Consider the following 113,251-nt stretch of genomic DNA (forward strand, 5'->3'; position numbering starts at 1 on the left):
GGGGCTGGACTATCTGCCGGGCTCCATCAACTTTGACCCGGCAGTGGACGTGGTGGACGATGACTTTGCCTCGCGCCTGGTGTGGTTCGACACCCTGGTCAGCAATGTGGATCGCACGGCGCGCAACACCAATATGCTGATGTACCAGAAGCAGCCCTGGCTGATCGATCATGGCGCGAGTCTGACGTTTCACCATGCCTGGAACGGAACGGTTGCCGATCCGGCCAAGCCTTTTGCGCCCAGTGCCGAGCATGTGCTGCTGCCACAGGCCAGCCAGCTGGCGCAGCTGGATGCGCAACTGGCCGCCAAGCTTGGACCCGAAGTGCTCAAGAGCATCGTGGACGAGGTTCCCGACTGCTTTCTGGAGCAGGCCGCTGCCGACAAAGAGGGCGAAGTGCTCAGGAATGTGCAGGCCCATCGCGCGGCCTATGTGAATTATTTCGTGGCCCGGCTTGCCGAGCGTGGCCGCTGGCTGCAAGGAGTGATCGATGCACGCGCATGAGGTCTACGACTACGCCATCGTGCGGGTAGTGCCGCGCGTGGAACGTGAGGAATTTGTGAATGCAGGCGTGATCCTCTCCTGCCAGCGCACCGGCCATCTGCAGGCCGCCGTGGCCCTTGACGAAAAGCGTCTGCTGGCGCTGGACCCGAATGTGGACCTTGAGGCCGTGCACCGTCACTTGGGCTCCATCGTGGCCATCTGTGAAGGCAGGGTCGATGGGGGGCCGATTGCGCGGCTGCCCATGCGCGCGCGCTACCACTGGCTCACGGCCAAGCGCAGCAGCATCATCCAGACCTCGCCCTCGCATATGGGCATGTGCACCCATCCCGGCGAGGCGCTGGCCAGAATCCTGCAGCGCGTGGTGCTGCCGATCCCAACCGAGATTTAAGACATGACAGCACGTTGCATCATGGTGCTGGGTACCAGCAGTGGCGCGGGAAAAAGCTGGGTGGCCACGGCACTGTGTGCCTACTACCGCAGCCAGGGCCTGAAGGTTGCGCCGTTCAAGGCGCAGAACATGAGCAACAACGCGCGCGTTGTGGCCACGCCCGAGGGCCGTTGGGGCGAGATCGGCACGGCTCAGTATCTGCAGGCGCTGGCCGGGGGGGCCGTGCCCGATGTACGCATGAATCCGCTGCTGCTCAAGCCCGAGGCGGACACGCGCAGCCAGGTGGTGCTGTTCGGACAGGTCAATGACGAGCTGAGCGCCATGCCCTGGAGGGGGCGAAGCCTCAAGGTCTGGCCGCAGATCGCGCAGGCGCTGGACGAGCTGTGTGCCGAAAACGATGTGGTGGTGATCGAAGGCGCAGGCTCGCCGGCCGAAATCAATCTGCATGCCAGCGATGTGGTCAATATGCGTGTGGCCAAGCATTGCAACGCACATTGCCTGCTGGTCTCGGACATAGACCGCGGCGGTGCCTTTGCCCATCTCTACGGCACCTGGGCACTGCTGCCTGAGGATGAGCAAAAGCTCATCAAGGGCTTTGTGCTCAACAAGTTCCGTGGCGATGCCGCACTGCTGGCACCGGCGCCCCAGATGCTGGAAGAGAAGACGGGGGTACCCACGGTGGCCTGCATTCCCATGCAGTTCCAGCACGGTCTGCCCGAAGAGGATGGCGTGTTCGATGATCGCGGCAGCACGGGAGCCGGGCGGGCCGTTCACACCACGATTGCCATCATCGCCTATCCGCGCATCAGCAATCTCGATGAATTTCAGCCCCTGCTGCAAGTGCCGGGCGTGCGCGTGGTCTGGGCTCGCTCTCCCGCGCAACTCGCCGAGGCGGACTGGGTCATTCTGCCGGGCAGCAAAGCCACGGCTGCCGACCTGGCCTGGATGCGTACGCAAGGGCTGGATGCAGCCGTCGTCGCTCATGCCGAACTCGGCAAGCGCGTGCTGGGCATTTGCGGCGGTCTGCAGATGCTGGGTGAGGCGCTGATCGATCTGCATGGCGTGGACGGCAATGCCGCAGGCCTGGGTCTGCTGCCGCTGGCGACATTGTTTGCGCAGGACAAGACCGTGCAGCCAACGACCCTGCAACTGCCTGATCTGCAAGCCCCATGGAATGCCCTGAGCGGCGTGACAGTACGTGGCTACGAGATCCACCATGGCCAGACTCAGCTTCGTGCCGACATGCAGATGGCCAGCGTGCGACCGGCTCAGGAACTATTGCCCGGCATGCTATGGCAGGGTGGCAACAGCGCTGTCATCGGTACCTATCTGCACGGCCTGTTTGAAAACGCCGAGGTAATTCATGCGCTGTTCGGCCACGATGCACCCAGCCTGGAGCAGGTGTTTGCGCGGCTGGCGCAGGGCGTGGGGCAATGGTTTGAGCCGGGCGCGCTCTGAGCTTCGGCCTGGTTTGTAGGACTGATCCGGCGGGCTCATAGCCGCTGAACCGATAAGTCTCGCCTGAGAGTGCGTGCAAGCTGACCGGGCTATTCACTTTTTGGAATGGAGTTGCGTATGGCTTTTTTCAAGGTTCAGACTCTTCAACTAGCTTTGGGTGCAGCGGTTTTGTCACTGGCAGGCATGGCCAGCGCACAGGTGGATGCAGCCAAGCCGGCGGCTGAGGCAGCTGCGATGGATGCGGCCAAGCCTGCGATGAAAAAGCACCACCACCGCCATCATCACAAGGGCCAGCGTCCCATGCGCGAGAGCAATTCGTCTTCTCGCGAGGCGATGGCTGCCAATGCCGAAGCCAAGAAGGGCAAGCTCGACGACGGCCAGGGCATGAGCCAGTACGAGCGCAATGCCTATGCCCGCTGCGGCGTGTTCAAGACCGAAATCGACAAGCAGGCCTGTATGGCGCGTGTCAAGGACGGCGCTGTCAGCGGCTCGGTCAAGGATGGCGGCATCCTGCGCGAAATCACGGTTGAGGAAGTCATTCGCTGATGCTTTTGCAGCGTCTTCAGCCAAGGCCCTTCGGGGCCTTTTTTCATGCTGCGCCTGAGCAATCGACGAACTTGGTGTTCCGGTGCCGATGAAAGCGCGATACTTGCAGGATCCCAAAAACGTGCCTTCCGTATCCCGGTGGTGGATGGCACTCAGGCCTGATGCACCGGGAATGAATGCACGCATGAGCTCCGCTTCTTTTTCCGAATTCCTACCGTCCACCATCTGGTCCTGCCCGCAGGTGCAGGACATCCATGACGCGGCGCTGAAAGCCCGCGTCCAGCATCGCCTGGATTTCAAGACCAAGCCTCAGGGATCGCTGGGCGTGCTGGAACAACTGGCCTTGCGCATTGCCGGCATCGTGGGTTGCGAGACTCCCAATCTGTATGCGCCGCAGATGGTGGTGTTCGCTGCGGATCATGGACTGGCTGCTCAGGGTGTGTCGGCCTATCCGGTCGACGTGACCTGGCAGATGGTGGAGAACTTCCTCGCTGGCGGCGCGGCCGTGAGCGTGCTGTCCCTGCAGAACGGAATTGATCTGAATGTGGTCGACTGCGGCGTGGCCCGCGACTTTGAGGTGCGCGAGCAGGATCCTGCGCACAAGCTTCCCAAGGCCCATGAGCCGCGCCTGTGGCGGCGCAAGGTGGCTTATGGCACGGCGGACTGCAGCCAGGGCCCGGCCATGAGCGAAGCCCAATGTGCGATGGCGCTGCGCAATGGCGCAGAACTGGTCAAGAAACTGCCGGGCAATGCACTGTTGCTGGGCGAGATGGGCATAGGCAATACATCCAGCGCTTCATTGCTGCTGGCGCGTCTGTGTGGCGAGCCGGTGGAGGAGGTGACCGGGGTGGGCACGGGCCTGAGCAGCGAAGGCCTGGCACGCAAGATCGCCGTGCTCGGGCGGGTGCTGGACTTTCATGCCGGCGTGCAAGAACCACTGGCCGTACTGGCTGCCATGGGCGGGCTGGAGATCGCCACCATGACGGGAGCCGTGCTGCAGGCCGCTGCCGAACGCCGCCTGATCGTGGTGGACGGCTTTATCACCACGGCTGCCGTGCTGGTGGCCAGTCGCCTGCAGCCCCATGTGCTGCAGCGCTGCGTGTATGCGCACCGATCGGGTGAGCCGGGTCATGCCCGCCTGCTGGCCCACCTTCAGGCCCAGCCCATGCTGGACTGGCAATTGCGCTTGGGCGAGGGTTCTGGCGCGGCGCTGGTCTGGCCGCTGCTGCGCTCGGCCTGCACCATGCTCAACGAAATGGCCAGTTTTGAATCGGCCGGCGTCAGCGGCAAGAGCTGAGGAACTTGAAAAAATATAGCTGCAAGCGCTTTGTGGATATTCGCTTAAGGCGTTTTTAGCTCTTTTTGCCAGCTGCCGGTGCCGGGGTTTTGGGCGTGAAATCGCAGTATTTTGAAGCCACGCATTCCCAGCAGCGGGGCTTGCGCGCCTGGCAGACATAGCGGCCCAGCAGGATCAGCCAGTGATGGGAGTCCACCGCGTATTCATCGGGTACGCGCTTGAGCAGCTGCTTTTCGACTTCCAGCGGATTCTTGCCGGGTGCGAGCCCCGTGCGGTTGCTGACGCGGAAGATGTGCGTGTCCACGGCCATGGTGGGCTGACCGAAAGCCACGTTGAGCACCACATTGGCGGTTTTGCGGCCTACACCGGGAAGGGCTTCCAGCTCTTCACGAGTTCTGGGTACTGTGCCTCCATGCAGCTGAACCAGCATGCGGCAGGTCTCCATCAGATGCTTGGCCTTGCTGCGGTACAGGCCTATGGTCTTGATGTAGCTCTCCAGCCCCTCAAGCCCCAGATCCAGAATGGCCTGCGGAGTGTTGGCAACAGGAAAAAGCTTGCGCGTGGCCTTGTTCACTCCCACGTCGGTGGCCTGGGCAGACAGCAGCACGGCGGTCAGCAACTCGAACACCGTGGTGTATTCCAGCTCGGTTTGTGGCGTGGGGTTGGCGGCCTTGAGCGCAGCAAAAAACGGCGCTATATCGTTTTTCTTCATGGGCAATATTGTGGCTTGTCGTTCAGGGAGAGGGACAAAGAAAAAGCCGCTGCAATATACAGCGGCTCGGCGGGCGCAACAGCGGCGAGTCAGGGGTCCAGGTTGTAACTCAACACAAGGCTGTAGCGCAGTTCCCTATCGGGATTGTTGACGGAACGATCGCCCAGCGGCTTGCTCATGGCCAGGTCCAGTGCGTAGTGGCGGCTGTCGGACAGGCGCAGGCCCAGGCTGGCAGAGCGCAGCGTATTGCCTCTGACGCCGCTGGTCTGCTGATGCGTGCGTGCCCACTCATAGAGCAGATAGGGTTCGGCCGACTTGATCCAGACCTGGTTGATGAGGAACTGGTAGTTGAGCTCGGCACTGGCGCCTACGCCGGAGTCGCCCGAGAACTCGCCAGCCTGATAGCCGCGGCCGAAGCGGGTGGAGCCAAAGGAGATTTTCTCCGGGACGGGAAGAATGTCGGCACTGTATTGCCCGCCCACGGCAAAAGCGGCGCCCATCTTGTTCGCGAAGCGATGGCGCTGTGCATAGTCGGCGGTGATGCGTGTGAAGTCCAGCTTGGCCGGATTTTCAAGCTTTTGCAGCAAGCCCTGCCGATAGTAGAGGTCCAGATTTTTGTAGGCCCCCAGACTGTCCAGGCCGTGGGCCAGCAAGACCGAAGCCGAGCGGGTGGTGGTCTTGCCAAAGGACGCCCAGGCCATTTGCGCATAGAGCGTGCGAACCTTTTCCTCGCGCAGCAGGGAGGCCTGGCTATCGGCCAGTTCACGGCTGTAATTGATGGCATACAGACCCGCCGTGGTGCTGAGCTGGGTGGTATTGCTCAAGATCCATGGGTGGCTGATATTGAAGTCCAGCTTGCGCTGCTGTGTCAGGTCGTCAATGCCGGGAATGCGCGTTGCAGGCGGGTTGAAGCTGCGGTAGTCGGAATAGCTGACACGTGCCTGCGTACCCTCGGGTTTCAGTTGCTGAGTGAAGCCTATGCTGCCGAAACGCTCCTTGTCGGGGTTCTGCAACATCGCCGAAGCCTGAAGCTGGCTGCCTGCCCACAAGGGGTCATTCAGGGTGAGAGATGCAATGATGCGCGGCGTGGGCTTGCGAGCCTCGCCTCCGACGGTGACGGCAATGGGCTTGTGCTTGGATTTGATGACCAGGGGCACTGCACCATCGGTGGTGGTCGGCAGATTGGCCGACGCTGTGATCTGCACTCCAGGAAGGCGTGCCATCAGCTGGGTCTGGTGCTGAAAGGTTTTGGTGGTCAAAGGCCTCTCAACGAGCAGCGGCTGGGCAATTTCGCGTATCTGCTCCTCGGAGCGACCGAAGTTCCCCTCCAGATTCAAGCTCTGTACATAGCCCTCGACCACGATGACCTGCACCGCACCATTGGCAAAGTCCTGCGGAGGAAGGTAGGCAAAAGAAAGGGCGTAGCCATGGCGTTGATACAGCTCGCTGACCTTCTGGGTCGCGGCGTTGAGCTCGCCCACCGTATGCGTGCCATTGATGAAGGGCGTGAAAAGCGCGCTGACCTCTTCGAAAGGAATTGCCGTGCTTCCCTGCACATTGACGCCACGTACTGCGACCCGGAGGTTGATGAGATCCTGAAGACTAGGCTGAGGCTTGTCTATCTGCATCGGTACCTGCCTGGGCTGCTGCTGCAGATTCCTTGCAGCTTCGGGTGTCTGGGGCAGGCTGTTGAGCGGGTTGCCAGCCTGCTGTGACCAGGCCAGAGGAGCCCAGGCCGCAAGTGCCAGTGCCTGAATCCTGTAGCTGATGCGGCCCTGTGGTTTTGCTTTTGACTGCAAAAGTCCCTCCTGTTCTATTTTTATGACTCTCATTGTTCCCTACCTCCCCAGAACTGGGTATGGGGCTTTCGTAAAAAAGCCCGCCTGCAGGCGGGCCAGGCTCAAGCGGTGCACAGACCACCGCCGTTCCCCTTATTTGCTGGTGGCTACCGCTCCACCGCCCAGGCCGAGCGCCAGATTGCCGCCCAGCAGTCCACCTAGCAGGCCGCCCGAGGTGCTTGCACCACCTGCAGCTCCTGCGCCCGCAGCTACATTGGTCACGCCGCCAAGTACACCGCCCACAAGGCCTGTGACTGTGCCAACGGTGTTGCCGACCAGGCCCGTCACCGCAGTGCCTGCACTGCCGGTGCCTCCTGCTGGAGCGCCAGCCGATCCCGTGACACCGCCGACAAGCCCTGTGACGCCGCCCAGCACGCCGCCGACAACATTGCCTGGTCCACCAGCGGGGCCGCCTGTGCCGCCCGTGACATTGCCAAGTGCGCCACCGAGCAGGCCGCCGCTAGGTGTGCCCGGGCCAGTCACCACGCCCCCCAGGCCGGCCACGGTCTGGCCGACACCCGAAACCACACCGCCCAGCGGAGCAACAACGGGAACCCCGGTGCTGGTGACGGAAACTCCCACATGATTGACTACACCGCCCACGGTGCCCAGCAAGCTGTTAACCGGTTGGCCCAGACCTGTGGTCTGAACCAGATTCTGGGTGGTGCCGAGCACGGTGCTCAATACCGGTGTGGCGACCTGGCTGACCTGAGTCGTCAAACCCGAGACCAGCGGGTTGCCGGTCAGCTTTGCCGCCGTGCCTTCGACGCCGGAAACGGTGGTACCCAGGATTTGTACCGTGCCGCCTGCCAGGCCCGCCACATCGCCGACCACGCCAAGCTGAGGAGTGTCCAGCGCACTGACCGTCTTGCCTGCCGAAGTGACCGCAGCGCCGAGATAGCCGACAGCAGGAACCACGCCTTGCAAGGTGGTGCCGATGGGGTCGGCCGTCTTGCCGATCTGGCCCAGGCCTGCGCTGACGCCGCTACCCACACTGTTGACGGCATTGTTCACATTGCCAAGAATGCCGCCGGCCGGCTGGGCCACACCGCTCAGAGGCGTGCCGTTGGTGGCCGTGCCCAGAGTGGAGGTCACGATGTTGTTGACGTCGCTGATGACGCCGCCTGTTCCGGAAAGCGTTCCCGTGACATCCGCCACGGTGTCACGCACCGGCGTGAGCGGAGTGCTTGCCACAGGCGGATTGCCCGTGCCGCCATCACCGCCGCCGGTATTGCCACCACCGGTATTGCCACCACCGGTACCGCCGCCTGTGCCACCGCCAGTTCCGCCACCAGTGCCGCCACCAGTGCCGCCTCCGGCAACAACATCTCCGCCGCCGGTGCCGTCGGGTCCGAGGTCGCTGCGCAGAGAGCCGCTCGAGCCACAGGCAGCCAGACTGGCAACCAAGGCTACGGCACATAGGCTGCGCAGGCTCAACGGGGTCTTGCCGTCAATGGCGACAGACAGGGCCTTGCCGGTAAAAGTATTAGTGCGCATAAATCCTCCATCCCAAAAACAAGTGAAAAAATCCGTCAAATACGCGGTCCGTTGATCGGTAGGCGTATGTTCTTGTCAGAGGCTAGGCGCTGTCCAATTCAAAGTTTGAGACACGAAGTTATGCGTAATTAACAATTACTATCAACTTTTATAAATTGGTAGGAGCTTGATTACTTGCAGCATGGAATAGCGCCTACATAAAAGCCACTTCCTGTCTCTGGAGCTATTCGCGCGCCACAATGGGCATCTGCCGCTCAAGCAGCGACGAGATTCCCGTAGCGCTTTAACCAAGAAAACGTATGCAATTTGCCAAACGACTCGATAACGTAGAAACCTCTGCGATCCGCGAACTCTTCAAGCTGCTGGGCAAGCCAGGCATCATCAGCTTTGCGGGCGGCTTTCCAGACAGTGCCATGTTTGACGTAGCCGGGATCAGCGCTGCCTCTGCGGCAGCCCTGCAGCAGGAGGCGGGAGCCGCATTGCAGTACGGTGCGACAGAGGGCTACCAGCCGCTGCGCGAGCAACTGTCGTCCTTTATGGCCGGCAAGGGCGTGCCCGATGTGGCGCCTGATCAGCTCGTCGTCACCACCGGCAGCCAGCAGGCACTGGACTTGCTGGGCAAGACTATGGTGGGAGAGGGTGACAAGGTCATCGTCGAAGGCCCGACTTTCCTGGCCACGATTCAGTGTTTCCGCCTCTATGGCGCAGAGGTGATCTCTGCTCCTGTGGATGAGCATGGCGTGAAGACCGACGAACTGGAAAAGCTGATTGCCGAGCACAAGCCCAAGCTGGTCTATCTGATCCCGACCTTTGGCAACCCCAGTGGTGCCATGCTGAGTCTGGAACGCCGCAAAAAGGTGCTGGAACTGGCCGTCAAGTACCAGACTCTGGTGGTGGAAGACGACCCCTACGGCGATCTGTACTTCAATGAAGCGCCTCCTGCCAGTCTGCTGTCGCTGACACGCGAAGTCCCCGGCAGCCGAGAGTGGCTCGCTCACTGCGGTTCCTTGTCCAAGGTGCTCAGCCCCGGTCTGCGTATCGGCTGGCTGATTGCACATCCCGAATTGCTGGCTCGCGCCGTGATGTGCAAGCAGTTCAGCGATGCTCATACGAGCACCTTTGCCCAGGCCACTGCAGCCCAGTATCTGAAGTCCGGTGCCATGCCCAAGACCCTGGCTCATGTGCGCGAGGTCTATGCCAAGCGTGCCAAGACCATGGGCGATGCGCTGCGTGAGCAACTGGGCGATGCCGTCGAGTTCGTACAGCCTGCCGGCGGCCTGTTCATGTGGGTGCGGCTGACGGGCGCGCGTGGCCAATTGGCGGATGCGGCTATGCTGGCCAAGAAGGCCATTGAAGAGGGGGTGGCCTTTGTACCGGGCGCTCCGTTCTATGCTCAGAACCCTGATGCGGCGACCTTCCGCCTCTCGTTTGCCACGGCTGACGAGGACAAGATTCGCGCAGGCATTGCTCGTCTTGCCAAGGCGCTGAAGTCATGAGCGATGGTCACGAAGCGCTGCAAGAGCGAATCATGGAGCTGGAGATCAAGGCCAGCTACACCGAGGATTTGCTCGAGCAACTCAATATGACGATCTACCGCCAGCAGCAGCAGATCGATCTGTTGATCAACGAGGTGAGGGAACTCAAGCGCCAAGCGCCAGAAGGCGGGGGCGCGATGGTGCGCAATCTGCGCGACGAGTTGCCGCCGCATTACTGAGCACGCTGGGCGGTGCGGTCGAGAAAAAGGCCGGAGTGAAAGCTCCGGCCTTTTTTTGCACTCGAACCGTGTCATGTCGCCAGCAACCCAAGGCAGTGCATGTCCAGCGTGCTATGAAGTTTGGATTTACTCCAATGGGGTACTGGCGACGTTCTTTATCTTGCCAAGGAAGAGGCGGGTAAAGAAGGCGGCCATGACGATGATCAGCAAAATCACGGCCAGGCTCATCAGTCCGTAGTCGGTTGAAAAGAGATCGATCATCAGCTTCATGGTGCCTCCCTGTTGAGTTTCCGCCGTCTTGCGGCATGTCTCACTATGGCCGCTCGGCCTGGCTGGAGGCTTGTGCTGCATCAAGCTTTGACTGCTGCCGCTTTGAGGCAGAGCAAGCTGGCGCGCATTGCGAATCCTCAATCCTGGTGGGTGTTTTCAGGGACTTTTGCTTTGAAGTTGACGAAATTCCTTTCAAAGGAGGGAGCCGTTGCCAACTTACTTTCGCAAAAAGGGCAGGGCTACCTCTGCAGGAATGGGGCAGACATAGGGCTTGCCTTCGCGGCGTTGAAGTAGTTCTTCCTTGGCGCGTTCCAGCAACTCGGGCTGGGCGAACAGTTCCACGGCGGTGGCTGTCAGAATTTTTGCGGCGTGCACCATGCCGGTGTGAGCCAGGCCGGACTGCCCTTGTGACACCATCTGCCAGGAGTGCAGCGGCGTGCCGAAAGCATAGCAGGCCACCCAGGCCTGAACCGTGGGCGTAATCCAGCTCACGTCGGCCACGTCGGTGGAGCCGAACATGATGTCTTTGGTGTTCGGGTCGTAGGGCGTCAGACCTTCGAAAATGGCCGGCACCTTGCCGCGTAGCACGCTCGCCAAAGGGCGGCTGACGGCATCGACATCGCTTTTGTCCAGCGTGGCCTGGAACTGGCCGGCAACAGCATGCGCCTGTGCATCGGCCTGCAACTGTCCCAGTGCCTGCATCTGCGCATGCATCACGCTGTTCAGCGTGCTGTTTTGCAGCAGATTGGAACAGGCCTTGTCGAAGATGATTTCGAGCTTGCAGTCCGTCATCAGCGCGGCGCCACGCGCCACGTTCTGAACGCGCTCATAGAGTTCGGTTGCTTCGTGGTTGCGTGCAGCCCGCACCAGATACAGCACTTCGGCGCGCGCCTGCACGACATTCGGCGACAGACCACCGCTATCGGTGACAGCGTAGTGCACGCGGGCGTCCGAGGGCATGTGCTCGCGCAAATAGTTCACCCCTACGTTCATCAGCTCCACTGCATCCAAGGCGCTGCGGCCCAGGTGGGGAGAGTGCGCGGCATGCGATGCCTTGCCGTGGAAGACAAACTTCGCCTGGATATTGGCCAGCGTACTCTGGCTGAACAGACCGGTGTAGCTGGCTGGGTGCCAGGTCAGTGCTGCATCCACATCATCGAACACACCGGCGCGGGCCATGAAGGTCTTGCCGGAGCCGCCTTCCTCGGCCGGACAGCCGTAATAGCGCACGCGTCCATTCGTTCCTGTGCTTTTCAGGTGTTGTTGCAGAGCAATAGCGGCAAAGTGCGCCGAAGTGCCCAGCAGATGATGGCCGCAGCCGTGGCCGGCCAGACCGGGGCTGTCGGTGGACGGGGTGCACACCAGTGCACCGCTTTGCTGGTTCAGGCCTGACAGGGCGTCGTATTCACCCAGCAAGGCAATGACCGGGCCGGTATCGCCCCATTCGGCCATGAAGGCGGTAGGGATGCCTGCCACATCGCGGGTGATGCGGAAGTCAGCCTGCTGCAGCGCATCGATGTGGAGCTGGACCGACGCGTTCTCGGCATAGCGCAGCTCGGCCAGAGACCAGATCCGGTCGGCCAGCGCCGTCATGCGCGGTGTCTCACGTTGAAAGAAATTCTGCAGGGCGCTCATCGCTTGCATGGCAAAAGTGTCCTTGAGCTGTGGTGAAGAAGATGGGGCATGAGTAAGTCGCCGGCCGACTGCAGCGAGCGCCGGCTGCAGGGCAGGCTCTTATTCGGGCTTGACGCCGGCCTTGTCGAGCAGGGCCTTGTTGCGCTTGAGTTCGGCGGCGATCTGGGCCGGGAACTGGGAGGGTGCCGTCTCGGTCGCCGTAGCGCCCAGATTCTTCAGATGCTTTTGCACCTCGGGCAGGTGGACGGCTTTGACAGCCGCATCCTGCAACTGCTTCACGATGGGGGCTGGTGTGTTGCTGGGGACGACCAGTCCGAACCAGCTGATGCCCAGTTCGTTGAGTTCGTCGTAGCCCAGCTCCTTGAAGGTAGGCACATTGGGCAGGTCGGGCGAGCGGCCATGTGAGGCGACCACCATGGGCAGCAGCTTGCCGCCCTTGATCTGTGGCATTGCCGAGGGCAGCTGGTCGGTCATGATCTGAACCATGCCGGCCAGGGCGTCATTGAGTGCAGGGCCGTTGCCGCGATAGGGCACGATCTGGACCTGGGTCTTCATGGTTTCGTTGAACGAGGCGACCATCAGATGTCCCAGCGTTCCCAGTCCCGGTACTCCGGCGCTGTAGGTGCCGGGCTGTGCCTTGATCTTGGCGAGGAAGTCGTTGAAGTTGTTCACGCCCATCTTGGGGTGGGCCATATAGACCGAAGGCATGGTCACCAGATTGGCCACCGGAAGCAGCTTGCCTTCAATCTTGCTGGCGCGTTTGTAGAGCAGGGGGTTGATGGTGGCCGTGCTCACGGTAGCCATGCCAATGCTGTAGCCGTCCGGAGCTGCCTGGGCGATGGCCTCGCTGCCGATCAGCCCTCCAGCGCCGCCCTTGTTGTCCACGATCACCGGTTGTCCCAGCGTGGTGCGCATGCCTTCGGCAATCACGCGTGCCACGATGTCGGTGGAGCCGCCGGCGGCAAAAGGCACGATGAGCTTGACAGGTTTGCTTGGATAGACGTCAGCGGCCAGTGCCTGCGGCGCGGCCAGGGTCCACAAGGAGCTGGCAATCGCCAGAGAGAGCAGGCCGACGTGGCGAGTGAGGCCATTTGTGCAGCCGCGAGTGCGTGAAGAGATGGACATGGAGGGCTCCTGAAAGGTATCGGCCAATGCGTGCCTGCACCATCAGTGCTGTTCACGAATTTCTGCCGTCATGGAAATGAAATATAGAAATTTCGGAGCCTTGGCAGTACATGTTATTTGCGGTTAGCTATAAGCTTTGCCGATACCTTGGGTGCGCTTCTCCCTGTGGGGTGTGATTTTGACTGGTGAAAACCCTTATATCCCTCGCAATCCTTGAGATCATTGATCACGTTTGCCATGGACAGTGCCTGGGACAGAGATGCCGCTCAAAATCGCTGGATCTGTTTGGGGGGCGTGTGTATTTTGTTCACGCTCGGTGACATCGGAGGTTTCGGCTTCTCAAGTTGATGACTTGAAAGCCACCGTCGAGGTGCTCTCAGCAGATTGCCTTGGCGGTGTGATCGAGCAGCGGCAATATTGCCTTGCCTGCGGCAGGCGCTGCTTGCCCGGCATGGGCACGAGCAATTGCATCGAGCTTGAGTTCAGACTGTTCGCTGGTTGCCACAGCCGGACGCCGGGCGGGGCAGACTCTCGAATGAGGGCTGGGCAAAGCCTGGGACTGTTGGCGGCGTCGTGCCGTGTTGGGGCACAAGGGTTGTATTGTGTGCACAATGGTGGCTCCGCTCGGACGAGCGGCTCGCGCATTCCAAATGCTGCTTTATATTGATTCGCGTCGCAGACCATCCAAGAAGACCGCATGTCGATCAAATCCATTCTGAAATCCACCGTGGTGGCACTGACGATCGTGACCGGTGGGTCGCTTTTCGCACAGGGCACTCCCATCAATGCAGCGGCCTATGATGCTCTGGTTACGCAGGGGCCTGTGGCCGATGCGGCGACCATCGCATCAAGCACCTGGGCCAGCAAGATCAAACAGGCTGGCACGCTGCGCCTCGGCAGCACGCAAACCTCGAATCTTTTCTCGCTGCTCAATGAGAAAGACGGCAAGATCCGCGGCTTTGACCTGGGTCTGGCCCAGCTCATCACTCGCTATATTCTGGGCGACGCCTCGAAGTACCAGTTCACGCAGGTGACCTCGTCCACGCGTGAGCAGGTGCTTATCAATAATCAGGTGGACATGGTCTTCGCCACCTACTCCATCACTCCTGCTCGCGCCGAGAAGATCTCGTTTGCCGGCCCTTACTACACATCGCAGTCCGGCGTGCTGGTCAAGTCGAACAACAAGACGGTTCAGTCATACAACGACCTGGGCGGCAAGAAGGTGGCCACGCAAGCGGGCTCCACGGGGCCTGCGATATTGGCCCAGTATGCCCCCAAGGCTGTTGTGCAAGAGTTTCAGACACATCAGGAAGCCCTCGATGCACTGCGTCAGGGGCGCGTGGATGCCTACGTGACCGATTACACGCTGCTGCTCAATGCCCTGAGCCTTGGCACCAGCAACGCACGGCTGGCGGGTGCGCCATTCGGCGCGCAGGACCCCTATGGCGTTGGACTGCCCAAGGGCTCGGACGGCGTAGCATTTATCAATGCCTTCCTGAAGAAGCTGGAGGCTGACGGAACCTGGGCCAAACTTTGGACTATCTCCATAGGACAGCGCACCGGTAGCACGACTGTTCCGACACCGCCCGCTCTGCCTTGAACGATGGGTGAGGTTTCCAGGCTCCTGGCCGACTATGGGCCTGCCTTCTGGCAGGCCCTCTTGCTGACTTGGAAGCTCACGGTGGTGTCCTTTGTGCCCGGGGTCATGCTGGGCACGGTCATCGCGGTGCTTAGGCTTATGCCATTGCCGCCGCTGCGCATGGCACTGACCGTCTACGTCGAGATCTTCCGCAATATTCCCAGCGTAGCGCTGCTGATCTTCATCGTTTTCGCGCTCCCCGATCTCAACATCGTGATTGACTATGAGCCCAGCGTGATCCTGACGCTGACGCTGGTCTGCTCCGCATTCACGGCGGACTATCTGCGCTCGGGGATCAACACCATTCCAGGTAGCCAGATTGAGGCTGCGCTCAGCCTGGGCATGCGGCCGCTGCAGATTGTTTCTGCCGTGGTCTTGCCACAGGCGCTGCGTTCGGTGGTGCAGCCGATGACTTCGCTGCTGATTGCATTGATGCTGTCGACCTCTCTGGCGTCGCAGTTGCCGTTTCCAGGCAGGGAGCTCACCGCGCTCGTATCCAAGATCGCCAACGATTCGGCGCTCGGCATTGCCGCGTTCGCCGTGGCCGCCACGATGTATGTTGCGACAGGCCTGCTCATCGCCTGGGCCGGCGCGGCTCTGGAAAAGAAAGTGCGGATACTGCGATGAGCCGTTCTCTGGAGGACATTCTGTTTGCTGCGCCAGGCGCCCAGGTCCGGGCCGTCACCAACGCGGTGAGCTCAATCGCGGCAGCCGTGCTGCTTTTGCTGGCGGTGGCAATCGTGTTCCGCTTCCACTCGGCAGGGCAGCTCGATGCCCCGTATTGGGAATTCTTTGCCTGGCCGACGACCTGGAGCTTTCTTGCCAAAGGTCTGCTCGGCACGCTGGCGTCGTCGGCGATGGCCGCCGTCATTGCTCTGGCCCTCGGGCTGGTGCTGCTGCTGGGGCGGCTGTCGCGGCTGAGGCTGATGCGTTGGCCCAGCATTGCTGTCATCGAGTTCCTGCGCGGCACGCCGACGCTGCTGCTCATCTATGTTTGCTTTCTGGTGCTGCCATCGGTCGGGATCAAGCTGAGCACCTATTGGATGCTGACCTTGCCCATAGGCCTGAGTACCGCAGCCGTGGTTGCCGAGGTATACCGCGCTGGCGTGCTCGCCGTTCCGCGCGGCCAGACCGATGCTGCGCGAAGCCTGGGGTTGACCGAAGTCCAGGTCTTTTTCTCCATCGTCTTTCCTCAGGCCCTTCGCTACATTGTTCCGGCACTGGTTGCGCAACTGGTGATCGTGGTCAAGGACACCACCTTCGGCTATGTCGTCACCTATGGTGAACTCATGCAGAACGCCAAGGTGCTGATAGCGAACTACCACTCGCTGGTGCCTGTATACCTGGTCGTGGCGGCGCTTTACTGCCTTGTGAACTATGCGATCTCAAAGGCGAGTCAGCGACTAGGTAGGCCCATGCATTGATTACTCTTGGGAAGTTCACGGGTGGCTGGTACAGCCCTCTGTCATCAGCAATAGGGGCAATCGGGAGCGAGTGCATAGTCAGATGCGTGCACACTATCCGAATAACGGTCATTTCGATGCTCGATGCGAGTGGCTCGCTCTCGAACACCGGATATGTTCGCTGCCGGCATTGGCGAGAGGCTGCAACGAACTTTGCGGAAGCGATCGACACCCGTTGAAATCATGGCTGCTGACTCTTCTTTTTCTCAGATACAGGCCGGAGCAGGGGCTGCAAGCCCCGAGGGCCGCTTGCTCTTTTCCCGTATGGTCAAGCAGGTACGGCTGCGTCAGTTGCAGCTTTTGCTGGCTTTGCAGCAATGTGGCTCGGTCATGCAGGCGGCAGTGGAGCTGAGCATGAGTCAGTCAGCAGCTACCCAGGCCCTGGCCGAACTGGAGCGGGTGCTGGACATCAAGCTGTTCGAACGCCATGCGCGCGGCATGCGGCCCACAGTGGCAGGCCAGGCCCTGATCGATGCGGCACGCAGCATGCTGGTGGGATTGCAGGAAGTGTCCGAATCGCTGGCCTCCATCCGTCGCGGGGCTTCGGCAGCGTTACGCCTCGGGGCCATCCCGGCAGCTGCGCTTTCGGTGCTCTCCCAACTGCTGCCACGCTTTTATGAGGCACACCCGCAGGTCTATGTGGATGTGCATGAGGACGCCAGCGCTCCTTTGCTGTCGCAGCTCATGGCTTCGGGTCTCGATGTGGTGTTCTGTCGCCAGCCCCAGCTTTTGCCGGCGGAGTTTTCCTTTGAGCCGCTGCTGCTCGATGCGGCCGTGGTGATTGCGGATGCCGGTCATCCGCTTGTCGGGCGGCGCGATGTGCCGCTGCCTGCCTTGAGGGGCGCGCGCTGGGTGCTGCCGAGCTTTGGCATCGCGGTGCGCAATATCGTGGAGACCGAGGTGCTGCCCGTGCTGGAGGATGCCTCCTGGTTTCCGGCCTCCACCGTGTCCCTGCCCGTGCTCGAGGGCCTGCTCACCCAGCCTGGGGCCGTATCGCTGGTGCCTCGCAGCATCCTGCCGGGACTGCGTTCCCAGGGGCGTGTGCGTGCGCTGGATGTGCGTATAGAGGGAGGTTTGCCGCCGCTGGGTGCGGTGTATCGCACAGACCATGCGCCAGCGCTGCTGCAGGAGATGCTCAGGCTCTGGCATCGGCTCGAGCTGCCTCATGCGGCAGCACCTGCGTCCGCATAGGCAGGCACTGGCAATCAAGCTGAACGTCCCGGACCATCGAGTCCTTGATGAGGTGAAGCACACCGCATGGTGATCCGGTGTACCTGCCAGGCGACTGATGCGCCTTGGCGGCCTTGGGTCAGGGTGCCGCAACCCTGCGCAGCAGGTAGATGTCCATGATCCAGCCATTTTGCTCGCGGGCCTGGGCGCGCCTTCTGGTGATGTCTGGCGCGATGTCGCAAAGCCGGCCATGCATGAGCAATTGCTGGGGCATGCCCAGATAGGCGCCCCAGTAGATGTCGACATCGGTGTCTTTCAGCTGTTCATAGCTGCGTTGGCCATCGAGCATCACGACCAGGGTATTCACCCCGGATGGCCAGCCGTTTTCGCGCAACTGGCGACCGGTGGTGATCAGAAAGGGCTCGCCGATGTCATTGAGTGCAATGCCGTGGGCACTGCACAGCACCTGCATGGATGTGATGCCGGGCACGACGCGTACCTGTTCGCGGGCCAGGCCCAGACGCGAGGCAATGCGCAGCGTGCTGTCGTAGAGGGCCGGGTCGCCCCAGACAAGCAGGGCCACACGCCCCGAGCGCTCAGGAAGACGGTCCTGAAGACTGACTTGCCAGCGCCGGGCAATGGCGTCGTGCCACTCATCCACCTGCTGGTCGTAGTCCGATCCCTGCTGACGGCGTTGCGGCATGTCGAAGTGAGCAATTCGGCGCTCGTCTACGGCCAGGCTTTGCAGCAGCGACAGGCGGACCTGGGCCAGCTCCGCCTTGCTGTCCTCCTTGTGTGGCAGCAGAACCAGGTCGGCGCTGCGAATCGCTTTCTCGGCTTCCCGGGTGAGGTGATCGGGGTTGCCGGTGCCGATGCCGATCAGGAATAGCTCCAGCATCAGGCGCCCTCGGTTCCGCACGGAAAACGCGGTTCGTCGCCGCGCGGCCGATAGCGGCGATCGTAGTCATTGGCATAGAGCCGGCTGCTGCCGAAATCCTGCTGGCTCAGTGTGGCCCCGACCAGAATCAGTGCGCTGCGCTGCAGCGGATTGGATTGGGCTGTGCTGGCGATATCTCCCACGCGGGTGCGCACCAATTGCTCGTCCGGCCATGAGGCGCGCCAGACAATGGCTGCAGGGCAATCGGGGCCGTAATGGCTGGTGAGTTCCTGCTGCACCTGCTCGGCCACATGGACCGACAGATGAATGGCCAGCACGGCGCCGGTCGCCGCGAAGGCGGCCAGGGTTTCGCCGTCGGGCATGCTCGACGCCCGGCCCGAGGTACGTGTCAGCACCACCGATTGGCAGGAGCCAGGCAAAGTCAGTTCCGCTTCCAGAGCAGCGGCCGCTGCGCTGAAAGCGGGGACACCCGGCGTGACGGTGTAGGGGATGTTCAGCTCGCGCAGGGCGCGCAACTGCTCACCCATGGCGGACCAGATGCTCAGGTCACCGGAATGCAGGCGGACAACATCCAGCCCTTGCTCATGTGCGGTCTGGATTTCTGCCACGATGTCTTCCAGCGACATGGGGGCGGTGTTGACGAGACGGGCACCCGCAGGGCAGTGCGCCAGCAACTCGCTGGGTACCAGCGAGCCTGCATATAGACACACAGGCGAGGCAGCCAGCAGATCACGCCCGCGAACGGTGATGAGGTCGGCCGCACCGGGGCCGGCTCCGATGAAATGAACGGTCAAGGCAAAACTCCAGGGATAAATGGTGTGGGCAGCGGCAAGCCGGCAATCGCCAGCGTCGCACGTCGGTCTGCCGAAACGGTGCGCAGCACCAGCAGTCGGCTATGGGCCAGGACGGTGCCGGCGTGCAGGGCCAGGGCTTCTGCAACGCTGCCCGTGGCAAAGCGCTGCTGCAATCTTGCGGAATGGGATGGTGTGGCGATATGAGCAATCGCGCTTTCTGCAAAGCTCTTCCAGTCGATATGGCCCGGAATCTGGCTCGCCCAATCCTGCAAGGCGCTCGCCGCTGAGGTCTGGCTCCTGCTGGCCAGGAAAGCAAAGGTCCAGCGGCAGGGCGCTGAATCAGCGCTCTCTAGCCTCTGCTGGGCCTGGGTCCAGCAGCTTTCGAATGATTGGGGCAGAGCGCCGGCCTGAAAGCCCCAGCCTGCGAACAAATATCTCATTGACTGCTCCAGACCCACTGCACCAGGGGGCGGGCCGGGGACCAGGAATGCATGCTGCCCAGGCTCTGTGCTTCGCTCCATTGCAGCTGATACAACTGGCCACCATGCGTGCGGTGCAGCTCCAGCAGCAGTGCCTGAGTGTGCAGCGCCACGGCATTCACCACCAGCCGCCAAGGTCCGGAAAGACGCATGTGCAGGGCATTGAACAGCTCCGCGCTGAAGCCACCGCCGACAAAAACGGCCTGAGGCTCTGGCTGCAGACGGGGCAGGGCTGCCAGGGCATGGTCGTGAACCACTTCGATCGCTGCCGCATAGCGCTCAGCGTTCTGCGCAATATTGGCCACACGCGCGGCGTGCTGCTCCACGCAGATGGCCTGACCGCCAGCCAGACACCACTCGATGGCGACCGAGCCCGAGCCCGCACCCAGATCCCAGAGCCACTCGCCTTGGCGCGGAGCCAGCGCAGCCAGCGTCATGGCCCGCACCGGGCTCTTGGTGATCTGCCCGTCATGTGCAAACTCACTGACGGGCCTGCCTGGTACCCTGGACAGACCTTTTTCGCCGCGCGCTTCGAAAGCCGCAGTCACAGGGGCCTTGGCTGGCTGGCTTGCCAACAGGGCGGCCAGTTCGCGCACCGTGCCGCTGCGTATGTCCTGCTGATTGCTGCCTGCCTGCTCCACCAGCCACAGCGGGCTGTCGCCCCAGCCCTGTTGCTGCAGCCATTGAGCCAGAGTGTGAGCGGCCGTTCCATCACGCAACAGGCAGATAAAGCGCTCTTGAGGCGCCAGCAGAGGCGTCAGGCTGCTCAGGCTGCGGGCATGAAGGCCCAGACAATGGGTGCGCTCCTGGGACCAGCCCAGCTCGCCTGCAACCCAGGAAAATGTCGAGGCTTGAGGGTAGTTGCGCCACTCGCCCAGTTCCAGGCGTCTGGCCAGCGATGCACCGGCACCGAAGTGAAACGGATCGCCGGACACCAGCACGGCCACGCCTTGCTGTCCGCGCAGTTGCAGCACGGGCTCGACGCTGAAGGGGATCGGCCACGCTCTGCCACGCGCTCCTGCCTGCGCCAGCGCCAGATGACGCGGACTGCCGAACACAACACTGGCATCATCCAGGGCTTGTCGCGCTGCGGGGCTCAGGCCTTCCAGCCCTGACGGATGAATTCCGATAATTGAAAGCCACGGATTGGCCATGACCCAAGTTCTCCTGTTAGGCGGCACTTTCGATGCCTATATGTTGTCCACGCTGCTGCATGAGGCCGGGGTGCAAGCCATCTATTCCTATGCCGGAGCCACCCAGACGCGCCGTACTCCGGCTTTGCCGGTGCGTGTAGGCGGCTTTGGCGGCGTGCAGGGGCTGGTCGATTACCTGAGTGCGCATCACATCACCCATGTCATCGACGCCACCCACCCGTTCGCGGCACAGATGAGTGCCAATGCCATCGCGGCCTGTGCCCAACTGGATCTGCCCTTGCTGTCCATGGAGCGGCCAGCCTGGCAGGCACAGCCCGGCGATCAATGGCGGCATGTGCCGGATATGGCGGCTGCCGCCAAGATCCTGAGCCCCATGCTCAAGCGGGTGTTTCTGGCCATAGGGCGCAAGCAGCTGGCGGCGTTTGCGGGCCTGGCCGGCGAGCACCAGTTTGTGCTGCGCGTCATCGACCGGGAAGGCGGCGCCTTGCCTTTGCCGGCATCCAGCTATGAGCTGATCGTGGCGCGCGGTCCGTTTCGGCTCGCCGACGAACTGGTGCTGCTCGGGCAGTACCGCATCGACTGCATCGTCAGCAAGAACGCCGGTGGCGCAGATACCTATGCCAAGATCGAGGCCGCGCGGCAGCTGGGTATTCCGGTCATCATGGTCGACAGGCCTGTGCTGGCGCCGCGCGCCCAGTGCCAATGCCCGCAGCAGGCCATGGAGTGGCTGCGCCGGCAGTGCTGCTGAGCAGCTGTACCCGGCAAGGCCTTGTGTGCGCTCAGGCATGGTCTGTCACGGCAGAGGTAGCGCTGCTGCTTGTCTCATAGCTGCGCGGGGTATAGACATGCTTGCCCACCTGGCGGGTCTGGCTGTTGCCCACGATCACCACCGTGCGCATATCGGCCATATCGGCTTGTGCATCCAGCAGCCGCACGATCTGCAGCGTTTCATCGGGGCGACTGACGTTGCGGGCAAAGCAGATCAGGCGCTCGGGCTCGCACTCCTGCTGCAGCACCTGCAGTGCCCGGGAAAAGCCTTGCGGGCGTGACCGAGAGCAGGGGTTGTAGAACGCCATGGCGAAATCGGCCTGGGCGGCCAGACGGATGCGGCGCTCGATGATGCTGGCGGGTTTGAGGTTGTCGGACAGGTTGATGGTGCAGAAGTCATGTCCCAAGGGGGCGCCCAGACGCGCTGCCGCGGCCAGCATGGCGGTGATGCCCGGCTGCACCTGAACGTCCACGCTCTGCCAGCGGGCATGCTCCTCGGGGCTGGCCTGCTCCAGCGTCTCGAACACGGCACTGGCCATGGCGAATACGCCCGGGTCGCCCGACGAGAGCATCAGCACCTTGCGGCCCTGGGCTGCAAGATTCAAGGCATTGCGCGCACGCTCCAGCTCCTCGCGGTTGTCGCTGGCGTGCAGTTGCAGATGTTCCAGACCCTGCAGCCGCGCCACATAGGGAAAGTAGCCGAATGCATCGCTGGCGCTGGCAATGCTTTCGCGCACCTGCTGCGTCAGCAGGGCATCATCGCCCGGGCCCAGGCCCAGCACCAGGAGTTGTGGAGGCATTGTGGTCGTGCTCATGACAGCGCGATCACATGTCGTTTGCCGGGCGGCGGCCCTGGCCGTGCACGACGATGATGGCGAAATAGGGGCAGCGCTCGGGTGCATCGCGCAGCGGCATGACCTGCTGATCGCTCATGGTGCCGTTGATGACCAGCCAGGCGCGCTCCAGCTTGCCTTGCTCGTCCAGCAGTGCACGGATGCGGCCCAGATGCCGTCCCACCTTCATGATGACCAGTGCGTCCGAGCGCGCCATATGCTCGCGCAGCGGCGTATCGGGCAGGGTCGCGGGCAGCACGCTCATCACATCGTCGCCCCAGGTCATGGGAATGCCGGTGGCATGCCAGCAGCCCACCATGCCGGGTATGCCGGGCAGCACCTCCACCGTCACCTGTTGCGCCTGGCGCAGGCGCACATAGAGATGCATGAAGGAGCCGTAGAAGAATGGATCGCCTTCGCAGAGCACGATCACATCCTCGCTGCGCGTCAGCTCCGTCAGCCGGGCCTGCCAGTCCTGATAGAAGCTGGACAGCTGGGCGATGTAGCGCGGGTCGTCGTGCGGAATCTCCGTGGTCAGGGGGTACTCCATCGGGTACTCCGTGACCTCGGCATGCAGAAGGCCATTGACCAGTTGCCGCGCCTTGCCCGGGTGACCGCGCTTGCGGAAGTAGGCCACATGACGGGCGTTTCTCAGCAAGCGGTCGGCCTTCACGCTCATCATGTCGGGATCGCCGGGACCCAGTCCCACGCAGAAGATTTTTCCGTGATTCATGGTGACTCTTCCTACTCCACCGTGGTTGCCAGTGCGTTGATGGCGGCAACCGTGATGGCGGATCCGCCGAGGCGTCCTTGCACGATGGCAAACGGAATCTGCCCCCATTCGCGCAGCGCGTCCTTGGACTCCGCAGCTCCCACAAAGCCGACCGGGCAGCCGACGATGGCGGCCGGGCGCGGACAGCCCGGGTCCTGCAGCATATGGAGCAGATGAAACAGGGCCGTCGGCGCATTGCCTATGGCGACCACGGCGCCGTCCAGATGCTCGCGCCACAGCTCCAGCGCAGCGGCGCTGCGGGTGTTGCCCATGTCGGCTGCCAGCGCTGGCACACGCGGGTCTTGCAGGGTGCAGATGATGGGGTTCCGGGCCGACAGGCGCTTGCGCGTGATCCCCTCGCTGACCATGCGTGCATCGCAGAGCACGGGTGCTCCGCGCTGCAGCGCGGCTTCCGCTGCTTCGGCAAAGGTCGGGGAGAAATGGATATGTGCGGCCAGTTCCACCATGCCGGCCGCGTGAATCATGCGGCAGGCGACCCGCTCTTCCACGGGGTTGAAGCGCTTGAGATCGGCCTCTCGGCGGATGATGCTGAACGATTGCCGGTAAATCTCTTCACCGCACTTTTCATAGTTGTAGGTCATTGAGTTGTTGCTGTATCTCGTGAGGATCGGAGTTCAGAGGCCGATAGGGAATGGATGCCCGGGCCGACGGCTGCGCTTCGGCGGGGCTGGCGTGGAGCCATATCTGGCCCGTTGTGTCCTGGCTGGCAAACACCACACTTGTCGCATCGGCAGTCAGGGCACAGAGCTTGGCGCAGCCGCTGATATGAAGATGCCGGTCCGCCGCCTGTGAGCTGGCGAATTGCAAGGCCATGGGCTGGGCCGGGATATGGGCCTGAGGGCAGTTGGGGGCACCGGTGCAGGCCGAGACCCGCAGGCGCACATCCGCAGACTGGCTGATCCAGTCCCTGGCATCGAGCCTGGCAGGCAGTGAATCCAGGTGCTTGTTCGGCAGCAGCAAGGATTTCCAGGGCGTGACCCGGATCTCCGCTTGTTCGGGCATGAGAGCCGCCAGCTTCTGTATGGCCCATGCGTCCAGGCGTCCCAAGGGGGCGCCGAGCAGCAGGCCGTGAGGATTGAGCGCTCCGGGCCGCAACGGCCTGGCAGCGCTCCTGTCCGGAGTGCGGGGCTCAAGGTGATGACTGGCCTTGGCGAGTCCGCAGGCATGAAGGTCGATAGGCTTGGCAAGGCCGCGCAATCGGCCTGCCGCCTGCGCACTGCGCTCGCGGGCAAACCACAGGGCAATCTGTATGGCTGCCTGCACGGCAGCCGGTGCAGTCTCAAAGCCATACCAGTCTTCCGATTGGCCCAGGGCAAGTCCATAGCCTCCATCGGCGCAGGCCCATAGTTGAAGGTCGGAGCTCAGGCTTCGGAGATGGCACTGCGGATCGTCGACCAGCATGTCGAATTTGCCGGGCAGGGCCGGCATGTTCTGCTGTTGCAGGGCCAGGGGACTGAGGTCACGCGCAGTTGCACCGCAAAGCGCCAGAGCCAGTGCATGGGTGCGATCTCCTCTTGTATAGAACGGAGTGCAATGCACGGCAGGCGCCAGATCTGCCTGCTCATCGGCAGGGGCCAGCCTGGAAACAACGAGCGCTGCGCGCAAGGCAGGCAGAGCCGATTCGTGCACGCCGCGCAGTTGCAGATTGCCGAGGCGGGTCAACTCGATCTGGCCCGAGGCATGGGTTCGTGCGAGTTCGGCCAGTACCAGCCACTGAGCGGCGGTGAGAGACGCACAGCGAGGTCGCACGCGCACGATCCAGCCGTCCTGTGCCTGCATGGGCTTCCAGGTGCTGGGACACCAGCCACGAATCTGGATGGGCTCAGGGCTGGACAAGCTCTGCTCCACACAGTGCGGTCAGCGCGCCGCCGACCCACAGGGACAAATCTGAATGGCAAATTCCATGCAACATAGGTCATTCACGGTCGGTTTGGCCGAAACCCGGGCCAGACAAACAAAATGTGCAGAGGGAAAATGAAGAGGTGATGAGCCGCGCGCAGGCACGGACATATCACAAGCCACATGCAATCCCGCTGCGTCTTGTACACATCAGGCCGGTCTCCGGACTTACAGAGCCCACCTGAGGGTGGCATATCGATGCGCCTTCCCGCTTTCGCAGTGGCTGCCATGGCCGTGGGCCAGAGCTTGCATCTCCATATCTCTGATTACCGTTGCGGGTGCAGTGCAGGATTGATGGGAGAACTCCATCCACCTGCTTCTCGTTTCACCTCCGCGTGCAAAAGCACGCCATGAGGCACCTGTGGTGGCGCGATCTTACGCGATAACCTGATGCACCCGGCCAAATTCATCGGCTTGGCAGTAGCTTTCCTGCTGTCTGTACGGTGACCGTATATCGATCAGGCGAGCAGGCGGGCCGCAGTGATGCCCTGTTTGATGATTATCAAAATAGATGGCTATTGGCGCTTGTCTGTTAGAGGGTCGGGGGCATTTATTGGGCGAATTTCAGCGGCAGTCGCAGGGTGTCCGGCCAGACCTTTGCCAGTCGCTCGGCGCCGCCAAACAGACGTCTGCTCTGGCCCGCAGCGGTTTCACAGTCCACCAGAATCTGTGTCAAGGCAGGTACGGGACCGCGCTCCAGCTGCAGCACATCGGGGCTGCGGAAGTCGCTGATCAGCCACAGGCAGGACGGTTGCCGGGAGTGTCTGGCCGCCATCTGCCAGCCTGCCTGCAGGGCCTGGGTCAGCGGCGTGCCGCCACCGCCGCGCAGCGGCTCGATCAGATCGGCATTCCAGCGTGGCGCCCTCGCGGGCTCCAGCAGCCAGTGCAGCCGACCTGCGCCGAAGCAGAGCAGGGCCACGGATTCGCGCTGCAGATAGGCCCGGCGCAGCCACTGCAGCAGCAGACCCTTGGCCTGGGCAAACGCACCGCTCTCCACCATGGAGGCCGAGCAGTCCAGCAGGAACAGGTGTTGCCTGGGTACAGCTCCCTCCGGCTGGCGCCAGCGCAGATGTGCGGAGGCCAGCGGCTGACCTTGGCGCTGGCGCAGGGTAGCAGTCCAGTCAATCGATGCCCCTGGCATCTTGAGGATGCTGGGTGCGGCGTGGCTGGCCAGGGCCAGGCCATGGTTTTCTGAGCCGACTTGCCTCCGGCCGGCGCTCAGCGCAGCGGACCGGAGGCTCGGGCTTTTTTTGCGGCCAGGGCCTCCAGGGCTGCCTGCGCCATGGCGTCGGCCTGTTGAGCCTCAAATGCGACGCTGCTCACGGCCCGAGCTTGCCCCCAGCCGGCAGGCGGCTGTTCGAGGCCCGGACCTGTGTCTTGAGGCAAGGAGCTGGTGGCGCCGGGCTCGCCGATGGCCGGCGAATGGGATGCTGGCACCTGGGTACCAGGCTCTACGCGGTCTTTGCTGTCCCTGCCGGATTGGGCTGCGGGCGCGGCTGGTGGTGTGCTGGCCGGTGTCTGCCGGGGCTGACTGGCGCTGCCCGGGTCTGGCTGGGCAGCGCGATGCTGCAGCACCAGTGGCGCGACTTCGGCCACATGGGCTGGCGTGATGCTCTGACTGCCTTGCCAGGCCGCCAGGGCGCGTGCAGCGCGCAGCATGACCAGGTCGGCCCGCAGCCCGTCGACCTGGGCGGCAATGCACTGCAGGGCCACGGCCTCGTGGACGTCATCACTCCATGCCAGCTCCGAGGCATTGCGACAACGGCTGCGGGCCTGCGCCAGCCTTTGGCGAATCTCCTGTTGCTCGGTTGCATGAGATCGGGCAAAGCCCTGGGGGTCCTGATCAAAGCGCAGCCTGGCCCTGACAATGCTGCTGCGCAGTTGCGGATCATTGGCATTGTCCAGTTGCACGCACAGGCCCAGCCGGTCCAGCAACTGTGGTCGCAGCATGCCTTCTTCGGGGTTCATGGTGCCGATCAGCAAAAAGCGCGCGGCATGGCTGTGCGAGATGCCGTCGCGCTCTATGCGATTGATGCCGGAGGCTGCCACATCAAGCAACACATCGACGATGGCATCGGGCAGCAGATTGATTTCATCGACATAGAGCACGCCATCGTGCGCCTTGGCGATCAGACCCGGAGCGAAGTCCACTTCGTGGCCAGAGAGCGCCTTGGACAAGTCCAGACTGCCGGTCACATGCTCGATGGAGGCACCTAGCGGCAGGGTGACGAAAGGCGCAGGTGCCAGCAGATCCGCCAGTGCACGGGCCGCCGTGGACTTTGCCGTGCCGCGCGGACCTCGAATCAGCACGCCGCCCAGCTGGGGCTCGATAGCGGCCAGCAACAGGGCCTGTACCAGGGTGGGCTGTCCCTGTATGGCAGAGAGTGGGAATACGGGGGGCAGATCGTGGTTCGGGCTCATTGGGAAACCTGTCCTTCCATGAATTCTTCGTGCTCCAGCATCTGGGCCAGCAGGCTCTGGTGATGTTCGCCGGGCTGCTCCCACATGCCGCGGTCTATGGCTTCCAGCAGGCGCGAGACGATATCGCCCAGCGCCTGTGGATTGTGCTGGCGCAGAAACTGGCGCACGTTCTCATCCTCCACATAGGCCTGGGTGACCATGGCGTAATGCTGGTCCGAAACCAGCGCGGTGGTGGCATCGAAGCCGAACAGATAGTCCACCGTGGCCGCCATTTCGAAGGCGCCCTTGTAGCCGTGGCGCATGGCGCCCGCAATCCACTTGGGGTTGGTGACGCGGGCGCGCACCACGCGGCCGATCTCCTCGGCCAGGGAGCGAATCCTGGCAGACTGAGGATTGCCATGGTCGCCATGGTAGATGGCAGGGTCGCTGCCGCCCAGATGGCGCACGGCTGCTACCATCCCGCCCTGATGCTGGTAGTACTCGCTGGAGTCCAGCAGGTCATGCTCGCGGCTGTCCTGGTTCTGCAGCACCACATCGAGTGCCTGCAGACGCCGCTCCAGCGCGGCGCGGGCCGGCACGCCATCGGCCTGCTGGCCGTAGGCGTAGGCTCCCCAGTGCAGATAGTGGCGTGCAAAGTCGCCCGCGTCGGTCCACTGGCCGGTACGCAGCATCTCATGCATGCTGGCTCCATAGCTGCCGGTGGGCGCACCGAAAACGCGCCACAGCGCCTGTTCGCGGGCCGCGTCGGCGCTCAGGCCCTGGTCCATTGCGGTTTGCGTGTCACGCAGCATGCGGGCGCGGATAGGGTTGTCCTCGGCGTCCTCATCGAGTTCGGCCACGGCACGTACTGCGGCATCGAACATCTGCACGACATTGGGAAAGGCATCGCGGAAAAAACCGCTGATGCGCAGCGTCACGTCGACACGCGGGCGACGCAGCCCCACGGCGGGAATGACTTCAAAGTCGGTCACGCGCTGGCTGCCGGCCGCCCATTTGGGGCGAACCCCGATCAGGGCAAAGGCCTGGGCGATATCGTCACCCCCGGTACGCATGGTGGCCGTTCCCCAGACGGAAAGACCGATGGCCTGCGGATATTCGCCATGTTCCTGCAGATAGCGCTCCAGCACGCGCTGAGCGGACTGTTGTCCCAGCGCCCAGGCGGTCTGGGTGGGGATGGCGCGGGTGTCCACGGTGTAGAAGTTGCGCCCTGTGGGCAAGGTGTCGCAGCGCCCGCGCGAGGGCGAGCCGCTGGGCCCGGGCGGCACAAAGCGCCCTTGCAGTGCACGCGAGAACTGCCGCAGCTCCTGCGGGCCGCAGGCGTCCAGTGACGGTGCAATCTGCTGCTCTATGCGTCTGAGCACCTCCTGGGTGTGCGGCCAGTCGCGGGCCAGCTCGGGCCGGGCAATGACCTGCAGGGCCAGCAACTCGAGCCGCTCGCGCGTATCGCCGCCGTGGCGCCAACTGCCGGCATCCTGCTGCTGCAGCTCGGCCGGGCGCGGGCCGTTCCAGGGGGCTGCGGCGTCCATGTCCAGGGGGTTCCAGTCCATGGCCGGCAGCAGGTCGGCTGCCAGTGCGCTGAGCAGGCCCTGCTCGCTGCCGGCATTGCCGGGATAGCGCGCCAGTGAGACCAGGGTGGATTCACGCAACTGACCTTGGGGGGAGCTGCCGAAGATATGCAGGCCATCGCGGATCTGGGTTTCCTTGAGTTCGCACAGATAGGCATCGATGCGCTCCAGCAGTTGCTCGTCGGCATCGGGCTGCGCGTCCGCCGCTTCGAGGCCGAGTTCGCGCAGCAGATCCTGGCGTCTGGCGCAGTCCAGAATCTGCTTGCGCAACAGGCCGGAGCGGCGCAGATCGACCAGCAAGGCTTCGTAGTATTCGTCCACCAGGCGTTCCAGCTCCTGCATGGGGCCGTGATTCTCGGCGCGCGTGAGCGGCGGCATCAGATGGTCGATGATGACAGCCTGGCTGCGGCGCTTTGCCTGTGCTCCCTCACCGGGGTCGTTGACGATGAAAGGATAGATATGCGGCAGCGGGCCGAGGATGGCATCGGGCCAGCATTGCTGCGACAGTGCGAGGCTCTTGCCTGGCAGCCATTCCAGATTGCCGTGCTTGCCCACATGGACCATGGCGTCCACGCCGAACACATCGCGCAGCCAGAAGTAGAACGCCAGGTAGTGATGGGGCGGCACCAGCTCGGCGTCGTGATAGCTGGTGTAGTCATTGCGTCCATCGAGCGTGCGCGCGGGTTGTATGCCCACGAAGACATGGCCCAGCTGCAGGCCGGCAATCATGAACCAGCCATCGCGCAGCATGGGGTCCTGCTCGGGCGCACCCCAGCGCTCGGCTATGGCCTGGGCCATATCGCCGGGCAGCTTTGCCAGGCGCTGTTGATAGGCCTGCAGCGAATAGCCCTGGCTCGCGGGACGCAGAGGCCATTTTTTGGGGTCGTTGGCAATGCCTTGCTGCAGCAGGCCCATCAGAGCCAGACCGGAGTCGGGTCGCGCAGCGGCATCGCCCAGCTGCCAGCCGTCAACTGACAGCTGATCCAGCAGGGCGATCACGGATTCCGGCGTATCGAGGCCCACGCCGCTGCCCATGCGCGCCTCGCTGCCCGGGTAGTTGGCCAGTATCAGCGCGGCTTTCTTCTGCGCTGCGGGCTTGCTGCGCAGACGACACCAGCGCCAGGCCAGCTCGGCAATCCAGGCAATGCGGTCGGGCTCGGCCTGGTAGCTGATCACGTCGGCTTGCGTCAGCTCGCAGCGATGAGCCAGGCCCTTGAAGCTCATGGCGCGCGTCATGATGCGGCCATCCATTTCGGGCAGCACCACCTGCATGGCAATGTCGCGCGGGCGCAGGCCCTGGCTGTCGGCCAACCAGTCTTCGCGGTTGCTGCCGCTGGCAATCACCTGCAGCACCGGGATGTCGCCCGCCAGCGCGTCGGCCACTTCACCCGTGCGCGCATGCTCTCCCAGTGCGGCAAATGCCGTGGTGTTGAGGATGATCTGCACCTGGTGGGCGATGCACAGGGAGCGCAGCGTCTGCAGACACAGCCCGTCCTTGAGCGACTCCAGAGCCAGCGGCAGTGGGTTCAGGCCGCGCGCGAGCAGGGCGTTAGCCATGGCATCGAAGGCCTCGGTATTGGCCGCCAGCAGATGCGAGCGGTAGAACACCAACATGGCGACGGGGGCGCCGGGCTGCCAGCGTGCCTGCAGGTCGTCGAGGCCCGCAAGATGCCCGGCATCGTCAGCCAGCCAGCTTTGTGGCACATGCACGGCCACGGGGGGCAGAACCCGCACGGGCGCGCCCTCGCGGCCCTGGTTCAGGCCCCAGGCTGCCGCCATGCGCAGGAACTCGCGCGCATTGCCCAGGCCGCCAGCGCGCAGATATTGCCACAGCGCGCGGCTTTGCTCGGGCTCCAGCGTTCCCTTGGCCAGCAGCTCCGGGTCTTCCTGGTTGTCGCCCGAGAACATGGCCAGCTTCTGGCCCTTGCGGCGCGCCAGCTTTTGCAGCTGCTCGATGCCGTAGGGCCAGGTGGACTCGGCTCCCAGGTGGTCGACGATGACCAGCCTGGCATGCTGCAGCACCTCGTCGATATACAGATCGAGCGAGGCGCTCTGGCGCAGATGCAGCAGATTGGCGAGCCGCAGCGTGGGCACGGACCCAGTGGCCTGGGGCTCGGCCTGCAGCCACATCCGGTAGGCATCGGCCAGCAGCGACAGCGTGGTGTCGGCGGAACTGAGCACCACCATATCGGCAGGCGTCTGGTCCAGACGGGTGATGATGCTGTCGTCTTCGACAAAGCCGCCAGGGCGGGAGCTGAGCAGGTGCATGATTCAAAAAGATAGCTTTATCCGCTTGCCAGTAAAGCGATTGAGGCTGATTTTGCTTGGATTCATGCCTGTGCGCCCAGCAAGGCCTGGCGCAGCACGGCGGCGTCCAGCTGCTTGCCGATGAACACCAGGCGCGTGGCTGCAGCTTCGCCCTCGGCCCAGGCACGGTCGAAATAGGCATCGAAGCGGCGACCCACGCCTTGCACCAGCAGACGCATCTTCTTGCCCGGCAGAGCGGCAAAGCCCTTGACGCGCAGCACGCCATGTTGCTCCACGATGGACTGCAGGGCCTGCATCAGGCGCTCGCGGTCCACGGCACCCAGGTCGAGGTGCAGGGAGTCGAAGGCATCGTGGTCGTGGTCTTCGTCATGGTCGTGGTGGCTGTGCTTGTCGTCGATCGACAGCTCGGCGGCGCGATGCTGGCCCAGCAGCACGTTCAGCGGCACCTGGCCCTGCACGGCTTCGATCATCTTCACGCTGGCCGGTACTTCATCTGCCACCAGGGCACGGACCTGGCCGAGCTGTTCGGCCGTGACCAGATCGGCCTTGGACAGCACCACCAGGTCGGCGGCCGAGAGCTGGTCTTCGAACAGCTCATGCAGGCTGGCGTCATGGTCCAGATTGGGGTCGGCCTGACGCTGTTCATCGACGGCATGCGGATCATGGGCGAACTGGCCGGCAGCCGCAGCGGGCGTGTCGACCACGGTGACCACGGAATCGACGGTGAAGACATTGGCAATGTCGGGCCACTGGAAGGCCTGGACCAGGGGTTTGGGCAGGGCCAGACCACTGGTTTCGATCAGCAGCACATCAATGTCGGCGCGGCGTTCGGCCAGGGCCTTCATGACGGGGAAGAACTCTTCCTGCACGGTGCAGCACATGCAGCCGTTGGCCAGCTCGTAGATTTGTCCATCGGCACCGCCTTCTTCCTTGCAGCCTATGGCGCAGGTCTTGAGGATTTCGCCGTCAATGCCCAGTTCGCCAAACTCGTTGACGATGACGGCCACGCGCAGACCCCTGGCCTGTTCCAGGATATGGCGCATGAGCGTGGTCTTGCCGCTGCCGAGAAAGCCGGTGACGATGGTGGCGGGGATCTTGGTGGTTTGCATGGATCTATCTCCGGTAGAGGAAAGCAAGAGAAATCAGGGGCGCTTCAAGGCGACCGGCCCGTGGACATGGCGTTCCGCATTGACGCGGTCATGCAGCACATGGCCCGTGAGAGTGGCCAGCATGCTGTCGGCATCCATGGGACCGTACCAGACGCCATCGGGGTAGACGATCATCAGCGGACCATGGTTGCAGGGGTACTGGCAGCCGGTCTGCAGCGGCTGTAGCTGGCTTTTCAGTCCCGGGGTTTCGCGTATCGTGCGCGTCAGCGTGGGCCATAGCTGCAGCGCTCCCTTGGCAGCGCAGCGCGGGCCTACGCACCACAGCACATGATGGCGGTGCTCGGGCACCAGCGACCAGCCTTTGGGGTCGTGCTCCCATGGATCGTCGCCCAGCACCTCGGGCACATCGGGCTGGCGCAGTGCTTCTTCCACGGACCGCGCCAGTAGCTCGGTCAGCCCGGGCAGCTGCAACAGCGGCTGACCAAAAACCAGGCGCGGTGAGGGCTGTGAGGAATCACGTGCTGCACGCCAGCGCATGATGAGCTTGTGCAGCCAGCGGCGCAGCGACGCCTCGTCGGGCACCATCACGGGCAGGATCAGGATGGTCCATGAGGTGGCGCACAGGTCCAGCGCCTCGTTCAGCGTGGGCTGGGCGCGGTCCACATAGGCGGTGCTCACCTGCTGCACAGGCTTGCCCGCAGCAGTCATGGCCGTTTCCAGCCGTGCGGCCAGGTCGTTCAGCTCTGTCAGGCCCGCGCTATATGCGCCGCCACGGCTGAGCAGGATGATGGACAGCGACATCGTCGCCGCTGTCTGTGCGTCTGCGAGCTGTTGCATGGCAAGGGATGCCTTCACGGCAGCTCTCCTGCAGAAAACTCCACGCGCTGAACGCTGATCTTGCGCTCGGGGTGCAAGGCGGCTGCCAGGCGCTGCGCGGCTTCGATATTGCGCGGGCCGGGCGTGGCCTCGGCATAGCTCATCACGAAGAACCGGCGATTGCGAATGGCGGAAACCGCTTCAAGCTCCTTTTTTTGCAGCAGGAAGTCGATCTTGCCCTGAGCATCGGGCTGGCCGTAGTCAATGATCACGATCCACTCGGGGTCGCGCTCGATCACGTCTTCCCAGTTGCCGCGCTGCCAGTTCTGGCTCAGGTCTGCAAAGATATTGCTGGCACCGGCTTCGTCCAGCATGGCTTGCGGCATGCCGAAGTGGCCGACGGTGACGGGAATCTCCTGGCCGCTGTCGTAGACAAAGACGCGCGGCGCCGTGCGATTGCCTTGCATCTGCTGGCGCAGCAGGGCCTGGGAGGCCCGCAGCTTGTCTATGCGTGGCTGGGTCTGCTGGAGGACGCCAAATATGCGGCTGATGTTCTCCATGTCCAGCAATGCATCGTCCAGTGCGATGCGCTCGCGCTTTTGCACGCGGATGCAGGACTCGGACAGCACATAGGAGGCGATGCCGTGGCTGGCCAGGCGCTCCGGGGTCACTGCACCTTGGCGAAAGCCATAGCTCCAGCCGCCAAAGACAAAGTCGGCTTCGGCGCCCAGCAATACCTCCAGATTCAGGCCCTGGGATGAAAGATCGGGCAGGCGCTGCAGCCAGGGCTTGAGCTGGGGGCTGATCTCCTTGCTGGAGGGGATGCCCGAGTAGCCGACCAGGCGCCGGCCCAGGCCCAGATAGAGAAAGCTCTCGGTGATGTTGACGTCGTGGGTGACGGCGCGCTGGGGAACCTTGTCATAGCGCACGGTCTGCCCACACACCGGCAACTCCAGCGCTGGCCGATGCTGGCGCGTCGATACTGCAACCGCCTGCGGCTCGGGTGCTTTGTCGCAACCGGCCAGCAGCAGCGAGGCGGCCAGCAGCGCCGAGGCGCAGGGGCGATTCAAGCCAATAGCTTGCATGGCAACAGGCCTGCGCAGCATCAGAAGCGCATCACAGCGGACAGCTCCACGCTGCGGCCGCGCCCCAGCAACCATTGATTGCTGCTTTGGGCCGATGTGGCGTAGAGGCGGTTGGTCAGGTTGCGGCCCACCAGACGCAGCGTGGTGCGCGGGTTCATATCCCAGCTCAGCACGGCATCGGTCACTACATAAGAGGGCAGGCGGGTGGTGTTGGCGTTGTCGGAAAAGCGGTCGCCCACGTAGCGCAGGCCCAGCGAAGCCTGCCATGGGCCGGTGCGGTAGTGGCCCCAGAGGTTGGCCGTCACGCGCGGCACGTTGCTGGGGCGGTTGCCTGTACGGTCCACCCCCTTGCTGCCTTCGAGCAGACGATCGAACTTTGCATCCACATAGGACAGATTGCCTTCGAAGCGCAGTGTCTTGCTGGCATGGATGAGGCCGGTCAGCTCCAGCCCCCTGGACGACTGCTTGCCGCCCTGAACCGATAGTGCCGGACGATCGGGGTCGCGGGTGATGATGTCGTCCTTGACGATGCGATAGGCCGCCACGGTCCATTCGCCACGCCCATTGGGCAGCTGCTGCTTGTAGCCGACTTCGATCTGGCGGCCCTGGCTGAGGCTGAAGCCCGATTGCGACTGGGCAATCGACAGCAGGCTGGTGACGGGGTCATGGCCGGTGCTGGTCTGCACATAGGCGCTGCTGAGTGCATCGAACTTGTGAGTCAGGCCCAGGCGCCAGGAGGTGCCGTTCAGCGGCTTGTCAAAACCCGATCCGTCCTGAATATTGTTGCGCGAGAAGGCATACCAGTCGCGGCGCATGCCGGCCATCAGCAGCCACTGTTCGCTGATCTTCCAGGCATCTTCGAGATACAGCGCATTCTGGCGGATGCTGGAGTTCATGCGCGGCAGATAGGCGTCGGGGCTGTCCCAGTAGCCATGCTGCGGCTCGAAGGCCGAAACCGTGGACTGACCGGTGTAGGGCGAGTTGCTGCTGCTGGTGAACTGGGCGTTGGAGATGTCCCAGCCCATGGCGATCTGGTGGCTGGCGGCCTTGAGGTCTAGCCCCATGCGATTGCCCGTCTGCTGCACATCGTGGCCGATTTCCAGATAGTCGGATCGCCCCACCTGGCCAGTGGCCGGCTGGTAGTCGTAAGCCTCGATATTCTTCCAGTGGCGATCGGACCTGAAGTGATAGAGCTCGTTGCGCACTGTCAGCGTGTCACTGGCACGCCATTGGGCCTTGGCGCGAAAACGCTGGTCCTTGAACTGATCGATGGCATCGAGCACGTTGTAATTCTTTTTGCGCAACTCCCTGACGATCTGCCCGTCGACCACGGGTGTGCCGAAATAGCGCTCGGGCTTTTGCTGGCTGATGTCGGCGCTCAGGTCCACGGTCAGATCGCTGCGCGGCGTCCAGCGCAGTGCGCTCATCAGCTTGCCGCTGCTGGCCTTGCCCAGCTCGCGCTCGCCGTCGGTGCGGTCGCCATAGGCATCGAGCCGGTAGCTCAGGGTCTCGCCCAGTGCGCCACTGGCGCCGATGCCGGCGTAGGCCCTGCCGTGGCTGCCTGCTCCCAGCAGCACTTCGGTGGAGCGCTCGCGGCTGGGCTGCTTGCGGATGGCGTTCATGGTGGCACCTGTGGTGCCGCTGCCATACATCAGCGATGCGGGGCCGCGCAGCACTTCGATGCGCTCATAGCCCCAGCTGTCGCCCGGATAGTTGACGGTGCCCGAGGCCACGCCCAGCATGATGCCGTCCTCGGCAATGCCGATGGAGTTCACTCCACTGAAGCCGCGACTTGAAAAAGACAGCCCGCCATTGCCAGGGGCGCCCGATGCGCTCAGGCCTACGGTGCGGGTGACGGCGTCGGAGACCCGGTAGTCAGCACGCTCGTCGATCTGCAGCGAAGACACGCCGCTGACACTGGCAGGAAGGTCCAGCACGGGTACATCCACATGGGACGCCGTGGTTGCCGGCTGGCTGGTCTGCAGCTCATGCGAGGGCAGACGGTTTTCCCGCACTGTGACTTCGGGCAGGGACTGCTGGGCCATGCCGACGGCGGGACAGAGCAAAAGCAGCTTGAGTGCGGTGCTGCCTAGATGGCGCAGCTGAGGCTTGGAGTTGAGGGCGGAATGAAGAGCAGCAGAGGTTTGTGGATGAGAGCACATATCACGAGGCCGAAACTGCCTGAAGGGATAGCTGTGCCGCAGACAGGTCCGCCTTTTTCAGGCATGACGCAATCCACTTTCTGGCCGCTATCCGCACCCCGCAGACAGTTTTCGTAAAGACCGCCCAGAGGGGCGGAGTTGAGTCATCGGCAGGCCGGTCTCCGGGCTCACAGGCAATTCATTGCTGAACTCACGACTCGCCTTCCCGGAAGATGCAGACCGTCGCGAGGCGAGGGGCCGGATCATGTCCAGTGGCTGCAAGCGCCGATGCGCTCGCATGAGTGTGTTGACCTGTTTACCGTTGCGGGGGCAGCCAAGGCTTCCTGAGCTTGCGATCAGACCTTGTTCCCGTTTCACTCGCTTCAAGCGAGCACCTTCCGAAACGAAGCGCCATCAAGGCGCCGCGAGAGTTTATCAGCCCCTGGGCGAAACGCAGAGGGATTTAGAGCAACTCGTCCGGCATGAACTCGATCAGCGGTTTGCCGCTGCGCTCGGCGATGCGTACCTGGGCACGTACTCCATAGACTTCGGCAATGGTCTGCTCGGTCAGCACCTGGGCCGGCGTGCCCTGTGCCACCAGTTCACCTGCCTTGAGCAGGTACAGGCGGTCGCAGTAGTGGGCAGCCAGTGGCAGCTCGTGCAGCGCGGCCAGCGTGGTCAGGCCCAGGCTGCGGATCAGGTTCATCAGCTCGAACTGGTGGCGTACGTCCAGGTGATTGGTGGGCTCGTCCAGCACCAGCAGCCTGGTCTGCTGGGCCAATGCCCTGGCCATGAGCACGCGCTGCTTCTCGCCACCTGACAGGGTGGAGAACATGCGCTGTGCCAGCGACTGGGCCTGGACCTGGGCCAGGGACTGGGCGACGATGCGAAAGTCTTGCTCGCTGTCCCGGGCGAAAGATCTCTGGTGCGGCGTGCGACCCATGAGCACCACATCGCAGACGCGCAGATCGAACTCGCTGGCGTTTTCCTGGGTCAGCACCGCCATGGAGCGGGCATTGTCGCGAGCGCTGCGCTGCCAGACGTCCTGTCCGTCTATGCAGACCGTACCGCTCGCAGGCCTGAGCATGCGGTAGATCATGCGCAGCAGTGTGGACTTGCCGCTGCCGTTGGGGCCGAGCAAGCCGACCAGTTCGCCATGCCGGATATGCAGGCTGATGTCCTTGACAATGGAGGCGGCCGCCGTCTGCCAATGCAGGCGGCTGGCCTCCAGCAGGCAGGAAGAGCTGGGTGCGGAACTCACGGATTGTCCTTTTCCCGCACGCTCTTGCGGCACAGCATCCAGACAAAGAATGGGCCGCCCAGCAGCGAGGTGATGACACCCACGGGTACTTCGGCGGGGGCGAAGCTGATGCGCGAGAACACATCGACCCAGATCAGGAAGATGGCGCCTGTGAGCGCTGCCACAGGCAGCACGCGCCGGTGCTCGGAGCCGACCAGCATGCGGGCGACATGGGGCACGATGAGGCCGACAAAGCCGATCGGACCTGTCAGCGCCACCAGCACGCCCGTTACCATCGAGACCAGGACAAATAGCCAGCGCCTGGTGCGGGTGGTGTCCACCCCGAGCGTGGCGGCGGTCTCTTCGCCTGCCAGCAGCGCATTGAGCGAGCGGGCCTGTGCCAGCAGCAGGACCACGCCAGCCGCCAGCAGGGCGGCCGGCAGGCCCAGCTCCTGCCAGCGGGTTCCTGCCAGGCTGCCCAGGGTCCAGGTCAGCACGGAATTGGCCAGCTCGCGCTGATCGGCCGTCAGCACAATCAGGCTGGTAACGCCGCCCAGGCAGTAGGCAATGGCCACGCCACCCAGAATGAGTCGCGATGCCTGCAGTCTTCCATTGGCATGGGCCAGTAAGTACACGGCCACACAGGCCAGCAGCGCACCGCTGAAAGCTCCCAGTGGCAAGGCCAGCTCGCCGGCAAATGCCAGTGCGCCGAAGGCCAGCACGCTCACGGCCCCGACCGACGCACCGGATGAAACGCCCAGCAGATAGGGGTCGGCCAGCGGATTGCGCACCATGGCCTGCATGGCCACGCCCACCAGCGCGAGGCCTGCACCGGTCAGGGCAGCCAGCAATACGCGCGGCAGGCGCACACGCCAGACAATCTGGTATTGGGCGCTGCTCCAGCTGCCCGAAGGCCAGTCCAGGCCCAGGCGCTGACCCAGCTCATAAGCCGTGATCTGCCAGGCTTGCCCGGGGGCGATCCGTACCGGCCCCAAGGTGATGGCCAGAGTCAGGGACAGCAGCAGCACTGCCGTCAACATGGCCAGCCATAGCTTCAGCTGATGGCGTTGCTGGACGAACATCTGTGTCAACGGCTGGGTCATGGCTGCAGCCGGGCGGGGCTCCAGGCCGGGCAGGGCAGGGTGCCGTCGGAATCGGCAAAAGGCATGGTGCCAGCAGGTCCAAGGCGCAAGGCGCAAGCCTGTGCAAGGTGTCTCATTGTCATCAGCCAAGGCAGACGGTCTGCATGCTGGTGACGAGATCGGGCGGAGGGCGGGCCTCGCAGCCTGTTGCCGTCACGCTGCTCCCCGCAGACGCTCGTTGCACATGCCGACTGCCGGAACTGGGCCCGGGCGGTCAGCGCTCAACAGGCCGGTATCCGGGCTGGCAGATTGCGCGAGGCATGTCACTTCGCCTTCCCGGCGTTGTCGCGCGCCTCGTCGAAGAGGCCACGTAGAACGCCAGTGACGGGCTTGTGCAAGCGCAAAAGCCATGAAGTGGTTTGATCTGCTTACCGTTGCGGGGGCAGCCAAGGCTTTGAACCTTGTTCCCGTTTAACCCGATGAAGCACCGGGCACCTGTCGCATGGAGAAAAAGCCTGCAGCACCGCAGTGCCGAGACTTGTTTCAGCGAAAAATTATATAGCAGCGCATCCAGACATCGTCTGGGAGATATGGGCGACTCCTTTGAGGCGGCGAGGCGCAGAGACGGGGGCAGCCGTCGCGTTCAGCGCGACGCCGGTGCTGGAAGGCACGAAGTTCATGCCCTGTGTCGACACTGTCTGCGATCGATATCCGATCTCCAAACAGGCTGTAGTGGCCTGAAATGTCGGTGGCGGCTGTTTTTTGAGTGGTCGCAGTCAAAACTGAGCTGACATTTGTGCATAAAAATAGCGGCTGAGACAGCCCCTGATTTTGAGGACACCATGAGCATCTGGTCCATCGACGCACAGACCGTCACCCACAGCATTCAGCTCGCTGTTGCGCCGGTTTTTTTTCTGACTGCCGTGGCCGGCATGATTGGCTCCGTTGCGGGGCGGCTGGCCCGCATCATTGACCGCGCCCGCAAGCTGGAGGAAAGCCTGCGCACCCTGGACGATCACGATCTGATCGCGCGCCACCTCAAGGAGCTGCATTTTCTGCGCGAGCGCGGGCGGCTGGCCAATGTCTCCATCGCGCTGCTGACACTGTGCGGCATGTGCATAGGGCTGACCATCGTGCTGCTGTTCGTGGGTCAGGCCTACGGCGTCAGCGGCCACGGCTATGCCGTTTTCAGCTTCCTGCTGGGGGTGCTGGCCTTTGTGCTGGCGCTGTGCTGCTTTCTTTGGGAGACCATCATGGCAACACGCATTCTGGACTTTCATATGCTCACCCAGGCCAGGGCGGCCGTGCGCCATGTGGAGTCCGAGCATCGCCCCTGATTGCGCTGCGAGACATGTTTTTCCTGCCTCTGATCCTGGTACCCATCGTCTTGCTGATGGCACTCTCTCGCCTCTATCAGATTCCCGTGCAGCTGCGCTCGGGCCGGCTACGGTTGGTCGAGCGCGGCAGGCCGGGCTTGCGTCTGGCCACCTTGCTGGCCTATGTCGGCCTGCTGGCAGGCAGCGGGGCATTGCTTGCGGCCTTGGTGTATGCAAGCTTTTTCGCGGCCGACCGGTGGCCGGCCTATCTGCACCTGGCCCCTTGTCTTGCGCTTTATCCCTTGCTGTATCTGGCGTCCGCATGGGTGTTCTATTACGGCCTGAAAAAGCCTGCTGCAGACTGAGCTAGTCCTGCATGGGTTCCAGCCAGGCAGCTGCGGCATGGATGATGCAGTCGGTCAGGCGTTGAAGGCTGGCCTGGGCATTGCGGGTATGGGCCCAGTACATGGGGATGTGGAGGTCTCTGCCCGGAAGCAGTTGCATCAGATCGCCACTGGCCAGTTGTGAGGTGATCAGCTGGGCCGGGTGCATGCCCCAGCCCATGCCCAGTTCCACGGCACGGGTGTAGCCCTGGTTGGATGGCAGAAAGTGACGCGCATTGTTGCGCCGTCCGTCCAGCCCCAGGCCGTGCAGCCATTGGTCCTGGAGGCTGTCCTTGCGGCCGTAGTACATCATTGGCGCCTTGGCCAGCATCTGGGCCCGCTCCCGGTCTGACTCGGCTTGGGCCAGGTGACGCTGCACAAACTCCGGGCTGGCCACGGCGATATAGCGCATGCGGCCCAGGGGCCAGGTGTTGCAGCCAGCAATCGCAGAGCCCGTGGCCGTGACGGCGGCCATGACTTCGCCTTCCTTGATGCGTTTGGCCGTGTGGTCCTGGTCGTCAATGCTGATGTCCAGCAGTTCGTTGCCGTCCTGCGTGAAGGCCGCCATGGCATCCATGAACCAGGTTGACAGGGAGTCGGCATTGACCGCCAGCTTTAGCGTGGGCAGGGCGGTCTGTCCTTCCGGGATCAGCTCGGGGTTCTTGCGGCGCAAATCGTTTTCCAGCAGCGCTACCTGCTCCACATGCAGGCACAGGCGTCGGCCGGCCTCCGTACCGGTGCAGGGCGTGCCGCGCAGCACCAGCACCTGTCCCACGCGTTCTTCGAGCAGCTTGATGCGCTGGGAGATGGCGGAGGGTGTGACATGCAGCTTGCGCGCCGCACGCTCGAAGCTCCCCTCGCGCAATACGGCGGCAAGTGCTTCCAGTCCTGCATAGTCAAGCATTAGAGTTTCTTCATTGGATTGAGTAAATGTAATTTTACTTAATTGATGCGCAGAGCAAGAATCCGGGCCGGTTTGGAGGAGTCAGCGGCTCATGGATATGACAACTAATTTTTATTCCGCCTGGATTGCAGGCTTTACGGTGTGCGCTTCGCTCATTGTTTCCATCGGCGCCCAGAACCTGTATGTGCTGCGCCAGGCAGTACAGGGCGAGCATGTGAAGGCCTGCGTGGCTCTGTGTGTGCTCAGCGACGGGCTGCTGGTTGCGTTGGGGGTGGCCGGCATGGCGCAGATGCTGACCAGCTATCCGGCATTGGCTCAGTATCTGACGCTGGGCGGAGCCGCATTCCTGCTGGCCTATGGCCTTTTCGCCTTGCGGCGCATGTGGCTGGCCCCGGATGCGGCCATGGAGATTGGCGGGCGCAGGGCGGCGCCGCGCGGGATGACGAGCGTGCTGGCTGCGCTGGCGGCCATCACCTTGCTCAATCCCCATGTGTACCTGGATACGGTGTTGCTGATGGGCTCGATTGGCGCCCAGCAGGAGGGCGCAGGCCGCTGGTCCTATGTGATGGGGGCGGCCTCGGCCAGCTGCCTCTGGTTTGTGCTGCTGGCGATGGCGGGGCGCCGTCTCAAGCACCTGTTTGCCAACCCCGGTGCCTGGCGCGTCATGGATGGCATCACCGGTGTGATGATGCTGGGTCTGGCCTGGTGGGTGGCGAGCAGCGCTTTGGGAATGGAGGTTTGAGTCTCAAGCTGTGCCTGCACCAAGCATTGCAGACTCTTTCACACACTCGTCTTGGCTTTTCAAGCCTCTGCAGCCTGCTCCCACAGACCCACGGCTTCGATGAGGTTCCAGCTATTGCATTCGATGCGGTAGTGACCTGTGGCTCCGGTTTTCTGGCTCTGGCCCTCGATCACCACAATATGCTTGCCATGACGCCGGGCTTCTGAGATCGGGCGGATCTTGTCGTAGTTGTGCTTCTCGGCAATGTCGCCACGAAAGGCAATCGTCACCTGCTCGCGCCGGGGGAAGTAGTCCTTGGCATATTTGTTCAGGGTGCGATCGGCAACCAGCGTGGCCATATCGGGCGAGGTGGCGGAAGAAGCGTTCATCGTGTCTCCTCAAGAGTGGGCTCTTGTTGTGCGCAGAATCTGAGCCGGTTTATGACGCAATTGTTGCATTTTGTTTCCGGTGGCGCCAGTGCCAGTCCCCATGGCAGATGGCAGCCCTCGTTCTGCATCAAATCGGGTCGCACTGCCGAACTGCCTTATGGCGCGGACAGCGGCAGCTGCAGCCCTGTCTTGATGCGCTCCAGCGCGATCGAGGTGCTGTAGCGGCGAATGTTCTCGTCACCTTCGAACAGGCGTTTGCAGATGGCCTGGTAATCATCCATGTCGGTTGCCGTGACGACCAGGATGTAGTCGGTTTCGCCCGTCACATAAAAGCATTGCTGCACCGCCGCTTCGTCGGCGATCCTGGCCCTGAAGCCGCGCGACAGGTCCGGCCTGTCGTTGACCAGCTGTACGGTAATGATCGCGGTCAGCGTACGGCCCACCTTGACGGGCTCCAGCACGGCCACGTTGGCGGCAATCACCCCGGTTTCCTGCAATCGCTTGATGCGCCGCTGCACGGCAGGGGCCGAGAGGTTGATGTGCTCCGCAATCAGGCGCTGTGGCATGAGGTTGTCACGCTGGAGCAGGGCAAGAATCGCGTGGTCAAAGGAGTCCAGGTCGGCAGCAGGCATGGTGTGGGATGGGTTGAGAGCGAAACTTGCAGATTCAATGCTGAAAACGAGCAAATTTCGCGGGTGACATGCAATATCGTACTCACCTATGTCAAAGAACAGCTGGAATCATTGGTGGCCCGTGTTGGCCGTGTTGGGATCGGTCACTGCACTCGGGCTGGGGACTTCGCTGGCCAAGCAGCTTTTTCCCCTGATCGGTGCCCAGGGCACATCGGCACTGCGAGTGGGCTTTGCAGCGCTGATTCTGGTGTGCGTCTGGCGGCCCTGGCGCTGGTCGCTCAACCGTCAGCAGGCACAGGCTCTGCTGGTTTTCGGCATGGCGCTGGGCGGCATGAATCTGATGTTCTACATGGCGCTGCGCGATATTCCGTTTGGCCTGGCCGTGGCCATCGAGTTTTCAGGGCCGCTGGCCGTGGCCATCTACTACTCACGCCGCGCACTGGACTTTGTCTGGCTGGCGCTGGCGGTTGTCGGCCTGGCACTGATTCTTCCTCTGGGCGGCAATGCTTCGGGCCTTAACCTGTCGCCGGTGGGCATTGCCTGCGCGCTCGGGGCCGCCATCTGCTGGGCCTCCTACATCGTGCTGGGACGCAGACTGGGCCATATCCCCAGCGGCCAGGCCGTCTCCCTGGGCTTGCTGTGCGCGGCGTTGGTGGTGGTGCCGTTTGGTGTGGCCGAGGCCGGGCTCAAACTGCTGACGCCGTCGATCCTGCTGTTCGGGCTGATGGTGGCGGCCATCTCCAGCGCCTTGCCTTACTCACTGGAAATGCTGGCTCTGCGCCGTCTGCCGCCTGCCACCTTCGGCATCGCGCTGGCAACCGAGCCAGCCATTGCAGCACTGATGGGCATGCTGCTGCTCAGCGAGAACCTGACGGCCACGCAGTGGACCGCCATTGCCTGCATCATGGCTGCAGCCATGGGTAGTGCCGTTATGCGGCCAGGCGCCAAATCACCCGCAGTGGATGCTTCTGCAGCTACTTCCGGATGAATACCCATGCTATGAAAAGAGATGCTGTTAGCGCTTGCTCATCAATGCTTTGCTGAAATATTTCTAGTGAATAACCCTTGAAATTTAAGCAGCAAGCTCTTTTTTCTGTAGCTGCAATGGTTCTAAACGCTGCTTGTTCAGCGTTTTTTATTACCACCTCGACTGCCTGTAAATCGATGTTCCGATCAGTTTTTCGAGTCGTCGAAATCTTGAATGATGGCAGATAGATAGGGGGCTTTGTTGCTTCAACGAGAGCAGGCTTCTATGCTCATTTCGAGTCATATTTTTTGACCGATTTTTACGCTATCCGGTTTGCGGTTTTGGCTGTCGTGGCTACTGCGTATTTGTAGGAATCTCGGTCTATTCAAATTAGGAGCGAGGTGCTACAACGGATGCACACGGTAACGAATGCCTAGCAACTTTGCGGCACTGATTCGAGCCCTGGTGCCGCCACGGGAGGTCATATGGATGTCATCAGCAATTCTGCAGCACGCTACGTTCGTCTGCGTGAAGAAGAAATGTCGCTGGACGAGTACCTTAGCCTTTGCCAGCGTGATCCCATGGCTTATGCCGGAGCCTCACAGCGCATGCTGTCCGTCATCGGTGAACCCGAAATGGTGGATACCCGCAACGATCCCGTGCTGTCGCGTCTGTTTGCCAACAAGGTCATCCGCCGCTACCCCGCGTTCTCCGAGTTCTACGGTATGGAAGATTCCATCGAGCAGGTGGTGAGCTTCTTCCGCCATGCGGCCCAGGGTCTTGAGGAACGAAAGCAGATTCTCTATCTGCTGGGGCCTGTTGGCGGTGGTAAAAGCTCGATTGCAGAGCGCCTCAAATACCTGATGCAGAAAGCCCCGTTCTACGCGCTCAAGGGATCGCCGGTGAACGAATCGCCACTGGGTTTGTTCGACCCCGTGGAAGACGGTCCGGTGCTGGAAGATGAGTTCGGCATTCCGCGTCGCAGTCTGCAGCATGTACTCTCGCCCTGGGCAGTGAAGCGGCTGGAGGAGTTCGGCGGAGACATTCGCCAGTTCCGAGTGGTCAAGCGCTACCCCAGCATTCTCAAGCAGATAGGCATTGCCAAGACCGAGCCCGGCGATGAGAACAACCAGGATATTTCCAGCCTGGTGGGCAAGGTGGACATCCGCAAGCTGGAAAACTTTTCGCAGGACGACACCGACGCCTACAGCTACTCGGGCGGCCTGTGCCTGGCCAATCAGGGTCTGCTGGAGTTTGTGGAAATGTTCAAGGCTCCGATCAAGGTGCTGCACCCCTTGCTGACGGCCACGCAGGAAGGCAATTACAAGGGCACGGAAGGCTTTGGCGCGATTCCGTTTGACGGTGTGGTGCTGGCACACAGCAATGAAAGCGAATGGAAGGCCTTCCGCAACAACCGCAACAACGAGGCGTTTCTCGATCGTATCTACATTGTCAAGGTGCCTTACTGCCTGCGCGTGAGCGAGGAGGTTCGCATCTACGAGAAGCTGATCCGGGAGTCTTCGCTGGCCAACGCCATCTGCGCGCCCGGCACGCTCAAGATGATGGCTCAGTTCTCGGTGCTCACGCGCCTCAAGGAGCCAGAGAACTCCAGCATCTTCAGCAAGATGCAGGTCTATGACGGCGAAAGCCTCAAGGACACTGATCCGCGCGCCAAGAGCTATCAGGAATACCGCGACTACGCGGGCGTGGACGAGGGCATGGAGGGCATCTCCACCCGCTTTGCCTTCAAGATACTGGCCAAGGTCTTCAATTACGACAGCACCGAAGTGGCGGCCAACCCCGTGCACCTGATGTATGTGCTGGAGCGGCAGATCGAGCGCGAGCAGTTCCCGGCCGAGCTGGAGACCAAGTACATAGGTTTCATCAAGGAATATCTGTCCCAGCGCTATGCCGAGTTCATCGGCAAGGAAATCCAGACTGCCTATCTGGAGAGCTATAGCGAGTACGGCCAGAATATCTTTGACCGCTACGTCACCTACGCCGATTACTGGATTCAGGACAGCGAATACCGCGATACCGATACCGGCGAGGTGTTCGATCGCAATGCGCTCAATGCCGAGCTGGAGAAGGTGGAAAAGCCGGCCGGCATTGCGAATCCCAAGGACTTCCGCAACGAGATCGTCAACTTTGTGCTGCGGGCCAGGGCCAACAACCAGGGCAAGAACCCCAGCTGGACCAGTTACGAGAAGCTGCGCGTGGTGATCGAGAAGAAGATGTTCTCCAACACCGAGGAGTTGCTGCCGGTCATCAGCTTCAACGCCAAGGCCAGTGCCGAAGATGCGCGCAAGCATGAGGACTTCGTCACTCGCATGGAAGCCAAGGGCTATACGCCCAAGCAAGTGCGTCTGCTTTGCGAGTGGTATCTGCGCGTGCGCAAGAGCAGCTGACAGTGGTGTCGGTGGCCCGGCGCGGCCACCGGCAGGACGGTTGAGGACAGCCCCTTGAGATGGGAGCACAGATGGCACTGCATATCATCGACCGCAGGCTCGCAGGCAAGAATAAATCGGTGGGCAACCGCGAGCGGTTTGTGCGGCGTTTCAAAGAGCAGATCGCTGAGGCGGTGCGCAAAGCCGTGTCTGCGCGCGACATCCGCCACATCGATCAGGCGGAAAGCATCACCATTCCGAAAAAAGACATTCAGGAGCCGGTCTTCAGGCATGGGCAGGGTGGTATCCGCGATATGGTGCTGCCCGGCAATCGCGAGCATGTGCGTGGTGATCGCATTGCCCGGCCGCCTGGTGGAGGTGGCGGCTCGGGATCGCAGGCCAGCGATAGCGGTGAGGGGCAGGACGACTTCACTTTCACCTTGACCAAGGAAGAGTTCATGGAGCTTTTCTTTGAAGATCTGGCCCTGCCGCGCCTGCTGCGCAACCACATCGGCAACACCTTGCAATACAAGACAAGGCGCGCCGGCTACAGCCATGACGGCACGCCCAGCAATCTGGCGCTGGTGCGCACCATGCGCGGTGCCCTGGGGCGGCGCATTGCGCTGACCAAAGCTTCGCACCGTGAGCTCAAGGTACTGGAAGAACAGCTTGAAACTCTGCTGGCGCAGGATGACGGCACCAGTGAGGCAGTAGCCGAGTTGCAACGCCGTATCGATACCTTGCGTGAGCGTATCGGCGCAGTGCCTTTCCTGGAACAGCTGGATCTGCGCTTTCGCAATCGCAGCAAGGTGCCCGTGCCCAGCAGCCAGGCCGTGATGTTCTGTGTGATGGACGTGTCCGGCTCCATGGACCAGGAGCGCAAGGAGCTGGCCAAGCGCTTTTTCATCCTGCTGTATCTGTTTCTCACCAGGCATTACGACAAGATCGAGATTGTTTTCATCCGCCACCACACACAGGCCGCAGAAGTCAGCGAAGACGAGTTCTTTCACTCCACGGAAAGCGGCGGCACGGTAGTCAGCAGCGCGCTGGTCCTGCTCGAACAGATCATCAGGGCCCGCTACCCGGTCAATGACTGGAATATCTATGTCGCCCAGGCCAGCGATGGCGACAACTTCAGTGACGACGGCGGCAAATGCCACAGCCTTCTGGCCGAGAGAATATTGCCGCTGGTGCGCTACTACGCCTACCTGCAAGTGGTGCTCGAGGAGCAGAGTCTCTGGGAAGAGTACAGCCGCCTGCTGCCGCTGTTCCCCCATTTCGCCATGCGCAAGGTATCGGCAGCCAACGAGATCTACCCGGTGTTCCGCGATCTCTTCAAGAAGGATGGGGTATCGATATGAACCTCAATCTCTATCCCGTGCTGGATCTCAGCGCCAGCAGAAAGGCCGGAAATTCGCATGCCCAGGGCGAGCCTCGCTTTCGCGATGTGCCGCAGGCACCTTTGATGGCATCCCAGCGACCGGCGTCTCCCTTGCCCGACCCCAGCGACTGGACTTTCGAGCTGATCGAGCAGTATCACGCGGCGATTGCGGCCACGGCTGAACGCTACGGCCTGGATACCTATCCGAATCAGCTGGAGATCATCACTGCCGAACAGATGATGGATGCCTATTCCAGCGTGGGCATGCCGGTCAACTACCGGCACTGGAGCTATGGCAAGGAGTTTCTGGCCACGGAGCGCCGCTACCGACGAGGTCACATGGGACTGGCCTATGAGATCGTCATCAATGCCAACCCTTGCATCAGCTATCTGATGGAGGAGAACAGCACGGCCATGCAGGCCCTGGTGATTGCTCACGCGGCCTATGGGCACAACAGCTTTTTCAAGAACAATTATCTGTTTCGCATGTGGTCCGACGCGGGCAGCATCATCGACTATCTCGTCTATGCGCGCGACTATGTGGCGCAATGCGAGGAACGCTACGGCTTCGACACCGTGGAGCAGTTGCTGGATTCCTGCCATGCGTTGTCGAATTTTGGTGTAGACCGCTATTGCCGTCCCTCGCACAAAAGCCTGTCGCGCGAGCGCGCCGAGAGAGAGGCGCGTGAAGCCTATGTGCAGCAACAGGTCAATGTGCTGTGGCGCACGCTTCCTGCCCGAAGGGACAAGGACAAGGACAGCACGACGCAAGGCAGCGAGCGTTTTCCCCGAGAGCCCGAAGAGAACATCCTCTATTTCATCGAGAAGAACGCTCCCTTGCTCGAGCCCTGGCAACGGGAGATCGTGCGCATCGTGCGCAAGATCGCCCAGTATTTCTATCCGCAGCGCCAGACTCAGGTGATGAATGAGGGCTGGGCCACCTTCTGGCATTACACATTGCTCAACACTCTTTATGATGAGGGCTGGCTGACCGATGGCGTGATGCTGGAGTGGCTTTCATCGCATACCAATGTGATCTACCAGCCGCCCGCCGGCCACCGGGCCTTCAGCGGCATCAATCCTTATGCGCTGGGCTTTGCCATGTACCGTGATATTCGGCGGATCTGCGAAAAGCCGACGGAGGAAGATCGCCGCTGGTTTCCCGACATGGCCGGTACGCCATGGCTGCCGGCTCTGCACCACGCCATGCGCAATTACAAGGACGAGAGCTTTGTCGGCCAGTTCCTGAGCCCGCACCTGATACGCGACATGCGTTTGTTCTCTCTGCATGATGACCCTGAGGAACGTGATGTTCTGGTCAGTGCCATTCACGACGAAGATGGCTACCGCACGCTGCGCCAGTTGCTGTCTCAGCAATACGACCTGGGGACGCGCGAGCCCAATATCCAGGCCTGGAGTGTGAATCTGCGTGGCGACCGCAGTCTTACTCTGCGGCATACCCAGTACCAGGGCAGGCCGCTGGCAGAAGATGCACAGGAGGTACTCAAGCATGTGGCTCGCCTGTGGGGGTTCGGCGTGCATCTGGAAAGCGTCAACGGAGATGGCGAGACACCGGTTTTGCTGCACTCGGTGCCTGCACCCTCGCATTGAGAAATCTCAGGTGGTAATTGCTTTAAGTCATTGCATGTAAAGCGCTATATGCAATCAAATTAAAAGCAAAAAGCGCTGCTACTGCAGCGCTTTTTCTGGGGCAGAACGTCAAGTGTGGCCGATGGCCGGTTCTGTCCGGCCCGGGGCCACAGCAGGTGTCTGTACCCGCCGCACCCTTCGCAGCACGACCGCCATCCCCTGTCTAGGAAGGCTGCGCCAGCGCTTCGAAAGGCTTGGCGAATCAGAACGCAGGAACCACAGCGCCCTTGTACTTTTCCTGGATGAATTTCTTGGTGTCTGCAGAGTGCAGAGCGCTCATCAGCTTGGCAATGTCGGCACCGTTGGCGCGATCCTTGCGGGCCACCACGATATTGGTGTAGGGCGAGTCGGCACCTTCGATGAACAGGGCATCCTTGGTGGGGTTGAGCTTGGCTTCGATTGCGTAGTTGGTGTTGATCAGAGCCAGGTCGACATCAGCCAGGGCGCGGGGCAGCAAAGGCGCTTCCAGTTCCTTGAACTTCAGCTTCTTGGGGTTCTTGACGACGTCCAGAGCAGTGGGTGTCAGGCTCTTGGGGTCCTTGAGCTCGATCAGGCCATGCTTGGCCAGCAGAATCAGTGCACGGCCGCCATTGGAGGGGTCGTTGGGAATGGCCACGGTAGCGCCATTCTTCAGATCCTTGATGTTCTTGATCTTGCTGGAGTAGGCGCCGAAGGGCTCCACATGAACCTTGCCGTTGGGTACGGCCACCAGCGAGGTCTTGCGGTCCTTGTTGTAGCTGTCCAGATAGGGCTGGTGCTGGAAGAAGTTGGCATCCAGCTGCTTGTCTTCCACCGCTGCATTGGGCTGCACGTAGTCGCTGAACTCCTTGATTTCCAGATCGATACCCTGAGCCTTCAGCGCGGGCTTGATGTGATTGAGGATTTCGGCGTGAGGAACGGCCGTGGCGCCCACCTTGAGCACGTCAGCAGCCTGGACCGACAGCGCCAGAGTGGCAATAGCGATAGCAGAGAGAGCTTTCTTCAACATTGGTTCTGACCTTTTTCAGCAAGTTGCAATAAATTCCGGGCCTCATCTGGACCGCAGTGAACTAAGGTGCATAGTCTAGTGCCGTGTATCAACGTCTGCAGGACATTTTTCTTATTTGGTTATAAGAGCGTCGTTTTTTATACAAAATTTCATTCCGATTGACTGTCATGAATGCCGAAATGCTGGAGCGCCTGGTGCGCGTGCCTATGCCTTATGGCAAGTACAAGGGCCGTTTGATTGCCGATCTGCCCGGTAACTACCTCAACTGGTTTGCCCGCGAGGGCTTTCCCAAAGGAGAGATCGGTCAGTTGCTGGCTTTGATGCAGGAGCTTGATCACAACGGACTCAGTGGCTTGCTGGAGCCCATTCGCAAGGCTGCAGGGCTGCCGCCAAGAGCACAGGAATAGGCCGCAGAGAGGGCCTCTGCAGTGATGGCGCCAGGAGGCTGAATACCCTGCTTTGGCCCCGAAGGCGTTGTCAATCCTCGGTTCTGGACATGTACGGATGCAGCTGGTCACAGGGGCGGCCTCAAGCCTCGGATTCTTGCGAGAGGCCCGAATGCTGAACAATGCGTCCCTTGCCTGCATGTTTGGCTGAGTACATGGCCTCGTCCGCACTCTGCATCAGGTTGGCCGAGGAACTACCTGCGGTGCTGATGGAAATACCGATGCTGCTGCCGACTTGCACCATCACTCCACCATCCAGCGCAATGGGCTGGCGCACGGCCTCCATGCAGCGCTTCATGACAGACATGGCCTCACCGGAAGTTCGCAAGCCGGATAGCAGTACCACGAACTCATCGCCGCCCAGGCGGGCAACGCAGTCGCCGGCACGAGCCTGGGCCGTCAGGCGGGCAGCCACCACACGTAAAACCTCGTCGCCTGCGTCGTGACCCTGGGTGTCGTTGACCTGTTTGAAACCATCCAGGTCCATGAAGCACACGGCAAGCATCTGGCCGTCGGCCAGTTCCTGGTTCAGCGTTTCCTCAAGTGCTCGGCGGTTCGCCAGACCCGTCAGAGCGTCGTGGTTGGCAAGGTGGTTGGCGGCTTGTTCACCTCGCTTGAGGGCGTCGATGTCCACCAGAATCCATAGCGACTCTTCGGCATTCAGCAGTGTGCCGGATGCATCCACCCACAAAAGCTTGCCCTCGGCATTCTGCACCTGGAACTGCGCGTGAAATTTGCCCCGAGCCAGCAAGGAGGCATAGGCTTTTTCGCCGATACGCCTGTAGGAGGCTTCGTCAGGGTAAAGCATGCGCGTGGATGCGCCTTGCAGTGCAGCTGCTGGCTGCTTGAGCAGACGACGCATGGCGGGGTTGGTCCAGACGATCTTGCGCTCGCGCAGGCGAGCCATGCCGATCAGGTCATTGTTGATGACCAGCTCCTGCTCTTTGCGAATGCGGCGTTCACGCTGCTGCAGTCGGTACAGGGCGACCGAACCCAAAGCAATCAGGGCAATGCACAAGCCGGCTAGACCCCATGCACGCCAGGCGGAGGCGCGCCACATGGCCATATAGGCCTCCGTACCCAGCCCGGTAAACACCGTCAGAGGATATCCGGGCAGCCGATGGTAGGCCGTGATGCGCTCCACGCCATCGATCAGGGTCGGTGTGATGTACCAGCCTTCCTCGCTGTTGCGGCTGATGGCCTGGTGATATTCAGACGAGACAGCGGCCTTGCCGATACCCGCGTCGGCATCCTGGCTTGCAGCTGGATAGCGTGCGACCAGCAGTGCCTGATCGGTGCGCAATGCCATGGCGCTGCTGGTGCCGAACGACTGGCGCTGGAATAGCTGGTGAAAATGTTCGGCCGCGACTATGGCATAGACGATGCCCTGGAACTGGCCGCCCTCGGCCTGAAGACGTCTTGCCAGCACGATAGACCATTTTCCGAAGGAGTGGCTGATCAAAGGCTGGGACACCACCATTCGGTCCGTTTCGCGGGCTTGAGCGAAATAGGCGCGCTCTGCCACTGAAAACGGCACATCAATTTCGCTGGGAGTGATGAGTACCTCGCCAGCACTGTCTGTGATGCGCAGGGCGGTGACAAAAGGAATCAGGGCACGCTGCTCCTGAAGCATTTCGTACAAGGCAAAGTTGGCAGCGGAAAGGCCGTCAAGGCTGCGCGTGCGGTAACGACTGGCAATCGATGACAGAGCGTTGTCTACCTGTCGCACCTCGGCAGCCATCTCCAAGCTCAGGCTGCGTGCCTGGTGCCTGGTTACGGCTACTCCCAGGTCCATGTCCGCGCGGTAATTGGCATGAACGCCAAGCCACGTGGCAAAGCACAGCAAGGCCGCTACCAGCAGGTTGCCGAGCACGATGCGATGCAAAAGCTTGTGAGAGCGAAAGCTAGTCATCTTGATTCTTGAGGTTCTTGAATACCAACCTGGATAGGAAACAGCTCGGTTCCCGACATTTGCATCAATCAGCTGCCGAGTAAAGCGTCGCAGAGCTCAACAGCGCAATGGTCTTGCAATCATCCAACAGGTGCCGGGAGGTTGATGCGAGCAGGCGCCAGAGAGGGTGTGCCGCGTGCGTGAATGGTCAGTAGTGGAGTTCCAGCCATCGATGTATTCCTGGTGAGTGATTGTGCAGGGCCGGGACCTTCCACCATGCTTGTCGCGGGCACAAGGCGATGCGGTCGGCAGAAGATGGAGCCGAAGCATATGCGGAAATAGTGAAGGCATTGAGAAACCAGAAATGAGAATTGATATCATTTAAGGTCTGTTTGAGATTTACCCCCATTGCACCATGTCCGTTGTCGAAACAGCCTCCCATCGTGAAGTCGCCGCGCTCTACACAGATCATCACGGTTGGTTGCAAGGCTGGTTGCGCCGAAAGGTGGGCAATGCCTTTGATGCAGCAGATCTGACGCAAGACACTTTTGTCCGAATCCTGGGCGTGCGTGAGCCGCCGCGCATAGAGTCGCCGCGCGCTTATCTGACCACAGTGGCCAAAGGGGTACTGGTCAACTGGTGTCGGCGGCAGGCGCTGGAGCGTGCCTATCTGGAGGCTCTGGCCCTGTTGCCCGAACCTGAAGCGCCGTCGCCTGAGCACCGGGCCCTGGTGCTGGAGGCCCTGCATGAGATAGATGCCATGCTTGATGCCTTGCCGCCGCTGGTACGACGCACTTTTTTGCTTTCACAGCTGGAGGATATGAAGTACGACGATATCGCCTTGCAGCTGGGCGTGTCGCTGACCAGCGTCAAGCGTTACATGGCCCAGGCTTTCAGGCAGTGTCTGGCGTTGATGGAATGACTGCAATGGATGCACGTTTGCTGGACGAAGCTGCGGACTGGCTGGTCCGTCTGAACGATGAAGGCCTGACGGCTGCCGAACGCATCGCCTTCGAGCGCTGGCGCCAGGCCAGTCCCGCCCATGAAGGCGCCTGGATGCGGGCCGAGCGGCTGATGGACAAGCTGGGCGGGTTGCCGCCGGCGCTGGCCATGCCGGCGCTGGGCCGATCGCAGCGGCGCAGCCGACGGGCCGCTGTGGCCAGGCTGGCGGTTTTGCTGGCCGCCGTGCCTGGTGGCTGGATGAGCTGGCGTGTGGCACAGCAGCAGGGGTGGGCAGCTGATCTGCGTACTGTCACGGGCGAGCAGCGCCGCGTGACATTGGCCGATGGCAGTCGTTTGCTGCTGGATACAGGAACGGCCGTCGATATCCGGTTTGATGCTCATCAGCGCCTGATACATCTGCACCGGGGCTCGATCCTGCTGGAAACTGCTGCCGATCCCAGTGGCGTGGATCGGCCGTTGCTGGTGGCGACGGCCGTAGGGCGCCTGAGGGCGCTGGGCACACGCTTTTCGGTGCAGCAAAACAGCGAGGGCAAATTCGTGGATCTGGCCGTAACCGAGGGTGCGGTCGAAGTCACATTACTCGGAGCCTCCCGGCCCGCGCTGGTGGTGCCCGCGGGCAGCTGGGCGAGGTTGACTGCGCTGGGCACAGGGGAGCTGCAGACGGTACGACCGCAGCAACTGGCCTGGGCGCACGGCATGCTGGTGGCGGACGCCATGCCCATGGCAGAAGTCTGCACTCAGTTGTCGCGTTACCGGCCCGGCCTGCTGCACTGTACCCCGGAGGCTGTGTCCATCAAGGTGTCGGGCGCGTATCCCTTGGCCGATACCGACCGGGCCTTGGCCATGCTGGCCGAAACCTATGCCGTGACGGTGCATCGGCGTTGGCAGGGTTACTGGGTCACGGTGGCGGCCAGCTGAGTTCACAAGCAAGGCACCTTAAAAAATGCACGAAGGTGAGACTTTCTTGAAAGTTGTTTGGCAAGCAAGGTGAACCACTGATTTTTGCTTCCAAAGGACTGTCTTTCATGCCTGCTTCCATGGCCTCCCGTTCCTTATCGAATCCTGTATTCAGCCCCGTTGCGCGCGCCGCGCAGCTTGCCTTGCTGGGCTGGGCGCTGGCGGCGACCACCGTGCAGGCTGCCGAGCCGCCCGCAGCCGGGCAGGCTCAGGCTTACCGGATAGAGGCAGGGCCGCTGGGCCGGGTGTTGTCCGAGGTGGCAGCTACGGCCGGCATGGCGCTGTCGTTCGATCCTGCGCTCACACAAGGTCGGCAAAGCCCGGTGCTTTCCGGCAGCTATACGCCGCGCGAGGCACTGCAGCGCCTGCTGGCTGGCAGTGGGCTGGAGCTGGTGTCGCGTCCCGGCGGCAGCTACACCCTGCAAAGGCAGACCGTGGCGCCCGTCTCGAGTGAGGAGGGCAGCGTCCTGTCCGAAGTGCGCGTCACGGCTCAGGCCGAGCGCAGCGGCACCACGGAAGGCACGGGCAGTTACACCCAGACCGGTCCCAGCCGCACGGCCACGGGTCTGGGCTTGACACTGCGCGAGACGCCCCAGTCGGTAAGCGTGATGACACGCCAGCGGATGGATGACTTCAAGCTGGAGACGCTGGCCGATGTGCTGGAGCAGACGCCCGGCATAGGCGTCTATCGACAGAACAACGCGACGGACTTTCAGGCCCGCGGCTCGGAGGTGAATCTCCAGGTCGACGGCATGTCCCAGCTCAGCAATGGCTGGTACTTTGTCACCAGCACCATGTATGCGCTGGACGATATGGCGGAAATGGACCGCGTCGAGGTTCTCAAAGGCTCGTCGGGACTGGTTGTCGGCAAGGGCGGCTATGGCGCCACAGTCAACCTGATCCGCAAGCGTCCCACACGCGAGTTCCAGGCCAGCGTGCGCGCCAATGCCGGCAGCTGGGATACCTATCGAGCGCAGGCCGATATAGGCGGCTCGCTCAACGAGGCGGGGACGCTGCGTGGTCGTGTGGTGGCCTCCATGACGGATGCGGGCAGCTTTCGCGACAACGAAAAGAGCAACAGCAAGATGCTGTTCGGCACGCTGGAGGCCGACCTCACCCCCGATACCCTGCTGAACCTGGGCATCACGCTGCGCCAGCGCGAGGCACGCGGCTTCGGCACGACCCGACCCATACAGCGCTACACCGCAGCGGGTGCCGAAGTGGGGCTGATGCCGCGTTCGTTCAACAACGGTGCACCCTGGTCGGGCTATGAACAGGAAAGCACCGAGCTGTTCGGCAGCGTGGAGCAGCGTCTGGCCCATGACTGGACGGCAAGTCTGAAGTTCTTCCATCAGAGCGTGAAGATGGACGACATGATGCTGGGCTACCTCTGGAACAGCACAACCGCTGCCTATCTGCCATGGCAGGACGTGGAAAACCGCAACTGGTCGGTCAATCTCGATGTCAAAGGTCCTTTCACCCTGCTGGGCCGCACACACGAGTTGCTGGCCGGCGTGGGCATGTCGCGCTACCACAGCGGCCTGCTCTACGGCAGCTCGAAGAATGTCCCGCTGGCCAATCTGGGCCTGAGCTATGCCCAGGGCGGCGGTGCGCTGGCCCAGCCCGACTTCGGCAACTGGAACTACGACCGGCATGTCTTCAATCAGCGCCAGCGCTATGCCTATGCTGCAGGGCGCTTCCGTCTCGCAGATCCGCTGCAGCTGATTGCGGGCATGCGCGTGACGCAGTACCGTCAGCATGATGTGACGCCAACCTGGTGGAATTACGATATGCGCGAAACCGTCACCACGCCCTATGCGGGCCTGGTCTATGAAGTGCATCCCCAGGTCTCGCTGTACGGCAGCTACGCGACCATCTTCAAGCCGCAAAGCGCCCAGGACGAGCAGGGGCGTACCCTAGATCCCGAGCAAGGCAAGACCTATGAGGTCGGGGCCAAGGGCGAGTTCTTCGACAAGCGGCTCAACGCCAGCATCGCTCACTTCTGGATGAAGACCGATAACTCGGCCGAGGAGACAGGCGGTTTCACCCCTGGCGGCGACATGGCCTACCGTGCCGTCAGCGGTGCCACGCGGCGCGGCTGGGAGCTGGAACTGTCGGGTGAGCTGGCGCGCGGCTGGCAGGTACAGGGCAGCCTGGTGCAGCAAAACAGCTCGCTGACCAGCTCCAGCCAGTATCCCAAATACCAGCTCAAGCTCGGCAGCACCTACCGCTTCGAGGGTGGATCACTGCGCGGCCTGACGCTGGGCGCGGCCACTCGCTGGCAAAGCAAGACCTCGACCAGCGACAGCCGCAACACTCTGGCGCAGCAGTCCTATGCAGTGCTGGATCTGATGGCCCGCTACCAAGTCGACAAGCATCTGTCGCTGAGCCTGAATGTGAACAATCTGCTGGACAAGAAATACTTTGCCGGCGTCAGCAGCCTGGGTGGCCTGTACTACACCTGGGGTGCGCCGCGCAGCGTGAACGTGGGCATGCGCTACGACTTCTGAGTGCAGACAGTGCTCCAGCCCTGGGGGCCCCCGGTGCAGTCGGCCTGAGAGCAGCGGCGCTCCAGGCTGGCGATCTCTGCTGCCGCTGCCATGGTTCAGCCAAGGCTCCGTGCGGGCTGGCGGTGTCAAGCCTGCGCCGCCGCAGGCCCTGCCGCTGGAACCGGCCTGTGCCACGGGGCGGGGCGGATGACCCTTTTTGCTTTTTCGTTTGTCATACATAGAGACAGGCCCTGCGGCCTGCTTCGCCCCGGGTTGTCCGGGGCATCCATCTCTCTCCTTATGTCATGACCCCCTTCTTTCCAAGCTTCACGGGCAGCAGCGTCCTATCCCGACTGCTGGCCGCCGTCCTGGGCGGCTACCTGCTGGCCAGTGCCCTGGCCGTATTCCTTGCCACAGTCTTGCCTGCATCGCGTGCCGAGGCCGTGCTCACTGGCATGCTGTGGAGTTTTGCGCTGCACGTGCTGGCCGTGATCTGGGCCTTCTCGCCGGTGTCGCCCGGCCGCGTCTGGCTGGGCCTGCTGCTGCCGGCTGTCGTCATGGCAGCGGCATCGGCGTGGCTGGCAGGGGGAGGCTGAGCATGGACGAGCAGAAAAAAACATCTGGCGCTGGGCAGGGCGGCTTTCGCCAGGCCCAGGCCTGGTTGCATACTTGGTGCGGTCTTTGGTTTTCCTGGCTGCTGTTCGCGGTGTTCCTGACGGGCACGCTGGCAGTCTTTGCGGAGCCTATTTCGCACTGGATGACGCCCGAGCACCATGCCAAGGAGGCCGAACATGCGCAGGCGGCAGTCGCCGGCAAGCAAGGGGGCGACCTCGCGCAGCGGCTGGCATGGGGCTTGGCCTATATGGAAAAACACCATCCGGGGGCCGAGATGTGGGAGCTGTGGCCCTCGGATGCCCAGGGAGCCGGCGACCTGCGTGTGTACTGGTTCGATGAAAAGCACCAGTACGCCTCGGCCCAGCTGGATTCCGCTACCGGCCAGCCGCTGGGCAAGGACCCAGCTCATGGCGTTGTGCGCGCCACCCAGGGCGGCCACCATTTCGTGGATTTTCACTATCGGCTGCATGCGGGGCAGGCGGGACTCTGGGTGGTCGGCTTTGCCGGCGTGGCCATGCTGGTGGCGCTGCTCAGCGGCATCATCACGCACCGGCGTATCTTCAAGGACTTCTTCACCTTTCGTGCTCACAAAGGTCAGCGCAGCTGGCTGGATGCCCACAATGCGGTGGCCGTGCTGACGCTGCCGTTCCAGATCATGATTGCCTACACGGGGATTGCCATCTCCGGTTCGACCTTGATGCCGGCCGGCATTGCGGCCTACTTCGGTACGGGTAGCCAGGGGCTGCGCTCCTATGTGGTGGCACTCAACGAGTCGGACAGGCCTGAGCGTTCGGGCCGGGCCATGGCTGTTCCGGATCTGGAGCCGTTTGCCCGGCTCGGCCAGGAGCTGATGGGCCAGCCTGTACGGGCCGTGGTCGTGGACAACCCCGGTGACGCGGCGGCACGCATCGGTGTCTATGGCTGGAACAGCGACGAGGAAATGCAGCAGCGTCTGAGCCCCACGACCGGCATGGTGATGTTCTCGGCGGCAACCGCAGAAGTGCTGAAGCTGCGCCAGCCTGGCGATGTGGACGGTGCTGGCGCCTCCATGACCAAGACGGTGATGGGCAGTTTGCATCAGGTGGAGTTCGGTGGACAGCCGCTCAAGTGGCTGTATTTCCTGTGCGGGCTGGCAGGCAGCACCATGATGGCAACCGGGGCCATTCTGTTCGTGGTCAAGCGTCGTGGCAGGCATCTGGGCAGGCAGGCTGGCGAGTTCGGCAGCGCCACGGCGCGCGTGTACCGGCTCGTCGAAGGACTCAATGTGGCGGCCATCGCCGGTCTGAGTCTGGGCTGCATCGGCTATCTGTGGGCCAACCGCCTGGTTCCCGTCGGGCTGTCCCACAGAGCGAATTGGGAGCTGGCGGTGTTCTTCGGGCTCTGGAGTCTGGCGCTGCTGCATGCTCTGGTGCGTGCGCCCGCAGCGGCATGGCGGGAGCAGCTGGGCCTGCTGGCCGCTTTGTGCCTGCTGCTGCCGCTGCTGAACTGGATTACGGTCGGTGACAGCCTGCCGGCCCAGGTTTCTCGCGGTGACTGGGAGAGCGCGGGTGTGGAGCTGGGCGCCATGGCTATGGGATTGCTTGCAGCCTGGGCCTGGCGCTATCTGCGGCGCCGCAGCGTCCGTTCGGAAAGCCCGGTTTCAAAGGGCAAGATAGAGGTGGGAGCATGAATGTCTTGCAAGCATCGTGGCTGGCGTTTGCGCTGAGCTTTGCGGGCATGGCGGCGCTAGCGTTTGCCATGGAGCGCCATCATGAACAGCTCACGGGAGACATGGAGATTTCTCGGGCTCGATCGCGGCTGTTGCGCTGTGCGGGAGTATTGCTGCTGGCGGTTGCCGTCATGCCCTGTCTGCGCGCCTGGGGCTTCTCCGTGGGATTCGTGGCCTGGCTGGGCTGGCTGTCGATAGGAGCGCTGCTCGCCGTTGCCCTGATCAGCGCCGCCGCCCGTGGGGCCGCTGCCGCTGGTTGCATTCTTTCAGTGGTGGCTCTGGCTTGGGTCTTTAGCGTGTGACGGGATCTGGCGGAGCATCATCGCCAGTTGCGGTCGGCACAGACCGTGGTACAGGTGTCTGCCGGGGCGCTTTACGCTGGACGTGTGCATGTCGTTCTGACTTCTCGCGCAGCCAGGAATGGTCGCAGATGAGGGCCATCTGAATGTCGAGCGGATGAGTTGGCCGGCGGCTTTCGATTTTGCAGTCTGGCGCAAGGCAAGTCATGGAGTAGGGTCTGGCATTGCGCAACGCCTCAGATGCACAAAAGGGATGCGATTCGCACCCCTTCCTTCTTAAATGAGGCCGGGAGATCTGAATTCCTGGCCGGCCTGTATTGATGCCCGGTTGCGGGCTGATGATTACTTGGCGGCTGCGCGTGCTGCTTCCGCCTTGGCCTTGGCCTCGTCCAGCTTCTTTTGCAGAGCGGCGGCTTCCGCTTCGGCCTTCTTGGCCTCTTCTTCCTTGGCCTTCTTGGCTTCTGCTTCCTTGTCGCCGCCACCCATGGCGCCTGCAATGGCATTGCCAGCCATGGTGCCGGCCACGGCACCAACGGCGGCGCCCGCCATGGTGCCCATCATGCCGGATCCACGAGCTGCAGGAGCCGCTGCTGCAGCGGGAGCGGCCGCAGGAGCTGCCGCTGCGGCGGGGGCTGCGGGTGTGGCAGGTGTAGCAGCCTTGGGTGCGGCGGCGGCAGGAGTCACGGGTGCGGGCTGTGCGGGCGCCTTGCTGCCGATGCTGGCAGGGCGGACAGACTTGCTGCTGCCCATGCGCTTGGCCTGAGCCAGGGAGGGCACGGTCAGCGATGCGATGGCGATGGCAATCACGGAGGCAGCAGCACGGTACGAAGTCTTCACGAAATGGTTTCCAGTCATGGTTGTCATAGATGGCTGCCTGCTTCTCAAGGATGCAGGCAGCCAGCATGCCTTGCGACGCCTGTCGCATCAGGTTTGCTTGCTATGGTATTTAAAGTCAATGGGTGGATTTTCAAGGTGCTGAACTGAAACTGTCCGTAAAAGGACAGGGCTCGGACCCTGGCGGCCGGATGTTGTGTGATGTATGAGGCCGCACGCTATTGTAGGAACAGTCTGCATGCGCAAAAGTTCCAGCAGTCTTCAATGCAGGGAAATAGTCATGAAGTGCCCCGCAGCGGCTGAAGCGTAAGCGGGGCATGCTATCGAATCAGAGAGAAATTGCTTTAGCGCATCTGGTGCAGCTGCACCCAGTCCAGAAAGCGTGTCATTTACTTGACGAGGAAGTCATGGCTGCCCTGGCCGATCCTGCCGTCGGCGTCGAGCAGCGTGTCGGACCAGCGCACAAAGCCCTCGGGCTGGGGCAGGGTGGGCATGTCCAGCGACACCAGCACATTGCGCAGGTGCTGCTGGGCCATGGCCGTGGCAGCCGCGCCGGGCGAGCTGCCGATCACGGCGGCCGGCAGTCCTGCCCAGACGGATTGGCCATAGGGACGGCTCAGGCCATCGAGCACGTTCTTGAGCGATGCGGGGATGGAGCGGTTGTATTCGGGCGTCACGAACAGAACGCCGTTGCAGCCGCGAATCAGGGGTTTGAGCTCGTCGAAGGGCTTGAAATCGGGGGTGTTGTCGAAGTCGCGGTTGTAGACCGGCAGGCGGCTGATATCGATGAATTCGAAATCGGCCTTGTCCTGCATGAGTGCGGCCAGGCCCTGGCCGAGCTGGCGGTTGATGGACTGCTTGCTGAGACTGCCCACGATGACGGCGATTCTGAGTTGGCCCATGCTCTGACCTTTCGACTGGGTTGAGGGAGATGCATGGCACTGTAGCAAAGCTGCCGGGGATTGCTGCGCCGCAGTGGGCGCAAAAAAGCCGCGGCCCCAAGATGACGGGACAGCGGCTTATGGGCGCGTGTGCTTGTTGCTGCCTATCGGAGCACTTCCAGCAGGCGATCCAGGCCGCCCTCGTTGATGGCAACCTTGGCCTCGTTGCGCACGCGCGGCTTGGCGTGGAAGGCCACGGACAGGCCGGCCGCCTGCATCATGGGAATGTCGTTGCTGCCATCGCCCACGGCAATGCACTGGCTGGCATCGATGCCGATCAGCGAGGCCACTTCAAGCAAGGTACGTCGCTTTTCAGCGCCGTCGCAGATATCGCCCCAGGCCTGCTCGATCAGGCCACCGGTCAGTGCACCGTCCTTGATCTCCAGCACATTGGCGCGCACAAAGTCGATTTCCAGCAGGCCGCGCACATGCTCGGCAAAGTAGGTAAAGCCGCCGGAGACCAGCAGCACCTTCAGGCCGGCGGCCTTGGCGGCCTTGATCAGGGTTTCAGCGCCCGGCGAGAGTTTCAGGCGTTCGGCCAGAACGCGGGCCATGTCGGCTTCGGTCACTCCGACCAGCTTTCCTACGCGCTGGCGCAGGCTGTCCTTGAAGTCGGTGATTTCGCCGCGCATGGTGGCTTCGGTAATCGCCGCCACTTCGGCTTTCTTGCCCGTGGCGTCGGCGATCTCGTCGATGCATTCGATGGTGATCAGCGTCGAGTCCATATCAAAGGCGATGAGCTTGTAGTCCGCCAGCTTCTGGGGGGCGGTAAAGCCGCGGATCATCAGGCCGGGAGCGAATTCGGTGGCGTCGGTCATTGCGAGTCGTGCGAATGAGGAGGTAGCAGAAAGGGGAATGGCGGAGATCGGGTCTGCGCCATTCCTCAAGATGGCCGCCATTATCCGCTGTTGTGGCGGGCTTCGGCTTGCCATTCACCCAGGAGTCTGCCCCCTGGTGCTGCACGAGACGGCATCTACTGCGGCTGAATGCCTGCGGCCTTGACCAGTTCGGCATGCAGCCTGATGTCCTGGGCCACGGTCTGCCTGAGCTGCTCTGGCGTCGATGGCGCGACTTCCATGCCGTTTTCACCCAGTTTGGTCTTGATATCGCTGTCCAGTGCAACGCGCACGGCGCGGTTGAGCTTGTCGATCACGGGCTGAGGCGTCTTGGCCGGGGCGAACAGACCGACCCAGGCCGAGAGGTTGAGATCGGTAAAACCGCCTTCCGCCATGGTGGGAGTGTTGGGCAGCATGGCCGCGCGCCTGGGCGCCATCAGCGCAAGGGCATGCAGCTTGCCGGCCTGGATATGGGGCAGGGCTTCGGGCAGCACGGCAAACAACATGTCCACATTGCCCGCCAGCGTATCGTTGACGGCTGGCGCACCGCCTTTGTAGGGCACGTGCAGCATCTTGGCCTGGGTGCGCGTCTCGAACATCAACGCTGCCAGGTGCTGGGGGCTGCCGTCGCCGGATGAGGCAAAGGTCAGCTTGCCCGGGGCGGCCTTGGCTGCCGCCACCACGGCAGCCACACTGGGGAACTTCTGCCTGTCCTTGACCACCAGCACCATGGGTTGGTTTACCAGCTTGCTGATGGGCGCGAAGTCGGCCTCGGGGTCATAGGGCAGGGATTTGAAAATGCTCCTGTTGGTGGTCAGGAATGAGGCTGGCGAGACCATCAGCGTATAGCCGTCCGGTGCAGAGCGTGCCACGGCCGGCGTGCCGATCTGGCCCGAGGCACCGGCGCGGTTGTCCACCACAAAAGGCTGCTTGAGTTCGCTGGCCAGCTTTTGACTCACGACTCGGGCAATCATGTCGGCGCTGCCTCCTGCCGGCAGGGCGACGATGACCTTGACCGCGCGCTCGGGATAGGCGTCCTGTGCCTGGGCCGTGGCGGCAAAGCCCGCCACCAGCGCGCAGGCCAGCGCGGGGCGGGCCATGGCATGAACGGCATGGTGAATTCTGCTGTGAGCGGTATTGCGAACGGGTTGGAGCAGCATGCGATCCCTCTCTTTCTCAAGACATGCACCGGTTTGGTGATTGCCGCGGTGCGATAGCCCGATGATGAGCAAGCCTTGTGCCAACTGCCTTGGCGTCTTGCCGGATGGGAAAGATGCGGTTTGCGCAGTGGCCGGGAAAGTGGCAGAGCTGAAGTGGCAGAGCTGATGCGCCTCGACGGCCTCAGCTTTCAGGATTGCCAGGCGGCTGCAGATATATGGCATCGGACCAGGTGGCCACCCAGTGCGGGCGAAACACCACGAATACTGCGGTCAGCATGCCGGTGGTCACGCCGTCGCTCCAGGCCATGAGCCAGCGGGCCATGCGGGAGAGCTCGTCGTTGACATTGGGCAGCACATGCCCCGCCCATTGGCCGAGCAGGGATGCGATGAACACGCACACAACCGTGCCCAGGAAGCCGCGCAAGAAAATAAAGACAAAGATGTTGTGCCAGCACCAGCGGCGCACTGCAGCTCCCCAGAGCATGGCCAGCGTGGCCGGCACCAGCCCCTGCCAGACCGCCAGGCCCAGAGCGTCCTGCAGTCCGAGTGCGGGAGCCAATGCAAAGGCAATAGCGCTTGTCGCAATCAGTACGGGCACCGCAAGCGGCCAGCCGATCAGAAGCAGCACCAGCGGCGCACCAGACCAGTGCAGCTGCAAGGGCATTTTGTGCAGCGCAGGCAGTGCCCAGATCCAGGGCAGCAGCACCAGAATGGCCAGCAGCGGTGTGATCAGCGGCGACAGCACCGGGTCATGCATGCCGCCGGGACCGGCCCGGCTGCCCAGCATGCGTCAGGGGCGGCAGAGCAGGGCCAGCAGCAGGGCCAGCAGGGTAATGGCGGCTTCAAGAAACATGGCGGCTCGGAAAATCAGGTTCCATCGCCATCTTGCACTGTCTGCATCGGCCGGGGCTCAATAGCCCTGCTGGCTTTGTCAGCAGCCCCGTTATCAGGCATGAACGGCAGCTTCGTTCTTGAGCGGCTGGCCCAGGCTGCGCAGTACATCGCGCACCATCTGGGCACGGTCCTTGGGGTTCTCCAGCTCTTTTTCGATGCGCAGCTTCTCATTGCCCGCCAGCTTGATGTGCTTGTTCTTCTGGATCAGGTGAATGATGTTCATGGGATCGATGGGCGGCTGAGGCTTGAAGCTGATGTTGATCACGCCGGGGGCAGCATCGACCTTGACCACGCCATAGGGCTGGCTCAGCACGCGCAGGCGGTGCACGTCGATCAGGGTCTGCGCCTGGGGCGGCAACTTGCCGAAGCGGTCCACGATTTCCTCGAGCAGGGTATCGATCTGATCGGCGGTCTTGGCCGTGGCCAGCTTCTTGTAGAACGACAGGCGCAGATGCACATCGCCGCAGTAGTCGTTGGGCAGCAGGGCCGGAGCGTGAAGATTGATATCGGTGGAGGCCGACAGCGGCGAGAGCAGATCGGGTTCCTTGCCTGCCTTGAGGCTGCGCACGGCTTCGGACAGCATCTCGTTATAGAGCTGAAAGCCCACTTCCATCATATTGCCGCTCTGGTTCTCGCTCAGCACCTCGCCGGCGCCACGGATTTCCAGGTCATGCATGGCCAGATAGAAGCCCGAGCCCAACTCCTCCATCTGCTGGATGGCCTCCAGCCGCTGCTGGGCCTGCTTGGTCAGGCTGTCCAGGTCCGGCACCATCAGATAGGCATAGGCCTGATGGTGGCTGCGTCCAACGCGGCCGCGCAACTGGTGCAGCTGTGCCAGGCCGAACTTGTCGGCGCGGCTGATGAGAATGGTGTTGGCCGATGGCACGTCGATACCGGTTTCGATGATGGTCGAGCACAGCAATATGTTGTAGCGCTGGGCCACGAAGTCGCGCATCACACGTTCCAGCTCGCGCTCGGGCATCTGGCCGTGGGCCACGGCGATGCGGGCCTCGGGCAGGATTTCTTCCAGCTTTTGCTTGCGGTTCTCTATGGTCTCGACCTCGTTGTGCAGGAAGTAGATCTGTCCTCCGCGCTTGAGCTCGCGCAGCACAGCTTCGCGAATCACGCCCGTGCCTTCGTTGCGCACAAAGGTCTTGATGGCCAGACGCCGCTGCGGCGCCGTGGCAATCACCGACAGATCGCGCAGCCCCTCCAGCGCCATACCCATGGTGCGCGGAATCGGGGTGGCCGTCAGTGTCAGCACATCGACCTCGGCACGCATGGCCTTCATGGCCTCCTTGTGGCGCACGCCAAAGCGGTGTTCCTCGTCGATGATGAGCAGGCCCAGGTTCTTGAACTGTGTGGATTCGGACAGCAGCTTGTGCGTGCCGACCACGATATCGACCGTACCGTCCGAGATGCCCTTGATGGCGGCCGTGATTTCCTTGCCCGAGCGAAAGCGCGACACCTCGGCCACCTTGATCGGCCATTTGGAGAAGCGGTCCACCAGGGTCTGGTAATGCTGCTCGGCCAGCAGCGTGGTGGGGGCCAGGAAGGCGACCTGCTTGCCGCCCATGGCTGCCACAAAGGCCGCGCGCAGCGCGACCTCGGTCTTGCCGAAGCCCACATCGCCACAGACCAGGCGGTCCATGGGCTGGGGGCTGATCATGTCCTGCACCACGGCGTGGATGGCAGCGCGCTGGTCGGCCGTTTCCTCGAAGCCGAAGTCGGCCACAAACTGCTCGTAGTCGGCCGTGGGGAAGCGGAAGGCATGGCCCTGGCGCGCGGCGCGGCGGGCGTAGATATTGAGCAGCTCGGCCGCCGAGTCGCGCACCTGCTCGGCGGCCTTGCGCTTGGCTTTTTCCCATTGCGTGCCGCCCAGCTTGTGCAATGGCGCATCGTCGGGCGAAACGCCGGTGTAGCGGCTGATCAGATGCAACTGGCTGACGGGGACATAGAGCACGGCGTCGGCCGCATATTCCAGATGCAGAAACTCCTGCAGTGCGGGCGTGCCGTCAGGGTTCTTCTGGCCCATGTCCATGTTGATCAGCCCGCGATAGCGGCCTATGCCATGGTCGGAGTGAACAATGGGGTCGCCTACCTTGAGCTCGGACAAGTCCTTGATCAAGGCCTCCACGTCGCTGACCTGCTCCTGGCGTCGACGACGCCGGCCCGTGGGGCTGCTGGCAAACAGCTCGGTTTCGGTAACGAAGTCCAGGCCTTCCTCGACCCAGGCAAAGCCCGTCATCAGGCTGGAGGTGGCAATGCCGACCTTTTCCGTGGCATCGGCCTGGAACTCGGCCAGAGAATCGAACACGGGCGGGTTGACGCCCGAGGCGCGGAAAAAGTCCAGCAGGCTCTCTCGCCTGCCATCGGATTCGGCCAGAAGCAAGACCCTGCTTGCACCAGCTGCTATATGTTTTTGCAGCTTGGCCAGCGGGTCATCGGCTCCGCGCAGCACGGAAAGGTCTTCGAGCTTCTGGAAGATGGCGCTGTCGGCCACATCTTCGGTGCCCGGGCGCAAGGCCAGCTGGGCATGCTCCTTGCTGCGGGTATAGAACTGGTCGGCGCTGAGAAACAGGGTCTCGGGCGGCAGCGCCGGGTGGTCGGGGTCGCCTTGCACCAGACGGTAGCGGTCCTTGGTGTCCTGCCAGAAGCGCTGGAAGGCCGGCTCCAGATCGCCATGCAACACCACGGTGGCCTCGTTGCCCAGATAGTCGAAGACGGTGGCCGTCTCGTCAAAGAACAGCGGCAGGTAGTACTCGATGCCGGCCGTGGCAATACCGGCACCCATGTCCTTGTAGATGCGGCTGCGCGTGGGGTCGCCCTCGAGCAGCTCGCGCCAGCGGCTGCGGAACTTGGCGCGCGCCTCATCGTCCATCGGGAACTCGCGGCCTGGCAGCAGGCGCACCTCGGGCACAGGGTAGAGGCTGCGCTGTGTGTCGGGGTCGAAGGTGCGGATGGAGTCGATCTCGTCGTCGAACAGGTCCACGCGATAGGGCTGGAGCGAGCCCATGGGGAACAGGTCGATCAGGCCGCCGCGCACCGCGTATTCGCCATGACTGACCACCTGGGACACATGCTGGTAGCCCGCCAGCGTGAGCTGGGCCTTGAGCTTGGCCTCGTCCAGCTTCTGGCCTTGCTTGAATTCAAAGGTATAGCCGGCCAGAAACGAGGGCGGGGCCAGGCGATAGAGGGCTGTGGTGGCGGGCACGATGACCACATCGGCGCCATGCTGCTTGTCGCGCTGGTTGATGCGCCACAGCGTGGCAAGGCGTTCGCTGATCAGATCCTGGTGCGGTGAGAAGCTGTCGTAGGGCAGGGTTTCCCAGTCGGGGAACAATGCGCAGCGCAGCTCGGGGGCGAAGAAGGCCATCTCTTCCATGAGCCGGTGGGCGTCGGCTGCATCGGCCGTGACGATGGCCGTGACCCGGCCGTCCTGCTTTTCGCGCTCGCCCAGCCTGGCCAGCAGCAGCGCGTCGGCGCTGCCGACAGGGCGGGGCAGGTGAAAGCGTTTACCGGGAGTGAGCTTGGGCAGTTGCATGGTTTTTCACAGACGAACGCAGGCAGCGGCGCACAGAAGCGGGCTGGATGCAAAAAAACGGGGACAGATTGAATGCGGGCGAGTCCGGCCATCAAAGGCTGGGCTCACAGCCCAATCAGCGCGGAGCTGATGGTTGGCGGCGCATTCACTCAAAATGGGGACACCTCAAGGCGATGCAAGCCGAAAGCAGGTCTTCGATGGGTCTCAGGGGCTTTCGGACGAAATGGTGATTTTAAAATACTGTGCATGACAGATCGGTTTTTCTCGCCTGAGTCCATGACGGACGACAAGGCAAACGCTGCAGCGGCGTCGTCGCCGGCATCTGCGCCCCGCTGCTGGGGGCTGATTCCCTGCGCGGGCGTCGGTCTGCGCGCCATTGCCGCTGATTCCCCGGCCCCCGAGCTGCCCAAGCAATACCAGAGTGTTGCGGGGCAGCCCATGGTCATGCACACGCTGGCCGCGATGTTGGCGGTGGAGCGCATGCACAAGGTGCTGCTGGTGGTCTCTGCTGCCGATGGCTTCTGGCAGGAGCGCGACACGGACGCCCGGCTCAGCATTGCTGCCTGTGGAGGAGCCACCCGTGCCGAGACAGTGGGCAACGGCCTGCAGGAGTTGCTGCGCATGGGAGCCAGCGGCGAGGACTGGGTGCTGGTGCATGACGCGGCGCGCTGTCTGGTCGCATCGGCGCAGGTCAATGCCTTGATCGATGCCTGCCTGCCGGATGCGGTGGGGGGGCTGCTGGCGCTGAAGCTGCCCGATACGCTCAAGCAGCAGGCCGCCGGCGCGGGCCCGGCGCGTGTGGCGCAGACGGTGGAGCGCAGCGACAAATGGCTGGCTCAGACGCCGCAGATGTTCCGCATCGCAGCCTTGCTGGCTGCGCTGCAGGCGGCGGGAGCCACCGTGACCGATGAAGCCAGCGCCATGGAACTGGCCGGCCACTCCCCCAGACTGGTGCCGGGCGGTGCGCAGAACTTCAAGGTGACCTACCCCGACGACTTTTCGCTGGCCGAGGCCGTGCTGCTGCAGCGCAAGGCGCGTGGCTAGACGGATCGCCACGGACTGGGCATATGCACACAAGAATGCACGACTGGCATTGCTATCGGCAGAATGCCGTGCCTGACCCGGTTCGGTGCAGGTGGTATTTAATTGATAGCTGCTTGCGCTTCTTGGGCAAGGGTTTGACAAGGATTTATATGAATTTTCGTATTGGTGAAGGCTGGGATGTCCATGCCCTGGTTCCAGGGCGCAAGCTGATTCTCGGCGGTGTCGAAGTGCCTCACAGCCTGGGCTTGCTCGGTCATTCGGATGCCGACGTGCTGCTGCATGCAATCACCGATGCCTTGTTCGGTGCTTCGGCGCTGGGCGATATCGGTCGCCATTTCTCGGACACCGACGCGCAGTTCAAGGGGGCGGACTCCGCCGTGCTGCTGGCCGAGGCTGCCAGGCGCGTGCGCGCCAAGGGCTTCGAGATCGGCAATATCGACAGCACCATCGTGGCCCAGGCGCCCAAGCTGGCACCCCATATCGAGAAGATGCGCGAGCGCATTGCCCAGGTGCTGGAGCTGGATGTGGAGCAGGTCAACGTCAAGGCCAAGACGGCCGAGAAGCTCGGGCCTGTGGGTCAGCAGCAGGCCATGGAGGCCCGTGCAGTGGCCTTGCTGGTGCGGGCTGCCTGACCCCGCTTGACGCAATGGCCGCGGCGAAAGCCGGTCATGAATCGCCGTAGAGGGCTAGCACTTCGGCTCCGGTCAGGGTCGGGGTGTCATTGGCCAGCGCGTAATAGTCGGGCTTCTCGTCGATATAGATCTGCTGTGCCAGTGTCAGTCCCTGGGCGTCCTGAAACAGCCCGGCAGACAGAAAATGCTCGTTGCTTGCCAGCAGGCGGTAGAAGAGGTGGGTGCCGCAGTTGCTGCAGAAGGCACGCTCGGCCCAGGGCGAGGAGGCATAGCGCGTGACGGGGCCGCTGGTCTGCACCGCCGTGCCGCCATGCAGGGTGAAGGCAGGGCCTTCTCCCCAGCGCCGGCACATGCTGCAGTGGCAGACATGAACTTCGTGGGTGCCGGGTGCGGTGACGAGAACGGCTTTGCACAGGCATCGGGCTTGCATGGTGAATTCTGCGGCAGATGGTTGAAAGGCGATGCCGATTGTGCAATCAGGTGGGCAGATTCAGTCTTGCCCTATCTCATCGTCTTTCTTGTCGCGCGGCAGATTGCGCTTGACCTGGGGGCGCTGCAGGCGCTGCTCGGGTGCCGCACCGGCTGTCACGCCCATGGCACGCTGCAGCTGCAGATGGGCGACCAGGCCGCCCGTCGATGAATTGGACAGTGCAAACATGCCGCCCATGCGCTGAACCGTCTTGTCCACGATGGATAGACCCAGGCCTGCGCCTGCAGCTGCCGTGCGCGCCGTGTCGCCGCGGAAGAAGGGCTGGGTCAGATTGGCCAGTTGCTCGGCCGGCACGCCCTTGCCATGGTCGCGGATGCGGATGACCACCCATTTTTCGCTTTCCTTGGCAACCACATCCACCTCGGTCGTGTCGGTGGATGGGGTCTTGCCATAGCGGCGTGCATTCTCGAAGAGGTTGGAGATCACGCGGGCCAGCTCCACCTCATCGGCCATGACGTAGAGGTCTTCGGGTACGTTCATGGTGATTTGCAGCTCACGGTGGTCCTGCACGGCATAGACGCAGGAGGCAACCACGGCGTGTAGATCCACGGGGCTGAGCATGACGCGATGATCGGGGCGGGCGTAATCCAGGAATTTGTCGATGGTGGCGTCCAGCTGCACGATGTCGGCCACCATATGCTCGCGCGCCACATCGTCATAGACGCTCATCTCGGTTTCCAGGCGCAGCCGCGCCAGCGGCGTACGCAGGTCGTGGGAGATGCCGGCCAGCATCACGGCACGGTCCTGCTCCAGCTTGGCCAGCTTCTGCGCCATGCGGTTGAAGCCGATGTTGACCTCGCGGATTTCGCTGGTCACGGCTTCCTCGTCAAGCTGGCTGGCGTCGAAGTCGCCCTCGCGCACGCGGTTGGCCGCGTAAGACAGCTGTTTGAGCGGCCGGTTGATCAGGCGGGCGATGGCCGCCGCGCCGATGAGCGAGAGCAGGGCGGCCGTGATCAGCCAGATCAGCCAGGTCTGGCCGCTGGCAGGAGTGAAGCGCGACTGGTCCATCAGCATCCAGTTGCGGTCGCCGTTGATGGTGAAGCCCACCCACAGGCCAGGCTCCCCGTTGACGCTGCGCGCCACCACGGTGCCGTAGCCCAGGCGAGTGGTCAGCTCTTCGGTCAGCTTCTGGCCCAGGGCGTTCTGCTCCAGCAGCTCGAATGAGTCGCCGGGCTCGCGGGGCAGAATGCGCACGCCTTCCTGGTCTGCCATGGTCTTGATCAGGGAGACGCGGTTGATCGCATCCGAATGCTCGAGGGCTGCGCGGCTCAGGTTGACCAACGAGGCCACTTGCTTGGCAGTCTGCAGCGTGCGCGGCTCGAAATCCAGTGCCCGCAGTGTCTGCAGCCAGGCCAGAATGCTGCCCACCAGCAGCAGGGCCAGCAGGCAGAAGGTGCGCCAGAACAGGTTCAGCCCCACAGGTGAGCGAGCGGTGCTGCGCCGCTCGTACTCCAGAGGTACGGGGCTGGTGGCGTCGGGCGGCGGATGGTGAAAGGCGCTCATGAACAGCAATGCGGAAATAACTGGACCCGAGGGTACGCCCAATATGGGCGACTCGGGTTACGGTTTGTCCAAAAAGTGTCTATCTACTGGTGGTTGTTGAAAGAGCTTGACTTATGGGTCTTATGGGCCTGCACCCAAGCGCAACAAGCCGCGCAGCGGGCGGCTTGTTGCAATGGAGGCAGGCAGAATCAGTTCATGCCATCGGGTACGAACACATAGCCCACGCCCCAGACGGTCTGGATATAGCGCGGTGCGGCAGCGTCCTCCTCGATCAGCTTGCGCAGGCGGGAGACCTGCACGTCCAGGCTGCGGTCGAAGGGCTCGAACTCGCGGCCGCGGGCCAGCAGGGCCAGCTTTTCACGTGACAGAGGCTGGCGCGGGTGGCGCACAAGGGCCTTGAGCATGGCGAATTCGCCGGTGGTGAGTGGCAACTCTTCGCCATTCTTTTGCAGCACGCGGGTGCCCAGGTCGAAGGTGAACGGGCCGAAGGTCACCACCTCGTTGTCGCCCGAAGGAGCTCCCGGCGCTTCCTGAGGAGGGCGGCGGCGCAGCACGGCATGGATGCGGGCCAGCAGTTCGCGGGGGTTGAAGGGCTTGCCCAGATAGTCGTCGGCACCCACTTCCAGGCCCACGATGCGGTCCACATCCTCGCCCTTGGCGGTCAGCATGATGATGGGGGTGCGGTCATTGGCCGAGCGCAGGCGGCGGCAGATGGACAGGCCATCCTCGCCGGGCATCATCAGGTCCAGCACGATCAGGTCGACAGTCTCGCGCAGCAGGATGCGGTTGAGAGCCTTGCCGTCCTCGGCAATCATGATCTCGAAGCCTTCCTGCGTCAGATAGCGGCGCAGCAGGTCGCGGATGCGTGCATCGTCATCCACCACGAGGATCTTGTCAGTACGGTTGTTCGTCGTTGCCATGATCGTCCTTGTCGATTTATTTGTAACTGGCCCATTGTTATCGCTGGATCCAAAAAATCCAGCAAAACAAGGTCAAGTCTTGCTACTTGTTACGATTGTTGCGTTTGTAAATAGAACAATAAATGTTTCATGAGGAACTTTTTTCAAGCATATTGCACTATTGTTTCAGTGTTTGTTCTGTTGGTGTGTTGAATGTGGCGTATTCGTACATAAAGTCACACTCTGGGCTGACATGCTGCGCTGCAGCGACTTTGCGCAATGGTGAAATGCATATGTATCTGCATGGCCTGATTTACTTACAAGGGTGAACCGCATGAATCAATTTTCCAAGTCTTCCTCTTCCTCTCGCGCCGCGGCTGCCGCACTTGCGCTGGCTGCGGCCTGCGCTGGTGGCAATGTATGGGCTCAGGGCGCCGCGCGTGACATGCAAAGACCTGCCAACGTGGTGCAGTTGTCGGCTCAGGGAACCGTGGAGGTCAAGCAGGACTGGATGACGGCGACGCTGTCTGCCAGCAAGGATGGTCGCGATGCGGCGTCCGTTCAGTCCCAGCTGCAAAAGATCGTGGAGTCCGCCATGGCCACGCTGCGTAACGACGCGCAAGGTCGGCAGATGGAGTTGAGCACCGGTAATTTCTCCATCTCGCCGCGTTATGGCAACAACGGCAAGATCGAAGGCTGGCAGGGCCAGGCCGAGATCGTGCTGCAGGGGCGTGACTTCGTACGCATTACCCAGGCTGCGGCCAAGGTGCAGGACATGACGCTGGCCAGCATGAGTTTCGGCCTCTCGCGCGAAGCGCGGGAAAAGGTGGAGGGCGAAGCCCAGGCCAAGGCGATCGAGAACTTCCGCCAGCGTGCCGCGGCCATCTCCAAGAGCTTTGGCTTTGCAGGCTACAGCCTGCGCGAGGTCAATGTGAGCAGCAGCGGCGGTGGCGGGCATCCCATGCCGCGCCCGCGCATGATGAGCATGGCCAAGGCCAGCTATGCCGATGCTGCGCCCGTGCCGGTGGAGGCGGACCGTGCCGAGGTGACGGTCACCGTTGGCGGCTCGATTCAGATGCAGTGATCGGATTCGTGCGGCATATATAAAAAAAGGAGCAGCTTGCGCTGCTCCTTTTTGATTTTCATCATGATTTGATGCTGAATATGTCTTCTGGAGAGCGCTAGATGCTATCTAATTGATAGACGCATTCGCTGGAGCCGAGCGGCTTTTATTGTGCGGCCCAGCCGCCGTCCATATTCCATGCCACGCCGCGCACATTGTTGGCAGCGGCCGAACAGAAGAAGACGGCCAGCTCGCCCAGCTCTTCGGGCGTGGTGAACTGCATCGAAGGCTCTTTTTCACCCAGCAACTGTCTGGTGGCGTCTTCATTGCTGATGCCTTGGGCGGCAGCCTTCGCATCCACCTGCTTTTGTACCAGTGGCGTCAGTACCCAGCCGGGGCAGATGGCGTTGCAGGTCACGCCGGTGGTGGCGTTTTCCAGTGCCGTCACCTTGGTCAGGCCGACGATGCCGTGCTTGGCGGCGACATAGGCCGATTTTTCGGCCGAGCCGACCAGGCCGTGCACCGAGGCCACATTGATGATGCGGCCCCAGTTGGCCTGCTGCATGGCTGGCAGGGCCAGGCGCGTGGTGTGGAAGGCGCTGCTCAGGTTGATGGCGAGGATGGCATCCCACTTCTCCACGGGGAAGTCCTGCACCCTGGCCACATGCTGAATGCCGGCGTTGTTGACCAGGATGTCGACGCGGCCGAATTCGGCAGCGGCGTATTTCATCATGGCTTCAATGTCGGTGGTCTTGCTCATGTCCGCACCGTGGTAGCCGACTTCGATACCGGCTGTCTTGCCGGCATCCAGTACCTGGGCGCGTGGTGCTTCGACGTCGCCAAAGCCGTTGAGCACGATATTGGCACCCTGGCGTGCCAGAGCGATTGCGATACCTAGGCCGATTCCGCTGGTCGATCCCGTCACGAGAGCGGTTTTGCCTTTCAACATGGACATACAAGGTCTCCGAATGAATTACGATGCGACGACAGCCATTATCGGCCCCGGTCTTGAAAACGCGTTCTCCATGAATCAACCTACGCTGAATTACGTATCGTGTCCCGGAGCCTCTGCAACCGCTCCCACCTGGGCCAGCGCTCAGCGCCGCCAGCAGGTCGAGGCTCAGCCCGAGGGAACGCACCGAATGGCGTACTGGGAATGGAACCATACCGGCAACCCAAGACATCCTCATGTCATCGTCTGCGTGCACGGCCTCTCACGCCAGGGACGAGACTTTGATGTGCTGGCAACCAAGCTCAGCCGCTTTGCCCGCGTGATCTGCCCCGATGTGGTGGGGCGCGGCGAAAGCGACTGGCTGGCCGACCCCATGGGTTATCAGCTACCGCTGTATGCGGCCGATATGCTGGCGCTGCTGGCCCAGCTGCATGCTCAGGTGCCGATTGAAACCCTGGACTGGGTGGGTACCAGCATGGGGGGCTTGATCGGGATGGGTGTCGTGGGGCAGCCCGGTCTGCCGCTGCCGGTGCCTGTGAGGCGGCTGGTGCTCAACGACGTAGGGCCAGCGATTGAATGGGAGTCGCTGGAACGAATCGGCTCCTATGTCGGCAAAGGCTTGCAGTTTCCCAACTTTGAGAGCGCTGCCGCCGCCATGCGCTTGATTTCCGAGGGATTCGGCCCACATGGCGATGAGCAGTGGAACCGGCTCTCGAAAGCCATGATCAAGCCTGATCCCCAAGGAGGTGTGGTGCTGCATTACGACCCTCGTATTGCAGTGCCCATGGCCCAGATGACGCGCGAGACTGCCCAAGCGGGAGAGGCCTTGCTCTGGCAGCTCTACGACCAGATCAAGGCACAGGTCTTGCTTATCAGAGGAGCCGAGTCCGATCTGCTCTCCAGCCGTACCGCCAGGGCCATGACCGAGCGTGGCCCCAGGGCGCATTGCACGGAACTGGAAGGCGTGGGACATGCTCCAACACTGGTGGTGCCGGGGCAAGTGGCGTTGATACAAAAGTTTTTACAAGGGGATAAGGGTCTGCCTGCGAGCATCAGTCTTGCGCAGCAGGCCCAAGAGGAAGCTGCATGAAGACCAGCGATACCGTAACCACAGTCTCTGACGCCGCACCCAAGCTCACGGAGCCTACGCCGCATCTGATTACCGCCACATCCGAGGTTTTGCCCGATCAAGTCAATGCGCTGGCGCGCGCCCGTGCCTTTGCAGAACCGCTGATTGCCGGCGAAGTCATGGAGACCGGTGAAAACACCCTGACCCACGCCGACGCCGTTGCCGCCATCCTCAAGAAAATCGGTGGCTCGGAAACCATGCAGGCGGCCATTTATCTGGTGCACGCCAGCGTGCACCTGAACAAGCCGCAGGAAGTGATTGCCAAGGCGTTTGGCGACAATTTTGCGACCCTGGCGGTCGAAACCATCAAGCTCATCCGGGTGCAGCAGCAGGCGAGAGACGCCGAGCTGAGCAGCCAGCATGTCGATGGCGTGGCCACGCAGACCGAGAACGTGCGCAAGATGCTGCTGGGCTTCTCGCGCGATCTTCGCGTGGTACTGCTGCGCCTGGCGTCGCGGCTGCAGACGCTGCGCTACTACGCGGCCGAGAAGAGCCCGGTTTCGCCCAGCATCGCGCGTGAAGCGCTCTATGTCTTTGCGCCGCTGGCCAACCGTCTGGGAATCTGGCAGATCAAATGGGAGCTGGAAGATCTGGCTTTCCGTTTTCTGGAGCCCGATACCTATCGCCAGATTGCGCGCCTGCTCGACGAAAAGCGGGTCGAACGCGAGGCCTATATGGAGCAGATGCGCGCGCGCCTCGAGGCCGACTTGCGCGCCCACAGCATCAGCGCCTCGGTTCAGGGGCGACCCAAGCATATCTACAGCATCGTCAAGAAGATGCGCGGCAAGTCGCTGAGCTTTGACCAGCTGTTCGATATTCGTGCCATGCGCGTCATCGTGCCTACGGTCAAGGACTGCTATGCAGCCCTTTCCTGGGTGCATGAGCAGTTCACGCCGCTGGAAAAGGAGTTCGACGACTACATCGCCAAACCCAAGCCCAACGGCTATCAGTCCCTGCACACGGTGGTGCGCGATGAAACCGGCCGCACCATAGAGATCCAGATCCGTACCCAGGCCATGCACGACCATGCAGAACATGGCGTGGCCGCACACTGGGCCTACAAGGAGGCCGGCACCAAGGGCTATGCGGGCGTGTCGGCGTCCAGCGAGTATGACGCCAAGATTGCCGTGCTGCGCCAGTTGCTGGCCTGGGGCAGCGACCTGACGGGCTCGGCCCAGCGTGGTCTGTTTGAAGATCGCATCTATGTGCTGACTCCCGATGCTGCCGTGATCGAGTTGCCGCAAGGGGCCACGCCGGTGGACTTTGCCTACTCGGTGCACACCAGCCTCGGCCATCGTTGCCGTGGCGCGCGCGTGGATGGAGCCATGGTGCCGCTGAACACAGCCCTGGAAAGCGGCCAGACGGTAGAAATCAACACGGCCAAGGAAGACCGGCCCTCACGTGACTGGCTCAATGCCGAGCTGGGTTATCTGGTCAGCAACCGTGCCAAGGCCAAGGTGCGCGCCTGGTTCAATGCCCAGGCCACGCATGAAACCGTCTCGCGAGGGCGCGAGGCCGTTGAAAAGCTGCTGCAGCGCGAGGGCAAGACAGCGATCAAGCTTGAAGAGCTGGCTGCACAGCTGGGCTTCAAGTCTGCCGATGCACTGTTTGAAGTCGTGGGCAAGGACGAGTATTCACTGCGCAATATCGAAGTCGTGCTGCGTCCCAGTGAAGAAACGCCAGAGGAAGACGCATTCACTCCGGTGCGCAAGGCGCGTGGCCATGACTCGTCGCGAGGTGGAGTGCTGGTGGTGGGCGTCGATTCGCTCATGACTCAGTTGGCCAAATGCTGCAAGCCGGCTCCTCCGGATGAGATCGGCGGCTTTGTGACTCGTGGCAAGGGCGTGAGCGTGCACCGCTGCGATTGCTCCAATTTCCGCGAGATGATGGCCAAGAGCCCCGAACGTGTCATCGAGGTCGACTGGGGCACTCCCAAGCATGTGGACAAGGGCGGACCGGTTTACCCTGTGGACGTTGCCGTGGAGGCGGCCGACCGCCAAGGCTTGCTGCGCGATATCTCGGACGTGTTTGCACGCGAGAAGACCAATGTCATCGGGGTGCAGACCCAGTCCGTCAAGGGGACGGCGTGGATGACGTTCACGGTGGAGGTGGCAGATTCGGGTCGCCTCAACAAGGTGCTAGGCATCGTCGCCAGTGTGTCCGGCGTTCGCTCGGCCAGAAGGCGCTGATGTAAGTCCCGATTGCGCCTGACAGGGCTCGATGACAAGAAAATGTTAGCTCTCAAAAAATGAGTGAAAAACCCGTGCTACAATTGCTTCATCGAACAGAACAACAGGCGCGTAGCTCAGCTGGTTAGAGCACCACCTTGACATGGTGGGGGTCGTTGGTTCGAGTCCAATCGCGCCTACCAAATGTGCAGACGAAACCAGAGTTTGCAACAAAAATGCCCGCTGAAAAGCGGGCATTTTTGTTTTGTTGGTATGAAGCCGTTCGAGGAGAACGGCATTCAAACAGACATTTTTTCGCAACTGTCGGTTGATTTCTGCCTGTGTCCGGATCACGCATCCCGATCACCGTCCAGAGCGCAGTAGTGGTTCAGGATTGAGCCACCCCTCGCAACATGGCCGCTCTTGATTCCGTATTCCGATGCGCTGTCACAGCACATGACGGCGCAATGCTTGCACCGGAGAGGGCAATAACGCACGTTGTCTGCTTGGCTGGCTGCAGTCCAGACACACTTGCTAGAAAGCCGGATTCAATTCCAGCAGCAAGTTCGAGGAGCCGGGAGTCACCGAGAACGACTGACTGTAGAGATCTCCTGCTCGTGGCATGGCCTGGCCGTCCAGCGACAGCCGCGCCTGCAAACGTAGCTCCGGGAATGACGACAGCGAAACTGCAGGATCGAGCAGGTTCTCCGGTCCCAGCGTGAAATGTGCCGGCAGGGAGGTCGCAGGCAGGCGCAGCACTGCCACAGGTCGGGGGTGACCGTCGGCGCGAGCCACGACAAAAACCTGAGCCTTGGCCAACCGGGCTGGTTCAGATGGATTGGCCTTGGAGACTGTCCATCGCAATTCTCCGCTCAGGCGGCTTTTGGAGACAGCCGCAGTCTTGGCAGTGATGCTCGAACTGTCTTCAGACGCCAAAGCCTCCAGCTTGAGCAGATCATCTTGCACTCGCAGCGCCATGTCCGATCCTGGCTCCAACTGGCGCAGCAGGGCTTGCCAGTTCTTTTGTGCCTCATCCAGCTTGCCGTGGCGCGCGGCGGCACTCCCTGCAAGTGCCAGGGCCTTGGGTTGATCTGGCTGCAACATCAGTGCCTGCTTTATGGCCTTGCCGGCTTCGCCATCCAGATCACCGCCCTGCGCCGATGCCAGCGCGTCGGCCAGATCGGCCCATAACCTCGCCTGGACTTCCTCATCCATCGCGCTACGCCGCGCCTCCTGCAAAGCCCGCCGGTACGCTTGGGCCGCAGCGTCAAAGAGCTCCAGAGTTTCATAGGAGCGGGCCAGCATCACCCAGCCAGGCAGGTTCTGGGGTTGTTCCTCAAGACGCCGGGCCAGCCCGTCCACCATGGCCTGCACCTGTGCATCGCCCACCCCGTCTCCGTGCGCGCCGGGCTGCTCCTGCGCCAGCTGCGCTGCAGCCTTGGGGTCGCCCACCTGCAGGTACAAAGCGAACGCGGCGACAGGTAGCAGCACCGCCAACAACAGCGCGCTGCCACGGCGCAGCCATGGACTTTGGCGCCAGGCAACCGATGCCCGGGGTCTGTCCAGTTCGCTGAGCAGACGCCGCTGAAGTTCTTCGACCGCTTGAGCATGGTCGGTCTCGCTCAGGCGCCCGCCTGAGCGCTCCAGCTTCAACTCGGCCAACTGGGCCTGGTAGAGGCGGCGCAGCGCTTCATCAGGATCGCTGGCGGGCAATGGGAATGGGACCTCGGCCAGCAAAGGCGGCAGCAGTACCGCCAGGCTCAGCAGCATCAGGGCGATGGCACCCAGCCACAACCAGTGCATCGCAGTCATGAGCTCTCCTTCTTTGCGGCCGAGTCCAGCCACCGGCGTGCACGATCACGCTGCTCCGGGGTCAGCGGGACATTCGGCACGAGCCTGCGGCGCAGTGTTCTGCGCAACAGCACAAAGCCTCCCAGCGCGGCCAGGAAAGGGCCGCTCCACAGCAGCCAGGTCGACGGCTTCCAGGGCGGGTTGTAGCGCACAAAAGCACCGTAGCGCTGCTCGAAGAAGGCGATCACCTGGCCGTTGCTCTGTCCCTGCTCGAGCTGATGGCGGATTTCCCGGCGCATGTCCTCGGCCATGGGGGCGCGCGATTCGGCCACAGTCTGGTTCTGACAGACGACACAGCGCAGCTGAGCGGCCAGCGCCATTTCACGATCCAGCAGTTCCTGGTCCCGAGCGGTCTGCACTGTCTGCCCGGCCTGGGCCAGCACTGCCATGCAGGCAATCAGGGCCGCTGTGCAGGCTGCGCCGGTGCTTCGCGGTTTCATTGAATACTCCTGATGACCGGCAGCAGCCGATCGCGCCATATCTCTGCGGTTACCGGGCCCACATGGCGATAGCGCACGCGGCCCTGGCCGTCAATGACAAAGGTTTCTGGCACTCCCTGTATGCCGAAGTCCATGCCCACGCGGCCATCGCCGTCCATGGCCGAGGCGCGGTAGGGGTTGCCCGCAACTCGCAGCAGCGCGCGGGCCTTGTCCGGCTGATCCTTGTAGTTCAGGCCGTAGACGGCGACCGAGTCGCGCTTCGAGAGTTCGGCCAATACGGGGAGCTCCTGTCGGCAGGGTGCGCACCATGAGGCCCAGACATTGAGCAGCCAGGCCCGGCCTCGCAGATCCTGGAGATGCAGGACCTGCCGCTGGTCCTCGAGCAGTGGGCGGTCTATGGCCGGTGCGGGCTGCTCCAGAAGTGCCGAAGGCAGGGCCCGAGGGTCACGCTGCAGGCCAAGCCCGAGCATGATGGCCAAGCCTAAAAATATTGCCAGAGGCAGGACAAAGCGCATCAGGCAGCTCCTTGCAGGGCCGGAGCGCCGGACTGGCGGTGCGCTCTTTGCTTGGCTGTACGAAAACGCCGGTCCATAAGGCTCAGACCAGCGCCCAGCGCCATCATCAGTGTGCCTATCCAGACCCAGTCCATGAAAGGCTTGACCTGCAGGCGCACGGTCCAGCGCAGGCCTTGATCGTCCAGTGGATCGCCCAGAGCCACGAAAACGTCGCGTGTCCAGCCGCTGTCGATGGCGGCCTGGCTCAGCGCCATGCCCTGGGCGCGGTAAACCCGCTTCTCGGGAAACATGCTCCAGCTATCCAGCCCCGCTCGGCTGACGGTGAATTGGGCACGCTGCGCGTCATAGTTGGGGCCGGTGGCCGGACCAAGGCTGTCGAAGCGGAAGCGGTAGCCACCCGCCTCGGCAGTCTCACCCTGCGCCAGCGTGGTTTCGTGCCGGCTCTCCAGCCCGTCGGCCAAGCTTACCGCCAGCACGAACACGCCCGCACCGGCATGGGCCATCAGCATGCCCCACCAGCCCCAGGGCTGGCGCGACAGGCGCTGACCCAGATGGCCGATTTCCAGGCCTTGTCCCAGGCGCTGCCAGATATGGGCCAGTGTACTGAGCAGGCACCACAGGCCCAGGGCCAGGCCCAGCAAGGTGGCCGGGGACAGGCGCACACCCATCCAGCCGCCTGCCAGTGCCAGCACTGCCGAGCAGGCAAGGCTCAGCACGAGGGCTACGCGAAGGCGCCGCCACAGCTCGCCAATCAGGCTGCTCTTCCAGCGCGCCACCGTGCCCACGCCCATCAGGGCCAGGGCCGGCAGCACCAAAGGCAAAAAGACGGTCTGGAAGTACGGTGGCCCCACGGAGATCTTCTCGCCGCTCAGCACATCGAGGGCCAGCGGGTACAGCGTGCCTATGAGCACCGCCAGCGCTGCAGCGGTGAAGAGCACGTTGTTGATCAGCAAAAAGGTTTCGCGCGAGAGCATGGCAAATTCCCCGGAGCCGCGGCCAAGCTCAGGTGCGCGCCAGGCGAACAGCCACAGCGAGGCGCCCACCACAGCCACGATGAAGCACAGGATGAAGAGCCCCCGCCCTGGGTCCACGGCAAAGGCATGAACCGAGGTAAGCACGCCTGAGCGCACGAGAAAGGTACCCAGCAGGCTCAGTGAAAATGCGCAGATGGCCAGCAGGGCCGACCAACTGCGGAAGGCTCCGCGCTGGTCGGTCACGACCAGCGAATGCAGCAGGGCCGTTCCCACCAGCCAGGGCATGAAAGAGGCGTTTTCCACCGGATCCCAGAACCACCAGCCTCCCCAGCCCAGCACGTAGTAAGCCCAGGCGCTGCCTAGCAGAATGCCCAGCGTCAGAAAGCCCCAGGCCGCCAGCGTCCAGGACCTCGACCAGCGCGCCCAGGCAGCACCCAACTCGCCCGAGATCAGTGCCGCCAGCGCGAACGCAAAAGGCACGGCAAAGCCCACATAGCCCATGTACAGCAGCGGCGGATGCAGCACCATGCCGGGGTCTTGCAGCAAGGGATTGAGATCCTTGCCTTCGGCAGCTGCGGGGATCAGGCGCACAAACGGATTGGAGAGAAACAGCAGGAACAGCAGCAGGCCCACACTGATCCAGCCCAGCACGGCGAGCACGCGCGCCACGAAGGCCGGCGGCAGGTCTCGGCTGCGCCAGGCCACCGCCAGGGTCCAGCCCGAGAGCATGAGCTGCCACAGCAGCATGGAGCCTTCATGCCCACCCCAGAAAGCTGCCAGCTTGTAGGCCATGGGCAGGTCGCTATGCGAATTGGCCGCCACATACAGCACTGAGAAGTCTTCGCGCCAGAAGCACCAGAACAGGCTGGCCGAGGACAGCACGCACAGTAGACATAGCAGCAAGGCCGCAGGCCGGGCCAGCTTTACCCAACTCGCCAGTCCCCAGTGGGCTCCGGCAAGCGGCAGCACCGCCAGCAGTACTGCCGTGACCAGGGCTAGTACCAGAGCGAACACGCCGAGTTCAGCGATCATGTATGGCCTCCCTTGGTGGCGGTATGGGCACTGTCCTGGCCGGTTTCCTTGACAGTGACATCCCCGTCAGATTTTTCTGGCGGCTTTCCGGCGGCGTTTTTCAAGGCATGGGCCGCTTCGGGCGGCATATAGTTCTCGTCGTGCTTGGCCAGCACCTCGGAGGCATGAAAGGTTCCGTCCGCCTGCATACGGCCCGATACCACCACGCCTTTGCCCTCGCGGAACAGGTCGGGCAGCAATCCCCGATACTGCACAGGCACACTGCGCACTTCATCGGTCACGGCAAAGCGCAGCAGCATTCCGTCGCCGCTGCGCTGCAGCGAGCCTTGCTCCACCAGGCCTCCCAGGCGAAAGGCTGCACCATGCGGAACCTCGCCCGCGTGAACCTGGCTGGGGCTGTAGAAGAACATCACATTGGAGTTGAGTGCTCGCAGCACCAGCGTGACGGCCACGGCCACCAGCGCAAGTCCTGCCAGCACCCACAGCAGGCGACGCTGGCGCGGCTTCATGGGGTCTCCCTGGTTGCGAGTCCGGATGCGGCCTCGGCTTTCAGGCGACGGCTGCGCACAAAGATGCTGACCAGCTCGATGCCCAGCGCCATCGCGCTCACACCGTAGGCCAGAGCAATGAAAAAAGCATGATCCTGCATTACAGACTCTCCTCGCGGGCTCGCTCCAGAATCAGGCAACGTGCCCGTACCAGAGCGACGGCCAACGTATAGGCCCAGCAGGCCAGTGCCATCAGCAGCATGCCGGCCAGCATGGTGTGTGTCATGCTGGGAGCTGTATCCATGCGGATACTCGCACCCTGATGCAGGGTGCTCCACCACTGAACCGAGAAATAGATGATGGGAACATTGACCACGCCAGCTAGCAGCACGATGGCGCCAGCGCCATCGGCCCGACGCGAATCTTCTATGGCCGAGACCGTGGCCATATAGCCCAGATACAGGAACAGCAGGATCAGCTCCGACGTCAGACGGGCATCCCATACCCACCAGGCTCCCCAGGTCGGCTTGCCCCAGGCAGCCCCGGTCCACAAGGCGATGGCCGTGAACAGCGCACCTGTAGGTGCCAGGGCCCTTGCCAGCAGGGGGGAAAGGCGGGTGCCGTAAATCAACCCCAGGGCAGCATGGAGCGCTGCCACCAGATAGATGAACATGGACATCCAGGCGGCCGGCACATGCAAAAAGATGATGCGGTAGACCTCGCCCTGTTGGTGATCCGTAGGTGCCAGTCCAAATCCGACCCATAGACCCGCAGCAGCTAGCACGGCAGCCAGCACAGCCATCCAGGGCCACAGCTTGCCTGCCCAGTGGTAAAAAACCGGGGGCGAGGCCAGCTGACGCCATTTGCGGCTGCTGGACCCTGTCGCAGGCGTAGGTGATGCATTGGAAGTAAGGGAATTCATATCACTCCAGCGCGAGGCGCAAGGCCGCTGCTATTGCCCAGGGACCGGCCAGTAACGCCAGGCACAGGCAGGCACCCAGCAGATTGAGAGCAGGCGCTGCACTCAGCCCTTGCTGCGCCTGGGCTACGGCATGGCTGCCAAAGATCAGGATGGGCACGCTCAGCGGCAGCACCACCAGAGCCAGCAGCAACTGCCCCCGCACACCCAGTGTCAGTGCTGCGCCCAGAGCCGCCAGCAGGCACAGGCTGGGCGTTCCCAGGGCCAGCGATGCCAGCAGAATGCCGATCACCGCCCCATCCAGGCCGTACTGCCAGCCCAGCAGGGGAGCCACCAGCAACAATGGCAACACGCCCAGCAACCAGTGCGCGGCCACCTTGAGGCCCACCAGCAGCGGAAGGGGCGCAGGCGCCAGCAACCACTGTTCCAGCGACCCGTCGGCCATGTCGCTCTCGAACAGCCGGTGCTGCCCCAGCAGCACGGCCAGCAAGGCCGCGACCCACACAATGCCCGGTGCAATCTGCCTCAGCAAGGCCGCGTCCGGCCCCAAAGCCAAGGGGAAAAGACTGCCTACCAGCACAAAGAAGAACAGCCCGCCCAAGGCATCGGAAGGCCTTCTAGCGGCCAACTTCAACTCTCTTGCACACACAGCTATCAGCAAACAGCCACCTGCTCATTCTTTGCGGTCGTGACCACGGAGCGGGATAAATCCAGCACCGACACCCGGGGCGTCGGCAGCACCAGGTTGCGGTGCGAAGCCACCACGGCCATTCCTCCGGAGGCCAGATGCTGCTCCAGTGCCTCGCCCAGATATTGTTCGCCCTGGACATCCAGGCAGTTGTCGGGTTCGTCCAGCAACCACAGCGGACGCTCGCCCAGCAAAACACGGGCCAGCCCCAATCGCCGACGCTGCCCCTGGGACAGGCGGCCAAAAGGCCGAGCGACGACTTCCGTCAAAGACAAGGCCTGCAAAACGGCTTGCACGCGTGCTTCATTCCAGCTCACTGCCATCAGATCCAGCGCAAAGCGCAGATTCTCCATCCCTGTCAAGGCGTCACTCATTCCAGCCTGATGTCCCATATAGGCCAGTTGTCGCTGGTAGGCCGGATCCTGGGGAGACAGCGTACCGCCGCACCACTGGAGGCTTCCAGTACGCCATGGCAGAAGGCCGGCCAGACAACGCAGCAGGCTGCTTTTGCCCGCGCCGTTATGACCTCTGAGCATCAGGAGTTGACCGCTACCGAGTTCCAAACCCCGATCGCGCAGCACCACCCGGCCGCCGCGTACACAACCCAGGCCGGATATGCAAAGAAATCTGGAAGCAGCCGTGCCCAAGCCATTCATCCCGCTACTGCACTGACGCAACCGACGCCTCAGCTGGCCCTGGCACTTTCTGACCTGGCGTGTCGCTGGGGCCCTGTCCGGGAGGAATGTGAGGCAGCTTGTGGGCAATGCCCTTGTGGCAGTCGATACAGGTTTTTTCCTTGCTGGCCAAATAGGTGCTGTGCATGTTCTGCGCACGCAAACTCTGCCGCGTCATATCCATGGAGTCGTAGTTGTGGCAGTTGCGGCACTCCAGCGAATCGTTGGCCTTGAAGCGAGCCCACTCGTGCTGTGCCAACTCCAGCCGCTTGGCTTCGAATTTTTCAGGCGTGTCTATCGTTCCGAAGATCTTGCCCCACACTTCCTTGGAGGCCTGCATCTTGCGAGCGATCTTGTCGGTCCAGTCGTGCGGCACGTGACAGTTGGAGCACACGGCGCGTACGCCCGAGCGGTTGGTGTAGTGGATCGTGCTCTTGAGCTCGGCAAACACGTTGTCCCGCATCTCATGACAACCCGTGCAGAATTTCTCCGTATTGGTCAGCTCCATGGCGGTGTTGAACGCGCCCCAGAAGAGAATGCCGCCGATGAAGCCGCCGATGGTCAGAAAGCCCAGGCTGAAATGTACGCTGGGGCGGCGGATCACCGCCCAGTAGCGCTTGAGAAGTGTCAACATAGATGAGCCTCGTGCGCCGCAGCGTCAGTTTTTCTTGGATGCCTTGCCCGACTGGGACTGCAGGGCCTTCAGAATCACGGTATCCACGTCTTCGAAGGTGTTGCTGACCAGAGGGCGGACGGCATCCTGAGCCACATGGCATTGCTGGCAGAAGTAGCGTCGCGTGGATACCTGCCCCAACATGCGCCCGTCGCGATCCATATAGTGCGTGACCGATACCGGCACGGCCTGCGAGGTCTCGGCCTTGGTTCGCGAGTGGCAGTCCATGCATTTGTTGAAGTTCTTGTCTACCTGATAGCCGTCCACGCGATGGGGAATCGTGGGAGGTTGCCAGGTGTAGTTGCGCGTGCGGCGCACGTCATCGTTGACGGCATTGCCAAGCACTGGTGGCTTGGTCGCCTGCATGATGGGCGTAGGGCCGCGCGCCGAGTCATAAAAGGTCTCCGCGATAGCGGCTGGCGTCCAGGCCATACCTATATTGAGCATGAGCAGCATGCCCACAAGACGGACGAATTTGCGGACGAAGTTCATGGTCAGCCTCTCTTTCGTCAAACCTTGGTGACCTTCACAGCGCACTTCTTGAAGTCCGTCTGCAATGAAATCGGGTCGGTCGCATCCAGCGTCACCTTGTTGATCAGCTGGCTGGCGTCGAACCAGGGGACATAGACCAATCCGCGCGGGGGCTTGTTGCGGCCGCGGGTTTCGACGCGCGTGCGCATGGAACCGCGCCGCGAGGACAGCTCAACTTCGCTGCCGCGGCGCACGCCCAGTGCCTTGGCATCGTCAGGATGCATGTAGCACAGTGCGTTAGGCACGGCACGATGCAGCTCGGGTACGCGCCGGGTCATTGATCCTGAGTGCCAGTGTTCAAGCACTCGGCCCGTGGAAAGCCAGAAAGGGTAATCCTTGTCCGGAGCCTCCGCCGGTGGTTCGTATGGCAAGGCAAAGATGTTGGCCTTGCCGTCGATATTGCCGTAGAACTGGTAGCCCGTACCAGCTTTCACATAGGGGTCCGAGCCTTCGCGGTAACGCCAGAGCGTTTCCTTGCCGTTGACCACGGGCCAGCGCATGCCGCGCACCTTGTGGTACTGGTCGAACGGTGCCAGATCGTGGCCATGGCCACGGCCGAACGAGGCGTACTCCTCGAACAGACCTTTTTGCGGATAGAAGCCAAAGGCCTTGGCTTCCTCGTTTTCATAGGCAGGGTCCATGTCGGCCAAAGGGAACTTGTCCACGTTGCCGTTGCGGTACAGCACCTCGAACAGGGTCTTGCCGCGCAGCTGGGGCTTCTTGGCCAGCAGTTCCTCGGGCCAGACTTCCTCGACCTTGAAACGCTTGGAAAACTCCATCAATTGCCACAGGTCGGAGCGCGCCTCGCCAGGAGCCTTGACCAGTTGGTGCCAAAAGTGGGTGCGGCGCTCTGCATTGCCGTAGGCGCCTTCCTTCTCGACCCACATGGCCGACGGCAAGATCAGATCGGCGGCTACGGCCGTGACTGTGGGATAGACATCGGAGACCACCACGAAATTGTCAGGATTGCGGTAGCCCGGATAGCCTTCCTGCGCCAGGTTGGCGCCGGCCTGTATATTGTTGTTGACCATCACCCAGTAGGCATTGAGCCTGCCGTCCTTGAGCGCACGGTTTTGTTCCACGGCATGGTAGCCGGGCTTGGGTGGAATCGTGCCTTCGGGCAGCTTCCAGATGGTTTCAGCAGTCTTGCGATGTTCTGGGTTAGTCACCACCATGTCCGCTGGCAGGCGGTGCGAGAAGGTGCCCACCTCACGCGCTGTTCCGCAGGCAGAAGGCTGACCCGTCAGTGAGAACGGGCTGTTGCCGGGGGTGGCGATCTTGCCCAGCAGCAAGTGGATGTTGTAGACCATGTTGTTGGCCCAGACACCGCGTGTGTGCTGGTTGAAACCCATGGTCCAGAACGACACCACCTTGCTATTGGGGTCCGCATAGAGCTCGGCAAGAGCCTTGAGACGGTTGGCCGGTACACCTGTGAGCTTGGTTGTGTACTCGAGCGTATAGGTGGATACGAACTTGGCGTATTCCTCGTAGTTTATTGACTTGGCACCGTTGGGGTCCTTGGCGTTCTTGGCCGCCTTCTGCAGAGGGTGCTCGGGACGCAACCCGTAGCCGATATCGGTGTTGCCGAGCTTGAAATTGCAGTGCTTGGAGACGAAGTCCTTGTTGACCCTGCCTGTGGTGATGATGTGGTTGGCGATGTAATTGAGTATGGCCAGATCGGTCTGAGGCTTGAAGGTCAGAGACATATCCGCCAACTCATAGGAGCGGTGCTCGAAGGTGGACAGCACGGCCACCTTCACGCCTGGTGTGGACAGGCGCCTGTCGGTCACGCGCGTCCACAGCACCGGATGCATTTCAGCCATGTTCGAGCCCCAGAGCACAAAGGCAGTCGCTGCCTCGATGTCGTCATAGCAACCCATGGGCTCGTCCATGCCAAAGGTGCGCATGAAGCCGGCAACTGCCGAGGCCATGCAGTGGCGTGCATTGGGATCAATGTTGTTGGTGCGAAAGCCTGCCTTGAACAATTTGGAGGCTGCATAGCCCTCCCATACCGTCCACTGGCCGGAGCCGAACATGCCCACTGCGTCGGCCCCTTTGGCCTTGAGCGTCTTTTTGAACTGCTCTGCCATGACGTCGAAGGCGGTATCCCAGGAAACCTGCTGGAACTCGCCATCCTTGGCGTAGCGACCATTCTTCATGCGCAGCAGCGGCTTTGTCAGACGGTCACCGCCATACATGATCTTGGACAGGAAGTAACCCTTGACGCAGTTCAGCCCCCGGTTGACCTCGGCCTCAGGGTCACCCTGAGTGGCCACCACGCGGTTGTCCTTGACGGCCACCATGACGCCGCAACCTGTACCGCAAAAGCGGCATGGCGCCTTGGACCACTTCAGATCGGCGGCCATTGCACCTGCATCCTGGGACAGAACTTCTATGGGTATGCCTGCAACGGCCCCTGCGGCTGCGGCTGCAGATTGACGGACAAAATCACGCCTAGTGCTAGTCATGTGTTACCTCTTGGTTTAGCGACTGCCAGTTCTCAACATGCTGATAAACCAGGGATGCGTTGATTACGCCATCAAGCAGCTCAATCTGAGACACGCAATCAAGTATTTCCCTTGCATGGGGCGCTTCCAAGGTCACCACCAGCTTGCCGGCCGGATGACTTCCATGTATTTGGGCGCCTTTGATCGTGACGATGCCAGCAGCTACTTGTGCCAATGCCTGGGGAAGCACATGCACAACCAGACTGGTGATATGCAAGTCGGTGTGAGTTTCAATGGGCTCAGATTCTTCATGCATGTGGGGGGCCACCGATGATCATCTGATAAAACCAGATTGCAAAGCCATAAGCCGCAATCAGTACAACGGCCAATATAGGCGCCATAACAACTGCGAGAAATGCGAAGCTGCGCCACTCCTCGGCACGAGTCGATTCAGGCTGAGGTTCTGTCATTAGCAATCTCCCTTGGCTTGGATGTCCGAGCATCCGTGATTTGGCGATAGAGATCCGATAACGAACTTTGCCACGAGATTACATACAAATTTGACTCGCAACAAGACTCTTCTCGACTCGTTGCTTTGCATCAATTCCTTCATTAAGATTTCATTAAGTCAATTGACATTCAAGTAAATGCCTCGGGCGTTGAATCGTCCCGCTGTACTAGACATCTCTGAGTCTCAGATCTGAGGCACCAGTAGGAGGTGCCATGACGGACAAGCAGCCATGCCCCGAAGAATTCAAGATTGAAGCGGTCAAGCAGATCACTGAGCGAGGCCACCGAGTGGCCCATGTATCTGCCGGATCGGTGTGAGCCAGCGCAGCCTGTACAAGTGGATCAAGCTTTATGCAGTGCCCGCACCTGAGCGATAGGCGCAGGCATCTCAAACCGAGGGGTTGAGGCGACTAAAGGCCGAACCTCAGCGAGTGACCGAGGAGCGCGACATCCTAAAAAAGCCGCCGCGTACTTTGCCAGGCAGTCCTGGCGAGGTATTCATTTATCGAGCGCCATGAGCAGGAGCACAGTGTGTGGAGCATGTGCAAGGTAATGCAACTGCACCCCAGTGGCGACTATGCGTGCAAGACAGCACCGCAGAGTCCGCAGGCTAAGGACGACCAAAGGCTGCTTGGCTTGCTCAAGCAGGCATGGCTTGAGAGCGGTGGTGTCTAGGGCTACCGCAAGCTGACGCCGGATATGCGCGACCTTGGAGAGCGCTGCGGCAAGCACTATGTGGCACGGTTGCTCAAGCTGGAAGGTTTGCCTTCGCAGACGGGTTATGGCCGAAGGCCAGGAGTACACGCTGAAAAGCCAGCCTTGATTGCCCCCAACCACTTGCAGCACCAATTTAAGGTGGCCCAACCCAATCAGGCCTGGGTCACAGACCTCACCTACATCCGAACCCACGAAGGCTGGTTGTACCTGGCCGTTGTGGTCGATCTGTTCTCATGTCAGGTGGCGGGTTGATCCATGGGCAGTTGCATCGATGGGTTGAACTCACCCAGTTCACAGGCCAAGAATGGCAGGCCTTCCTGCGGGACCAGAGCCTAAAATGTTCTACAACTCGCGGCGCCGTCATTCGTCGGCAGCAGGGCTATCGCCCATCGAGTTTGAACAGCGCCATTCCCAACGGCTCAAGAGCGTCTAGCCAAGCCGGGGCGATTCATGGACGTACGGCAAGAGTGCTTTGTGGATGCGGACTCAGTGAACGTCGAAGAGGCTTCCAAAGACGATCTGGCTGCGACCGTGCTTCGCGATCCTGCAGCGGAGAGCCTGTTAGTTCCTTTTCTCTGCTACAAGGGCTTTCACGCATCTGCAATACCACAGGGTTGCACACCATCTCTGGAACTCGGGGAGAACCACGCTAGCGCGCCTGCTGCAGAGCTGGGTTTCCGGGCTCTTTGGTATAGATATCCATCCCACTGTTGTGGTAGGCCGGCGTGTCTTCATCGACCATGGCACGGGGATAGTCATCGGCGACGATGTGTCTATTCTTCAGAAGGTCACCTTGGGAGGAACCGGCAAGGAACAAGGGGACCTGCATCCGAAGATACGGGATCGCGCGTTCATTGCGGCTGGTGCAACGATTCTGGGCAACATCGAAATTGGATGGGGCGCGATCGTAGGTGCAGGAAGTGTCTTGCTCGAATCGGTCCTGCCATATGTGACAGCTGTAGGCATTCCTGCTCGCGTTCTGGGCCCGAGCCGCACGGGATAGTTGTGCGCTAAACAGTGGTTGCAAACATGCACAGTATCTGCTAAAAGGAATCGTTATAAATGTTATTGATTATTGTTCGTGTTTGCGGCGAGGCAGACATAGCGGATACCTCATCATGGAAGGCGCAACGCACACATCAACCGCATCTTCGCCTGCTGCGGAGGCTGACTACGGCGTAGTCACGCTGCAGCCAGGGCTGGCTGTTTGCCATACGGTTGCAAGCAGCCTGGACGCTGTCGCCACTAGCAAAACATTTGAGGGTGACTGCGAGTTCATCCATCTCAACTGCCAGTTGGCGGGCAAGTTCTCTGGCAGGGTTGGGCGCCATCCGTTGGACTTCACCTGCGGGGAAGTCTCGCTCGGATTCTCCGCGGGCGAGCAATTCCAAGTGCAGCACTGCGAGCAATTTCAGAATTTAACGGTGATGGTTACACCAAACCTTCTCTGCGAGCTCGCGGGTGAGGAAGTGCGAAACATGTTTGGAACCGGCAGCGCTCTTGGATTCTTCGTACGGTGCGCGGGACGCTGCCGAAGATCGATTCGGTCGGCTCAAAGCGTTGTCAATCTCCTAAGTGAAGCGCCAGATCAGCGTCTCCTGCTGCATGCTGCCACCCTCGATTTCCTACATTGGCATCTTGCTGCGTTCCGCAACTGCGAAGACTGCAGACGGCTTTCCGCACGTGAATGCCACCAGTTGGAGAGCGCCCGGGCATTGCTGCTCCAGGATCTGAGTGCTCCCCCTACCATTCCCGAACTTGCAAAGGCGGTTGGCATGAACCAGTGCAAACTCAAAAAAACCTTCAAGGATCACTTCGGCAGTACCATCTACGCCCTGTTTCAAGAGAAGCGGATGGCCAACGCCCAGCAGCTGTTGCAGAGCCATAACGTGACCGAGACGGCAATGATTCTTGGTTACTCCAATGTCAGTCATTTCAGTACTGCGTTCATGAAGCAGTTTGGGAGCTTGCCGAGCAAGGCTCGCGAGACTGTCGCCATCAACTACAAAGTGACATCGACCTGAACCAGCGCTCGAAACTCATTCGAGATGGCCATCGGGACCATTCACGACGCTGCATATCTTCTTGCTTGGGGAAAGCTGCTGCGAAGCTGGTGATCAGGCCGAAGTCGACGACGGGGTTGACGCAACTCAGGCTCACGTCAATCTGAGAGTCTCCGACAGGTCTTTGGCGATCCCGAAATCGGCAACCTTGCATTCATCGACGCCGTTGATGAGTAGAAGCGACAATCAGGCTGCATGGCCGATGCGCATCTCGCCATTGCCCCCAACTAGCAGCACATCCGCCAATTTTTCTCAGACATCAGTAGGGAAACGTTTGTAGCGGATTCCTGCCTGCTCCCCGTTTGGGGCTGCGGTGAAGTGGCAGCTTCACAGTTCCCGCTATCGCTGGGAACTAACGGAGGCTTCACGCCCTCTCCACTCAGAACAGGACATTCATGCCGAGACCCAGAGTCCGGCCCCGCCCGGGTGCACCAATAATGGCGTCCATCCCGCCGGGCGTGTATGCCGGGATTCGGTAGCCGTACAGTTCATACTGCTTATTGAGCAGGTTGTCGGCCCAGAAGTAGATCTCGGTGCCACGACTTCTGAGGCCAACCCTGAAATCCATCTTGTTGTAGGCTCTCAAATCAAAGCTGTTCTGGGGCGTTGCCGCTCGGCTGCCCACGTATCTGTTGGTGAGCTGGGCATGCAAGACCGGGGACGAAAGCCCAAACATCGAGCCTATAGGCCTTTGGTAGGCGACGGACAGGGTGCCTCCCCAACGCGGTACTTCGGGGACGTCGTTGCCCCACGCGACACCATCAGCATTGCTGCCATCACCGCCACCCTTAATCTTGGCTCGAGTGTATGCAACACCGCCGCTGACGCTCCATGCATTGTCGATGTGCCAGTACACATCAGCCTCCAGTCCTTGGCTGGTCACGTCCCGGTTACTCTTGTGGGTCGCCATGGTCTGCGGGTCAAACATCAGCAAATGATCGTTCTTAACCTGATTCAGGAACATTGTCACATTGAAGGCCAGCCGTCGATCGGCACTTTCATACTTGAGGCCCGCTTCGTAGCTGTCCACCTTCCCTGGCTTGTAGGGTGCGTCGGGGTGGCCATAGGTGAAGCCGACACCTTCCTCGTCAAAGCCGCCAGACTTGTAGCCGCGGGCATAAACGCCGTAGAGGTTCCACTGGGGATTCAGGGCATGACTGAGCCCGATACGCCCGGTGGCATAGCTGTCGAAAAGAGATTGGGAATCCCAAGCTTCACGAATAGGGCTGGGGTTTTCCGGGTTTGCCTTCCAGTGTGCGCGGTAGTTCTTTTTTTCCCTGGTGTATCGTCCTCCCAAGGTGAGCTTGGTCTCATCAGTAATCGGGAGGGTCGTTTCTGCAAACAGTGCATGCGCTCTTGAGCTGAGATCCCTGTTGGCGCTGGATGCAGCAGGATTGTCCAGAAAGTAGGTGTCGTAGGAATTGAATCGGTCCATGTCTCGATCCGATTGATAGATGTTCGTGCCCAGGACCCAGAACGTCTTTGCCTCGGGGTGTGAACTCAGGCGAAGTTCATGGTTGAAGACGCGTTCGCGAATCATGTTGTGCCACGTTGCGTCTGGGCGGAAGCCAATCAGTCGCGTGTAAGTGCGGCCCTCGTAAATAGGTGTCGTGCTGCGATGGCGTGTTCTCGCAAATCCGGTCAGTGCCGTTACTCGCACGTTGTCGAAGGAATGGGTGAATTCGGCACTGTATCGATCGACCTCGCGGCGGTTCTGCTCGCTGCCCGGCGGGATATCGCTCTGGGGAGGGTCGCCATACGGATACAGGAGATACACCCAATCACGATGCTTCAACACTTCGCGACCTGCGCTCAGGTGGAGGACGGAAACTGGTCCGATATCCCAACGCAGGCTTGCTCTTGAACTGAAGTCGCTCGGCTTGTTCAGTGGCTTGCCGGTTTGGCTGTTCTCGATGTAGTTGTCGGAACCCGATCCACGAATTGCCAGACGTGCCGACACAGACTCAGACAGTGGACCACTGACCATGCCTTCCAGCAGCCGCTGACTATCCTGGCCGATCTCGCCACGCAAGCTGCCCTCGAAGTACTGAGTCGGCTTGCGCGTCACCACGTTGACTGCACCGGCCTCGGCATTGCGTCCGAACAGGGTGCCCTGGGGCCCCTTGAGCACTTCCACTCGTTCCACGTCCAGGATGTCCAAAGTAGCGTTGGACGCCGACATTGGCATGCCGTCGACACTGATCACCACAGAAGTGTCGTCGCCGCTGATCTTCTGCAGCGCACCGACGCCGCGCATACGCAGCGTCGTGTTGGCGAGTCCCATGTTGGTGACCACGTCAACGCCCGGTGTTTGGCGCAAGACATTCTCCAGGCTGTACAGGCGCCGCTCTTCGGCTTCCTCGCCGGTCACGACGGTGACGCTGAAAGGGAGGTCCTTGGCCTTTTCCTCAGTGCGGCGAGCAGTGACGTTCACTGCAGGCAAGCTGACAGTCATTTCGTCTTCCTTGGACTTGATCTCTTGCGCCAGAGCGACATCGGGTACAGGAGCGCACGCTGCCAGAATCAGCGCCACCAGACGCTTTCGACGAGACGGAAAGTGTTTAATCATGGTGAAAACCTGCTAGGTGAATCAAGTCCTTGCTCTGCGCGACAGCGGGGGCGGCAGGCATTGCTTCGTGCGCGCGGTGCCCTGGTCGTAGCGGGCCAACCGGCAAGCAATAAGGCACCAGCCTTCCCTCGAGACTGCGATCGATGCGTTGTGTGACGAGTCCAAACAACCGCTCGCTCAGTTGGGAGTCGACGACATCAAGTGGAGCCCCGTCGGCGAGGATCTGGCCATCCCGCATGGCCAGCAGGCGGTCGGCGTATTGGCAGGCCTGATTGAGGTCATGCAGGGCCATGACGATGGTCAGTTGACGCTGTCGCTGCAGCTTAGCCAGGAGTTCCATCAGTTCCGCCTGGTGGCCCATGTCCAAGTAAGTGGTGGGCTCGTCCAGAAGAATGATGTTCGACTCCTGGACCAGAATCATTGAAATCCAGGCCCGCTGCCGTTCCCCTCCGGAAAGGGAAGCGACATCTCGGTCGTGCAGGTGCCCGATGCCGGTGGCATTCATGGACCAACTGATAACCTCATGGTCGTAGGCCGACAGCCGAGAAAAGATGCCCTGGTGCGGATAACGGCCATGAGCGACCAACTGGCGTACGCTGACCCCCTTCGGCGTGGCCGGCGACTGGGGAAGAAAAGCCAATCGTCGGGCTAGCGCTTTGGGATTCCATGCGGTCAGGGGCTTTCCTTCCAAGCTGACTATTCCAGTTGCAGGCTTGCGCAGGCCCGCCAGTGTCCGGAGAAGTGTGGATTTTCCGCAGCCATTGGGTCCGATCAGGCACACCGTGCTGGCGCGTTCGAGCTGCAAACTGGGCACTTGAACCACGTCGCGAGAGCCGTAGCTCAGTTTCAATTGGCTGGCGGTCAGAGTCATAGGCGGAGGCTCCGTTGGCGGTGTAGAAGCAGGAGGAAGACCGGGATGCCGAGCAGTGTCGTCAGTGCGCCGGCGGGGATTTCCAAGGGGCTGATCAAAGAGCGCGCAAGCAGGTCGGCGCCGAGCATCAGCAGGCCGCCCACGAGCATGTTTACGATGAGAAGCCGGCGCGCATCCGATCCGGCAAGCAGACGGGATAGATGCGGGGTCACCAAGCCAACAAAGCCGACCGGCCCCGTGACCGCGACTGCGCTGGCGGAGAGAACAACGGCCACGGTGATGGCCATGGCCTTCCAGAACATTCCACGCATGCCAAGACCGGCGGACACTGCATCTTCCAGGCGCAGCAGTGCTAGCGGTCGAAGCAAGATCAAGGTGCCGACAACGCCAGCTAGACACCATGGCCAAAGCACCTGCAAATGCAGGAAGTCCCGGCCATACAAGCTGCCAGCCAGCCATATAAGCGCGATCTCCGTGCGTGCGCCGCCCCAGGCGACAACGGTCCACATCACCAGGGCATTGAGCACGGCGCCTACGGCAATGCCATTGAGCGTGAGGCGTGTGGGACAGAGCTGGGCGCGCCACGACATGCCAAGCACGAATCCGGATGCCGCCAGACCACCGAGCAGCGCGACGATCGGCAGCCAGAGCATCATCGCTGCGTGGCTGGTACCGATCAAGGAGTCGGCCTGGGTCACGTCAGCAAGCAGCAGCACGGCAATGACTGCGAGTCCTGCGCCACTGGATATGCCGATGACGCCGGGATCGGCGAGCGGGTTACGTATGACGGCCTGCAGGATCAGGCCGGCCGTGGCTAGCTGCAACCCGACGAAGATGGCGAGCAAGGTCCGCGGCAGCCGCAGTTGCCAGAGCAGGGCGCTTTCCAGGGACGCGCTCCGCCGCAAGAGCAAGCCCTCGAAAACATGTCCGGGCGATAGCGGTACGGCGCCCCAGAACAATGAAGCCAGCACCAGCAGGAGCAGCGCGGTGCTCAGCAGCACCAGCGTTACCGCAAATCGGCTACGCATCTGCTACCTCCTGCTTGCCGATAAGGCAGACGAGTACCGGCCCACCCAGAAGCACGCAGAGGACTCCTACCGGCACCTCCTGCCATTTGGCGGCGAGATCGGCCGTGCATACCAAGCAAGCTCCCACCAGTGCGGATAGCGGCAGCAAAAGCCTGTAACGGACACCCTGGGGGCCCAAAGCGAATCGGACAATGTGTGGTGCGACCAAGCCGATGAAGGTAATCGGACCTGCAGCAGCCACAGCAGCAGCAGCAAGCAACACCACGACGATGCCGAACAGGAGTCGCCACGCCGTCACGCGCATGCCCAGCGAGGCGAGAATGTCCTCGTCCAGGATCAGTGCGTCCAGCTTTTCGGCAAACACCAGGCCGAGAAGCAATCCTGCCGCCGTCCAGGGCCATAGCACTGCAACGTGTTCCCACGTGCGATTGATCAGGCTGCCGGTCAGCCAGTAGTAAATGCCATTCACTTCCACGTTGGCACACACCAGCATCACGACGATGGCCGCAGCAAAGAACAGATTGACGCTCATTCCGGTCAGCGTTAGATGCATTGGATCCAGCCGGGCGCTCATGCCGATTGCAAGGGTGAGCATCGCTGCAACGATTCCACCAAAGGTCCCGACTGCGAGCTCGCTGGTCGTGGGGAGGCTGAAGTACGTCATGCACAGAGCCATGGCAAATGCCGCCCCAGCCGTAACACCGAGCAGCCCAGGCTCTCCCAGCGGGTTGCGGGTGACTGCTTGAACGACGGCGCCCGCCAGCCCCAACGCAGCCCCTACCAACATTCCGGTCAGCAAGCGAGGCAGGCGCAACTCGCGAACCACAAAGGCAGCATCGGTTCCGTCATCGCGGAGAAAGGCCTGCATGACACCGGGAAGCGGGACGCCGAAGTCACCCAGTACCAAGGAGCCAACCACCGCCACGCCGATCGTGAGCAGGCTCAGGCATGCCACGCGGAGCGCGCGCGAACGCAGTGAGGCTCTGGTCCGTGCATCGATTGCGCACATATCCATGTCGGTCAGCGCTCGAAATCCATTGGCTTGGCGCGTGCAGCCACAGGGACTTCCAGGGGCAGGGGGTACGCGGCTGGGTAAAGCAGGTGCGCCATTTCGTGCATTACCAGCCGTCGTGCAATCGGGCCATGCGACATGACGTACTGATCTCCGACCCTCCAGGCGCGTCCGTTCTGAACCGCCTTGAGACGCTTCCAGGCTGGATGGTTGACGAACGGGCCGTCATCTCCCTTGAACGACAGAATCACATCCGGATTCAGCCGCAGCAGTGTCTCCATGGTCATCACGGCAGAGTCCGCGGATTCCATGTCCTTTGGCGGATCGCCTTGTGCGTTGATCGCCCCCAGCCGCTGCATGATGTGCGTTGTCAGGTGGTTGCTATAGTAGGCATACGGAACATTGCCCCAATGCCAGAGGAATACCGCACTGACCTTGCCGGGCGACCGCTTGCCGGCAGCCTCGAGTTCGGCCAGGAAGCGTCTGTTCATTGCCACTCCCTGGCTGTCGGCACCGAGCGCTTGCGTCGTCCTCGCCACTGCACTCAGTGAATGCTCCAGCGTGATCAGATCGAATGCGAGAAATGCCCCTGCTTCCTCGATCTTCTTGGCAAATGGCTCGGTATAGGTCCGTAGGCCAATGGTCAAGTCTGGAGCTAACTGAGTCAGGACTTCAAGATTCGTCTGATGCACCTCGCCCAGATTCACGGCCCCGACCACTGAATCTCCCAGAAAGGCTGATTGCTTGTTGTTCAGTGTCGATAGTCCCGAGACCTTGCGACCAAGCGCTGCCATTACATCGGCCCCGAAGGTTGATACCGATGCGACAGATCGTGGCTCCGACTTAATGATGACGGGCTTGTTGCGATCGTCGACGATGGTTCGCGGATAGCCCTGAGCCTGCGCAGCAACTGCTCCCACGGCGAGGAGCAGCAACAGAAATGATCGAGCCGTACGCATGGAGAATTGCCTTCCCAAAATCCAGACAGGACATCAATGTGTCCCGGATGGCCTCGCCACAGCTACCCAAATCGGAAATCACTGCGTTGGCAACTGCTGCCGGTTTTGGGTGGCGGGTTGGTATCGGGCGCGCGTACGCTGCCAGCATTCCCTCTATTTGACGAATCCCCATGGGCAATATCTTGGATCGCATGGGCGCATTGCATATGCTGTTTGCGCTCTCGGCAGGCCGCCGGTGGGCCATCGCGTGCGCCTTGGTGGTGACACTGGTCGCGGTGCTGGCGGAGTTGACGCCTTTTGTTGTGCTGCTTCGCGCGGTCGAGGTTCTGCTCGCGGATTCGCATGCCTTCGGCGGCGAGTTGCTTGCGTTGGCGCCGTGGCTGATGGGCGGTATAACGTTGAAATATGTTGCCTATGGCATCGCCTATCTGATCAGCCATCACGCGGCCTACGACATCATGGAGCAAACGCGCAGCCGTCTGGTCGCGAGCCTGGATGCAGCTCCCCTGCACTGGGTCCATGCACAGGGTTCTGGTGCGCTAAAGCAGTCAGTGATCCAGGATGTCGAACGTATGGAGGCGTTCATTGCCCATCACTCCGTAGAAGTGGCTGCCGCAGTGTTGGCGCCGGTATGTGCCACGGTCGCTTTGCTTTGGATCGACTGGCGCCTTGCGCTTGCTGCCTTGACGGTCGGGCCCTTGGCATTGCTAGCGTCCTCGTTTGTCATGCGCGGCGCCGGGCAGTACCATGACCGCTTCAACCAAGCGACGGCCAGCCTGAACAATGTGACCGTCGAGTACCTGCGCAATATGCCGGTTCTGAAGGTGTTCTGCCGGAGTGCTTCCGGTTTTCGGCTGCTGCAGCGACGTCTTCGCCAATACTACCGGCTCGCCGACCGGATTACCCGGAATGTCGTTCCTGGCTGGGCACTGTTCACGAGCGTGCTGGGCGCTCATCTGTTGTTCTTGCTGCCATTAGGCGCTTGGCTCCACGCGCGCGGCGACGTCAGTATTGCTCAGGTCGTAGTGGCGGTGCTGCTCGGGGCGGGACTCTTTCGCCCCTTGCTCAAAGTCAACCGATTCTTCATGGATATCCCGCCCATTCTTGCGGGTCTGCGGCGAATGGCTCCCATCTTGGCGTTCCGCCGCCAGCAAGGCGGTGCCCGACTGGCGGCCGATGTGCCTATCCAGGTCAAGCTCGACCAGGTCAGCTTCGGGTACGGTGATCGCCAGGTGCTGAAGGATGTGAGCTTGTTATTGGCTCCCGGCACATTCAACGTGTTGCTGGGGCCTTCCGGTTCTGGCAAATCAACCATCGCGCAGCTAATTGCCGGCCTGCTGGCGCCGGACACAGGATCTGCCACCATCAATGGTCAAGCCATCACCTCGCTTGCAGATGAAGATCGTGCTTGCCTGATCGCGCTCGCCACCCAAGACGTATTCCTGTTCAGTGGTTCAGTGCGCGACAACTTGGTGTTGGCGCGACCGGACGCATCCGAGGTCGAAATCCGTCGAGCTGTTCGTGTGGCCCAGGCGGAGGCGCTCATTGATGCGCTGCCCGCAGGCTACGACACTCAGGTCAATGAACTCGGTTCCCGCCTATCAGGCGGTGAGCGCCAGCGTCTGGCTGTCGCGCGGGCGTTGCTTGCCGATACCGCGGTGCTGGTGCTGGACGAGTCCACGGCATTCGCCGATAGCATGACGCAACGTGCATTCTTCCAGGCCTTGCTTGCCGAGTACCCGGAAAAGACCTTGCTCGTTGTGGCGCACAGGCTATACGGGATCGAGCATGCTGACCAGATCCTGGTACTCGAGGCGGGAAAGCTACGTTTGCGCGGGAACCACGATCAGCTGACGCGAGAGAGCGAGCACTATCGATCAATGTGGACCTACGAGGCATTGGCGGAAAGCTGGAGCCTGCGTGGAGAGGATGCGTTGAGCGCTCCGTTGGCCGCAACGGGAGGTTGAGAACATGGGAAAGCTCAATTCCTGGGGCAGCATTCACCGGATCGTCCGCAACAGCGGTGCATCCACTTCGCCTCTGGCGCTGGGGCTTGCACTTCGTGTCCTGGAGCGTTGCTGTGAAGTGTTTCCTTATCTGCTCTGTTGGTTGTGGCTGGGCGCTGTCCTGGACAGGCCTCTACCCGGCTTCTCCTGGGTGTCCAGCCCGTACTGGCTAGCGTTTGGACTGATATGCCTGTTCGCGTTGCAATGGGGCTTCGCCTTCGGCGGGCAAAAGCTCTGCTTCCTGAGCAGCTATCAGATCATCGGAAAATACAGAGAGCAGCTGCTTGAGCGGGTCCGCAATATGCCCATCGGGCAGCTCAGGGACCGACAGGTGGGGCATATGGCCGACCTGCTAACCGATGATATCAACCGCGTCGAATCCATTTTTGCCCATGCTCTGGCGGATCTCGTGGCAGCGGCGGGCCTGGCGCTGACGGCGATCCTGCTGCTGGCAGCTATCGAGTGGCGGCTTGCATTGGCTCTCGCTGGGTTCGTTCCTGTGGCAATGCTGGTATTAGTGGCAAGCCAGAAGCTGTTCGAGCAAGCCGTCCTGCGCAAGCACTCACGGTTCAATGCGGCTTCCGGAATGCTGGTGGAGTTCATCGGTGGCCTGCCGACCCTGCGGCTCTTTAATCGCGTTCCGGCATGGATGCATAGGCTCAACAACGCCTTTTCCGAGTTGAAACCATTGAGCCTGGGCATCGAGAAATGGGGTGGAGGGCCAGTCACGCTTTTTCGGTGGATGGTCGAAAGTGGCTTGGTTCTCCTATTTCTAGCTGGTGGCTGGAGCCTGCTCGCAGGCGATTATCCAGTGCTGGCCTGGCTGGCCTTCTTTCTGCTGTCCTACAAATTCATCGGGCCGCTGCTGGAACTGGCCGAGTATGTAGTCATGATCCGGCACGCCAGCCAGAGCGAAGTCAAGCTCAACGAAATTCTGGAAATCGAAACTGTGCGCGAGCCGGCCTCTGCTAAGTGTCTTGGCAACTTGGCTCTGCAGTTCGACAAGGTGTCGTTCTCCTATCGCGATCAGCCTGTCTTGCGTGATATCTGCTTCATGGTTCCAGCCGGAAGTGTGACTGCCGTTGTCGGACCATCCGGTGCGGGAAAGAGCACGCTATTGAATTTAATCGCGCGTTTTTACACGCCCGACAGTGGCGCAATGCGGATTGGTGGCGTTGACCTGCGGGATATCTATTCCGATCAGCTGTATGGCTTAATCAGCATGGTCTTCCAGCATGTCCAACTGTTTAACGGCAGCATCATCGAGAATGTGCGTGCCGGTCGCGAGGATGCCAGTGACCAGGATGTGTTGCTCGCGTGCGAAGCAGCCAACTGCAACGAGTTCATTGCGAGACTCCCCGACGGCTACCAGACGCAAGTAGGTGAGTCGGGGTTCAGTCTATCAGGAGGGGAGCGCCAGCGGTTGTCTATTGCCCGGGCGCTGCTGAAACGCGCGCCCCTGCTCCTGCTGGATGAGATGACCGCCTCAGTCGACCCACGCTCTCAGCATGCCATCCAGACATCGCTTGGCCGGTTGGCGGCTGGCCGTAGCGTCATCATCGTCGCGCACCGGCTAAGCACCGTCAGGCATGCAGATCAAATTCTGGTTCTGAATGAAGGCGCTTTGGTAGAGGCTGGAGTCCACCAAGAGCTTGTCAACCGTAATGGGCTATATGCGTCGATGTGGAAGGCGCAGGTGTCCAGTACATAGATGTTGCTGAGCCTGTGCGTGGCTGAATGTGGAAAAACTCCTTTCTGGGTCTTTCTGAACCCCTGCGGGTAGCGGACATACCTCTTGTCTCAATAGGCTTTCGTGCATGTTCGCTCAACGCGATTTGCATGCCTGAGCACATCCGTGTTCACCGGCCTGAATCGCCCCGGCTGTACTAGACATCTTCCAGCCTCAAATCTGAGGCCCAATAGGAGGTGCCATGAGGAACAAGCAGCCATACCCCGAAGAATTCAAGATTGAAGCGGTCAAGCAGGGATATTTCAGTCCTTGAAGAATATCCGGCGATGGGGCATGAGGCTTGAACGTAAAAATGACTGGAAGTCACTGATTACGAAGTACACATGGAGAAGCCACGGTCAGGGGCTCATTTGCCCATTGGCTAGCTAGGACAGGCCATTGCGCTGCACATGCTGTACCAGAAAATCAAGAAATATCCGGGTCTTGAGAGGCAGGTTTGTGCGGTGTGGGTAATAGGCATAAAAGCCCGGAAAGCTTGCCCAATAGGGCTTCAGCACTTCAACCAACTGGCCTGTGTTGAATGCGTCGGTCATGGATTCGCGCCAGCCGGTAATCACCCCGATGCCATCCAGGGCTGCGCGCATGGCCGTGTCACTATGGTTGACTGTCAGTGGCCCTCTCACGGAGCGCTCGCTCAGCTTGCCGTCGATATTGAACTCCCACTTGTAGACTGCGCCGCTGCTGCTCATGCGGTAGTTGATGCATAGGTGCTGCTCCAGCTCATCAGGGTGCCCGGGTGTGCCGTGTGTTCTGAGATAAGCGGGAGATGCACCGAAGCACATGGTCAGATCCTGTGTGAGTGGCACGGCAACCATGTCGCCCTCCAGTGACTCGCCATTGCGTATGCCGACGTCAAATCCTTCTCGCACGATGTCCACAAAGCCGTCGTCATAGACCAGCTCGACATGAATGTGCGGATGCAGTGAAAAGAACTCGGCGAGCATGGGCTCGACGAGCACCTGGCCTGCAGGATGAGAGATGGTGAGGCGCAGCGTGCCGCCTTCGACGCCCGCTTGCAGTTGAAGATCTTCGGTCGCTTCGCGCAGGTTGGTGAGAGCCGGGGAAATGCGCTCCAGATAGATTCTTCCGGCTTCTGTCAGATTGAGGCTGCGCGTTGTTCGATCGAACAGGCGTACATCCAGACGGGTTTCCAGCTTCTTGATCGTCTGGGACAGTGCGGCCGGTGTGACCCCGATGGCGTGGGCGGCATAGGTCAGACTGCGATGCTGAGCTACCTGCTCAAAGGCGGCCAGATAGGCGAGTATTTCGGGCTTCATGGCTTCTATTTTTAAGTGAAACTTAATAACTTAAATAGATTGCCTGGCTTTTTCTTTTGCATTGCCTGGCGCACACTGCCTCTGCTTCGCGCGATGCATGCGCCCGTGCGGCAGCTCCTGTGTTGAAAAGCAAATAAGAAAGCACTCCCCATGCCTGTCAAATTCACTCTCAACGGCAAGCCCGCATCGGCCGATGTGGATTCTTCAACACCCATTCTCTGGACCCTGCGTGACACGCTGGGTATGACAGGGACCAAATTTGGTTGCGGCATGGCCATGTGTGGAGCATGCACTGTGCATCTGAATGGCCAGGCCATCCGTTCTTGCATTACGCCCATATCGGCGGCGCAAGGGCAAAAAATCGACACCATCGAAGCACAGGCTGCCGACAAGGTGGGAAAGGCTGTCGAGGATGCGTGGGTTCGCAACGATGTGGCGCAATGCGGCTATTGCCAAAGTGGGCAAATCATGAGTGCGACGGCGTTACTCAAAAGCAATCGCCAACCCAGCGATGCAGATATCGATGCTGCCATGGCGGGCAATATCTGCCGCTGCGGTACTTATGCACGCATCCGTGCAGCCATCCACGATGCTGCCAAAAGCCTGTCGGTCTAAGAGAAGGAGTACATCCCATGCCTATACCCAACCATTTTCTTGCAGACATGCCCAAAGGTCTGCGTGCGCTGGCGGCTGACACGATAGATGCAGGCACAAAGCTCGAGCGACGCGATTTCCTCACGCTGGCGACGGCCTCCGGTTTTGCATTGGGCGTATTTCCCTCCGCCGCACTGGCACAGGCAAAGGGTAACGAGCAGGTTTCTGCAAACGTACTCAAGCCCACCCAGCAGCCGTCGGCTTTTGTGAAGATTGATCGCGATGGCACGGTGACGGTAACGATCAACCGTCTGGAGTTCGGTCAAGGTGTGCAAACCGGCCTACCCATGGTTCTGGCCGAAGAGCTGGACGCCGATTGGTCCAAGATGAATAGCGTGCATGGCAATGCGGATCCCGCTTATATGGATCCGGTCATGGGAATGCATCTCACGGGCGGCTCCACTGCCATCAAGAACTCGTATGTCCAGTACCGTGAACTGGGGGCGCGTACCCGTTCCATGCTGCTGGCCACGGCTGCCAAGCGCTGGGGTGTGGATCCGCAGTCCTTGCGTACTCAGACAGGGCAGGTGATCGGCCCTCGAGGCAAGAGGCTGGGCTATGGCGAGTTGGCGGATGAGGCCATGAAGATGCCTGTTCCGCAGCAGGTGAAGCTCAAGGACGTCAAAGACTTTCGCATCATTGGTCATGCCACGGGGCGGCTCGACGCACGGACCAAATCCAGCGGCAAACAGTCCTACGGCATTGACATGCACCTGCCGGGAATGTTGACCGCACTTGTGGCACATCCGCCGGTGTATGGAAGCAAGATTCAATCGGTGGACGATTCGGCAACCAAAGCCATCAAGGGCGTGCGTGCGGTGCTTCGTGTGCCCAGTGTATGGGGTGGCGAGCTGGTTGCTGTGCTAGCCGATGGTTACTGGCCAGCCAAGCAGGGACGCGATGCCCTGAAAATCCAGTGGGACAGCGCAGCGGTTGGCAAAGTCGATTCTGCTCGACAACTGGCGCAGTATCGTGATTTGGCCAAAAAGCCGGGCGCGCTCAAGTTTGATGCCGATGTTTCGGCAATGAACGGTGCTGTTCACAAAATCAGTGCCGAGTATGTATTCCCCTACCTTGCCCATACGCCGATGGAGCCGTTGAACTGCACGGTGCGTGTGACCGGTGCAGGAAAGGATGCCAAGGCTGAGCTTTGGTTGGGCACGCAGGCTCCGGGCTGGGAGGCCGCAACTGCTGCGCGCGTGCTTGGCGTGGCTCCTCAGAATGTTCGAGTCAATGTTCAGATGGCAGGGGGCGGTTTCGGTCGTCGTGCCAACCCGCGCAGTGACTACGTGGCCGAAGCCTGCGAGATTGCCAAGGCCGCTAGAGCATCCGGTATCGACGCCCCGGTGCGCATGATCTGGAGTCGCGAGGACGATGTCAAAGGAGGCTATTACCGACCCATGCATGTGCATCGCGCCGAGATAGGTTTTGACGGTAAGGGAAAGGTGATCGCCTGGGATCATGTGATCGTAGGCCAGTCGCTTGCCAAAGGCACGGCGTTTGAAGGCTTCATGGTCAAGAACGGAGTGGACACCACGACGGTTGAAGGAATGAAAGAGCCGTACGACCTGCCGATGCGACTCTCGGTGCATCACCCCGAACTCAATGCGCCGGTTCTCTGGTGGCGCAGCGTGGGCTCCACACACACCGCTTATGTGATGGAGACCTTGATGGACGAAATCGCCCGAGCTGTAAAGCAGGATCCTGTTGCATACAGGCTGCAACAGTTTGGCGACAGGCATCCGCGTCACAAGGCCGCGTTGCAACTGGCAGTCGAAAAGTCGGGCTACGGAAAGCGCCAACTGGCCGAAGGCAGGGCCTGGGGCGTGGCCGTGCATCAGTCTTTTGATTCGGTGGTTGCCTATGTGGTCGAAGCATCGATGAAGGACGGCACTCCCAAGCTGCATGCGGTTACAGCTGGCGTGCATTGCAATCTGGCGGTGAACCCCCGAAGTGTCGAGGCCCAGGTGCAGGGTGGGGCCTTGATGGGTCTCGGCATGTGTCTGCCTGGCGCGGCCATCACATTCAAAGATGGGCAAGTGGAGCAAGGTAATTTCAATGATTACACTGTAGCCCGCTTAACCGATATGCCCGCGATCACCGTGCATATCGTGCCGAGTGCCGATGCCCCCACGGGTATGGGTGAGCCGGGTGTGCCGCCATTGGCCCCCGCTTTTGCCAACGCCATCGCCAAGCTGAGCGGTCATACGCCACGCGAGCTGCCTTTCCCGAAAGCGTGAGAGCATGAGCTTGGATCGCTAGAAAAGCTCCTGCTGAGAAGATGTCAGAGTGACGAAATCCTCTCCGAGGGGGATCAAGATCGAGTCGGCAATCGGCTTGATCTGTTTGGCCAGATAGTGCTCGTAGTCGATGCGTGAGCGGCGGATTTCCAAAGGCTCAGGGCCATTCCTGGTCATGACGTATCGGATCCAGCCGCCGTTCTGGTACTGCCTGGGTCGTCCCACGCGATCGTTGTACTCATCGGCAATGCGAGCGGCGCGGACCTGTGGTGGCACATTGGCGACGTAGGCATCCAGGCGATGCCGCAGGCGTTTGCGGTAGATGAGCAGATCATCCTTCTTGCCCGCCAGCGTCGAATGAGCGTACTCGATGACGAACTCGCGGTAAGGGGTACCTTGGAAGACGCGCGAGAGCAAGCCCTCCTGGAACTGCCGTGCCAGCGGTGTCCAGTCGCTTCGCGCCATTTCAAGGCCGCGGTAGATCATCGACTCGTTTCCGTCGGTGTCTACACTCAGACCGGCATAGCGCTTCTTGCTGCCGACGTCCGAACCGCGGATGGTGGGCATGAAGAACTTCTTGTAATACGTGTCGAACTCGATCTCAAGAAAGCTCTTCAGGCCTTGCTCTTGCTGCAGTGTTTGAACCCACCACGCGTTGATGTCCTGGGCCAGCTTGGCAGCCACGGCATATGCCTCTTCGGTGCTATGGGGCCTCTTGAGCCAAATAAAGATGGAGTCAGTGTCTCCATAAATAACTTCGTATCCGCGCTCTTCGACCAGATCCCTTGTGAGCTTCACCATTTCGTGGCCACGTAAGGTAATGGCTGAGATCAAATCCGGATTGAAGAATCTGCATTCCGAGGCGCCTAGTACTCCTGCGAATGAGTTCATCACCAGCTTGAGCGCTTGCGACAGTGGTTCGTTCCTGGCGCGTTTGGCCTCATCTCGGGCCTGCCAGAGGGTGGTCACGATTTCCGGAAGACAGTGTTTCTCTCGAGAAAAGAGTGTGCCCCTTGGGCCTTTGATCGGAAGCTCGGAAGAGCTCGCATGTCGACCTTCGACCAAACCCACGGGGTCAACGAGGAAGGTGCGGATGATTGATGGATAGAGACTCTTGTAGTCCAGAACCACGACGGAGTCGTAGAAGCCAGGCTTGGAGTCCATGACGTAGCCACCGGGGGATGACTTTCCTTGAACATCGCCCACGTTGGGTGCGACATACCCCATGCGGTGCATGCGTGGCAAATAGTGGTGGCTGAATGCGGCAATAGAGCCACCGAACTGGTCGAGCTGCAGGCCTGTGGTGTGGGCGCGCTCCATCGCAAACTGCAGCAGCTTCGCCTTTTCGAAGATTCGCAGAACCAGCTCGCAGTCGCGTATGTTATAGGCTGCAAGGGCGGGCTTGTCTAGCTGGTAGCGCCGCTCGATTTCCGCCATTTTGTCGTACTCGTCTCCGATATCCTTGCCTTCGCCCAGAAGCTCTTGTGCGACGTTCTCGAGGCTGAACGACGGAAAGCTCCAGACAGCGGCCCTGAGCGCTTCAATTCCGTCAACGACAACTCGCCCTGGCATGGGAGCAAACAGATAGCCTTGTTTGCCGGGATGAGTTCGCCATGCAATGGGCCTGCTCTCGCGCCCCAGGAGTAGCGGTGTTGCACATTCGTCTGCAGTTTTCTGCAGCACACGAAGGTCGAACTGAATGACGTTCCATCCAATGATCACGTCCGGATCATTGCGTGCGAACCAATCGTTGAGTTTGTCAATCAAGGCTTTGCGTGTTGTGCAATGAATCAGCTCGAAACCAGGCGTTTCTACCGGTTTGGCGGGAGGCTCACCCAGCATGAAAACGACACGCTCCGCCATGCCGTCAAGCGCGATCGAATACAGATCTTGGTGCTGACTGGTCTCGATATCCAATGACACGACCTTCAGAACCGGCCGGAAATCGGGCGCAGGAACAAGCTTGCAGTTCACCAGCGCCGCATGTTCCGTCCGGCCGCCTTGCAGCGCGACTCCCGCCGTGATGAAGCGCTCCATCAAGTAGCGCTCATGTGGTCGAACATCCGCTTCCAGAAGGGGAATGCCTAGTTGCTGGAGAGTGCGTGCAAGTCGCCGTAATTGACGAAAACTCCTGGCATAGATACCCAGGACGGGCTCTTGCTGAAAACTCTTCAGATCCAGTTCCCGCAATTCCACTCCAGCCAGGGGCGGGAGTTGCGCTTCTACCGCTTCTCTGTGTCGGGCTTCGACGAAAGCCACAGATTTCTGAGCAGTCAGGAGAACCTTCAGGGGGCCGCTATCCGTTGCCAGCCAGTACTCGAGCTCTACGCCCGCCTGCGTGTCTCGCCAATTGCGAGTAAGGATGAAGCCCTGGCGTTCCGGAGATAGCACGAAAGATGAAGTCAAGCGAATGTGACCGTCTTGAACCGGAGTTCAAGGCTCTGGCGGTGTGTGATGACATGAGCTTGAAGAGCAAGCCACATGCTTCGAAAGAGGTGCCAATGAGATGATACCCAGCAATCATGGCCGCGTTTTTCCAACAGAGCCACGTCAACAGCAATCCAGGTGTTCCTCGGATCCAAAGCGGATGGAGCGAATAGAGGGAGTGACGCCAATGTTCCGTGAGGGCTGAAACCGTCATCAAGTTGTTGCCAAGCGATGGCTTCCCATATCGATAGCAGGCGTTGCGAGAGGCTTGCTCCGCAATTCCAAACTGGCGTGGGAGTTATACGAGAGGCCGCACAGATCACACTCCTGCTGAAGTGTTTTAGCGTTTGTATTGCGTTGACCGGTTGAACCTGCCGTCGTGCAGAGGCGCTAACTCTAAAGGTCCCTGAAGCTGTAGGTTTTTCAGAAAAGGCTTGCTAACTCAGCATTGACTTCTCATTGGAAAGAGGGAGGGGGCAGGGTAAAGCCAGCTTATCCCGGCAAGCGTCTTCGAATATGATTTTCCAATGCGCTACGAGCTGACCGATCTACGCCTGTTTCTTGAAATTGCCCAAGCAGGCAGTCTGACCGCGGGGGCATCGGCGGTGTTCATCACCCCATCTGCTGCGAGTTACAGGCTCAAGAATCTGGAGCAAGCCATGGGTACGACACTGTTCGAGCGCACTCCTAGGGGAATGGAGCTGTCACCTGCCGGTGATGCTGTGCTGACGCATGTGCGAGAGATCTTTGAAGGCATAGAGCGAATGCAGGGCGATGTGAGCCGCTTTATCTCCGGTATCAAGGGGCATGTGCGCCTGGTGGCCAACAGCAGCTCTCTCAATGGCTTTATCACCCATACCTTGGGGCGCTTTCTCGTGGCCTATCCTGGTATCGATGCCGAAGTGGACGAGCGCCAGAGCGAGACCATTCCAACCGCGGTGCTGGCGCGCGAGGCCGACATCGGCATTTTCGCGGGTGAAACGAATGTAGAAGGCTTGAGCATCTATCCATACGCGGTAGACCGTCTGGTGATAGTCACGCCGCGAGATCATCTGCTGGCGTCACAGCACAGCATTCGCCTGGCTGCAGCATTGGACTTCGATTTTGTCTGCACCAGCAGAGCCAGCAGCAACTACCTGTTCCTACGGGACACGGCTACCAAGTCCGGGCGTGCGGTGAGAGCCAGATTGCACACACATGGCTTTGAGTCGGTTCTGTCTCTGGTGGCTTCAGGAGTGGGTGTGGCCATGGTTCCGACCAGCGTGCTGGCGAACCGGCAGCAGGCCAAGCTCTTGTCGGTCATTGAGCTGGATGAACCATGGGCGCTGCGCAAGCTGAATCTGGCGGTGCGAAAAGATGCTCGCTTTCCCAACTTCATCACCGCCTGCATGAATTTCCTTCTGGAAGATCCACTGGTCGCAGCGACACGAGTGCAGTTGCCAACCCCAGCCACGGAATAGTCGCTTTCACGTGTTCTGGGCGCGTGAACAGGCCATCGCATCCAAGTCTCCTATCAAATTCTCAAACAGAGCGTTCGAATCTTTCTGATTGAGCTGTCAGGTAGCGATTCATACACTGAATCGGCGCTGAAAAAGCGTTACTAACTACAGATTGGAAGGAGACACGGATGGCGATTTCACCTCTGGGCAAAGCCTGCCCAATTGCTTGTGCCTTGGTGTTGGGATGGGGGGCTGTATCCGCTTCGACAGGTACTGCATTGGCGCAAGCTCGTGTCTATCCGAGCAAGCCTGTCACGATCGTCGTTGCATTTCCTCCGGGTGGCATGACAGATATCGTCAGCCGTGCGTTGGCCAAAGAATTGTCGGAGAACCTCAAACAGCCTTTTGTGATCGAGAACCGTGCTGGCGTGGCTGGTCAAGTGGGGACCGAGTATGTCGCAAAGCAGGCGGCAGACGGCTACACCTTGCTGGTGGGCGCTACGGGCTACGTGATTGCTCCAGCCATGAAAAAGGTCGGTTATGACCCTCTCAAGAGTCTGGAGCCGGTAGCCGTTCTGGCCAGGTCGCCAAATCTGATCGTGGTGAACCCGAGGGTTCCGGCCAAGACACTTCCCGAGTTTCTGAACTGGGCCAAGACGCAGAGCTCGATTCCCTATGGAACGGCAGGCGCGGCAGGTTCCACACATCTGGGTGGAGAGTGGCTGGGCAAGGTCACTGGATATCCATTCGTGCATGTCCCCTACAAAGGGGCTGCGCCTGCGACCAATGATGCCGTCGCGGGGCAGATTCCCATGGCCGTCCAGGACTCGATGAGCGTCTCGGCGTTCATCACATCCGGGCGTCTGCGCCCCATTGCCAATATGGCGTCCGAACGCAGCAAGCTGTTCCCTGAATTGCCGACGATGCAGGAGAGTGGGTTCAAAGGCTTTGACGTGTACACATGGCTGGGCTTGTATGCCCCGGCCGGAACGCCCGCGTCCGTCGTGACGATGCTGAACAAGGAGATCAGCACCATCATGAACTCTCCTGAAATGGTCGAGCGTCTGCGTTTGCAGTACAGCGAGCCTCTGGGTGTGATGGATGTCGCCCGAACCCGCAAGTTCGTCGAAGCCGAGGTGAACAAGTGGATGCGTGTGGTGCAGGAAACCGGTGTGAAGTCCGATGACTGAGCTCGATGCAAACAGGATGGGAGAGCGTCAGTCTGCTACGGCGGCTGCCTGTGACAAGCGGTATTTCGATGCCTTGGCCGATGGCCGCTTCGAGATTCCTCAATGTCGCGACTGCGGACGGTTCCACTTCTTTCCTCGTGTTTGCTGTCCCCACTGCGGCTCGCAGGCGATTGACTGGGTGACGGCTTCGGGAAGGGCAGTCGTGTATTCGGTGACGATTGTCCGCGCGCGCGAAGGAGCGGATTACACAGTGGTGCTGGTGACTCTTGAGGAAGGTCCGAGGCTCATGAGTCGTGTGGTCGACATCCCGGTCGATGAGGTGCGTATCGGTATGCCTGTTCGGGCCCGCATCGACATGGTGGAAGAAAGCCCTTTGCTCGTATTCGTCGCGGCACCGGGAGGACAGGAATGAATACAGCATCTTCAAGAGGCTCCATCGCCATCCTCGGTACCGGCCTGGCCGGCATGGGGCATGCGGGTGGTGCCACGGAGCAGGAAATCATCGCACAGGCATCCTGCATGGCGATCGAGCGCAGCGGCCTGCGCAAATCCGATATCGACGGCATCATTACTTCCAGTCTCACCTCGCCCTGGTGGGTGATGCGCATGGCGGAGTACCTGGGCATTCGTCCTCGGTTTTCCGACAGCACCATGTTTGGTGGATCGGCCTTCATCGCAGACCTGAAGATCGCACAGATGGCGATCGATGCGGGGGAGTGCGAGAACGTGCTGATCTGCTATGGAAGCACGCCCCGCAGCGCGCCCAGCAGCTCTCGCGTCAATCAGATGCGCGCCGAGCTGGACCCGCAGCCCTACGAACATCCCTACAAGGCCTTCAATCCGGTGTCCAGTTATTCGCTGGCGGCGGCTCGCCATATGCATGAGTACGGCACGACACGCCAGCAACTGGCCGAAGTGGCTGTGGCTGCGCGCAAATGGGCGCAACTCAATCCGGACGCATTTTCCAGGAAAACCTTGACGGTCGATGAGGTGATCAACTCCAGGATGATCTCGGACCCGCTGACCGTGCTCGATTGTTGTCTGGTCACGGACGGTGCGGGCGCTATCGTCGTCAGCTCCTCCCGGCGAGCCAGGAGTCTGCATGGCAAGCCCATCTATGTACTGGGGAGCGGCTATGCCCACTGGCATCGTCAGATCTCGTGCATGCAAGACCTGACTGTGACACCTGCAGTGGAGTCGGGTCGCAAGGCGTTTGCTCAGGCCGGGCTTGCACCTGCCGACGTGGATGTGGTGCAGCTATATGACGCCTTCACCATCAACCCCATTCTGTTTCTCGAAGACCTGGGCTTTTGCAGCAAGGGCGAGGGCGGAGCGTTCATTGAGGGCGGACGGATCGAACCAGGCGGTGCCTTCCCCATGAACACCAATGGCGGAGGTCTGTCGTGCGTGCATCCGGGCATGTACAGCATTTTCCTCATCATCGAGGCTGTGACGCAGCTGCGTGCACAGGCAGATGCACGCCAGGTGCCGGGTGCAGAAGTGGCACTGGTGCATGGCAACGGAGGCGTGCTT

99 protein-coding genes, 1 tRNA gene, 3 pseudogenes and 3 riboswitches (2 of these 106 only partly in view) are annotated in these 113,251 nt (G+C 61.4%); of the genes and pseudogenes, 44 read left to right on the forward strand and 59 right to left on the reverse strand.

The annotated features are described in order from the left end of the window. The 5 genes from F0P97_RS10630 to cobT all read left to right on the forward strand — a co-directional run. Positions 1–502 carry the 3' portion of a HipA family kinase gene (locus tag F0P97_RS10630; protein WP_182286676.1) on the forward strand. It extends 305 nt beyond the left edge of the window, so the window shows 502 of its 807 coding nt (coding positions 306–807); its start codon lies beyond the left edge, outside the window; the stop codon is at positions 500–502. Then, on the forward strand, positions 489–890 hold the full coding sequence (locus tag F0P97_RS10635) for a DUF3037 domain-containing protein (protein WP_182286677.1): 402 nt from the start codon (positions 489–491) through the stop codon (positions 888–890). Before F0P97_RS10630 ends, F0P97_RS10635 begins: the two co-directional genes overlap by 14 nt. Positions 891–893: 3 nt before the next feature. Then, positions 894–2,348: a cobyric acid synthase gene (locus F0P97_RS10640; RefSeq protein WP_182286678.1), complete on the forward strand. Its 1,455-nt coding sequence runs from the start codon at positions 894–896 to the stop codon at positions 2,346–2,348. A gap of 117 nt (positions 2,349–2,465) precedes the next feature. After that, entirely contained in the window at positions 2,466–2,894 is a 429-nt protein-coding gene (locus F0P97_RS10645) for a hypothetical protein (RefSeq protein ID WP_182286679.1), read from the forward strand. A 184-nt stretch (positions 2,895–3,078) separates the two neighbouring features. Beyond that, entirely contained in the window at positions 3,079–4,191 is a 1,113-nt protein-coding gene (gene cobT, locus F0P97_RS10650; RefSeq protein ID WP_182286680.1) for a nicotinate-nucleotide--dimethylbenzimidazole phosphoribosyltransferase, read from the forward strand. 55 nt (positions 4,192–4,246) lie between these two features. On the opposite strand, the gene nth is transcribed toward cobT, so the two are convergent. The 3 genes from nth to F0P97_RS10665 all read right to left on the reverse strand — a co-directional run bounded on the left by nth (position 4,247) and on the right by F0P97_RS10665 (position 8,238). Beyond that, entirely contained in the window at positions 4,247–4,903 is a 657-nt protein-coding gene (nth, locus tag F0P97_RS10655) for an endonuclease III (protein ID WP_012837964.1), read from the reverse strand. Between the two features lie 89 nt (positions 4,904–4,992). Beyond that, entirely contained in the window at positions 4,993–6,702 is a 1,710-nt protein-coding gene (locus F0P97_RS10660; protein WP_182286681.1) for a ShlB/FhaC/HecB family hemolysin secretion/activation protein, read from the reverse strand. 132 nt (positions 6,703–6,834) lie between these two features. Further along, positions 6,835–8,238: a collagen-like triple helix repeat-containing protein gene (locus F0P97_RS10665; RefSeq protein WP_182286682.1), complete on the reverse strand. Its 1,404-nt coding sequence runs from the start codon at positions 8,236–8,238 to the stop codon at positions 6,835–6,837. Between the two features lie 299 nt (positions 8,239–8,537). Here F0P97_RS10665 and F0P97_RS10670 point away from each other — a divergent pair, with 299 nt between their 5' ends. Then, positions 8,538–9,734, forward strand: a complete 1,197-nt coding sequence (locus F0P97_RS10670; RefSeq protein WP_182286683.1) for a PLP-dependent aminotransferase family protein — start codon at positions 8,538–8,540, stop codon at positions 9,732–9,734. Further along, entirely contained in the window at positions 9,731–9,952 is a 222-nt protein-coding gene (locus F0P97_RS10675; protein ID WP_182286684.1) for a SlyX family protein, read from the forward strand. Before F0P97_RS10670 ends, F0P97_RS10675 begins: the two co-directional genes overlap by 4 nt. 126 nt (positions 9,953–10,078) lie before the next feature. On the opposite strand, the gene F0P97_RS10680 is transcribed toward F0P97_RS10675, so the two are convergent. From F0P97_RS10680 to F0P97_RS10690, 3 genes are all read right to left on the reverse strand, one after another. After that, complete coding sequence (locus tag F0P97_RS10680) at positions 10,079–10,222, reverse strand: DUF3149 domain-containing protein (RefSeq protein ID WP_182286685.1); 144 nt, start codon at positions 10,220–10,222, stop codon at positions 10,079–10,081. A 216-nt stretch (positions 10,223–10,438) separates the two neighbouring features. Next, on the reverse strand, positions 10,439–11,866 hold the full coding sequence (locus F0P97_RS10685) for a M20 family metallopeptidase (protein WP_182286686.1): 1,428 nt from the start codon (positions 11,864–11,866) through the stop codon (positions 10,439–10,441). Between the two features lie 90 nt (positions 11,867–11,956). Further along, positions 11,957–12,982, reverse strand: coding sequence for a tripartite tricarboxylate transporter substrate-binding protein (locus tag F0P97_RS10690; RefSeq protein WP_182286687.1), 1,026 nt, complete (start codon positions 12,980–12,982; stop codon positions 11,957–11,959). A gap of 697 nt (positions 12,983–13,679) precedes the next feature. Here F0P97_RS10690 and F0P97_RS10695 point away from each other — a divergent pair. The 4 genes from F0P97_RS10695 to F0P97_RS10710 all read left to right on the forward strand — a co-directional run bounded on the left by F0P97_RS10695 (position 13,680) and on the right by F0P97_RS10710 (position 17,275). Next, positions 13,680–14,582 (forward strand): glutamate ABC transporter substrate-binding protein, encoded by a 903-nt coding sequence (locus F0P97_RS10695; protein ID WP_182286688.1) that lies wholly within the window; start codon positions 13,680–13,682, stop codon positions 14,580–14,582. A gap of 3 nt (positions 14,583–14,585) precedes the next feature. Continuing rightward, positions 14,586–15,248 (forward strand): amino acid ABC transporter permease, encoded by a 663-nt coding sequence (locus F0P97_RS10700; protein ID WP_182286689.1) that lies wholly within the window; start codon positions 14,586–14,588, stop codon positions 15,246–15,248. After that, a complete protein-coding gene (locus F0P97_RS10705) occupies positions 15,245–16,045 on the forward strand; it encodes an amino acid ABC transporter permease (protein ID WP_182286690.1) in 801 nt (266 codons plus the stop codon). Before F0P97_RS10700 ends, F0P97_RS10705 begins: the two co-directional genes overlap by 4 nt. 222 nt (positions 16,046–16,267) lie before the next feature. Further along, on the forward strand, positions 16,268–17,275 hold the full coding sequence (locus F0P97_RS10710; RefSeq protein ID WP_182286691.1) for a LysR family transcriptional regulator: 1,008 nt from the start codon (positions 16,268–16,270) through the stop codon (positions 17,273–17,275). 118 nt (positions 17,276–17,393) lie between these two features. Here F0P97_RS10710 and cobF read toward each other — a convergent pair whose 3' ends face one another. From cobF to cbiT, 4 genes are read right to left on the reverse strand one after another with little or no spacing between them, the layout of a single operon-like run. Continuing rightward, positions 17,394–18,152, reverse strand: a complete 759-nt coding sequence (gene cobF / locus F0P97_RS10715) for a precorrin-6A synthase (deacetylating) (RefSeq protein WP_182286692.1) — start codon at positions 18,150–18,152, stop codon at positions 17,394–17,396. Then, positions 18,152–18,946: a precorrin-4 C(11)-methyltransferase gene (cobM, locus tag F0P97_RS10720; protein ID WP_182286693.1), complete on the reverse strand. Its 795-nt coding sequence runs from the start codon at positions 18,944–18,946 to the stop codon at positions 18,152–18,154. The genes cobF and cobM overlap by 1 nt, the downstream gene beginning before the upstream one ends. Next, positions 18,943–19,386 (reverse strand): cobalamin biosynthesis protein, encoded by a 444-nt coding sequence (locus tag F0P97_RS10725; protein ID WP_182286694.1) that lies wholly within the window; start codon positions 19,384–19,386, stop codon positions 18,943–18,945. The genes cobM and F0P97_RS10725 overlap by 4 nt, the downstream gene beginning before the upstream one ends. Next, positions 19,383–20,579, reverse strand: a complete 1,197-nt coding sequence (cbiT, locus tag F0P97_RS10730; protein ID WP_182286695.1) for a precorrin-6Y C5,15-methyltransferase (decarboxylating) subunit CbiT — start codon at positions 20,577–20,579, stop codon at positions 19,383–19,385. Before cbiT ends, F0P97_RS10725 begins: the two co-directional genes overlap by 4 nt. Between cbiT and F0P97_RS10735 the strand changes: the two genes are divergently transcribed. Beyond that, a complete protein-coding gene (locus tag F0P97_RS10735; protein WP_198424713.1) occupies positions 20,572–21,327 on the forward strand; it encodes a cobalt-precorrin-6A reductase in 756 nt (251 codons plus the stop codon). The two genes, cbiT and F0P97_RS10735, sit on opposite strands and share 8 nt — an antisense overlap. Positions 21,328–21,358: 31 nt before the next feature. Here F0P97_RS10735 and cobJ read toward each other — a convergent pair whose 3' ends face one another. From cobJ to F0P97_RS10800, 13 genes are all read right to left on the reverse strand, one after another. Then, positions 21,359–22,147, reverse strand: a complete 789-nt coding sequence (cobJ, locus tag F0P97_RS10740; protein ID WP_182286697.1) for a precorrin-3B C(17)-methyltransferase — start codon at positions 22,145–22,147, stop codon at positions 21,359–21,361. A 25-nt stretch (positions 22,148–22,172) separates the two neighbouring features. Further along, positions 22,173–22,913 (reverse strand): precorrin-2 C(20)-methyltransferase, encoded by a 741-nt coding sequence (cobI, locus tag F0P97_RS10745; protein ID WP_182286698.1) that lies wholly within the window; start codon positions 22,911–22,913, stop codon positions 22,173–22,175. 11 nt (positions 22,914–22,924) lie between these two features. Then, positions 22,925–23,554, reverse strand: a complete 630-nt coding sequence (locus F0P97_RS10750) for a precorrin-8X methylmutase (RefSeq protein WP_182286699.1) — start codon at positions 23,552–23,554, stop codon at positions 22,925–22,927. Beyond that, a complete protein-coding gene (locus tag F0P97_RS10755) occupies positions 23,538–24,809 on the reverse strand; it encodes a nitrite reductase (protein WP_232538195.1) in 1,272 nt (423 codons plus the stop codon). The genes F0P97_RS10750 and F0P97_RS10755 overlap by 17 nt, the downstream gene beginning before the upstream one ends. A 198-nt stretch (positions 24,810–25,007) precedes the next feature. Next, positions 25,008–25,250: riboswitch (cobalamin riboswitch) on the reverse strand. 172 nt (positions 25,251–25,422) lie between these two features. After that, positions 25,423–26,013, reverse strand: coding sequence for a vWA domain-containing protein (locus F0P97_RS10760; RefSeq protein WP_182286700.1), 591 nt, complete (start codon positions 26,011–26,013; stop codon positions 25,423–25,425). Between the two features lie 77 nt (positions 26,014–26,090). After that, positions 26,091–27,293 (reverse strand): ATP-binding protein, encoded by a 1,203-nt coding sequence (locus F0P97_RS10765; protein WP_182286701.1) that lies wholly within the window; start codon positions 27,291–27,293, stop codon positions 26,091–26,093. Then, a complete protein-coding gene (cobN, locus tag F0P97_RS10770) occupies positions 27,290–31,126 on the reverse strand; it encodes a cobaltochelatase subunit CobN (RefSeq protein ID WP_182286702.1) in 3,837 nt (1,278 codons plus the stop codon). Before cobN ends, F0P97_RS10765 begins: the two co-directional genes overlap by 4 nt. Before the next feature lie 62 nt (positions 31,127–31,188). After that, positions 31,189–32,235 (reverse strand): cobalamin biosynthesis protein CobW, encoded by a 1,047-nt coding sequence (cobW, locus tag F0P97_RS10775; protein ID WP_182286703.1) that lies wholly within the window; start codon positions 32,233–32,235, stop codon positions 31,189–31,191. A gap of 33 nt (positions 32,236–32,268) precedes the next feature. Continuing rightward, positions 32,269–33,090, reverse strand: coding sequence for a (2Fe-2S) ferredoxin domain-containing protein (locus F0P97_RS10780; RefSeq protein ID WP_232538196.1), 822 nt, complete (start codon positions 33,088–33,090; stop codon positions 32,269–32,271). After that, positions 33,087–34,157, reverse strand: coding sequence for an ABC transporter substrate-binding protein (locus F0P97_RS10785; RefSeq protein WP_182286704.1), 1,071 nt, complete (start codon positions 34,155–34,157; stop codon positions 33,087–33,089). The genes F0P97_RS10780 and F0P97_RS10785 overlap by 4 nt, the downstream gene beginning before the upstream one ends. Further along, the gene (locus F0P97_RS10790) at positions 34,157–36,181 is read right to left on the reverse strand and encodes a TonB-dependent receptor (RefSeq protein WP_232538198.1); all 2,025 of its coding nucleotides are present in this window, start codon (positions 36,179–36,181) and stop codon (positions 34,157–34,159) included. Before F0P97_RS10790 ends, F0P97_RS10785 begins: the two co-directional genes overlap by 1 nt. 251 nt (positions 36,182–36,432) lie before the next feature. Continuing rightward, a riboswitch (cobalamin riboswitch) is annotated at positions 36,433–36,691 on the reverse strand. Positions 36,692–36,740: 49 nt separating this feature from the next. Then, a complete protein-coding gene (locus tag F0P97_RS10795; RefSeq protein WP_182286706.1) occupies positions 36,741–37,538 on the reverse strand; it encodes an ABC transporter ATP-binding protein in 798 nt (265 codons plus the stop codon). Then, positions 37,535–38,599 (reverse strand): FecCD family ABC transporter permease, encoded by a 1,065-nt coding sequence (locus F0P97_RS10800; protein ID WP_182287172.1) that lies wholly within the window; start codon positions 38,597–38,599, stop codon positions 37,535–37,537. Before F0P97_RS10800 ends, F0P97_RS10795 begins: the two co-directional genes overlap by 4 nt. 269 nt (positions 38,600–38,868) lie before the next feature. Beyond that, positions 38,869–39,113, reverse strand: a riboswitch (cobalamin riboswitch). A 328-nt stretch (positions 39,114–39,441) separates the two neighbouring features. Here F0P97_RS10800 and F0P97_RS10805 point away from each other — a divergent pair. Beyond that, a complete protein-coding gene (locus F0P97_RS10805; protein ID WP_003062966.1) occupies positions 39,442–39,936 on the forward strand; it encodes a DUF2721 domain-containing protein in 495 nt (164 codons plus the stop codon). A 14-nt stretch (positions 39,937–39,950) separates the two neighbouring features. Beyond that, on the forward strand, positions 39,951–40,280 hold the full coding sequence (locus tag F0P97_RS10810; RefSeq protein WP_182286707.1) for a hypothetical protein: 330 nt from the start codon (positions 39,951–39,953) through the stop codon (positions 40,278–40,280). A gap of 1 nt (position 40,281) precedes the next feature. Here F0P97_RS10810 and F0P97_RS10815 read toward each other — a convergent pair whose 3' ends face one another. Then, entirely contained in the window at positions 40,282–41,202 is a 921-nt protein-coding gene (locus F0P97_RS10815) for an HTH-type transcriptional regulator ArgP (protein WP_182286708.1), read from the reverse strand. 91 nt (positions 41,203–41,293) lie between these two features. On the opposite strand from F0P97_RS10815, the gene F0P97_RS10820 reads away from it, so the two are divergent. Beyond that, the gene (locus F0P97_RS10820; RefSeq protein ID WP_182286709.1) at positions 41,294–41,944 is read left to right on the forward strand and encodes a LysE/ArgO family amino acid transporter; all 651 of its coding nucleotides are present in this window, start codon (positions 41,294–41,296) and stop codon (positions 41,942–41,944) included. Positions 41,945–42,003: 59 nt separating this feature from the next. Here F0P97_RS10820 and F0P97_RS10825 read toward each other — a convergent pair whose 3' ends face one another. Then, positions 42,004–42,312 carry a hypothetical protein gene (locus tag F0P97_RS10825; protein ID WP_182286710.1) on the reverse strand — a complete coding sequence of 103 codons (309 nt, stop codon included), beginning with the start codon at positions 42,310–42,312 and terminating at the stop codon, positions 42,004–42,006. Between the two features lie 155 nt (positions 42,313–42,467). Then, complete coding sequence (locus F0P97_RS10830) at positions 42,468–42,944, reverse strand: Lrp/AsnC family transcriptional regulator (RefSeq protein WP_043004189.1); 477 nt, start codon at positions 42,942–42,944, stop codon at positions 42,468–42,470. A gap of 88 nt (positions 42,945–43,032) precedes the next feature. Here F0P97_RS10830 and F0P97_RS10835 point away from each other — a divergent pair, with 88 nt between their 5' ends. From F0P97_RS10835 to F0P97_RS10850, 4 genes are all read left to right on the forward strand, one after another. After that, positions 43,033–43,932, forward strand: a complete 900-nt coding sequence (locus F0P97_RS10835) for an EamA family transporter (protein ID WP_182286711.1) — start codon at positions 43,033–43,035, stop codon at positions 43,930–43,932. A gap of 464 nt (positions 43,933–44,396) precedes the next feature. Further along, positions 44,397–46,319, forward strand: coding sequence for a PrkA family serine protein kinase (locus F0P97_RS10840; protein ID WP_182286712.1), 1,923 nt, complete (start codon positions 44,397–44,399; stop codon positions 46,317–46,319). A 71-nt stretch (positions 46,320–46,390) separates the two neighbouring features. Further along, positions 46,391–47,659 (forward strand): YeaH/YhbH family protein, encoded by a 1,269-nt coding sequence (locus F0P97_RS10845; protein ID WP_182286713.1) that lies wholly within the window; start codon positions 46,391–46,393, stop codon positions 47,657–47,659. Continuing rightward, complete coding sequence (locus F0P97_RS10850) at positions 47,656–49,290, forward strand: SpoVR family protein (RefSeq protein ID WP_003062951.1); 1,635 nt, start codon at positions 47,656–47,658, stop codon at positions 49,288–49,290. The genes F0P97_RS10845 and F0P97_RS10850 overlap by 4 nt, the downstream gene beginning before the upstream one ends. A gap of 241 nt (positions 49,291–49,531) precedes the next feature. Here F0P97_RS10850 and F0P97_RS10855 read toward each other — a convergent pair whose 3' ends face one another. Beyond that, positions 49,532–50,317: a MetQ/NlpA family ABC transporter substrate-binding protein gene (locus F0P97_RS10855; RefSeq protein ID WP_182286714.1), complete on the reverse strand. Its 786-nt coding sequence runs from the start codon at positions 50,315–50,317 to the stop codon at positions 49,532–49,534. A 167-nt stretch (positions 50,318–50,484) separates the two neighbouring features. On the opposite strand from F0P97_RS10855, the gene F0P97_RS10860 reads away from it, so the two are divergent. Further along, positions 50,485–50,724 carry a DUF3820 family protein gene (locus tag F0P97_RS10860; protein ID WP_182286715.1) on the forward strand — a complete coding sequence of 80 codons (240 nt, stop codon included), beginning with the start codon at positions 50,485–50,487 and terminating at the stop codon, positions 50,722–50,724. Positions 50,725–50,845: 121 nt separating this feature from the next. Here F0P97_RS10860 and F0P97_RS10865 read toward each other — a convergent pair whose 3' ends face one another. Continuing rightward, entirely contained in the window at positions 50,846–52,675 is a 1,830-nt protein-coding gene (locus tag F0P97_RS10865; protein WP_182286716.1) for a sensor domain-containing diguanylate cyclase, read from the reverse strand. 394 nt (positions 52,676–53,069) lie between these two features. Here F0P97_RS10865 and F0P97_RS10870 point away from each other — a divergent pair, with 394 nt between their 5' ends. From F0P97_RS10870 to F0P97_RS10895, 6 genes are all read left to right on the forward strand, one after another. Continuing rightward, the gene (locus F0P97_RS10870; protein ID WP_182286717.1) at positions 53,070–53,576 is read left to right on the forward strand and encodes a sigma-70 family RNA polymerase sigma factor; all 507 of its coding nucleotides are present in this window, start codon (positions 53,070–53,072) and stop codon (positions 53,574–53,576) included. A 5-nt stretch (positions 53,577–53,581) separates the two neighbouring features. Further along, positions 53,582–54,535 carry a FecR domain-containing protein gene (locus F0P97_RS10875; RefSeq protein WP_182286718.1) on the forward strand — a complete coding sequence of 318 codons (954 nt, stop codon included), beginning with the start codon at positions 53,582–53,584 and terminating at the stop codon, positions 54,533–54,535. Positions 54,536–54,642: 107 nt separating this feature from the next. Then, the gene (locus F0P97_RS10880) at positions 54,643–57,084 is read left to right on the forward strand and encodes a TonB-dependent siderophore receptor (protein ID WP_182286719.1); all 2,442 of its coding nucleotides are present in this window, start codon (positions 54,643–54,645) and stop codon (positions 57,082–57,084) included. A 284-nt stretch (positions 57,085–57,368) separates the two neighbouring features. Then, complete coding sequence (locus F0P97_RS10885) at positions 57,369–57,659, forward strand: DUF3649 domain-containing protein (RefSeq protein WP_182286720.1); 291 nt, start codon at positions 57,369–57,371, stop codon at positions 57,657–57,659. A gap of 2 nt (positions 57,660–57,661) precedes the next feature. After that, entirely contained in the window at positions 57,662–59,347 is a 1,686-nt protein-coding gene (locus tag F0P97_RS10890; protein ID WP_182286721.1) for a PepSY-associated TM helix domain-containing protein, read from the forward strand. Then, positions 59,344–59,688 (forward strand): DUF3325 domain-containing protein, encoded by a 345-nt coding sequence (locus F0P97_RS10895; protein ID WP_182286722.1) that lies wholly within the window; start codon positions 59,344–59,346, stop codon positions 59,686–59,688. Before F0P97_RS10890 ends, F0P97_RS10895 begins: the two co-directional genes overlap by 4 nt. A gap of 339 nt (positions 59,689–60,027) precedes the next feature. Here F0P97_RS10895 and F0P97_RS10900 read toward each other — a convergent pair whose 3' ends face one another. From F0P97_RS10900 to mfd, 6 genes and pseudogenes are all read right to left on the reverse strand, one after another. Continuing rightward, positions 60,028–60,549, reverse strand: coding sequence for an ABC transporter substrate-binding protein (locus F0P97_RS10900; RefSeq protein ID WP_182286723.1), 522 nt, complete (start codon positions 60,547–60,549; stop codon positions 60,028–60,030). A gap of 359 nt (positions 60,550–60,908) precedes the next feature. Next, positions 60,909–61,421, reverse strand: a complete 513-nt coding sequence (locus F0P97_RS10905; protein WP_182286724.1) for an NADPH-dependent FMN reductase — start codon at positions 61,419–61,421, stop codon at positions 60,909–60,911. 143 nt (positions 61,422–61,564) lie between these two features. Next, complete coding sequence (gene serB / locus F0P97_RS10910) at positions 61,565–62,278, reverse strand: phosphoserine phosphatase SerB (protein WP_182286725.1); 714 nt, start codon at positions 62,276–62,278, stop codon at positions 61,565–61,567. A gap of 155 nt (positions 62,279–62,433) precedes the next feature. Then, positions 62,434–63,456, reverse strand: a complete 1,023-nt coding sequence (locus F0P97_RS10915; protein WP_182286726.1) for a Bug family tripartite tricarboxylate transporter substrate binding protein — start codon at positions 63,454–63,456, stop codon at positions 62,434–62,436. Positions 63,457–63,637: 181 nt separating this feature from the next. Further along, positions 63,638–64,309, reverse strand: a pseudogene (locus F0P97_RS10920) (hypothetical protein). Between the two features lie 93 nt (positions 64,310–64,402). After that, positions 64,403–67,894, reverse strand: a complete 3,492-nt coding sequence (mfd, locus tag F0P97_RS10925) for a transcription-repair coupling factor (RefSeq protein WP_182286727.1) — start codon at positions 67,892–67,894, stop codon at positions 64,403–64,405. Between the two features lie 246 nt (positions 67,895–68,140). Between mfd and ispD the strand changes: the two genes are divergently transcribed. Both ispD and ispF read left to right on the forward strand, forming a co-directional pair. Further along, positions 68,141–68,938 (forward strand): 2-C-methyl-D-erythritol 4-phosphate cytidylyltransferase, encoded by a 798-nt coding sequence (ispD, locus tag F0P97_RS10930; protein WP_420093901.1) that lies wholly within the window; start codon positions 68,141–68,143, stop codon positions 68,936–68,938. A gap of 149 nt (positions 68,939–69,087) precedes the next feature. Then, entirely contained in the window at positions 69,088–69,570 is a 483-nt protein-coding gene (gene ispF / locus F0P97_RS10935) for a 2-C-methyl-D-erythritol 2,4-cyclodiphosphate synthase (RefSeq protein WP_182286728.1), read from the forward strand. Between the two features lie 34 nt (positions 69,571–69,604). Here the strand turns inward: ispF and F0P97_RS10940 are convergent, their stop codons facing one another. From F0P97_RS10940 to ompR, 3 genes are all read right to left on the reverse strand, one after another. Next, the gene (locus F0P97_RS10940) at positions 69,605–70,000 is read right to left on the reverse strand and encodes a GFA family protein (protein WP_182286729.1); all 396 of its coding nucleotides are present in this window, start codon (positions 69,998–70,000) and stop codon (positions 69,605–69,607) included. A gap of 60 nt (positions 70,001–70,060) precedes the next feature. After that, on the reverse strand, positions 70,061–71,563 hold the full coding sequence (locus tag F0P97_RS10945; protein WP_182286730.1) for a sensor histidine kinase: 1,503 nt from the start codon (positions 71,561–71,563) through the stop codon (positions 70,061–70,063). A gap of 188 nt (positions 71,564–71,751) precedes the next feature. After that, the gene (ompR, locus tag F0P97_RS10950; RefSeq protein WP_003055820.1) at positions 71,752–72,483 is read right to left on the reverse strand and encodes a two-component system response regulator OmpR; all 732 of its coding nucleotides are present in this window, start codon (positions 72,481–72,483) and stop codon (positions 71,752–71,754) included. Positions 72,484–72,796: 313 nt separating this feature from the next. Between ompR and F0P97_RS10955 the strand changes: the two genes are divergently transcribed. Continuing rightward, positions 72,797–73,546: an SIMPL domain-containing protein gene (locus F0P97_RS10955; RefSeq protein ID WP_182286731.1), complete on the forward strand. Its 750-nt coding sequence runs from the start codon at positions 72,797–72,799 to the stop codon at positions 73,544–73,546. 145 nt (positions 73,547–73,691) lie between these two features. On the opposite strand, the gene F0P97_RS10960 is transcribed toward F0P97_RS10955, so the two are convergent. Then, entirely contained in the window at positions 73,692–74,474 is a 783-nt protein-coding gene (locus F0P97_RS10960) for a 3-hydroxybutyrate dehydrogenase (RefSeq protein WP_182287174.1), read from the reverse strand. 76 nt (positions 74,475–74,550) lie between these two features. Here F0P97_RS10960 and F0P97_RS10965 point away from each other — a divergent pair, with 76 nt between their 5' ends. From F0P97_RS10965 to F0P97_RS10975, 3 genes are all read left to right on the forward strand, one after another. Continuing rightward, positions 74,551–75,567 (forward strand): alpha/beta fold hydrolase, encoded by a 1,017-nt coding sequence (locus F0P97_RS10965; RefSeq protein WP_182286732.1) that lies wholly within the window; start codon positions 74,551–74,553, stop codon positions 75,565–75,567. Then, entirely contained in the window at positions 75,564–77,795 is a 2,232-nt protein-coding gene (locus F0P97_RS10970; RefSeq protein ID WP_003070275.1) for a RelA/SpoT family protein, read from the forward strand. Before F0P97_RS10965 ends, F0P97_RS10970 begins: the two co-directional genes overlap by 4 nt. A gap of 105 nt (positions 77,796–77,900) precedes the next feature. Continuing rightward, positions 77,901–77,977: transfer RNA gene (locus F0P97_RS10975), tRNA-Val, on the forward strand. Between the two features lie 331 nt (positions 77,978–78,308). Here the strand turns inward: F0P97_RS10975 and ccmI are convergent. From ccmI to F0P97_RS11045, 14 genes are read right to left on the reverse strand one after another with little or no spacing between them, the layout of a single operon-like run. Next, a complete protein-coding gene (ccmI, locus tag F0P97_RS10980; protein WP_182286733.1) occupies positions 78,309–79,586 on the reverse strand; it encodes a c-type cytochrome biogenesis protein CcmI in 1,278 nt (425 codons plus the stop codon). Then, positions 79,583–80,065: a cytochrome c-type biogenesis protein gene (locus F0P97_RS10985; RefSeq protein ID WP_182286734.1), complete on the reverse strand. Its 483-nt coding sequence runs from the start codon at positions 80,063–80,065 to the stop codon at positions 79,583–79,585. The genes ccmI and F0P97_RS10985 overlap by 4 nt, the downstream gene beginning before the upstream one ends. Then, positions 80,062–80,580, reverse strand: a complete 519-nt coding sequence (locus F0P97_RS10990) for a DsbE family thiol:disulfide interchange protein (RefSeq protein WP_182286735.1) — start codon at positions 80,578–80,580, stop codon at positions 80,062–80,064. The genes F0P97_RS10985 and F0P97_RS10990 overlap by 4 nt, the downstream gene beginning before the upstream one ends. Next, positions 80,580–82,586, reverse strand: coding sequence for a heme lyase CcmF/NrfE family subunit (locus tag F0P97_RS10995; RefSeq protein WP_182286736.1), 2,007 nt, complete (start codon positions 82,584–82,586; stop codon positions 80,580–80,582). Before F0P97_RS10995 ends, F0P97_RS10990 begins: the two co-directional genes overlap by 1 nt. Next, complete coding sequence (ccmE, locus tag F0P97_RS11000; RefSeq protein WP_182286737.1) at positions 82,583–83,095, reverse strand: cytochrome c maturation protein CcmE; 513 nt, start codon at positions 83,093–83,095, stop codon at positions 82,583–82,585. Before ccmE ends, F0P97_RS10995 begins: the two co-directional genes overlap by 4 nt. Beyond that, entirely contained in the window at positions 83,092–83,235 is a 144-nt protein-coding gene (ccmD, locus tag F0P97_RS11005; RefSeq protein WP_087863608.1) for a heme exporter protein CcmD, read from the reverse strand. The genes ccmE and ccmD overlap by 4 nt, the downstream gene beginning before the upstream one ends. Continuing rightward, positions 83,235–83,996: a heme ABC transporter permease CcmC gene (gene ccmC / locus F0P97_RS11010; RefSeq protein ID WP_232538200.1), complete on the reverse strand. Its 762-nt coding sequence runs from the start codon at positions 83,994–83,996 to the stop codon at positions 83,235–83,237. The genes ccmD and ccmC overlap by 1 nt, the downstream gene beginning before the upstream one ends. A 1-nt stretch (position 83,997) precedes the next feature. Further along, positions 83,998–84,594 carry a heme exporter protein CcmB gene (gene ccmB, locus F0P97_RS11015; RefSeq protein ID WP_232538254.1) on the reverse strand — a complete coding sequence of 199 codons (597 nt, stop codon included), beginning with the start codon at positions 84,592–84,594 and terminating at the stop codon, positions 83,998–84,000. A 53-nt stretch (positions 84,595–84,647) separates the two neighbouring features. Then, entirely contained in the window at positions 84,648–85,337 is a 690-nt protein-coding gene (ccmA, locus tag F0P97_RS11020; RefSeq protein WP_182286739.1) for a heme ABC exporter ATP-binding protein CcmA, read from the reverse strand. A 4-nt stretch (positions 85,338–85,341) separates the two neighbouring features. Beyond that, complete coding sequence (locus F0P97_RS11025; RefSeq protein WP_003070157.1) at positions 85,342–85,989, reverse strand: cytochrome c3 family protein; 648 nt, start codon at positions 85,987–85,989, stop codon at positions 85,342–85,344. A 24-nt stretch (positions 85,990–86,013) separates the two neighbouring features. Then, positions 86,014–86,520, reverse strand: a complete 507-nt coding sequence (locus tag F0P97_RS11030) for a nitrate reductase cytochrome c-type subunit (protein WP_182286740.1) — start codon at positions 86,518–86,520, stop codon at positions 86,014–86,016. Positions 86,521–86,537: 17 nt separating this feature from the next. Then, positions 86,538–89,027, reverse strand: coding sequence for a periplasmic nitrate reductase subunit alpha (gene napA / locus F0P97_RS11035; RefSeq protein ID WP_034363267.1), 2,490 nt, complete (start codon positions 89,025–89,027; stop codon positions 86,538–86,540). After that, positions 89,020–89,322 carry a chaperone NapD gene (locus tag F0P97_RS11040; RefSeq protein WP_223305786.1) on the reverse strand — a complete coding sequence of 101 codons (303 nt, stop codon included), beginning with the start codon at positions 89,320–89,322 and terminating at the stop codon, positions 89,020–89,022. The genes napA and F0P97_RS11040 overlap by 8 nt, the downstream gene beginning before the upstream one ends. Then, on the reverse strand, positions 89,315–89,476 hold the full coding sequence (locus tag F0P97_RS11045; protein WP_182286741.1) for a periplasmic nitrate reductase, NapE protein: 162 nt from the start codon (positions 89,474–89,476) through the stop codon (positions 89,315–89,317). Before F0P97_RS11045 ends, F0P97_RS11040 begins: the two co-directional genes overlap by 8 nt. A 253-nt stretch (positions 89,477–89,729) precedes the next feature. Between F0P97_RS11045 and F0P97_RS11050 the strand changes: the two are divergent. From F0P97_RS11050 to F0P97_RS11060, 4 genes and pseudogenes are all read left to right on the forward strand, one after another. Beyond that, a pseudogene (locus F0P97_RS11050) lies at positions 89,730–90,666 on the forward strand (IS3 family transposase). A gap of 17 nt (positions 90,667–90,683) precedes the next feature. Next, a pseudogene (locus F0P97_RS27995) lies at positions 90,684–90,818 on the forward strand (serine O-acetyltransferase); the annotation flags it as partial. 184 nt (positions 90,819–91,002) lie between these two features. After that, positions 91,003–91,236, forward strand: coding sequence for a hypothetical protein (locus tag F0P97_RS28000; RefSeq protein WP_371878532.1), 234 nt, complete (start codon positions 91,003–91,005; stop codon positions 91,234–91,236). 115 nt (positions 91,237–91,351) lie between these two features. Further along, positions 91,352–92,257 (forward strand): helix-turn-helix domain-containing protein, encoded by a 906-nt coding sequence (locus F0P97_RS11060; RefSeq protein ID WP_182286742.1) that lies wholly within the window; start codon positions 91,352–91,354, stop codon positions 92,255–92,257. A gap of 418 nt (positions 92,258–92,675) precedes the next feature. On the opposite strand, the gene F0P97_RS11065 is transcribed toward F0P97_RS11060, so the two are convergent. Genes F0P97_RS11065 through F0P97_RS11085 form a run of 5 tightly spaced genes read right to left on the reverse strand, consistent with a single transcriptional unit; the run spans position 92,676 to position 98,735 of the window. Beyond that, positions 92,676–94,865 carry a TonB-dependent receptor gene (locus F0P97_RS11065; protein WP_182286743.1) on the reverse strand — a complete coding sequence of 730 codons (2,190 nt, stop codon included), beginning with the start codon at positions 94,863–94,865 and terminating at the stop codon, positions 92,676–92,678. Then, positions 94,858–95,736, reverse strand: a complete 879-nt coding sequence (locus F0P97_RS11070; protein WP_182286744.1) for an ABC transporter ATP-binding protein — start codon at positions 95,734–95,736, stop codon at positions 94,858–94,860. Before F0P97_RS11070 ends, F0P97_RS11065 begins: the two co-directional genes overlap by 8 nt. Further along, entirely contained in the window at positions 95,733–96,764 is a 1,032-nt protein-coding gene (locus F0P97_RS11075) for a FecCD family ABC transporter permease (RefSeq protein WP_182286745.1), read from the reverse strand. Before F0P97_RS11075 ends, F0P97_RS11070 begins: the two co-directional genes overlap by 4 nt. Beyond that, positions 96,757–97,779 (reverse strand): FecCD family ABC transporter permease, encoded by a 1,023-nt coding sequence (locus F0P97_RS11080; RefSeq protein ID WP_182286746.1) that lies wholly within the window; start codon positions 97,777–97,779, stop codon positions 96,757–96,759. Before F0P97_RS11080 ends, F0P97_RS11075 begins: the two co-directional genes overlap by 8 nt. Positions 97,780–97,784: 5 nt before the next feature. Continuing rightward, positions 97,785–98,735 carry an ABC transporter substrate-binding protein gene (locus F0P97_RS11085; protein ID WP_182286747.1) on the reverse strand — a complete coding sequence of 317 codons (951 nt, stop codon included), beginning with the start codon at positions 98,733–98,735 and terminating at the stop codon, positions 97,785–97,787. 170 nt (positions 98,736–98,905) lie between these two features. Between F0P97_RS11085 and F0P97_RS11090 the strand changes: the two genes are divergently transcribed. Together F0P97_RS11090 and F0P97_RS11095 are read left to right on the forward strand one after the other, a co-directional pair. Then, positions 98,906–100,702 carry an ABC transporter ATP-binding protein gene (locus tag F0P97_RS11090; RefSeq protein WP_182286748.1) on the forward strand — a complete coding sequence of 599 codons (1,797 nt, stop codon included), beginning with the start codon at positions 98,906–98,908 and terminating at the stop codon, positions 100,700–100,702. 4 nt (positions 100,703–100,706) lie between these two features. Beyond that, positions 100,707–102,452 (forward strand): ABC transporter ATP-binding protein, encoded by a 1,746-nt coding sequence (locus F0P97_RS11095; protein ID WP_182286749.1) that lies wholly within the window; start codon positions 100,707–100,709, stop codon positions 102,450–102,452. A gap of 404 nt (positions 102,453–102,856) precedes the next feature. Here F0P97_RS11095 and F0P97_RS11100 read toward each other — a convergent pair whose 3' ends face one another. Continuing rightward, positions 102,857–103,768: a LysR family transcriptional regulator gene (locus tag F0P97_RS11100; RefSeq protein ID WP_182286750.1), complete on the reverse strand. Its 912-nt coding sequence runs from the start codon at positions 103,766–103,768 to the stop codon at positions 102,857–102,859. 150 nt (positions 103,769–103,918) lie between these two features. On the opposite strand from F0P97_RS11100, the gene F0P97_RS11105 reads away from it, so the two are divergent. Further along, entirely contained in the window at positions 103,919–104,383 is a 465-nt protein-coding gene (locus F0P97_RS11105; protein WP_182286751.1) for a (2Fe-2S)-binding protein, read from the forward strand. A 17-nt stretch (positions 104,384–104,400) separates the two neighbouring features. Continuing rightward, positions 104,401–106,662: a xanthine dehydrogenase family protein molybdopterin-binding subunit gene (locus F0P97_RS11110; protein WP_182286752.1), complete on the forward strand. Its 2,262-nt coding sequence runs from the start codon at positions 104,401–104,403 to the stop codon at positions 106,660–106,662. Between the two features lie 18 nt (positions 106,663–106,680). Here F0P97_RS11110 and F0P97_RS11115 read toward each other — a convergent pair whose 3' ends face one another. After that, entirely contained in the window at positions 106,681–109,068 is a 2,388-nt protein-coding gene (locus tag F0P97_RS11115) for a DNA polymerase II (RefSeq protein WP_232538201.1), read from the reverse strand. Between the two features lie 548 nt (positions 109,069–109,616). On the opposite strand from F0P97_RS11115, the gene F0P97_RS11120 reads away from it, so the two are divergent. The 4 genes from F0P97_RS11120 to F0P97_RS11135 all read left to right on the forward strand — a co-directional run. Further along, positions 109,617–110,549, forward strand: a complete 933-nt coding sequence (locus tag F0P97_RS11120) for a LysR substrate-binding domain-containing protein (protein ID WP_182286753.1) — start codon at positions 109,617–109,619, stop codon at positions 110,547–110,549. Positions 110,550–110,716: 167 nt separating this feature from the next. Further along, the gene (locus tag F0P97_RS11125) at positions 110,717–111,718 is read left to right on the forward strand and encodes a tripartite tricarboxylate transporter substrate binding protein (RefSeq protein WP_182286754.1); all 1,002 of its coding nucleotides are present in this window, start codon (positions 110,717–110,719) and stop codon (positions 111,716–111,718) included. Next, on the forward strand, positions 111,711–112,130 hold the full coding sequence (locus F0P97_RS11130; RefSeq protein ID WP_182286755.1) for a Zn-ribbon domain-containing OB-fold protein: 420 nt from the start codon (positions 111,711–111,713) through the stop codon (positions 112,128–112,130). Before F0P97_RS11125 ends, F0P97_RS11130 begins: the two co-directional genes overlap by 8 nt. Continuing rightward, on the forward strand, positions 112,127–113,251 hold the 5' portion of the coding sequence (locus F0P97_RS11135; protein WP_182286756.1) for a thiolase. Its footprint extends 39 nt past the window's final position; the window shows 1,125 of its 1,164 coding nt (coding positions 1–1,125); its start codon is at positions 112,127–112,129; the stop codon falls past the right edge of the window. Before F0P97_RS11130 ends, F0P97_RS11135 begins: the two co-directional genes overlap by 4 nt.

This window comes from Comamonas testosteroni (genome assembly GCF_014076415.1).
Lineage (GTDB): Bacteria > Pseudomonadota > Gammaproteobacteria > Burkholderiales > Burkholderiaceae_C > Comamonas > Comamonas testosteroni_F.

Bases quoted from the DNA above. Each gene is read 5' to 3' on its own strand.
- F0P97_RS10635 (WP_182286677.1), top strand. From the start codon at position 489: ATGCACGCGCATGAGGTCTACGACTACGCCATCGTGCGGGTAGTGCCG.
- F0P97_RS10640 (WP_182286678.1), top strand. From the start codon at position 894: ATGACAGCACGTTGCATCATGGTGCTGGGTACCAGCAGTGGCGCGGGA.
- F0P97_RS10645 (WP_182286679.1), top strand. From the start codon at position 2,466: ATGGCTTTTTTCAAGGTTCAGACTCTTCAACTAGCTTTGGGTGCAGCG.
- cobT (WP_182286680.1), top strand. From the start codon at position 3,079: ATGAGCTCCGCTTCTTTTTCCGAATTCCTACCGTCCACCATCTGGTCC.
- nth (WP_012837964.1), bottom strand. From the start codon at position 4,903: ATGAAGAAAAACGATATAGCGCCGTTTTTTGCTGCGCTCAAGGCCGCC.
- F0P97_RS10665 (WP_182286682.1), bottom strand. From the start codon at position 8,238: ATGCGCACTAATACTTTTACCGGCAAGGCCCTGTCTGTCGCCATTGAC.
- F0P97_RS10670 (WP_182286683.1), top strand. From the start codon at position 8,538: ATGCAATTTGCCAAACGACTCGATAACGTAGAAACCTCTGCGATCCGC.
- F0P97_RS10675 (WP_182286684.1), top strand. From the start codon at position 9,731: ATGAGCGATGGTCACGAAGCGCTGCAAGAGCGAATCATGGAGCTGGAG.
- F0P97_RS10680 (WP_182286685.1), bottom strand. From the start codon at position 10,222: ATGAAGCTGATGATCGATCTCTTTTCAACCGACTACGGACTGATGAGC.
- F0P97_RS10685 (WP_182286686.1), bottom strand. From the start codon at position 11,866: ATGCAAGCGATGAGCGCCCTGCAGAATTTCTTTCAACGTGAGACACCG.
- F0P97_RS10690 (WP_182286687.1), bottom strand. From the start codon at position 12,982: ATGTCCATCTCTTCACGCACTCGCGGCTGCACAAATGGCCTCACTCGC.
- F0P97_RS10695 (WP_182286688.1), top strand. From the start codon at position 13,680: ATGTCGATCAAATCCATTCTGAAATCCACCGTGGTGGCACTGACGATC.
- F0P97_RS10700 (WP_182286689.1), top strand. From the start codon at position 14,586: ATGGGTGAGGTTTCCAGGCTCCTGGCCGACTATGGGCCTGCCTTCTGG.
- F0P97_RS10705 (WP_182286690.1), top strand. From the start codon at position 15,245: ATGAGCCGTTCTCTGGAGGACATTCTGTTTGCTGCGCCAGGCGCCCAG.
- F0P97_RS10710 (WP_182286691.1), top strand. From the start codon at position 16,268: ATGGCTGCTGACTCTTCTTTTTCTCAGATACAGGCCGGAGCAGGGGCT.
- cobF (WP_182286692.1), bottom strand. From the start codon at position 18,152: ATGCTGGAGCTATTCCTGATCGGCATCGGCACCGGCAACCCCGATCAC.
- F0P97_RS10725 (WP_182286694.1), bottom strand. From the start codon at position 19,386: ATGAGATATTTGTTCGCAGGCTGGGGCTTTCAGGCCGGCGCTCTGCCC.
- cbiT (WP_182286695.1), bottom strand. From the start codon at position 20,579: ATGGCCAATCCGTGGCTTTCAATTATCGGAATTCATCCGTCAGGGCTG.
- cobJ (WP_182286697.1), bottom strand. From the start codon at position 22,147: ATGCCTCCACAACTCCTGGTGCTGGGCCTGGGCCCGGGCGATGATGCC.
- cobI (WP_182286698.1), bottom strand. From the start codon at position 22,913: ATGAATCACGGAAAAATCTTCTGCGTGGGACTGGGTCCCGGCGATCCC.
- F0P97_RS10750 (WP_182286699.1), bottom strand. From the start codon at position 23,554: ATGACCTACAACTATGAAAAGTGCGGTGAAGAGATTTACCGGCAATCG.
- F0P97_RS10760 (WP_182286700.1), bottom strand. From the start codon at position 26,013: ATGCCAGGGGCATCGATTGACTGGACTGCTACCCTGCGCCAGCGCCAA.
- F0P97_RS10765 (WP_182286701.1), bottom strand. From the start codon at position 27,293: ATGAGCCCGAACCACGATCTGCCCCCCGTATTCCCACTCTCTGCCATA.
- cobN (WP_182286702.1), bottom strand. From the start codon at position 31,126: ATGCACCTGCTCAGCTCCCGCCCTGGCGGCTTTGTCGAAGACGACAGC.
- cobW (WP_182286703.1), bottom strand. From the start codon at position 32,235: ATGCAAACCACCAAGATCCCCGCCACCATCGTCACCGGCTTTCTCGGC.
- F0P97_RS10785 (WP_182286704.1), bottom strand. From the start codon at position 34,157: ATGCTGCGCAGGCCTGTTGCCATGCAAGCTATTGGCTTGAATCGCCCC.
- F0P97_RS10790 (WP_232538198.1), bottom strand. From the start codon at position 36,181: ATGGCCCAGCAGTCCCTGCCCGAAGTCACAGTGCGGGAAAACCGTCTG.
- F0P97_RS10800 (WP_182287172.1), bottom strand. From the start codon at position 38,599: ATGTTCGTCCAGCAACGCCATCAGCTGAAGCTATGGCTGGCCATGTTG.
- F0P97_RS10805 (WP_003062966.1), top strand. From the start codon at position 39,442: ATGAGCATCTGGTCCATCGACGCACAGACCGTCACCCACAGCATTCAG.
- F0P97_RS10810 (WP_182286707.1), top strand. From the start codon at position 39,951: ATGTTTTTCCTGCCTCTGATCCTGGTACCCATCGTCTTGCTGATGGCA.
- F0P97_RS10815 (WP_182286708.1), bottom strand. From the start codon at position 41,202: ATGCTTGACTATGCAGGACTGGAAGCACTTGCCGCCGTATTGCGCGAG.
- F0P97_RS10820 (WP_182286709.1), top strand. From the start codon at position 41,294: ATGGATATGACAACTAATTTTTATTCCGCCTGGATTGCAGGCTTTACG.
- F0P97_RS10825 (WP_182286710.1), bottom strand. From the start codon at position 42,312: ATGAACGCTTCTTCCGCCACCTCGCCCGATATGGCCACGCTGGTTGCC.
- F0P97_RS10830 (WP_043004189.1), bottom strand. From the start codon at position 42,944: ATGCCTGCTGCCGACCTGGACTCCTTTGACCACGCGATTCTTGCCCTG.
- F0P97_RS10835 (WP_182286711.1), top strand. From the start codon at position 43,033: ATGTCAAAGAACAGCTGGAATCATTGGTGGCCCGTGTTGGCCGTGTTG.
- F0P97_RS10840 (WP_182286712.1), top strand. From the start codon at position 44,397: ATGGATGTCATCAGCAATTCTGCAGCACGCTACGTTCGTCTGCGTGAA.
- F0P97_RS10845 (WP_182286713.1), top strand. From the start codon at position 46,391: ATGGCACTGCATATCATCGACCGCAGGCTCGCAGGCAAGAATAAATCG.
- F0P97_RS10850 (WP_003062951.1), top strand. From the start codon at position 47,656: ATGAACCTCAATCTCTATCCCGTGCTGGATCTCAGCGCCAGCAGAAAG.
- F0P97_RS10855 (WP_182286714.1), bottom strand. From the start codon at position 50,317: ATGTTGAAGAAAGCTCTCTCTGCTATCGCTATTGCCACTCTGGCGCTG.
- F0P97_RS10860 (WP_182286715.1), top strand. From the start codon at position 50,485: ATGAATGCCGAAATGCTGGAGCGCCTGGTGCGCGTGCCTATGCCTTAT.
- F0P97_RS10865 (WP_182286716.1), bottom strand. From the start codon at position 52,675: ATGACTAGCTTTCGCTCTCACAAGCTTTTGCATCGCATCGTGCTCGGC.
- F0P97_RS10870 (WP_182286717.1), top strand. From the start codon at position 53,070: ATGTCCGTTGTCGAAACAGCCTCCCATCGTGAAGTCGCCGCGCTCTAC.
- F0P97_RS10875 (WP_182286718.1), top strand. From the start codon at position 53,582: ATGGATGCACGTTTGCTGGACGAAGCTGCGGACTGGCTGGTCCGTCTG.
- F0P97_RS10880 (WP_182286719.1), top strand. From the start codon at position 54,643: ATGCCTGCTTCCATGGCCTCCCGTTCCTTATCGAATCCTGTATTCAGC.
- F0P97_RS10885 (WP_182286720.1), top strand. From the start codon at position 57,369: ATGACCCCCTTCTTTCCAAGCTTCACGGGCAGCAGCGTCCTATCCCGA.
- F0P97_RS10890 (WP_182286721.1), top strand. From the start codon at position 57,662: ATGGACGAGCAGAAAAAAACATCTGGCGCTGGGCAGGGCGGCTTTCGC.
- F0P97_RS10895 (WP_182286722.1), top strand. From the start codon at position 59,344: ATGAATGTCTTGCAAGCATCGTGGCTGGCGTTTGCGCTGAGCTTTGCG.
- F0P97_RS10900 (WP_182286723.1), bottom strand. From the start codon at position 60,549: ATGACAACCATGACTGGAAACCATTTCGTGAAGACTTCGTACCGTGCT.
- F0P97_RS10905 (WP_182286724.1), bottom strand. From the start codon at position 61,421: ATGGGCCAACTCAGAATCGCCGTCATCGTGGGCAGTCTCAGCAAGCAG.
- serB (WP_182286725.1), bottom strand. From the start codon at position 62,278: ATGACCGACGCCACCGAATTCGCTCCCGGCCTGATGATCCGCGGCTTT.
- F0P97_RS10915 (WP_182286726.1), bottom strand. From the start codon at position 63,456: ATGCTGCTCCAACCCGTTCGCAATACCGCTCACAGCAGAATTCACCAT.
- mfd (WP_182286727.1), bottom strand. From the start codon at position 67,894: ATGCAACTGCCCAAGCTCACTCCCGGTAAACGCTTTCACCTGCCCCGC.
- ispD (WP_420093901.1), top strand. From the start codon at position 68,141: ATGACAGATCGGTTTTTCTCGCCTGAGTCCATGACGGACGACAAGGCA.
- ispF (WP_182286728.1), top strand. From the start codon at position 69,088: ATGAATTTTCGTATTGGTGAAGGCTGGGATGTCCATGCCCTGGTTCCA.
- F0P97_RS10940 (WP_182286729.1), bottom strand. From the start codon at position 70,000: ATGCAAGCCCGATGCCTGTGCAAAGCCGTTCTCGTCACCGCACCCGGC.
- F0P97_RS10945 (WP_182286730.1), bottom strand. From the start codon at position 71,563: ATGAGCGCCTTTCACCATCCGCCGCCCGACGCCACCAGCCCCGTACCT.
- ompR (WP_003055820.1), bottom strand. From the start codon at position 72,483: ATGGCAACGACGAACAACCGTACTGACAAGATCCTCGTGGTGGATGAC.
- F0P97_RS10955 (WP_182286731.1), top strand. From the start codon at position 72,797: ATGAATCAATTTTCCAAGTCTTCCTCTTCCTCTCGCGCCGCGGCTGCC.
- F0P97_RS10960 (WP_182287174.1), bottom strand. From the start codon at position 74,474: ATGTTGAAAGGCAAAACCGCTCTCGTGACGGGATCGACCAGCGGAATC.
- F0P97_RS10965 (WP_182286732.1), top strand. From the start codon at position 74,551: ATGAATCAACCTACGCTGAATTACGTATCGTGTCCCGGAGCCTCTGCA.
- F0P97_RS10970 (WP_003070275.1), top strand. From the start codon at position 75,564: ATGAAGACCAGCGATACCGTAACCACAGTCTCTGACGCCGCACCCAAG.
- ccmI (WP_182286733.1), bottom strand. From the start codon at position 79,586: ATGACTGCGATGCACTGGTTGTGGCTGGGTGCCATCGCCCTGATGCTG.
- F0P97_RS10985 (WP_182286734.1), bottom strand. From the start codon at position 80,065: ATGAAACCGCGAAGCACCGGCGCAGCCTGCACAGCGGCCCTGATTGCC.
- F0P97_RS10990 (WP_182286735.1), bottom strand. From the start codon at position 80,580: ATGCGCTTTGTCCTGCCTCTGGCAATATTTTTAGGCTTGGCCATCATG.
- F0P97_RS10995 (WP_182286736.1), bottom strand. From the start codon at position 82,586: ATGATCGCTGAACTCGGCGTGTTCGCTCTGGTACTAGCCCTGGTCACG.
- ccmE (WP_182286737.1), bottom strand. From the start codon at position 83,095: ATGAAGCCGCGCCAGCGTCGCCTGCTGTGGGTGCTGGCAGGACTTGCG.
- ccmD (WP_087863608.1), bottom strand. From the start codon at position 83,235: ATGCAGGATCATGCTTTTTTCATTGCTCTGGCCTACGGTGTGAGCGCG.
- ccmC (WP_232538200.1), bottom strand. From the start codon at position 83,996: ATGAATTCCCTTACTTCCAATGCATCACCTACGCCTGCGACAGGGTCC.
- ccmA (WP_182286739.1), bottom strand. From the start codon at position 85,337: ATGAATGGCTTGGGCACGGCTGCTTCCAGATTTCTTTGCATATCCGGC.
- F0P97_RS11025 (WP_003070157.1), bottom strand. From the start codon at position 85,989: ATGTTGACACTTCTCAAGCGCTACTGGGCGGTGATCCGCCGCCCCAGC.
- F0P97_RS11030 (WP_182286740.1), bottom strand. From the start codon at position 86,520: ATGAACTTCGTCCGCAAATTCGTCCGTCTTGTGGGCATGCTGCTCATG.
- napA (WP_034363267.1), bottom strand. From the start codon at position 89,027: ATGACTAGCACTAGGCGTGATTTTGTCCGTCAATCTGCAGCCGCAGCC.
- F0P97_RS11040 (WP_223305786.1), bottom strand. From the start codon at position 89,322: ATGCATGAAGAATCTGAGCCCATTGAAACTCACACCGACTTGCATATC.
- F0P97_RS11045 (WP_182286741.1), bottom strand. From the start codon at position 89,476: ATGACAGAACCTCAGCCTGAATCGACTCGTGCCGAGGAGTGGCGCAGC.
- F0P97_RS11060 (WP_182286742.1), top strand. From the start codon at position 91,352: ATGGAAGGCGCAACGCACACATCAACCGCATCTTCGCCTGCTGCGGAG.
- F0P97_RS11065 (WP_182286743.1), bottom strand. From the start codon at position 94,865: ATGATTAAACACTTTCCGTCTCGTCGAAAGCGTCTGGTGGCGCTGATT.
- F0P97_RS11070 (WP_182286744.1), bottom strand. From the start codon at position 95,736: ATGACTCTGACCGCCAGCCAATTGAAACTGAGCTACGGCTCTCGCGAC.
- F0P97_RS11075 (WP_182286745.1), bottom strand. From the start codon at position 96,764: ATGCGTAGCCGATTTGCGGTAACGCTGGTGCTGCTGAGCACCGCGCTG.
- F0P97_RS11080 (WP_182286746.1), bottom strand. From the start codon at position 97,779: ATGGATATGTGCGCAATCGATGCACGGACCAGAGCCTCACTGCGTTCG.
- F0P97_RS11085 (WP_182286747.1), bottom strand. From the start codon at position 98,735: ATGCGTACGGCTCGATCATTTCTGTTGCTGCTCCTCGCCGTGGGAGCA.
- F0P97_RS11090 (WP_182286748.1), top strand. From the start codon at position 98,906: ATGGGCAATATCTTGGATCGCATGGGCGCATTGCATATGCTGTTTGCG.
- F0P97_RS11095 (WP_182286749.1), top strand. From the start codon at position 100,707: ATGGGAAAGCTCAATTCCTGGGGCAGCATTCACCGGATCGTCCGCAAC.
- F0P97_RS11100 (WP_182286750.1), bottom strand. From the start codon at position 103,768: ATGAAGCCCGAAATACTCGCCTATCTGGCCGCCTTTGAGCAGGTAGCT.
- F0P97_RS11105 (WP_182286751.1), top strand. From the start codon at position 103,919: ATGCCTGTCAAATTCACTCTCAACGGCAAGCCCGCATCGGCCGATGTG.
- F0P97_RS11110 (WP_182286752.1), top strand. From the start codon at position 104,401: ATGCCTATACCCAACCATTTTCTTGCAGACATGCCCAAAGGTCTGCGT.
- F0P97_RS11120 (WP_182286753.1), top strand. From the start codon at position 109,617: ATGCGCTACGAGCTGACCGATCTACGCCTGTTTCTTGAAATTGCCCAA.
- F0P97_RS11125 (WP_182286754.1), top strand. From the start codon at position 110,717: ATGGCGATTTCACCTCTGGGCAAAGCCTGCCCAATTGCTTGTGCCTTG.
- F0P97_RS11130 (WP_182286755.1), top strand. From the start codon at position 111,711: ATGACTGAGCTCGATGCAAACAGGATGGGAGAGCGTCAGTCTGCTACG.